The sequence below is a fragment of the Pedobacter terrestris genome (genome assembly GCF_052343045.1).
Taxonomy (GTDB): Bacteria; Bacteroidota; Bacteroidia; order Sphingobacteriales; family Sphingobacteriaceae; genus Pedobacter.
Genome location: NZ_CP180264.1, coordinates 113,482 through 228,824 on the forward strand (window position 1 = coordinate 113,482; position 115,343 = coordinate 228,824).

Sequence of the window (115,343 nt, forward strand, 5' to 3'; positions counted from 1 at the left end):
ATGTGGTTTTAAGTATAGATGGCTACTGGCAACAACGCAATCTGCCTTTTATGGCCGGAACGGTTAGCGCCTGGGGATTAGATAAGGAAAAAGCACTCGCAACAATAACACTAAACGCGGCAAAAGTTATGGGCGTTGATAAAACAACAGGAAGTCTTGAAAATGGTAAGGATGCCACATTCTTTATTTCTGCTGGCGATGCATTAGATATGCGAACCAATAAAGTTGAACAAGCTTTTATTCAGGGAAGAGATATAAATCTGGACAATCTGCACAAACAGCTTGATAAAAAATTTAGCGACAAGTATGTTTCAGAGATGAAATAGCCACAATACATTTATCCAAAATAATTCAGCCTGCGCAAAGAAATTTGGCAGGCTTTTTTTATGATTTAAAAGGTGTTAGACGTACTTAACAGTTTTTTAACATGACAGTTTTAGTTAGTTAATACTATAATAACAATTTTGATCAGAAAGGTTCGTCTATTTCAGCTTATCTCAGAATAGCGACATTTTTCGAATATTAGATCGAATACAAAAAATTACCAAGATGGTTCTTGTTTGTTAAATTCGATCTGAAGAATATTGTAACTCCCTGTTAGGATAACCAAATCCAAATAATTGTTTTATTCTTTACGGTACATGTCGTATGGTTTCGCCCCATTAAGGAACCAAATTTCATGTACAAAATCCAGTCGACGGTTGTTGATTGCAACAAAAATCATGTTTAAAATTTTACGATTAATGGGAATTTTATGGCTCGGCTGCTATATTCCCAATCTGGCTCTGGGCCAGACCACGCAGGCGTCCATCTCTGGTATAATTCGTGACGAAACAAAACAGGCCGTTCCTGGAGTATCCGTACAGGTTAAAAATGAATCGACCGGTTTCACCACAAAAACTGCAACAAATGCCAAAGGCGAATACACCTTTAAAGAACTTCCTCTGGGTGGGCCATATTCTGTTAAAGCACTTTACGTTGGTTATGGTGAACAATTGCGCACGGGTTATATGCTTAATCTCGGCGACGTAGTCCGTGTAAATATCGACCTGCAAGTTGCAGCACAAACACTAGAGGCTGTTCAGGTTGTTGCCTCTGGCCTCCGAAATAAAACGCATAATTTTGGTGCATCTACAGAAATTCGGCCAAAACTATGAATCAACTTCCGGTAAATGGACGTAATTTCTCCAATTTGATGGATTTATCTCCCTTGAGTAACGGAGGCGGTATTTCTGGTCAGCTGGCTTCTTCAACCAATTATACGATTGATGGGATGACGGCCAAAAACCCAACATCAGGAGGCAGTTCCACCAGTAGAAGTGGAGCACCTTATTCTATATCGATAGAAACAGTTAGAGAATTTAAAGTGGTCACCAACCAATATGATGTTTCTTTGGGCCGCTCTGGAGGCGGCGCCATTACAGCAGTAACCAAATCTGGCACCAATGAAATTACCGGAAGCGCTTTTACATACGGCAGAGCCGGCTGGCTTTCCAGTCCGTATGACATTAGAGGAAATGTGCGCGAAAATGACTTTTCTACTTATCAATATGGTTTTACATTGGGTGGGCCAATTATTAAAGATAAACTGCACTTTTTTGTTGGATGGGATCATCAACGCGATTCACAACCGCTTATCATTGCCGACGTACAATCTGCTGCAGATGAATCGAGGTACAATATCACCAACGCAACATTAAACCAATTTCAAACTATTGCTCAAGAAAAGTATGGAGTGGCCAATACCCCGCAATATGGAACGTTCAATAAAACGCGCGGATCTGATGCGGCTTTTGCACGTATCGATTGGCAAATTAATGACCGAAATTTATTAACCATTAGGGATAATTACACGAACGACAGAAATCCGATGGGTTTGGTAGATGGTACATCCATCAATTTTTTGGAAAGTTATGGAAATGATAAAAACGTAGACAACAGTTTGCTGGCCACTCTCCGTTCTACAATCAATAGTCAGGTTACTAATGAACTAAAGGTTCAACATTTTTATACCTTTCAGGCCAGCACGCAAGGCGATCAGTTGCAGAGTTCAATTCCACGAGCAGTGGTCAGCAACGTATCTTCTGTGCTTTCAAATGGTAGCACGGCTTCTACGGCAATCCAAATTGGCGGTCACCGTTATGGGCAGGAGGGTTTTACTAATAATGTATTCCAATTGGTAGATAATTTCTACTATAATACAAATAAAGTAAAATATACTTTCGGTATTGATCTAATGTATACAAATGCGAAATCTTTATATGGAAGTGAGGTTAATGGCAGATTCGAATACAACAGTTCTGATGGCGGTGCCACTTCAGCTTTACAAAATTTCGAAAACCTGACGCCCAATCGTTTCTATCGCGAGGTGCCTTTAGTTGCTGACCCTACTGTAATTGCAGGTATATGGAATGCCGGAATTTATGGACAAATGCAAACCAAAATCGCACCCGGTTTAGATTTTACAGGAGGTTTGCGTATAGATTATGGCGCTTATCCTTCCTCAGATTTTAATGAAAGTTTGTACAACGCATTAGGCGTCCGTACAGATTACAAACTTACGCAATTCCTGATTCAGCCAAGGCTTCAATTCAATTGGGATATTAATGAAAACCATACAGATTTCTTGCGTTTGGGCGCTGGTATTTTTAGTTCTGATGTGAACAATTATGTAACCATAAATAACTTAACTTTTGATGGTACGAAATTCGGTACTGTAGATGTTGTAAATGCAGACGTTCCTACTCCAGACTTCATTGGCTACAGAAATGGAACCATTGCGACACCGACTCTTGAAGCATTTCAACTTGCAACCATTAACACCTATGCCGCAAATGCCAAAATCCCGGTGGTATACAAAGCAAACCTTTCGTACAGTAAGTTAATTACAGACAAGTTTAAAGTAGGGCTCACAGGTTACGTAACGTTAGGGCGCAATAATTATATGTATGTAGATCGGAATATGGCTGTAGATCCATATTTTACTTTGCCTCAGGAAGGAAACCGTGGTGTATACGTTCCATCAATAAATGAGAGTAATGGTGTAGCCGACTGGAAAACAGGTAGAATCAGCGACCAATTTGGACGTGTACTGGAGTTAAATAGTGATGGTAAAGTGAATCAGTTTGCGGTTGTATTGGATGCTACCTGGCAATATTTTAAAGATGGAGAATTATCTGCAAGTTTCACCTGGAATGATACGAAAGACAATACTTCATTTAATGGAAATGTTGCCAACTCTGCAACCAACTCTTTGAGTGTAATAGATGATCCCAGAGATTTAAGCACAATGAGTTACTCTGATAACCAGTTCAGAACTAAAATTGTACTTTACGGAACTTTGCCAACATTTTATGGAATAAAAGTTGGTGTACGTTACTCTGGGATTGGCGGTACACGTTATTCTCTTCTTTCTGGTGGAAATACCAATGGGGATTTCAGTACATCAAACGATTTGGCTTATATATTTGACCGTAACGATCCTTCTGTTCCGCAAAGTGTACGCGACGGATTGCAGGCGTTACTTGATAATCCAAATGCCAGCCAAAGTTTAAAAGATTATATTCTTAAATATGAAGGACAAGTTGCTGAACGTAATGGCGGTATAAATGATTTTTTCGGTGTGGTTGATTTACGGATTTCTAAAAAACTTAATCTGAACAAGAAACATAACATTGAGGTTTCTGCCGATATTTTTAATGTCGCCAACTTGCTCAATAAAAACTGGGGTGTGAATGAAAGACTAACCACACAGGCTTTATACGCTGTAACCGGTTTCAACAATACCACAAAAGAATTCTCTTATCGGGTAAACAATACCGGTATTGTAAATCCAACAGGCAATCCGTATCAATTTCAAATTGGTTTGCGATATGGGTTTTAGAATTGGATAAATCCTCCATTAAATTTTTAAAGCCAACCTTCATTAGCAGATCTGAAAGTTGGCTATTTTGTTCAAAACGTAAGCTGTATCATCAAATGTTTCATAAAATTTACAAGAAATGAGAATCAGAGCGTCTAAATAAGCATCAGTTTAATATATTGTTAACTTGAAGCTTTGCTTGATTTAATATTGTGATTGGACTTTTGCTTGCAGAAAACAATCAAAAACTAATCATGCTAAGACGACTACTTATCGCAGTTCTATTGCTGTGTTGTGGACTTACCAATTCGGTATTTTCTCAAACCACACAAGCATCCATTTCTGGCGTAATCAATGATGAAACCAAGAAACCCGTACCAGGTGTTTCTGTTCAGGTAAAGAATGAATCTACTGGTTTTACTACCCGTACAGCAACAAATGCAAAAGGGGAATATACTTTTAAAGAGCTTCCTTTGGGCGGGCCTTATACAATTAAAGCAGTTTATGTTGGCTTTGGCGAGCAGGTACGTACAGGTTACATGTTAAATCTTGGTGATGTTGTACGCGTAAACATAGATATGCAAACTTCTTCTCAAACCTTAGAAGCTGTACAGGTTGTAGCTTCCGGATTGAGAAACAAGGTACAAAATTTTGGTGCCTCTACAGAGATCTCTGCCAAAACCATGAATCAATTGCCGGTAAATGGCCGTAACTTTTCTAACTTGATGGATCTTTCTCCATTAAGCCGTGGTGGTGGTATTGCTGGACAATTGGGTTCTTCTACAAATTATACAATTGATGGTATGAGCGCAAAAAACCCAACATCTGCAGGGAGTACAACAAGTAGAAGTGGTGCGCCATATTCTATTTCTATCGAAGCTGTACGTGAGTTTAAAGTAGTAACCAACCAATACGATGTTACCTTAGGAAGAGCCGGTGGCGGTACTGTAACTGCTGTAACCAAATCTGGTACAAACACAGTTACCGGAAGTGCTTTTATGTATGGAAGAGCAGACTGGCTTTCATCGCCTTATGATATAAGAGGGGTTAAACGTGATAACGACTTCTCTACTTATCAGTACGGGTTTACTCTAGGCGGCCCAATCATTAAAGACAAATTACACTATTTTGTTGGATGGGATCACCAGAGAGATGCGCGTCCTTTAATCATTGCAGATGTAAATGGTGCAGCGGATGAAGCGAGATTTAGAATTACAAACAGTACACTATCACAGTTTTTGGATATTGCACGTACAAAATACGGCGTTGCAAATACACCACAATACGGTACATTTGACAAAAAACGTGGTTCAGATGCGGCATTTGCTCGCTTAGATTGGCAAATCAATGACCGGAATTTATTAACCATTCGGGATAATTATACCAATGACCGTAATCCTTTAGGTTTGGGAGACAATACTGCCATCAACTTTTATGAAAGTTATGGTACTGATAAAAACGTAGACAATAGTTTATTGGCTACTTTACGATCTACCATTAGTAGTAAAATTACGAATGAGGTAAAATTTCAACATTTATATACCTTTCAGGCAAGTACTCAAAATAGTGAGCTAAATGGTGCAATTCCGAGAGCAGTTGTGTTTAATGTACCATCAACATTATCATCCGGAGCGAATGTTGGAACAGATATTCAGATCGGTGGTCATCGTTTCGGTCAGGAAGGATTTACAAATAATGTATTCCAATTGGTAGATAACTTCTATTACAATACCGATAAAATCAAATATACATTTGGTGTTGATGTGATGTATACCAATGCAAAATCTCTTTATGGAAGTGAAGTAAACGGCCGTTTCGAATTTAGAAATACAGGAACAGCGATCAGTTCTTTACAGAATTTTTCTAACCTCATTCCAAATCGTTTCTATCGCGAAGTTCCTTTGGTAGACGATCCTACAGTTAAAGCAGGAATTTGGAATACGGCATTATATGGCCAGATGCAAACCAATCTGGCTAGTGGTTTAGAATTTGTTGGGGGTTTACGTGTTGACTATAGTTCATATCCAAAATCACCTTTAAATCAACAGCTATTTGATGCTATTGGAGTAAGAACCGATAATGAACTGAAACAATTTTTAGTACAACCAAGAATTCAGTTTAACTGGGATATTAATGAAAACAGAACGGACTTTGTGCGTTTCGGAGCCGGAATTTTCGGTTCGGATATCAACAACTACATGACCATCAATAATCTAACTTTTGATGGTAAGCATTTCGCAACTGTAGACGTGTTTTCTCCAAATGTTCCTGTTCCAAATTTTGTCGGTTATAGAAACGGATCGGTATCAGCACCAACATTAGCTGCACAACAGGTTCCAACGATTAATACCTACGCATCAGACGCTAAAGTTCCGGTGGTATATAAAGCCAACTTATCTTACAGTAAATTAATTACCGATAAATTCAAAGTAGGAATTACCGGTTATGCAACTTTGGGTAGAAACAACTACATGTACATTGATAGAAACATGGTAGCCAATCCATTTTTCACATTGCCAAATGAAGGTAATCGCGGAGTATATGTTCCGACAGTTGATGCATCTAACGGATCATCCGACTGGAAATTGGGTCGTTTAAACAATCAATTCGGTCGTGTTTTGGAAATGAATAGTAAAGGAAAAGTGAACCAGTTTGCTGTTGTATTGGATGCAACCTGGAATTATTTCAAGGATGGGGAAATTACGGCAAGTTACACATGGAATGACACTAAAGACAACACTTCTTACAACGGTAACGTAGCCAATACTGCTACATTATCTCTTCCAGTGACGGATGATCCGAGAGATTTGAGTAAAATGTCTTATTCAGACGGTCACTTCCGCAATAAAATCGTGATTTACGGAACATTGCCTACATTTTATGGCATAACCGTAGGTGTGCGTTATTCTGGTATTGGTGGTACACGTTACAGTTTATTGGCAGGTGGTAACATCAATGGAGATTTTGTGGCAACAAATGATCTGGCTTTTGTTTTTGACAGAACCAACCCGAGCGTTCCTCAGGCAATTCGTACAAGTCTACAGGCTTTATTGGATAACCCGGACGCCAGCCAGAGTTTGAAAGATTACATCAATAAATATTCAGGACAAATTGCTGAACGAAATGGTGGTGTAAATCGTTTCTTCGGTATTGTGGATTTGCGTATTGCAAAGAAGATCAAAATCTATAAAACACACAATATTGAAATTGCTGGAGATATTTTCAACGTGGGTAACTTGCTGAACAAGAAATGGGGTGTGAATGAAACACTGGGTACGCAAGCGCTTTATGCTGTTACAGGTTTTGACAATACGGCTAAATCATATTCTTACCGTGTGAACAATACCGGTGTAGTCAATCCTTCAGGAAATCCTTATCAATTCCAGATCGGATTACGTTACGGATTTTAATTAACCGCAAGACTAAATTTTTTAGTTATAAAGTCATAAAAATGGGGAATGGATTTTATCCGTTCCCTTTTTTTTATGTTTGTATTTCAAACAACAAAACTTAATGGGATTATTATTAAACTACTTAAAAAAGCACAAGTGGATTGTGGCCTTGGCGCTTCTGCTTGCGGCTATAAATATTGGTTTCTCACTTCTCGATCCGTATATCACCGGGCAGATTTTAGACCGTTTTATCAATAAAAAAGCCTCTCTTACTAAAAACGATTACATCTGGGGATCGCTCGGTTTAATCGGGTTGGCTATTGGCGCGGCAATGGTATCGCGTATTGCGAAAAACTTCCAGGATTATTTTACCAGTGTAATTGTTCAGAAAGTTGGCGCCAAAATGTATGCCGATGGATTACAGCATTCACTAAAATTGCCTTATCAGGTTTTTGAAGATCAGCGAAGCGGAGAAACACTTGGCATTTTACAGAAAGTGCGTCTGGATTCTGAGAAATTTATTACAGCATTCATCAGCATTCTTTTTGTAAGCCTTATTGGGATGGTTTTCGTAATCGTATATTCTCTTTCTGTGAGTTATAAAGTTACGCTGGTATACTTCGCTGCCATTCCGATCATTAGTTTTGTGAGCTGGTTTTTAAGCCGGAAAATTAAAACTATTCAGCGCTCTATTGTTGGCGAAACCACCGCTTTGGCTGGCTCAACTACAGAGTCTTTGCGCAATATAGAACTGGTTAAAAGTTTAGGTCTGGCCGATCAGGAAATTGAACGGCTGAATAAAACCACGTACAAGATTTTAGGTCTGGAACTGAAAAAAGTGAAATATGTAAGAAGTATGAGCTTTGTACAGGGTACAACTGTAAACCTGGTTCGGAGTACAATGATTTTGGTATTATTGCTACTGATTTTCGAGAACACCATCTCCGCCGGTCAATATTTCTCATTTCTTTTCTATTCGTTCTTCTTGTTTGGACCTTTGCAGGAACTTGGAAACGTGATTTTAACCTGGCGTGAGGCTGAAGTTTCTTTAGGCAACTTTAAAAAAATATTAAGTACGCCAATAGATCAGAAACCAAGTGCACCGGTAACCATTCAGAACATTACAGATCTTACTTTTGACCAGGTATTGTTTAAACATCAAACCGCCAATCGCAATGCTTTGGAGGATATTTCATTCAAAACGCAAAGTGGACAAACCATTGCATTCGTTGGCCCTTCCGGATCGGGCAAAACCACGTTGGTCAAATTACTGGTAGGTTTGTATCAGCCAAAAGAAGGCGCTATTTTATACAACGGCATTCCGAGCAATAAAATTGATTTAGATGTGCTGCGCGAGAAAATTGGTTTTGTAACACAGGATACGCAATTATTCTCCGGAACCATCCGCGAGAATTTACTTTTCGTAAATCCGGCGGCTACAGATGAAGATTGTTTGCGTGTGCTCCAACAAGCAGCTTGCCAAACGCTGATGTCTCGTGTAGATAAAGGTTTGGATTCTTTAATTGGCGAAGGCGGTGTAAAAGTTTCGGGCGGGGAGAAGCAGCGTTTATCTATTGCACGTGCATTGCTGCGTCATCCAGATATTCTGGTTTTTGATGAAGCTACCTCATCTCTCGATTCGATTACGGAAGAAGAAATAACCAAAACCATCCGTTCGGTTTCTGATTTAACAGATCACATCACAATCTTAATTGCGCACCGTTTATCTACGATTAAACATGCCGACCGCATTTTTGTACTGGAGAAAGGAAAAATTATTGAAGCCGGTACGCACGATGAACTAATTGGCAAAAATGGCCTTTATCAAGCTATGTGGCGCCAACAAATTGGCGAGCGGATTGTTGAAGCTTAAGGTTTAATCTTTACTATATGCTTTTACAATCCAATAACATCGGGAGCAATCAAATTGCTATTGTCATTATCATTGCAGCAATATGTTGGCTCACGCTAATTTTAATGTCGCTCTATCATATTGCAAGAAATAGTAACGTGAGTACAGCGGTGAAGGTTTTGTGGTTTTTGATTATCCTTTCTGCACCGTTTTTAGGATCGATAGTGTACTTATTCTGGGGTAAGAATAAAAAATTTTAATGTAATAGGCTTAAGCCTATTACATTTTTGCAGCCGTCTGCTCATTAATATCCTGCAAACTCAATTTCGTTAGCGATTTGGTTTTAAACCAGGTTAAGGCGGCAATGCCGATCGTCATACTTCCTCCGAATACGACTGCGGGCACCAATCGCATGAGCTTTGCTGTCAACCCCGATTCAAATTCTCCAATTTCATTAGACGAACCGATAAACATACTGTTTACTGCAGAAACTCGTCCGCGCATGTCATCTGGCGTAAGCAACTGCATAATGGTTGAACGAATAATAACGCTTACACTGTCAAACGATCCTTCCAGGAAAAGAAAAAACAGTGTGAGGTAGAAATTTTTAGATAAACCATAGCAGATAATGCTTAAACCAAATCCGGTAACGGCAATCAATAAATTGCGCCAAGGTTTATTCATTGGCGAGAAGCGTGTCATTGCAAGCATGGTAATTACTGCGCCAGATGAAGCCGCGCCCCGCATAATCCCTAAACCCATAGAGCCCATATGAAATACATCTTTTGCGAACATGGGCAAAAGCGCTACGGCACCGCCAAAAAAAACCGAAAACAAATCGAGACTCATTGCCCAAACCATCATTTTGGTTTTGAAAACAAAACGAATTCCTTCACTAAGACTTTTCATTATATTTTGCGTAGGAACAAAAGTTGCCGGATGCTTTTTGAAGGTGAAAATGCAAATCAATGATATGGAAACCAGTACCACAATTACGCTGTAAGCTGCGGTTATCCCCCAAAGGCCATTAATAAATCCACCCAACACCGGCCCAAGGATAGTTGCCATTTGCCAGCTGCTGCTGTTCCATGTACTTGAATTTGGATACAGCTCTTTCGGGATAATTTTAGCCATTAAAGAGAACGTAGCCGGACCGAAAAAACCACGCGCAATCCCGATGCAGAATACCAATCCGTACATAATTAATACAATAGTATCTTCTTTAAGGTTGAGGTATTTGCTGGTAATCAACAGCATCAGTACAGAACAAATCCACACGCCTGAGAATATTTTAATTAACAAACCACGCTTTTCGCTTTTATCGGCAATATAGCCACCATAAAGCGCAATGCCAATTGCGGGGATAGCTTCGCATAAACCAACTAAACCAAGTTTTAGCGCATCGTGTGTTAAATCATAAATGTGGTAACCAATTACAATGGCTTGCATTTGATAGGCCAGTGTAAAGAAGAATCGCATACCTAAAAAGGACCTGAATTCCGGGAAACGCAATGCTGCGTAAGGATCTGGTTTCGTAGAAACCGAATTGGGGTCTGAATCTGCCACGTAGAAAATTTTTATGCAAAACTAAGCTTTGAGAATCAAAAAACGCAATCGAATTAAAATGGTATTGGAATATGGCGAAGTTATGATTTAGGAAATCTTATCAAAGGATATTCCGCGTTCTTGTTTTTGCAGGTAATTTTTTATGAGTATATGTTCTGGCTTTTCCAATTTAGGATCGTCTGCAAACATCTCTATAACGGTATTCCTGGCTTCTGCCAGAATGATCTGGTCTTTAGCCAAATCTGCTAATTTAAGATCCAGAACACCACTTTGCTGCGTTCCGGTAATATCGCCAGGACCGCGGAGCTGAAGGTCTATTTCGGAAATTTCAAATCCATTATTGGTTCTAACCATCGTTTCCAGTCTTATTTTTCCTTCTCTACTTAATTTATTGCTGCTCATTAAAATACAGAAAGATTGTTCCGCACCGCGGCCAACGCGGCCGCGCAATTGGTGCAGTTGTGATAAGCCAAAACGCTCTGCGTTTTCGATAATCATTACCGAAGCATTTGGAACATTTACGCCAACTTCAATTACTGTTGTTGCCACCATAATCTGGCTTTTGCCGTCGATAAACTGCTGCATTTCAAATTGCTTATCGGCATTGGGCATTTGGCCGTGTACAATGCTCATCTGGTATTCTGGCCGTTTAAACTGGTAGCTGAGTTGTTCAATCCCTGCTTCAAGATGCAATAAATCCAGTTTTTCACTTTCTTTAATTAAAGGATAAACAATATAAACCTGTCTGCCTTTGGCAATTTCTTGCTTCATCAATCCAAACATACGCATGCGCTGGCCTTCGTACAAATGGCGTGTTTCAATGGGTTTACGGCCCGCAGGCAATTCATCTATGATAGAAACATCCAAATCACCATATAAAGTCATCGCTAAGGTTCTCGGAATTGGCGTAGCGGTCATGACTAAAATATGCGGTGGAACAATACTTTTACGCCACAGTTTTGCTCTTTGTTCAACACCAAAGCGGTGTTGTTCATCAATTACCACAAGTCCAAGATGCTTAAACTGTACTTTATCCTCAATCAATGCATGCGTGCCAATGAGGATATTTATTTCACCATTTTCCAGTTGTTCGTGAATCAAGAGCCGTTCTTTTTTTTTGGTATTTCCGGTTAGAACAGCCACTTTGACCAAATCATCCGTTACCAATTCACGGATAGAAGCGTAATGTTGGCGGGCAAGAATTTCTGTTGGCGCCATCATGCAGGCCTGGTAACCATTATCGCCAGCCAGCAACATGCTCATCAACGCCACGGCGGTTTTTCCGCTGCCCACATCACCCTGTACAAGTCGGTTCATTTGTACGCCACGCTGTGTATCTGTTCTGATTTCCTTCACCACACGCTTTTGCGCATTTGTAAGTTCAAATGGTAAAAATTCCTTATAAAAGCGATTTACTTTTTCACCAACTTTATCAAAAACAACACCTTTAAATTTGAGTTGTCTAACTTGTTTGCTATTCAATAACTGCAGCTGAATGAAAAAAAGTTCTTCAAATTTGAGACGTCTTTCAGCAGCACTTAAATCTTTTTGATTTTTAGGGAAATGGATATTCAGTAATGCGGTGCGCCGATCCGGAAGCAGATATTTATCCAGTAGATATTGCGGCAGAGTTTCTGTTATTTGAAGAGTGGTTTGATCCAGTAAACCTGCAATCAATTTCTGAATCCCTTTAGAATCAAGATTGAACTTTTTTAGTTTTTCTGTAGAGTTGTAAACCGGTTGCAAAGTGAGGTTTCCTCTGGCGGTTGATCGGTTTTGGTACAATTCCATTTCTGGATGTGAAATGCTGAACGTACCATTAAAAAGATTGGGTTTTCCGAAAGCTACATAAGCCATTCCAACCTGGATATTTTCATCAACCCATTTCAGGCTTTGAAACCAAACGAGCTCCATCAATCCCGTTTCGTCTTTAAAAATGGCAACAATTCTTTTGGCGCGCTTGTCGCCAATTTGCTTTTTACTGATGATCCTTCCGATAATCTGAATGTATTGAGATTCGGGATCAAGCTGATTGATTTTATAGTATTTGGTGCGGTCTATATACCGAAACGGATAATGCGAAAGCATATCCTGAAAAGTAAAAAGGCATAAGTCTTTTTTAAGCACATCTGCCTTTGTTGGGCCAACGCCTTTAATAAATTCAACGGGTGTATCTAATATAGAATTGGCCAAAATAACGTTCTTTTAATTCTCAGGCAGGCAATACGTTCTAAAAATAATGATCACCCGCAGCAAAAACAAATGACAAAAGGGCAAGTGCTTTAATCCAGTGCATTAAAAATTATGCAAAATGCCGGGAAATAGAAAACTCCGGAATGATCCGGAGTTTGATAAAATATAGATAATGAAGCTATGCAATCACAGCAATAACAGAAATCTCAACATTTACATTTTTCGGTAAAACCGATACCTGTACCGTTTCTCTTGCCGGAAAATCAGCTGTGAAATACTGGCCATATATTTCATTTACCTGAGCAAAAGTGCCCATGTCGCTAAGAAAAATTGTAGATTTCACTACATTATCGAAGGTTAGTCCCGCTTCAAGCAAAACCGCTTTTAAATTGCGCATTACCTGATGAGTCTCTTCCTGAATGTCTATCAAATTCAGCTCTCCATTTTCTGGATTGATGGCAATTTGTCCGGAAATAAATAAAAAATTTCCTGCTTGTACAGCTTGGCTATAAGGACCAATTGGTGCAGGTGCATTTGTGGTATTGATTACTTTTTTCATGATTACTATGATTTGCTAAGCCACTGGATGAGCTTGTAAATTATGCCTGCACAGAAAATAAGAATGGCCAGTGCATTAATGAAATGCATAATCTTTAGATTAATATTGTTTGGCCTGTCCGGATTTTTTTTTCTGAAGAAGTACATAGTACAAACTTATTAAAAGCCAATTGAATTTTAGTGCAGATGGAGAAATATATCAAAAAAAAAGGGCTCCGAATTTCGGAACCCTTTTTTTAAGCTTGATATTGAAGACTAGTTTCTGCTAGTTTCAACACGACGGTTTTGGATACGACCTTCTTCAGTATCGTTAGAAGCAATTGGGTTAGCTTCGCCATAACCTTTAGTAGCAACCTGACTAGCAGTTACGCCAGAGTTTACTAAGTAAGTTTTAACAGAGTTAGCTCTGTCTTTAGATAACTTCAAGTTATATGCAGCAGTACCTTCGCTAGAAGCGTAACCGTTTACAGTTACTTTACCACCGTTTTCACGTAACACTGAAGATAATTTATCTAATGTTGGATAAGATTCAGTTTTCAAAACAGATGAGTTGAAATCGAAACCGATTTTCTCGAAACCAGTTACATTGCTTGTAGCAGCTGCAGCTTCTGGTTTAGGAAGTGGACATCCTGATCCATCAACAGCAGTACCTGCAGGAGTTCCTGGGCATTTGTCGAATTGATCAGAAACACCGTCACCGTCAGTATCTTTTTTCAAATCTTCAACAGATTTCTCTACGTTAGAAACACGATTTTTCAATGCATCAACTTCTTGACGTAAAGATGGATCTTTCAAATCATCATACATAATCGCCAATGGGTTAGACCACTCTAAGCTAGGTTTAGCTGAAGAACCTAAAGAGAATTCTAAACCAGCATAACCGTAAGAATATTTATCTTTAGTAGTTCCTTTTGCATAAACACCATCAAAGTTATCTTCGTCGATGAAGTTCATAGTGTAACCTAAGTTAAAGTTAACACGCTCTGAAACTTTAAATTTAACACCAACTCCAACAGGAATGTATACAGATTTGATGTAGCTATCTTCACCTCTAGCTTCTTTAACTTGTTTGAAATCGGTAACAGTACCGTTAGCAGCAGTTAAAGTAGGCGCGTAAGCCAAGAAACCGTAACCAGCTGTTACGAAGAAACCTACTGAGTTCTCACGACGTAAGAAATCAATAGAACCTACGTTAACAACACCACGTAAATCAACAGCATATTGCAATTGAGTTTCGAATTCTCTGTTTGTAGAACCAGCACCTAATACAGATGCATCATTCGTTCCAGAAACTTTACCACGAAGTCCGTTTAATTCTAAAGCGAAAGAATGACCTAATTGTTTACGGATGTTTAAACCGTAACCTAAGTTAGCATCCCATTTGTTAAAGTCATTAGAACCACCAAGAACTGTTACCGGAGTCAAAACACCCGCGTTAACACCAATTGACCAAGTTCTGTACTGTCCTCTTCCACCAAATACCTTGGCAGAAGAAGTCGTTGCAGGAGCATCCTGAGCAACAGCAACAGAAGCGGCTCCCGTTAATGCTACTAAAGAAACTGCAAGACTTTTCTTTAATGTAGAATAATTCATAATCTTTTTTTTCTTTTTTAAGGGTTAAACAATTTAATTGATTAATTTTTCAGTAATCGCAAAATTAAACAAATTTTTAAATTTTCAAACTTTTACACAAACTCCGTTCCAAACTTCAAACCGATAGCTCATTTCATTACATTTGACCGTTCCCCAAGTAAATGTACAATAATTATGAGATACAGCGCCATTCAGCCTGCTTTATTTATAGAAAACAGAATAAATTTCTGCAAGCATCTTAAAGACAGTTCTTTAGCGGTGTTTAAGTCGAATGATGAATTCACCAGAAGTGGCGATCAATCCTTCACATTTAAACAAAATGCCGATTTATTCTACCTGTGTGGCATTGATCAGGAACAAACAATATTATTACTCTATCCCGATTGTCCTAATCCTTTGTACAAAGAAGTCCTGTTTTTAAGACAGACAAGCGATTTTCTGAAAGTTTGGGAAGGAAAAAAATATTCTAAAGAGCAGGCCAGGGAGGTTTCTGGTATTTCAAGTATTTACTGGCTGGAGGATTTCGATCAGATTCTGCACAGCATTATCTATTCCGCGAAATATCTGTATCTAAATTCAAACGAAAATGAACATTATGCACAGAACGTTCCAGACGCAAATTTGCGGTTTGTTCACCAGATAAAGCAGAAATACCCACTTCACCAACTTGAAAGATCTGCGCCGGTAATGCGCGCATTAAGAACAATAAAATCTGATTTTGAAATAGAATTGATATCTAAAGCAGCTTTAATTACAAAAGGTGCATTTGAGCGGGTGCTTAAATTTACCAAACCCGGAGTGAAAGAATATGAGATTGAGGCAGAAGTCATTCACGAGTTTATAAGGCAGGGTGCAACCGGGCATTCCTATCCGCCAATCATCGCCTCCGGCTCAAATGCCAATATTCTTCATTATACAGACAATAATCAGATTTGTACAAATGGAGACATGATCCTATTTGATTTCGGTGCCGAGTATGCCAACTATAATGCCGATATGAGCAGGTCAATTCCTGTAAACGGGCGCTTTTCTCCCCGACAAAAGACAGTTTACGAATCCGTGCTGCACGTAATGAAAGCTGCAATGAAGTTGATGGTTACGGGCACATCCTGGGCAAATTACAATGGGCAGGTTGGCGAGCTCATGTCAGAGCAGCTGGTGAACCTTGGGTTACTTTCTATTCAGGAAGCAAAAGTTAAGCCCGGACAATTGCCTGCTTATAAACGGTACTTTATGCATGGCGCATCTCACCATTTAGGCATTGATGTTCATGATCTGGCAGATCGATATGCAGATTTTGCTGTGGGGAACGTGCTAACGATAGAGCCCGGAATTTACATTTCTGAAGAAGGTTTAGGCATTCGACTGGAAAATAATATATTGATCACTTCCGATGGTAATATTGATCTGATGCGCGATATTCCTTTAGAGATCGAAGAAATTGAAGATCTGATGAACAGATAAATTTGCATTAATTGTTTATTTGAATTGATCAGCAAAGCGATACAGATTAAAATCAGGATCAAGTAAAGCAGTTTGCAATTGCTCAATTAGGTCTTTTTTGTTGATGTTTTGCATACGTTTGTGTTCAATAATTTTCCAGGCTTTTTCGGCGTAGAGTAAAACCCTTTTCTGACTGCTTGTAGAGGGCGTAGCCACAATCCAATCGCAGATTGGTTTAATGCCACTATTTTTATCTGCAACAGATTTGAATACCGGAATGCTTTTCTGGCCAGAGTGTACTATTTTATTCAGGTTATTGGCAAATTGGTCTGCACCATCGCGATCGGCTTTATTCACCACAAAAGCATCAGCAATTTCCATTAAACCAGATTTAATGTGTTGAATTTCATCTCCCGCTTCAGGTACGAGAACCACCAGCGTTTTGTCTGCAAGTCCGGCAATTTCTACTTCAGATTGCCCCACGCCCACGGTTTCTACTATAACATAATCGAAAGCAGCGGCTTTCAGGACATCCACCATTTCCATGGTTTTTACAGAAATGCCGCCTAACGCGCCACGTGTGGCCAAAGAGCGGATGTATACATTTGCATTGTTAAATTGCGCAGACATTCTGATGCGATCACCGAGCAAAGATCCATAATTAAAAGGCGAAGTCGGATCTATCGCCAAAATAGCAATACGCTTCCCAGAAGCAGAAAGATGAGTTACAATTGCATTTACCAGCGTACTTTTTCCCGCTCCGGGTGGCCCCGTAATACCAATTACAGGTACATTTATTTGCGCAATCAAATCTCTAAGCAACAGGTTTGCCGGGGCAATGTCATTTTCTACAAGTGTCAATGCTCTTGCCAAAACCTTTATATTACCTAGCCGAATCTGTTCTAAAATCGATAGATGCGTATTCATCAATTAAACTATCTTTGCAGCAAATAAACAGATTTATTTTCAATCGAAAGGTGAATACCAAATTTATCCTTCTTTAATTATCCTGAGTATAGTATATGAAAGTTACCGGCTTTACATTTATCAGAAATGCAATTGCAAATGATTATCCTGTTCAAGAAGCCATTCTTTCTGTTTTGCCGCTTTGCGATGATTTTGTGGTTGCTGTAGGCAATTCTACGGATGAGACGGAAACTCTAATCAGAAGTATTGCGCCAGATAAAATCAGAGTGATCAATACAGTTTGGGACGAAAGTATACGCGAAGGCGGACGTGTTTTTGCAGATGAAACCAATAAAGCAATTGCACAAATTGCTCCGGATACCGATTGGATGATTTATATTCAGGGTGATGAAGCCATTCATGAGGATTATTTGCCGTTGATTAAGAAGGAAATGGAGCAGGAGCTGAACAACAGTTCTGTAGAGGCTTTGCTGCTGAAATATAAACATTTCTATGCGTCTTATGATTATCTTGCAGAATCCCGTCGCTGGTACCGCCGGGAAATCCGGATCCTTAAAAATTTAAAGGGCATTCATTCCTATCGCGATGCGCAAGGTTTTCGGATTAACGACCGGAAATTGAGGGTAAAACTGATCGATGCATATATCTATCATTATGGATGGGTGAAACCGCCGAAAGGTTTACAGGGCAAGGTGCGCAACTTCAACCAGTTTTATCAAACAGAAGAATGGATTGAGGAGAATTTTCCAGTTCAGGAAACGTTTGATATGCATAACGCCGACCGTTTGGTTCATTTTAAAGGTACACACCCAAAAGTAATGCATCCGCGTATTGAAGCTGCAAACTGGAAATTTGAGAAAGACCTGACAAAGGAAACCTCAAAAATGAATTTCAGAAGAAAGGTGCTTCAGAAAATTGAAGATTTAACCGGCTTGAGATTATTTGAATACCGGAACTATAAAATTATTAAGTAATAGTATAAGTGTGCAACTAAGATTATTTTTAAATTTATTGTTAAAAAATTAAATGAAAAAACCATCGGTTCTAGTTACGTTCGATTCAATGAAAGTGGTTAATTGTGGTTATTTCTCTTTTGGGAAAGGGCTGGGAGATGCATTGATCAAACGAAACCATGCCAGGTTTAACTTAAAATTTTACCTGTTTAAAAAAACTCAATATTTATTTAATGGCCTGGTCGATATAGTATACCTCTCCAGATTAGATAGATTGTTTTTCAAATCGAGAGATAATTTTGATGTCGTCCATCTTTCAGACCAAACCTGCAGATTACGTCCTTCGAAGGTTAATGCAAAGAAAATCATGACGATTCATGATATGAATAAAGTTCACCTGAAAATCAGCAAACCCCATCGCATCCAGGTCTATTTAAGAAAACTGGGTAAATTGATTGCTCAATGCGATGAAATTGTATGCATTTCTCAGTTCGTTGCCAATGATGTTGTGCATTATTTCCCTGAAGCAAAGAGTAAGGTAGGCGTTATCTACAATGGTGCAGACAGACTTGTTGTTTCTGACAATCATGTGCCAAAGCTTAAACCCCAAAAAGAATTTCTATTTACAATCGGACTGTTGTCTCCTCAAAAAGGTTTCCACTTACTTCCGGCATTACTCAAGGGCAATGATTTTGAACTTGTAATTGCAGGCATTGAAACTCCACACAAACAAAAGATTATTGAAGAGGCAATTAAATATAATTGCTTAGATCGCCTGCATATCACCGGGCCGGTTAGTGACGATGACAAAGCGTGGTATTATAAAAACTGTAAAGCTTTTGTTTTTCCCTCCATCGCAGAAGGTTTTGGATTGCCGGTGATTGAGGCGATGCACTTCGGAAAGCCTGTTTTTCTATCAACTTTTACCTCACTTCCGGAAGTTGGTGGAGATGCTGCCTATTATTTCGATAATTTCGAACCTGAACATATGCAATCGGTTTTCAATAATGGTATGAATGATTTTGACGAAAATAATCGTGTTCCCAAGATAATTTCACAGGCAAATAAATTTTCATGGGATTCTGCTGCAGAACAATATATGCAGCTATATGAAAAATTGATCTCAGCAACTGTTTAGTTAGAATAAAAGAAAAAAGTACTTTGGCAAAAACGGCAATCATTATACCTATTTATAAAAGTGATTTTTCTGAACATGAGATAATTTCCCTTGCTCAGTGCATAAAGGTTTTATCAAACCATACAATTATTGTGGTTAAACCTGAGCATCTTCAGTTGCCGGCGCAGTTTACAGATGTTGTGTCGCACAGTGAAAGTTTCGATGATAGATTTTTTTCAGGGATACGAGGATATAACGAATTGATGTTATCTCCTGTTTTTTATGAAAGGTTTTTGACATATGAGTATATTCTGATCTACCAGCTGGATTGTTTTGTTTTTAAAGATGAGCTTGACAAGTGGTGTGCGCGCAACTGGGATTATATTGGTGCCCCGTGGATCAAAAAAACATATCATAAGAACAGGTTTCAACTGTGGTTCTCAAATTTTAAAGAACGTCTGGAAATAAAATATGAAAACCCAGACGGTTCTAAGCATTTGCAAAGGCAGCAACGGAATAGAGTAGGAAATGGGGGGTTTTCTTTGCGCAGAACGAAGAAGTTTTATAATATAGCTCAGCGCATGAAAACTACAATTGATCATTATCTGACGCAAGATTCGCATCTATTTAATGAAGATGTCTTTTGGAGTATTGAGGTAAACCGATCCGGCGAAGTTTTGAGTATACCCGATTATACTGAAGCTTTAAAATTTGCCTTTGAAGTGCCAGCAGTAAAAGCAGCTGATTTTACTGGTGATAATGTGCCCTTTGGATGCCACGATTGGGATCATTATATTAAATACTGGCAACCAATATTTAAAAACTTAGGCTATCAAATATAAACACATCCATCTTTTTAAAAGCTAGTTGCATTACCGCCAATTCGATGATATTTGGTTATCACGGAAAACCGTACCTTTGAACTTTAAAAAATATGGGCGATGCTTAATCCATTTTCCATTACACTTATTTCGATCTTATAAAAATGAAGATTTATTTTCGTTTACTATCTTTTGCAAAACCTATTGAGAAATTTGCAATACCTTATGTGGTTGCAACTTTGTTATCTATCCTATTCGGAACATTAAATCTAGCATTGCTTTCTCCATTGTTTGAAACCTTGCTTAACGCCAAAAAAGATGGCCAATCTGAAACGCTTACAGACAAAGCGATGTCGTCTTTCGATATATTAGGGCAGTTCAGGAGACTTGTAAACGAGTCTATTGCAAATAACGGGGAAATCAAAACGCTTGGTTACGTTTGCATGGTAATCATTATTTCAGTGTTATTATCCAATCTTTTTAAATATTTTTCCCAACGTTTCATGGAAGATCTGCGGGTACATACATTGCTAAATCTTCGCAAAACGGTTTTTAACAATGTGATGAATATGCATGTCGGTTTTTTTAACAATGAGAGAAAGGGCGATATTATCTCTAAGGTTGCGTCTGACGTTCAAGTTGTACAATTTACAGTAACCAATACCTTACAGGTGGTTTTTAAAGAACCCGTAACATTAATCGTATATATCGTTCTGCTTTTCAATATCTCAGCCAAGCTTACTTTCTTTTCACTTTTGGTAATTCCGGTGTCGGCATTTATTATCAGTAAGATTGTAAAGAGGCTTAAACAGCAAGCCAAGGAAGCGCATGAGTCTTTTGCGAAGATGATTGGTTTCTTGGATGAAGCACTTAGCGGAATTAAAATTATTAAAGCGTTCAATTCAACGGAAAGAATCAAAGATAAATTTGATCGGGAAAATATTTTTTACTCTAATCTAAATCGGAAAATGGTTAGGCGCCAGCAGTTGGGTTCGCCGGTATCGGAGTTTTTGGGCGTTGTAATGGTTGCGACTATAGTATGGTACGGCGGTTCTTTAATTATCAATAAAGAAACCAATGCTTTGGCAGCAGCAGATTTTATCGCGTATATCGCAATTTTTTCTCAGGTGATGCGTCCTGCGAAAGCTTTAACAGACTCATTTAGTGGAATCCATTCCGGTATTGCAGCAGGCGAACGGGTTTTGGAACTGATTGATACTAAGCCAGCCATGATCGATAAAAGCGACGCCGAGATTTTTGAAGGTTTTAAAGAAGCAATTACCATCGAAAACGTTTCGTTCAGTTATGGCGAAAAACCGATTCTCAACAACATTAATCTAACCATAAAAAAAGGTAAAACGATTGCATTGGTTGGGCAGTCTGGTGGAGGTAAAAGTACATTGATGGATTTGATTCCGCGTTTTCATGATCCAAAATCTGGCGTAATTAAAATTGATGGGTATGATTTCAGAAACCTGACTATGGAAAGTCTGAGGGCACAAATGGGAACGGTTAATCAAGATTCTTTTCTTTTTAACGATACCGTTTTCAACAATATCGCTTTCGGTAGGCCAGATGCAACAATGGAAGAGGTGATTGCTGCCGCGAAAATTGCAAACGCACACGAATTTATTGAACAAACGGAAAATGGCTACGAGTCATTTGTCGGCGATCGTGGAAACCGACTCTCCGGCGGACAAAGACAACGGGTTTGTATTGCCCGTGCAGTTTTAGCAAATCCCCCAATCATGTTGCTTGATGAAGCAACTTCTGCATTAGATACCGAATCTGAAAAACTGGTTCAGGAAGCTTTGAACAATTTGATGAAAAATAGAACATCGGTAGTTATTGCCCATCGCTTGAGCACAATACAACATGCAGATGAAATTGTGGTTATAGACAAAGGTACTGTTGTCGAAAGTGGAACGCACAGCGAACTAATGTCGCATAATGGCTTTTACAAACGTTTAATAGATATGCAGGCTTTTAATGATTAGTGTAAATGGAAGATAATAAGGTTTCAATAATTATACCCACTTTCAATTATGGACACCTAATTGCTGAAACTCTAAATTATTTACAAGATCAAACTTACCAGTTTTGGGAAGCAATAATTATAGACGATGGTTCGACCGATAATACAGAAGAAGTCGTTAATTCATTTGTAAAAAATGATAAGCGATTCATTTATATTAAAAAAGAAAATCAAGGCGTTTCCGCTGCAAGAAATTCCGGCTTAGCGTTAGCAAGTGGTGAATATATTCAGTTTCTGGATGCAGATGACCTCATTTCAGCAGACAAGATTGGTCTTCAGGTAGAATTTCTTCGAACTCATCTGGAAGTAGATATTAGTACAACATCCACCAAATTTTTTCATCAAAACAATCTTCAAATTCTTTATACGGATTTTGGTCTTACGAATAAAACTTCAATGCCAATTGTTGATGGAATTGGTTATCCCATTATCGAAAGCTTAATACAACGAAATCTACTTGTAATTCAAAGTCCACTTTTCAGGAAAAATATCTTGAATATTATTGGTTATTTTGCTGATGGAATGAATTATTTGGAAGATTGGGATTTTTGGTTTAGAGCTGCGCTACAAAACATGCGTTTTAGCTATTTAAAAGATGAGTTAGCTTATGGCTTGGTCCGTATTCATAATGCAAGTGCCACACAGCAGTCGTCTAAAATTATTCGGGCGGAAATTTTTCTGCGGGATCGCATTGGAAAACATCTTTTAAGTTCAGGTTTAAAAAAGGAACAAAAAGAAAAACTGATTATAAAAAACAAATTTGAACGGATTAACAGTTACAAAAAAATAATGGCGCAAATACCTTTGCGCGATTTAAAAACATTCAAGGGTATCTTTGAAGAAATAGATGATGCGCCCATTTTTTTTAAAGCTTTTTTTAAGGCCCTAAACCTTAAAAGAAAGTTTAAATAATTAGGCTTGCTAAACTTGTAAGTATTGTTAATGAAATACTTCGTATTGAAATTAATATTTTTGTACATAGCCTTAAATTGTCAAAACAATAATTCAAATTCATGACGACTACAAAAACTCCCATAAAAATTGACATCATAATTCTGAGTTTTGCGAAAGATGATTTACTGAAAAATATGACTGAGCAAACTGTCCGATCTATATTAAATTCCGAACATCCAAGTAAAATTCATTTCAATATTATTATAATAGAATCGAATGACAGCCTAAGTCCATTTCAGTACGAGGGCACCAAGACCATTTATCCTAACACCAAATTTGGATATCATAAGTTCATGAATATCGGGATTAATCTAACAGAAAATCAGTACATATGTATTTGTAATAATGATTTGTTGTTCGAGCCACATTGGGCTACACAAATTTTAAATGCGTTTGAGGATGATAACACACTTGTTAGTGCTAGCCCCATATGTTCAATACATCATCCTAAGGTAGGTATTTCAGTAAATAGCGGCATTCGTATCGGCTATGAGGTAAGAAAAGAAATAGCTGGTTGGTGCTTATTTTTTAAGCGAACCATGCTCCAAAAAACAGGTTTGTTAGACGAGAAATTTACCTTTTGGTATGCGGATAATGATTACGCAAGTACACTTGAAAAGCACAATTTGAAACATGCGCTGGTAACCACTTCAGTAGTCAATCATCTTGAGAGTAAGACCCTGGCAACTTTTGAGTTGGATGAACAAATGAAAATGACAACAAGGGAGCGGTTCTATTATGAATATAAGTGGAAAAAAAGAGGATATTTTTCTTACTTGAATCGATTATTTAAAGCTAAGAGAGAAAGAAATAAACTTATGAAGAAATTGCGCGGCGCTTAAGCACAAATTTCAATACACGATAAAGCAACTTATAGTAGAGTTTTTTCGTCATTATTGGAGAAGCCTTACTGTTCTGAATCACGTTGTACATTTCCTTTATTGTAAAACCCTCATTCCACATTCTTCTGAAATTTGTTTTAAAACCTCGCTTTTCTCCATTTAAAATTTTCGAATCACTCAACATGCACAAATTAATTGGTAAGTAATTGTTCCATTTTGCATGAACTTTAAGAATTTCGTTAAGCCACATTTTGTTAAAATTACCTTCAGAAAAATGTTCTACGAGTATTTCGAGCGTTACCCCAACTTTATAATTTTGCTTAATACCCAAGGCAAAATCTAAGTCATACCCATGAAAGCCTTTAAGTAGCGTAGCATCAAAGGGATAAGAATTGTACGCTTGTTTCGTGCAGCACATCCAAACTCCATCAATGCATACAACTTCTGCGAGCTTAGTATGAGTCGGATTTGAATAGTCTAACGACGCTTGTCGATCCTTGAATTTATAGTTCTGTAAAATATTATAATATATAATTTCTGGTGCATCCATTTCATAACAATGCCAGCCAGAAGGAGCAAGTGATTTATACTGACTACCAGCAATTCCAATTAATCCCAATTTTTTATCCGTATTAAAGATATTTAGCACAATTTCACCCCAATTAGGGGTATGGATGATAATATCTTCGTGCATAAAACACAAAACATCATATTTAGCTTTCGATGCTCCGCGATTGTAGATATCGCAAAGACCAAGTTTTCCTTCGCTATTGTCGAAACTAATAATCTCAAAGGGAATGCCAATGGTCGTGCTTAGGTTTTTTTCTACTTGTGCCAAATGATCTGCTCTTACAGATGCTATAATTACTGAAATCATATTTAATTAAAACCTAAAGCCTTTTGCTTACATTTAAGCAGATCACTAAAGTATTTTTTAACAAATTTATACCGAGTTAAACTGATACCTTTTCGTTTTTTGTGTAATGGAAATAAGATATTATAATTATAATACAAAAACACCAAAAGCCAAGTTTTTTCTAAAAAATTAGTTTTAAGGGAAAAAAGTGAAGTGAGGTTTTTTACGAAAATTTCTTCATTACTTTTTTTTAGGAAATGCTTAAAGTTTTCTAATTGTTGCGTAGAAGATTTATAATTCATCATAGAAATACCGAAGGGATCGGGATTGTGAGCATTGATCTCTTGTTGGATTACCGACCCTTGATGAATCCTATAATTGGTCAATGGTTTGTCCAGATATATGATTTCATTGTAATATGTTGCTATAAATCCCAACCACCAGTCATAATAGCCATGAGATGGAAAGGGGAGCGCCTTTTCCATAAGATGTCTCGATACTAATATTGAATGCCCAGTAACGTAGTTGTTAATAAGTAATGATTTATAGTCAAGCATGACAAATCGAGAAGTTTCAAGAAATAATTTGTCAGTTTGACCACCATTTTCATTCATCAGTCTAGAATTAGAAAAGATCAGGCCTTTGCTTCCAATATTGCCTAGCAGTTCTTCAATTTTATTGAGATCCCATACATCATCTTGGTCACATATGGAAATGTAATCGCCCTTCGATAAGCGAATTGCCTTTTCAAAATTTTTATTGAAACCAATAGTTTCAGTATTGAAATGAATTTGTATTAATGAATTTTTGAGAGCGAATTCCGAAATTATCTCTCGTGTACGGTCTGTGGATCCATCGTCAACAATTATAATTTCTATATTTTTGTAGGATTGATTCAATAAGCTATTTAATTGAGGCATCAAATATCTTTCACCATTATAGGTACACAACGCGATTGATATCAATGGACTATCTGAACTACTCATTAACACGAAATTAATAAATTATTTTAAAAGGGTTTTTTGAGTGTTATTTAACGATATACTTGAACTAATATTACTGAATTGTAGTGAGGAATTTAATCTATATACCAAGCTTTTTAGAAGTAAAAAATTAATAGTTTTGCAGGAATAAAAAAATAGCTTTTTGGCGCCTCAATTTATTTCAAAGCTTTAAAGTGTTCTGAGGTTACCTTTTTTAATTAAACGAAGTACAAGTAAATTTCAATGAAGGATATAAGTAAATATGATTACTTAATTGTTGGGTCTGGGCTTTTTGGTGCCACATTTGCGCATGAGATGACAAAATCTGGTAAACGATGTTTAGTTATAGATAAACGAGATCATTCTGGAGGAAATATACACTGTAAGTACATAGAACAAATTAATGTTCATTGGTATGGGGCACATATTTTCCATACAAATGATAAGTTTCTATGGGATTATGTAAATCAATTTGCTGAATTCAATCGATATACCAATTCTCCAATCGCCAATTACAAAGGAGAGATCTACAACCTTCCGTTTAATATGAATACGTTCTATAAATTATGGGGTACAAAATCACCAGAAGAGGCCAGGTCAGAAATTGCCAGACAAGTTGAACATCTTAAAATCAACGAACCTAAAAATCTTGAAGAACAGGCTTTGAAATTGGTTGGAACGGATATTTATGAAAAACTCATTAAACATTATACCGAAAAACAATGGGGGAAAAATGCAACAGAACTTCCAGCATTTATCATAAAGAGACTTCCCGTGAGGTTTACATACGACAATAATTATTTTAATGATAAATACCAAGGAATCCCGATTGGAGGATATAATAAAATTATCGACGGGTTATTGGCTGGTTGCGATGTAAAACTCAATGAGGATTTTTTCGAGAAGAAAGATTATTGGACGGCTTTTGCAGACAAGCTAGTGTTTACAGGAAAAATTGATGATTATTTCGATCGCTGTTTTGGTGTTTTGGAATACAGGAGCCTAGACTATGAAATTGAAATTCATGATGTTGAAAACTTTCAAGGAAATGCGGTGGTGAATTTTACAGATGCAGAAACCCCTTACACGCGTGTATACGAACACAAGCATTTTGAATTTGGGACGCAGCCTAAAACAGTAATTACTAGAGAGTATCCTTCAAAAAACCCGTCGAAGGGGGAGCCATATTATCCTGTGAATGATGGAAAGAACATGGCATTATTAAAAAAATATCAGCAGCTTGCAGCACAAGATAAAAATGTAATATTCGGTGGAAGATTAGCGGAGTATCGGTATTATGATATGCATCAAGTAATTGCCTCAGCGTTGACAAAGGCTAAATTAGAATTAAGCAGTGAATAAAGATTTAACAATTTTTTCAGTCTATCATAAAGAGTTTGATATTCCAGATAGTGAATTTATACAACCAATTCAGGTTGGGAAACTTTTTTCAGGAATTGATATGAGAATGCCTTCTGATGACGAAGGAGAAGACCACATCGCAAATAAAAATGAGACTTTTAGTGAACTCACTGCGATGTACTGGATTTGGAAAAATCTCGATCGGATAGAGACCAAGTTCATTGGTTTATGCCACTACCGAAGATATTTTACAATGACGCAGACTAGAATAAAACATAAGTTATTGTATAAAAAAGTTTCGCTGGATCCAAGGGATGTTTACTTGACTCCATTTAACGAAAATGAGTTAATATATGTCGGGACGCAAGACTTAAAGAAAGCGCTGCTAGATCAATTGACAAAAAACAGGATCATTGTACCCAAACCAGCCCATCTATATTTGGAACCCGGCTATCCGGCAAATGTAAAGATGCATTATATTTATTATCATATCAGAGAAGATTGGTATCTGATGCGTAGTGTTGTGACGAAAGGTGACCAAATTAAAGAGCAAGAATTTGATGCCTTTTTCGAGAATACGAATACGATGTGTTGCTATAATATGTTTGTCACAGATAAGCATACATTTGCAGAATACTGCACCTGGCTTTTCCCATTATTATTTGAATTAGAAGAAACTGTAAAATTAAGCCCTTATCCTTACCAGCGAAGAATATTTGGGTTCTTTTCCGAACGGTTATTTAATTACTTCATTTTCCTATTTAAAAAAGAAACAGCCGAGTTTCCAATCGTTTCATTTACTTAGCTTCCACCAACTACCCATTTTAACTTGGTTTTAATTAATAGCCGAGTAACCATGAACGCAATCAAATACACAACTAAAAAACGCAGTATAGAGTAAAGAATATTTTCAATTACAGAAAAAGTTGTGAAATTCCATTGCCCCCATTTAAAAATTTCAGGTAATAGTCTGATGATCAAAATCTGATGAATAAGGTATATTCCGAATGTGGTTTGTCTTGGTTTTAGGCCTTTGTCAATAAATTTTATACTGCCAATTTTTAATAGTAATAAAAACATGCTGAGAGAATAAAATATATTCGAAATTCTAAGCGTGTTGTATTGGTCAGTTGATCCATTTTTTGCCAAATAGATAACTTCCAGGCAAGAGAAAACAAAAAATACAATGTTTGTAATCAATATCCATGACCATTTCATATCTCTCGTAAACTGCATGATGCGCTCATAGTAACGGTTTAAATAAACACCAAGCCATAGGTAAAATACAAATCCAAATAAAGCAGCGGAATGATGCGTAACAAACCATTCATGGTAAAGGTTTAAGCTATAAATTAATGAAATACAAGCCAAAATTAGGCCAAACCATATTTTATATAAATACTTTTTGAACAGCAATAATATGCTAATGCAAATCAAAAAATTTAAAATAAACCAAAAACTGCTTTCGAAAAGGATGTATCGAAGTTGTTCAACAAAATATGCAACAGGATTTTTCCCTTCAAATAAGTCATCGCCAGATTTCATCTGAAGAACCCAGTTATGAATAAGATTTAAGATAATTAATATGGCAATCCAAAATAGCCAAGGCTTAATCGTGTTCTTGAATCTTCTACCGAGATATTGAAGTGGTGTATATTCAGTAAATTTATAATTAATTAAAAATCCACCAATTAAGAAGAATGCGATGGTAGCAAATTTCCAGAATTGCATTGCCATTACTTGTAGCCAAATATCGGATGTTTTAGTGTAATGCATTCCCCACAACACTGCAGAGTGTTCGTACACAATCCCGAACATAGAGATACATCTTATCGTGTCAACAAAATCAAAATTTTTCTTTAAAGGAGGTATAGGGGGTGCGGAGTTCATTAAATAAATAGGTTGATGCGCAAATATCAAAAAAAAAGAGTCTCGAAGATGTTCTTCGGACTCTTTTAACATTTTTGTATGTAAAATATTACAGGATGATATGTAGTGTTTTGCCACCTAATTTATTACTATTTAACTGCATAAAAAGCAATTCCTTCCTTCCTAAAGCTAGGGTCATTACCAATGAATGGCTTATCTTCTGGGGTAAAATAACGATCTCCGTTAATCGCGTTTCTATAAGCATAAACCGGAATTGCTTTAGCGTTAGGGGATGGAAAGGCATAAAATGCTATTCCTTCTCTTCTGAAATTGGGATCGTTGCCAATATAAGGTTTGTCTTCTGGCGTAAAATATCTATCCCTGTTTATTGGATTTCTATAGGCAAATACAGGTACTGCGCCTTCTGTAGGGTTAGAGAATGCATAAAAAGCTATTCCTTCTTTTTTAAAATTGGGATCATTGCCTATATAAGGTTTGTCTTCTGGTGTGAAATAACGATCCCCGTTTACAGCATTGCGATAGGCGAAAACTGGAACTTCTCCTAGCATTTTAATTTGTCTATCCTTGATATATTGTTCTACAGCGACTCTCACTTGCTCTTTCTTTACCGGATCTGAGATGAAATCGTAAATAGGAGCCATTCTTTCTATATCTACCAGCGCGCTATTGTTGACATTTACGCTTTGTTCCCATCCAGAGATATTTACATTTTCAGACGTATATCCATTTGAATCAAAAGAAACGCTTCTGCCTGAATTTGTACCTCCGAAAAATTTTAATCCAAAGCTTCTTTCTCTACTTTCGTTAAAAGCTTTTGTCATTTCATCAGTGGTTTTGCTAGAAGATATATTTATTCCAAATTTCTTAACAAAAAATCCAAGTGCGCCCTCTGATGTACTTACTTTTTTTTCCGTGGTAGTTTCACTTACAATTGATCCGTTAAAATCAAATGCTAACCTGCCTCCCAGACTAATATCTAATAAAACGTGCGTTCCATACATTGCGATTAATTCTTGAGGAGTTTTGGTGCTTATATTAGCAATAAACTCTGGAGTTAAATAGTTTTTCAGTAACTCAAGGCTTACATCTTCTGTTAGTTGAATTTTTTTAATTCGATATACTTCTTCGAAATGGGCGTACGAGAATTTGCTTTTGAAGTCATAAATACTTTGATTTTCTGATTTCGAAGTTAAAGATCCAGTGAAGTAAGAGTCTCCATCTGCCTTAGGTTCTTTTGTACCGCCGGTTACTGAAGCTGTAAACGATCTTTTTATATTTATGTCACGAAGGTAATCATATGCCGTTGCTCCATAATAATAATGCTGTGTACCTGCAGTGGAAGTAGGCGTATTGATTCTGTTGAAATAGTCTTGTCCAAACCGGGTCATGTCTATTATAGTAGATTTGGAAATACTTTCAAGGGCTAAATAGTCGCCGGTAACATCGTATCCATATCCTAATACATCCCATTTTCCGTCTCCGTGAATAGCTAAGTTGTTTTTGTTAGACGATAGTTTTCCATCTCCAATCTCATCGATCTTCTTACACGCACTTCCAAGTGCAGTTAATATTAACATCAGGTACAAAATGTTCTTTTTTAGATTTTTTTTCATGATTAGTTTTTTGTAAATCTTCGGAATAATGAAGTGAATAATGATAAGCAGGAATTATCATTATCTTTTAAATGATTGTATTATTATCTGTTATTATGATGCTTGAAAATGTTACAATAATATGGTCGATTATTTATTAGATTTGGTATATCCACATTGTCTGAAAAAACTATTTTAGTATACGTCAAGCGTGTGGAATACTATTTTCGATACCCATTAACGCCTCAATAATGATAGATATTGGAATTACCCTCAGAAAATATAGAGATAGGTTTGGTTATACCCAACAATATGTTGCCAATTGTTTGGATATTAGTCGTGTTACCTACCGTAAGTGGGAAAATAATGGTGTTGAGTTCTCGATAACTCAGTTACAGAAAATTTCAGAGATGTATGAGGTTTCTATTGACCAATTAATTAAAGAATCTTATACTGTGGTTGATTATCTTCAACAATTTACGAATAGCAAAGGAAAAACACTTACATCCGCAATTAGAACGTAGATTTTTTTCTTTAAATAATTTATTCAGTCACGGCGGTTACATTATTTTACGGTGTGTCCATAAGTATATGTAGGAGTAGTAATTCTATTCGGATAATCTGTATTAAATCTACTTACATCGATAATAGGTGCATCAAAAGTGTTAACTGTGGAATACAGTTCTCCCATAATGTCATATCCGTAACCCAACGCATCCCATATTCCATCTCCATGGAGAGTTAAGCTGCTACTGTTCGCAAACATTTTGTCGTCATCTGTTATTTCATTCTTCTTGTAGGCACTGAAAGTTATAGCAGAGACCAGTAATAAGGAAAAAAGTCTGATCATTAAAATTTTCTTGATGATTTCTTTTTCTCAAATGAAATCATAATGTCTTTTTATAATGCTTGCAGTTTCATAGCAACATGAACTATTTCAACAATGTTCATCAATCTTTGAGTAAGTAAATCGGCAAGTAGGTATTGTGGTGTTAAATTGAAAATGCTCCATAAACTGGAGCATTTAGGTATTTAGATCGATACATCAAAAAGTGATTCTTTTTTGCAAATTTGGATTAAAAAAACACTTTTCTTACTGTATCGCATAGAAGTTTACACCAAGGTAATTGAAACCATTTTGTTCGTAAGCATAATCATATCTATTAATCGTATATACATGATCGCCGCCTCCGGCTCCTGTATAAAAAACGTGAACAGGAAGAGACCCATTGAGTTGAGAAGGATAGGCATAAAAATTTACTCCCAGATATTTATATCCGTTCTGCTCGTAAGCATAGTCATATCTATTTATGGTATAAGTGTGATTTCTGCCTCTTTCGTTGTAAAATACGTGTACGGGCTGTGTACCTGGTTTTTGAGTGCTAAACGCGTAAAAGCTGATTCCAAAGTTTTGAAAGCCATTTTGTTCATAAGGATAATCATTTTTGTTTGCGGTGTACACGTGATTATTGTCTCTTGAGCTATAGAAACAATATACAGGTATTTCTCCTAGCATTTTAATTTGTCTATCCTTGATATATTGTTCTACAGCGACTCTCACTTGCTCTTTCTTTACCGGATCTGAGATGAAATCGTAAATAGGAGCCATTCTTTCTATATCTACCAGCGCGCTATTGTTGACATTTACGCTTTGTTCCCATCCAGAGATATTTACATTTTCAGACGTATATCCATTTGAATCAAAAGAAACGCTTCTGCCTGAATTTGTACCTCCGAAAAATTTTAATCCAAAGCTTCTTTCTCTACTTTCGTTAAAAGCTTTTGTCATTTCATCAGTGGTTTTGCTAGAAGATATATTTATTCCAAATTTTTTAACAAAAAATCCAAGTGCGCCCTCTGATGTACTTACTTTTTTTTCCGTGGTAGTTTCACTTACAATTGATCCGTTAAAATCAAATGCTAACCTGCCTCCCAGACTAATATCTAATAAAACGTGCGTTCCATACATTGCGATTAATTCTTGAGGAGTTTTGGTGCTTATATTAGCAATAAACTCTGGAGTTAAATAGTTTTTCAGTAACTCAAGGCTTACATCTTCTGTTAGTTGAATTTTTTTAATTCGATATACTTCTTCGAAATGGGCGTACGAGAATTTGCTTTTGAAGTCATAAATACTTTGATTTTCTGATTTCGAAGTTAAAGATCCAGTGAAGTAAGAGTCTCCATCTGCCTTAGGTTCTTTTGTACCGCCGGTTACTGAAGCTGTAAACGATCTTTTTATATTTATGTCACGAAGGTAATCATATGCCGTTGCTCCATAATAATAATGCTGTGTACCTGCAGTGGAAGTAGGCGTATTGATTCTGTTGAAATAGTCTTGTCCAAACCGGGTCATGTCTATTATAGTAGATTTGGAAATACTTTCAAGGGCTAAATAGTCGCCGGTAATATCGTATCCATATCCTAATACATCCCATTTTCCGTCTCCGTGAATAGCTAAGTTGTTTTTGTTAGACGATAGTTTTCCATCTCCAATCTCATCGATCTTCTTACACGCACTTCCAAGTGCAGTTAATATTAACATCAGGTACAAAATGTTCTTTTGTAGATTTTTTTTCATGATTAGTTTTTTTTGTAAAGAAAGCCACTAAAAATATCAACTCTGATAACTACAGATTGTCATATTTGTGGATGTTATATTGCTAATATTATGTTGATAAGTATTCTATTTCGCATTACAAATGATTTAATATTTTTGGTCATCCTTATTATCAATTCAATACCTTATAGTTGTATGCTTTTTATGTATAAAGTGTATGATAAAATTGCGCCCTCAAAATGTTAGATATAGGATTAACACTCAGAAAGTATAGGAATAAGTGCGGCTACTCACAACAATATGTAGCAAATGTTATCGGAATTAGTAGAGTTGCCTATCGGAAATGGGAAGATAATCAAGTTGATTTTGCACTTTCTCAGTTGAGAAAAGTTTCGGAATTATATGAACTATCTCTTCAGGATATCATCAGCGATGCGCATAAAGCACGATAATAACTTAAAAAAGTCCCGAACATTTCGTTGCGGGACTTAAAATTTAGTAAAATATCTTAAAAAATTAGGTTACATTGTCATATCTCCACCAATGGTATAACCGGCAATGCTATTTACATTTTGTATGATGTTCCAGTTGAAGTGATATCTTTCTTTTATAGTCATATTCGGTATTCGTCTTAATACATTAAGCTCTCTAAAATATACGATTCCGCTGGGCGAATTGTTGATCAATCCATTACTTGGACTAATGGGTGTACCCATTGGATACGTTGCCATTTGCGCAGCACTATAGTGGCTTAGCATAGATTCTTTGAATTCAAATAAACCATAAAGAATACTTTGGTTTTGGATATATCTTAATTTACCGTCCATAACGATATACACTTGCCCTGTGCTCTCATTTCTCATGAAAGTACCATTGGCAGGGGCAGAAACTTGTAGAACTGGTCGCTTGCTCGTTATGTAAGTTGCAACATACGCTTTTACCTCAGTACTTTTAGATTGATCTGCAATTAAATCATAAATTGGGATCATCCCGTTCGTAGAAATATCTATTAACTCAGCATTTTCAATTGTTGAACTGTTTTCCCATGCTGTGGTAGATATTGGAGGACTAGAAATAACATTAGTTTGGAGTGTACCAAACAGGCTAGCAGAGGGCTCACCGCCAATAGCTTTAAATGATAGCCATTGATTGGTATTCTCATTAATTTCTTGAGAACCTGAGCTCGTCCTTGTATCAATGCCAAATATACCAAGAATGTTGAACTTAACTCCGGTTGTAGCGGCTGAACGACGATCTGTTTTCGATGTTTCACCACGGTATAAGGCACTTAACTTTGCACCTAAAACGATATCGGTTAAAACGTGTGTTCCATATTGTTGAACGATATATTGTGCTGTTTTGGTTTGTAAGTCGTAGGCGAAGTCAGCATCCAAATAACTTCTTAAAAGTTGAATGTCTGCATTAAGCTTAACTCTTTTTTGTTGAAGCTTTAGGAAATAACTGCTGTATACATACTTTGAGGAAAAGGCATCTGCACCTCCATAATTGTTTGATACTGTCAGGGTAAACATCGGAGTTTTTTCGTTATTCTTATCTGGAACAGTAAGGGTGTTATCAAATTTGTTGGTTAGAGAATCCAGATAAGTAACTGCATTTTCTCCAGAGATAATTTCTTGAGTTTTTGTACTTGATTTGTCTTCCTCAACACGGGATGGGAAAGTACTCTTTAACAATTCTATATTGATGACCTTAAATTTGCCGGCACTGGAATTGGCATATTCACCGGTAGCATCGTAACCGTATCCGAGTAAGTCCCATTTTCCGTCGGATGCGGATGCAAGATTTTTGCCATTATTTTTTAATAACGAGCTTTCTAAGGTTTCGTTTTTCTTGCAAGCACTTAGTGCAGTACCGATTAGAAACGAATAACCTAATATTTTAACTTTAGTGTTAATTTTCATGATTATTTTTTTTGCAAAGAAAAGCTCAGAAAAGTCTTTAAATGATAAGCTATAGTTGTCAATTTTCAGAAATAACCCTAAAAAATACGATAAAAAGGGACTTAGGTAAACGTGTAAAACCGCACAAAAAAAAGTCCCGGCTTTCACCGGGACTTTACATTATTTCTAAACTGTTTTACTTACAGTTTGCGTACTTTTTCTACTTGTTCGTAGGCTTCTACAATATCACCAACTTCAATGTTGTTGAAATTCTGGATATTCAGACCACATTCGTAACCTTTAGATACTTCTTTAACATCATCTTTATAACGTTTTAATGAAGCAAGTTCACCTGTATAAATCACTACACCATCTCTAACGATACGGATTTTGCTGTTTCTGGTAATTTTACCATCCAATACCATACAACCTGCAATGGTACCCACTTTGGTGATTTTGAATGTCTCACGAATCTCAACATTCGCAACAATTTTTTCTTCAAACTCAGGATCCAACATACCTTCCATCGCAGATTTAATCTCGTTGATTGCATCGTAGATAATAGAATATAAACGGATGTCAATTTGTTCCTGTTCTGCCAGTTTACGAGCGCCTGTTGACGGACGTACCTGGAAACCAATAATAATCGCATCAGATGCCGAAGCAAGCAATACATCAGACTCTGAAATCTGACCTACACCTTTACTGATGATGTTGATTTGAATCTGCTCAGTAGAAAGTTTCAGTAATGAATCGGCTAATGCCTCAATTGAACCATCCACATCACCTTTAACAATAATGTTTAGCTCTTTAAAGTTACCAATTGCTAAACGACGTCCAATTTCATCCAGCGTAATGTGTTTTTGCGTACGTAATCCTTGCTCACGTTGCAATTGCATACGTTTGTTTGCAATATCACGTGCTTCACTTTCACTTTCAAGTGCATTGAAACGATCGCCGGCTGTAGGTGCACCCTGCATACCCAAAACCTGTACAGGTTGTGACGGACCAGCAGAATCTACCTTTGCACCACGCTCATTGGTTAACGCTTTAACACGTCCGCTGTAACTACCTGCTAAGATTGGATCACCAACTCTCAATGTACCTGCCTGAACCAATACTGTAGTAACAATACCACGGCCTTTATCCAATGCAGACTCAATTACAGAGCCTGTTGCTCTCTTATTTGGATTAGCTTTTAGTTCTAGTAACTCCGCTTCCAATAATACTTTATCTAAAAGCAAATCAACATTTAAGCCGCTTTTGCTCGAGATTTCTTGCGATTGATATTTACCACCCCAATCTTCAACCAGGATATTCATGGTAGACAATTGTTCACGAACTTTATCTGCATTAGCGCCTGGCTTATCCACCTTAGTGAAAGCAAATACCAATGGTACACCAGCAGCTTGTGCGTGGTTAATGGCCTCTTTGGTTTGTGGCATTACCGCATCATCTGCAGCAATAACAATAATTGCAATATCGGCAACTTTGGCACCACGTGCACGCATCGCTGTAAAGGCTTCGTGACCTGGAGTATCCAGGAAGGTTACTTTTTTACCTGATGAAGTCGTTACCATATATGCACCAATGTGCTGCGTAATACCTCCGGCTTCTCCGGCAACCACATTTGCTTTACGGATATAATCCAGTAGGGAAGTCTTACCATGATCTACGTGACCCATAATGGTAACAACCGGGGCTCTTTCAATTAAATCGGCCTCGTTATCTTCTTCCTCAATTACATTTTCTTCGTCTTCATCTGGTTTTACGAACTGAATTTCATAACCAAATTCATCAGCAACAATAGTTAAGGTTTCTGCATCCAAACGTTGGTTAATGGATACGAACATACCTAAGCTCATACAAGTACCAATAATTTTGGTTACCTGAACGTCCATCATATTGGCAAGTTCATTTGCAGTAACAAACTCTGTTACCTTTAATATTTTAGATTGAGATTCCAACTCATTTGCTGCTTCTTCTGCAGATAAGGCAACATCATCACGTTTCTGACGACGAAGTTTAGCACGTTGAGCAAATTTCCCAGACTTACCTGCGCCGCTTAAACGTGCAAGTGTTGCCTTAATTTGATCTTGGATCTCTTTCTCTGTAGGCTCCTCTTTAGGTGCTCCAGGGTTTGCATTTCTATTTTGGAAACCAGGTCTGTTGTTATTCCTGTTGCCTTGATAAGGCTGACCACCTTGTCCGGCCGGGCGATTGCCTTGATAAGGCTGTCCGCCAGGTCTGTTACCTTGATAAGGTTGACGGTTGCCTTGTGGGTTTCCGCCTTGTCCGCCCTGATTTTGTCCGGTAGCACCTTGTCCACCTTGATTGCCATGCTGGCCAGGTTGCCCTGGTGCACCTCCTGGTGTTTTCTTGCGTTTGCGTTTGCGTTTTGCTGCTTCGCTATCACTGGAAGAGGCAACTGGATTATTTCTGCGGTCTGGAGTAGTTGGTAAAGTAATTTTACCTACAATGTTTGGTCCCGATAATTTAACGGTACGCGCTTTTATAACTTCAGGTTCGCTTGGCGGAGTAGGAGGTGTTTCCACTTTTGGCGTTGGGGTTACTACTTTAGGCTGTTCAACAGGTTTTGGCACTTCCGGAGCTTTTGCTACAGGTGCTTCTTCTTTTTTTACCTCTACCGGAGTTTCTACAACTTTCGGTGGTTCAACAGGTTTTGGTGCCTCAGGTGCCTTTGTTTCTACAACGGCTGGAGTTTCTTCTTTTTTCACTGGTCGATTTTTGGAATTCAGATCGTTTAAGTCAATCTTTCCAACAATCTTAACGCCAGGCAATGCGGCTTCTTCGGTCTTCTCCTCTGATGGACTTGTTTTTGCAGGTTCAGCCTTCGCTTCTGGCGCTGGGGCTTCTACCTTTGGTGTTTCTACAACTTTCGGTTTTTCTACCGGCGGAGCAAATGATTGGGTATTTTTAATTAAAATTTCCTCATTTTTCTCAAAGTCTGTATTCTTTTTAGGTGCTTCTACTGGCTTTTCAGTCTCAGGTTCATCACGACGTATCTTACCAATCACTATTTGTTTGGCTTCTTCTCTTACGATCTTATCTCCCTGATATTCTTTCAACAAGGCATTATACATCTCACCCGTAAGTTTAAACATCGGGCTTTTCTCCGCAGTGAAGCCCTTTTTGTTTAAAAACTCAACGGCCGTACCCATGCCTATATTAAGTTCTTTAATAGCTTTAATTAAAATGATTGGTTTGTCGTCTGACATCTAGCTCCTTTTATTTTTTCTAATTGTTATACAAAAGTAGTGTTTATTTGGAAATTACACCACTTATTCAAATTCCGACTGCAAAATTTGAACCACTTCTTTAATGGTTTCTTCTTCTAAGTCAGTACGTTTTACTAAATCTTCAACGGTTAAAGCTAAAACACTTTTAGCAGTATCGCATCCGATTGCTTTAAATTCATCGATAATCCAGCTATCGATTTCATCTGAGAATTCTTCCAAATCTACATCCTCATCTTCTTCTCCGGCTTCGCGGTATACATCAATTTCATAACCGGTTAATTTACCGGCAAGTTTAATGTTGTGTCCGCCACGGCCAATTGCTAATGATACCTGATCTGGTTTAAGGTAAACAGATGCATGTTTGGTATCGTCATTCAATTTTATAGAGGTAATTTTTGCAGGGCTTAAAGCACGCGTAATGTAAAGTGAAATATTGTTTGTAAAGTTAATTACATCGATATTTTCATTTTTCAGCTCGCGTACAATACCATGAATACGTGATCCTTTCATACCCACACATGCACCTACCGGATCAATCCGGTCATCATAAGATTCTACTGCAACTTTGGCACGTTCTCCTGGTTCGCGTACAATTTTCTTGATGGTAATTAAACCGTCGAAAATTTCAGGAACTTCAAGTTCGAACAAACGTTGCAAAAATTCTGGTGCTGTTCTGGAAATGATAATTTTAGGGTTGGCATTAATCATTTCTACTTTAGAGATTACTGCTTTTACAGAATCGCCTTTTTTGAAATAATCTGCAGGAATTTGCTCTGTTTTAGGCATCAGAAGTTCATTTCCTTCATCATCCAGAACCAAAGTTTCTTTTTTCCAAACCTGGTACACTTCTCCGGTTACCAACTCACCAACACGGTCTTTGTATTTTTTGAAAATTTCGTCTTTCTCCAGTTCCAAAACTTTAGATACCAATGTTTGGCGTGCAGCTAAAATCGCTCTGCGGCCAAAGCTTTCTAAGGTAATTTGCTCAATGTAATCGTCGCCAACTTCAAGGCTTGGATCAAATCGATGTACTTCAGCAAGTTCGATCTCTAAATCATCATCTTCAGAAAAACCATCCTCCATTACTTTTCTCGTTCTCCAGATTTCCAAATCCCCGTTGTCCGGGTTCACGATTACGTCACAGTTTTCATCTGTTCCGTATTTTTTACGCAACATGCTACGGAAAACTTCTTCCAACACGCTAATCACCGTAGGGCGATCGATATTTTTAAAATCTTTGAACTCCTGAAAAGAGTCGATCAAATTAATTGTTGTAGTACTCATTTTATTTAAATGAAATTAACACACTTGTTTCTAATATATCATTGAGCAAAACTACATTCTCTACAGTTGTTGCTTTTTTACCTTTTTCTTTAACGGATTCTTCTATGGTAATCTGGTCTGCAGCGGTAGCTAAAAGTTTGCCTTCTTTCTTACTTCCATCTTTCATTTTCAAACCTACGGTTCTACCAATGTTTTTTTGATATTGGCGATCCATTTTTAAAGGTTCTCCAACTCCTGGCGAACTTACTTCTAAATTATAAGCCTGCTCAATGGTATTTTCTTCTTCTAAATGGAAACCCACATGTCTGCTAATGGCCACACAATCCTGAATACTTATCCCTTCATCTCCATCTACATGGATAATTAATTTGTTGTTTGGCAACATTTTAACATCAACCAGAAACAATTCTGGTCTGTCGGCTATTTTCTCCTGAACGAGTTCTTTTACTCTCTTTTCTACCTGCATATTTAACCTGATTTCATAGAAAAAGGGGACAATGTCCCCTTCTCTTTTCTTCGATTACGATACAAAGGTAAGAATTTTTTAGACAAAATCAAGCCCTTTGGTCAATTATTGCGCATATATTTATCGCGTAAGTATTTGTCGTTGTGGGTTTAACTGCGGTTTAACTGCGTTTTGGAGTAATTTTTTTGTTGTGCCAAACATTACGCCGATATAGTTTTCGATCAGATATGATTTTCCTGTAACAAATGTGGTATCAGGAGTAAAAATCAAAGCATCATCAATCCACTTTATTTTTCCATTAACCTTTCGCTCTGTTTGTATACTGTCCATTTCGGCGGGTTGTTCAAAAACAGCAATCAAACCGTTTGAGTCCGGATTTTCCACAAATGCTTTCTTTGCCTGGTACAAACTGGTTTCATCAATATTATTGATCACTACAGAACGCTGATCTCCGGAAAACTTAATAATCGGTTCGTTGTTTGTATGTGAACAAGAAATTAACAAGATGCATGCAAATAGAAGCAAAACAATTTTATTCATTCCACTAAATTACACATTATGAGATTAATTATTGAAGTCCTGCTTATGGGGCTGGCCTTTTTTATCGGTGCTAAACTGGTGCCAGGCGTTTCTATAGATGGTTACGGTAATGCCATTATTGCCGCGATTTTAATTGCGTTGGCAAATGCTACAATTGGTTTCATCTTGAGACTGCTTACCTTTCCAATCAATTTTTTAACCTTAGGTCTGGTATCATTTATCATCACGGTATTGATGATTTTACTTGTAGATAGCATGATGACGACCTTTAATACATCCGGCTTTTTGGCTGCAGCATTTCTGGCCATCATTGTAGCGCTGATCAATGCAATTTTTAATTCTCTTGCCGGAGAAAAAAAATAATTAGAACCAGGATATTACTCGTGCTGATCGGGATTTTAAATCCGGTGAACTTATACGAGAAGCAATCTTAACAACTATAAAAAGATTGCTTCTCGCTTTCTGCGGGCACAATGGTATTTTTAGCGTAAAATCTCTCTTGAAATCACCACTTTCTGTATTTCAGAAGTGCCTTCGTAAATCTGGGTGATTTTTGCATCGCGCATTAATCGTTCTACGTGATATTCTTTAACAAAGCCATAACCGCCATGTACCTGAACAGCTTCTACAGTTACATCCATTGCAACTTTTGAAGCGAAAAGTTTTGCCATAGAACCCGCCTCTGTATATGGTAAATCCTGGTCTTTTAACCAGGCAGCTTTGTATACGAGTAAACGTGCAGCTTCAATTTGCGTTGCCATATCGGCCAGTTTAAAGGCGATAGCCTGGTGATCCGAAATTGGTTTTCCGAAAGATTTCCTTTCTTTTGCATACTGCGTAGCGAGTTCAAACGCGCCTTGTGCAATTCCTAAAGCTTGCGCGGCAATACCAATCCGGCCGCCTTCCAGCGTCTTCATGGCGAATTTAAATCCGAATCCATCTTCACCAATCCTATTTTCCTTTGGTACTTTAACATCATTAAACATAAGCGAGTGCGTGTCAGAACCGCGTATACCAAGTTTATTTTCTTTTGGCCCGATGGTGAAACCAGGCGTCCCTTTTTCTACGATGAATGCATTAATGCCGCGGTGTTTTAATTCAGGATGAGTTTGTGCAATCACCAGATAGGTAGACGCGGTACCGCCATTAGTAATCCAGTTTTTGGTACCGTTTAACAAATAATAATCTCCTTTGTCTTCTGCAGTTGTATGTTGAGAGGTGGCGTCTGAGCCAGCTTCTGGTTCCGATAAACAGAAAGCACCAATAACCTCACCCGATGCAAGTGGTTTCAGATACTTTTCTTTCTGGGCTTCTGTACCAAAATGTTCCAATCCGTAGCAAACTAAAGAATTATTAACGGAAACGACAACCGAGGCAGATGCGTCTATTTTAGAAAGTTCTTCCATTACCAGAACATAAGAAATGGCATCTAAACCGCTTCCATTATATTTCTGATCAACCATCATTCCTAAAAAACCAAGTTCACCTAATTTTTTAACCTGCTCGGCAGGGAACTTTTGGTGTTCATCTCTTTCAATTACTCCGGGTTTTAATTCCTGCTGTGCAAAATCACGCGCAGCTTGCTGGATCATGAGTTGCTCTTCACTTAATTCAAAATGCATAACAATTATTATAAATGGTTTTAATCAAATGTAGTATTTATTGATGTAAAATACTATGCAGCCATAGTATTTTTTGTGAATAACAAGTAAATTTTATTTCACTACAGTACGAGGTTAATCACAAAAGTGCATGGAGAGAGGTTGGTGTGCGGCAATATTGTGTGCTTAGGAGTTGTTCCTTATCGGTTGTTGTCATCCCCCACCGAAACTTACAAAGGGTGGTGTGCAGCAATATTTTGTGCTTAGGAATTGTGCCTATCGGTTGGTGTCATCACCCACCGAAACTTACAAAGGGTGGTGTGTAGCAATATTTTGTGCTTAGGAATTGTTTTGCTTGCTAAGTGAAATCGATAAACTCAGGCTTCCTAAAATCAAAATCAGTAAAATCTGAGAAGAGTGGATCAGGGTTGCATATGCGAGGCCATCATTAAATGAAATGCCAAAAAGAACTAAACCTTGCGCAACAATCCAGTGAAAAACGCCAATACCGCCCTGAACGGGTGCGGCCATGGCAAAACCCGAAAATACAATTGAGGTAAAGGCTGCAGAAAGTCCAAGATGTTCTGTTGGGGGGATCGCCATAAATGCGAAATACATAGAGAGGAAGTAAAACACCCAGATAAGTAGGGTATAGAGTACGAATGTTTTTTTGTTGTTTAGTTTTTTGAAAGAGCTAAATCCCTGGCGCAGTGCAACCAGCATTCTTAGTACTTTCTTCCCAAATTTTTTTCGAACCAATAAAAACAAGGCAGGTACCAAAATGGCCACTAATACCAATGTTATGATGAGCCAAAGAAAACTTACAGAAGAAATTTCGCTGCGTACCTGGATAAAAATAACATCGTGCAAAAATTCGGAAACTAAAGAATGCTGAAAAACGATCAGGCCAATGGCAGTAATAAGCAATACAAAAATGTCAAATAACCTTTCTGTTATTACGGTACCAATAGAGGCGAAGATGGGTACTTTTTCTGTTTTTTGGATAATAGAGCACCGCGCAACTTCTCCAAAACGAGGCAACGCCAGATTGGCAAGATAACCAACCATTACTGCGTGATACGTATTCCAGAAAGTTACCCGATAACGTATAGGTCGGTAAAGCATTTGCCATCTCAGCGCACGAATAACATGAGCGAGCCAAACGGCGAGTGCAGATAAACAAACCCAAAAGATATTGGCTGTTTTAATTTCCAGCCAAATCTGATGTAAATTCTGACCTTTAAAAGCGAAATACAATAAGGCAATACCCAATAAAAAGAGTAAGCTGTATTTTATCGCGTTTTTAAAGCTTGATATCAAGGGTTTATTTTAACAAATGGTTATTATCGTCAGGGAATACCAGGATCGGATTGTATTGTTTTGCTTCTGCAATTGGGAGTGCGCCGTAAGACATAATAATTAATACATCACCCAACTGTGCCAAACGGGCAGTTGCACCATTCAGGCATATCATCCCGGTTCCGCGTTCGCCTTTAATAACGTAGGTTTCAAAGCGTGCACCATTATTATTATTGACGATCTGAACCTTTTCATTCGCAATAATATTGGCTGCATCCATTAAATCTTCATCAATCGTAATACTGCCCACATAATTAAGCTCAGCCTGCGTTACGCGTACACGATGTATTTTCGATTTTAAAATTGTGATAATCATGCCGCAAAGTTAGCAATAAAGCACTGGATCAAAAAAGCAGAAATTTGTAATGTTTTATATGAGATTTTTGAATTGATTTTGTGAACAAGTTTAGCCTTACCCGTTAAAATGTTAATAACTTCAACTTTTTAACAGTTTACATTTGGATAACATTTGCATAATTAATACTTTTGGAAACCAACAATAAGCCCATGTGGTTTACGTTAATGTGTAAGTGAATTCCCAAACATAACAGTATAACATGATTAAAAAAGTTTTGTTTTCTACTCTAATCGCGATCTGCACGGTCTCTGCAACATATGCGCAAACAAAAACAAAAGAATCTGGTAAAGAATTAGACGATCCTGACAACTTAGCTTCGCAGTATTTTTCTCAAGTTATGGGTGTTGCTGTAGATGCAACATCTAACTTAAAGTTGTATAAATTCATTTATGAATGGATCGGAACACCGTATAGCTACGGTGGAAGTTCAAAAAAAGGGATCGATTGTTCGGCATTCACTAAAGCCATTTACGACAAAGTTTTTAACACTACCATCAGAAGGAATTCACGTGATATTTTCAGCATGGTAGATCCGCTATCTAAAGAGGATTTAAAGGAAGGCGATTTGGTTTTTTTCAAAATTAAAAGCAAAAGTATTTCACACGTTGGGATTTATCTAGGAGACAATCGTTTTGCGCATGCATCCAGCTCACGCGGTGTCGTGATCAGCAACCTCAACGAACCCTATTACAGCCGTTACTTCTACAAAGGCGGTCGAGTTTTAGAATCTTTCAAAAAGGAATTTACGATTGAGTAGATCATAACTTCCCCGTCAAATTATACGATCCTCCACGATTAAACTCTGGAGGATTTTTTTATTCCCAATAATTTCTCCTCCTTTGCTTAGCTGTTTCAGATGCCAGATACAAGGCAATCGGGCGCTCAATAATTTTATTCATGAAGTTTTTAAAAATCGTACTCCTTTCTTCAATAGCATTTGCAATTTTTCTCAGCTGCACCAACAATACAGCTCAGGTACCGGTTTCTGTTGCGCAGCGCGATACGGTAGCCAGGAAGAAAAAAGATACAATTTCTATTGTAGCTGTTGGCGATATGATGCTTGGCTCTGCATTTCCATCTAAACAAAATCTTCCACCAGACGATGCCATATACAGTTTTCAGGCTGTTGACAGTTTGCTTAAAGGCGACATTGTTTTCGGAAATCTTGAAGGTTGTTTTCTCAATTCAGGCAATTCTAACAAGTGTAATGGAATCAATCCAAACAGTTGTTATGCGTTTAGAATGCCCGATCGTTATGCGGCTATCTATAAAAAAGCTGGTTTTAATGTGCTCAGCGTTGCCAATAACCATGTTGGAGATTTTGATGCAAATGGGCGGAGAAACACAGCAAGATTACTTGATTCGTTACAGATTCATTACGCCGGACAGTTAAATAAACCTTTCGAAATTTTCGAGAAAGACAGCATCACTTATGCCTTTTGTGCTTTCGCACCGAATGAAAATACGGTATCCATAAATAAAATTGATAGTGCTAAAGCTTTGGTTTCCAGATTGAAAAAACAGGTAGATATTGTAATGGTTTCTTTTCATGGCGGCGGCGAAGGCGCAAAATTTGAACATGTACCGCGTGTAAATGAAATTTTTTACAAAGAAAACCGAGGCAATGTTTACGCATTTGCACATGCCGTAATTGATGCCGGCGCAGATATTGTTCTTGGCCACGGACCACATGTAAGCCGTGCAGTAGAAGTGTATAAAAATAAATTTATTGCCTACAGTCTGGGTAATTTCTGCACATACGGGATGTTCAGTTTAAAAGGATGGAATGGATTTGCACCACTAATGCAGGTTAAATTAAATTCTAGTGGCAATTTTCTTTATGCCGATGTGGTATCGGTTAAGCAAGATAAAATAAACCGGTTGAAGATTGATAATCAACATTGGGCATTTAAACGTATAGCAGAATTGACCAATCAGGATTTTCCTGGGCATCAGCTTAAATTTGAAAACAATAGAATTTCTTTAAAAGATTAATATGAAATCGAGCTTAATACTTCATTATATTATTGGCATTGCTGCTGCGGTTTTAGTGTTTGCTGCCGCTTTTTACATTCAGCAGAATACGGACAACCTGGTTTCGGGGGGTATCATTATCCTGGCCGGATCTGTAGTCGCCTATAGCCAGTTTCTAATCATCAAAAGCAAAAGTAAAAAGTAGTCGGCAAGCGTTCTGCTTTAATGTTGGCCAGTCAGTCAATAGATTTTCTTCCTGTATAAAATTTTCTAACGATTATTTGCATCATGTGCATCCGGCTTTTGCGGTAGTGTATTTTATACGTGTATCTATTCGGCTGAACATTTCAACGGATTTATATTGAAGTTAAAGCGGATATTGGTCTGAGTTTATTCTGATTTTTCCGATGCAGTTCCGATGCAGTTCCGACTGAAGTCCGGTGAAACTCCGATGAAGCTCCGGCTAAAATGTTATTGTTTTATGCTAGGAACTCCTGCGTTATGTTATGCCTTAGAAAGTGTTACTTATTGTTTTACAAAGGTTCACTATTGGTGCGTGAAGAGATGCCGTTTAGGCAGTTGTTTATTGTGTGTCTATCGCTGGAAACATGCAGAAGTGGAGGCACTTCGAGGCAGGACGGTGCCCTGATGAAGGTAATACCTTAAGGTGATTTTCTAATAAGTCGGAAATAGAAAAATTCAATACAATGGAGATTTGAATGAGCCTTTCTACTGGCGCGGCTTTAATATTGCGTTCGGTTTTGGAGTAGGTACTTTGTGAAATTTTCAGCTTAAGTGCCATATCTCGTTGGCTGTAGCCTAACGTTGACCTTTTATATTGTAATGTTTTGCAAATCAGTTTGTTTTTACGTTCATCCATTTTATATATGCTAAATGGGATGATTAAAAACTTTTTGTTAAACGGAGATGATGTGAACAAGATACAAAACTTTTATTTATGGCGTAGGAATACTGAATTTTATACGCTGATTTAGGTATCGGTGGGTGAGGACACCAACTGATAGGATAAATCCATAACCCGCGTAAATTAACCCGATTATACCGAGTATGGTTAAAATTGATCCGAAGGTGCGTTTTACACTCATCTTAAAAATCTTAAGGTAAGACAATATATTCGGTCTACAGGTCGGTGTCTTCACCGACTCTGATATGTCTTTGTAGGTATCGGTCGGTGAAGACACCAACCGATAGATAAAACTCGTCTATAGATCGGTGTTTCGGTCTACAGATTCTTCACTAACTCTGATATGTTTGGGTTTCGGTCGGTGATGACACCAACCGATAGGATAGTATATTCGGTCTACAGGTCGGTGTCTTCACCGACTCTGATATGTTTTTGTGGGTATCGGTCGTTGAAGACACCAACTGATAGATAAAACTCGTCTATAGATCGGTGTTTCGGTCTACAGATTCTTCACTAACTCTGATATGTTTGGGTTTCGGTCGGTGATGACACCAACCGATAGGATAGTATTTTCGGTCTACAGGTCGGTGTCTTCACCGACTCTGATATGTCTTTGTAGGTATCGGTCGGTGACGACACCAACCGATAGATTAAACTCGTCTATAGGTCGGTGTTTCGGTCTACAGATTCTTCACCGACTCTAATATATTTCTGTGGATATCGGTCGTTGAAGACACCAACTGATAGATAAAACTCGTCTATAGATCGGTGTTTCGGTCTACAGATTCTTCACTAACTCTGATATGTTTGGGTTTCGGTCGGTGAAGACACCAGCCGATAGGATAGTATATTCGGTCTACAGGTCGGTGTCTTCACGACTCTGATAGGTTGGGTTTTCAGTTGGTGAAGACACCAACTGATAGATAAAACTCGTCTATAGATCGGTGTTTCGGTCTACAGATTCTTCACTAACTCTGATATGTTTGGGTTTCGGTCGGTGATGACACCAACCGATAGGAAAATGTTCATTTTACACTTATCGTAAAAATCTTAGGTTAAGACAATATATTCGGTCTACAGGTCGGTGTCTTCACGACTCTGATAGGTTGGGTTTTCAGTTGGTGAAGACACCAACCGATAGATAAAACTCGTCTTCAGGTCGGTGTATCGGTATACAGATTCTTCACTAACTCTGATATATTTCTGTCGTTTTCGGTCAGTGAAGACACCAACCGATAGATAATCTTTAATAAGACAACATATTCGGTCTACAGGTCGGTGTCTTCACCGACTCTGATAGGTTTGGTTTTCGGGCGGTGAAGACACCAACCGATAGATAAAACTCGTCTATAGGTCGGTGTATCGGTCTACAGATTCTTTACTAACTCGGATATCTTTAGGTTTCGGTCGGTGAAGACACTAAACGATAGATAAAATCTTTAATAAGCAACATATTCGGTCTACAGGTCGGTGTCTTCACGACTCTGATAGGTTTGGTTTTCGGTCGGCGAAGACACCAACCGATAGATAAAACTCGTCTATAGGTCGGTGTATCGGTCTACAGATTCTTTACTAACTCGGATATCTTTAGGTTTCGGTCGGTGAAGATACCAAACGATAGATAAAATCTTTAATAAACAACATATTCGGTCTACAGGTCGGTGTCTTCACCGACTCTGATATGTGTGGTTTTCGGTTGGCGAAGACACCAACCTATAGATAAAACTCGTCTATAGGTAGGTGTATCGGTCTACAGATTCTTCACTAACTTGGATATGTTTATGTTTCGGTCAGCGAAGACACCAACCGATAGATAATCTTTAATAAGACAACATATTCGGTCTACAGGTCGGTGTCTTCACCGACTCTGATGTTTATGTTTCGGTCGGTGAAGACACCAGCCGATAGATAAAACTCGTTTATAGGTCGGTGTATCGGTCTACAGATTCTTCACCGACTCTGATATGTTTCTTTCGGTTTCGATTGGTCAATAAGCCAACGGATAGGAAAATTTTCAGCTCTCGTCTCTCGTATTTTTTACCAATCCAATACCCGATACAAAAAATATTAAGCCAATAACTCCATAAACCAGTAAACCACGCGTATTCTGGCTGTGGTTTACAAATCCATAACCTGCGTAAATTAATCCAATAATTCCAAGTACTGTGAGAATTGTTCCGAAGGTGCGTTTGATGTTCATATTTTAAAAATTTGTAAGATTAATACAATAGATTTCGACTATTTGTTTTTACTCCATAAAAAAAGAGGTTGTTCATGTGACTGAACAACCTCCAATTCGTTTTCGAGAAAGATTAGCGTTACCAGACGCCAAGTCTGTCCGCAGGAGCAATATACATTTTCGCTGTAGCCGGGATGTTAAAAGCTTTATAAAAAGCTTCCATATTATAAACAGGTCCATTTACACGGAACATTTCCGGACTGTGTGGATCTGTTTTCAAGCGTACACGCATGGCTTCTTCTCTGTTTTTAATTCTCCAGACCTGAGCAAAGCTTAGGAAAAAACGCTGATCTGGCGTAAAGCCATCAATTTTTTCTTCGCCTTTACCTTGTTTCGTTAGTTTAAATGCATCATAAGCGATATTTAACCCACCCATATCCGCTAAGTTTTCACCAAGTGTTAAATTTCCATTTACGTGTTGGTTATCAAATAAAGAGAATGCAGAATAGAATTTCGCTACCTTGTCTGCCTTGGTTTTAAACTTATCGCCATCGGCTTTTGTCCACCATTCTTTAAGGTTTCCTTGTGCATCGTATTGACGACCTTGATCGTCAAAACCATGTGTCATTTCGTGACCAATTACAGCACCAATTGCGCCATAGTTAATCGCATCATCGGCATTAAAATCAAAAAACGGGAACTGAAGGATACCTGCAGGAAATACAATTTCATTGAAAGCCGGGTTGTAGTATGCATTTACGGTTGGCGGTGTCATAAACCATTCGGTTTTGTCTACATCTTTACCAAGTTTGCTCATCATTTCCTTATATGCATGTTTCTCTGCCGACTGTAGATTGGCGAAATATGTGTTCTTTTTAATTTCGACATCGTCATATTTTTTCCATTTATCGGTATACCCGATTTTTTTGATGAACGCATTTAATTTTTCCTGTGCTTTTTTCTTGGTTTCGGCACTCATCCAATCGAGCTTTTTAATGCGTTCTTCGTACACTTTTTGCAGGTTGTTTACCAGATTAAGCATACGTTGTTTTGCCTCGGGTTTGAAATATTTTTGCGCATACAATTCGCCCAGTAAATCTCCAAGGTTATTGTCTGCATTGTTAACCATAGATTTCCAACGTTCTGTTTGTGCAGGTTGGCCATATAAGGTTTTGTTGAAAAAATTAAAACGCGCACTTCTGAAGGCTTTTGTCAATGCATTTGCCGAACTGCTTAATGCATCGAATTTAAGTTTCTGTTTCCAGGCCTCAATCGTCTGGCTTTTGATCAGTTTTGACAATTCCTGATAATATTTGGGTTGGCGTACCAACAATGTATCTGTGCTGGCACCCAATGTATTCAGAAGAGATTTTAAATCAATATTAGGTATTTGTTTCTGGAAATCAGCTACTGCAAATTTATTGTAGTTTTTTTGTGGATCTCTCAATTCAACTGGTGTAGAATGCGACGGCGCAATAGCCGTCTCAAGTTTCAGAATGTTATCGGCATATTTCGCGGCATTTACAGAATCTCCAGCCAGCGTAAATATTTTGGTAATGTATTTAAGATATTCTGTTCTGATTTTCTTCGCTTTTTCGTCCTGATCGAGGTAATAACTTCTTTCCGGAAGTGTTAAACCCGATTGCGAAAAAACCAGTACATTTTTCGTGCTGTTTTTATCGTCTGGCTCTACGCTGAAACCTAGTAAATCGCCTTCAGCATCTTTGTACCCGTTAGCGATAAATTTCAAAAGATCCTGATCGGTTTTAATCTGATCAATTTTAGATAGTAGTGGTTTTATGGGTTCTGTTCCCAGCTTTTCTATAGTCAGCGAGTCCATTCCGCTGGCATAAAAATCGCCAACTTTTTGCTCCGCTGTTCCTTTTGATGCATTGCTTTTTGCAGCATCTTCCAAAATTTGTTTTAAATTTTTAAGGTTGTCGTTATATAAAGTATAAAATGAACCCCAACCCGTTTCTGTTTTTGGGATTTCGGTATTTTTAATCCATTTTCCATTGGCATATAGAAAGAAATTGTCTCCAGGTTTTACTGTAGAGTCCATTCCGGCGGTGTCTAAAAATACCGTTCTGGGATCACCTTCTCCAGCCTTGCGGTTTGTATTGTTCTGGCATGCAGCAAGTAATAAAAGCGCTGCTGCCGGCAAAAAGAGTTTTCTTTTCATGTCGGTTAAATTAGTTAGTAGGTAAAGCTAAGAAAAGCTTAATGGAGTTGCATTAATTTTATCTAACTTCATAAAAAAATCTAATTATGCAATATACAATCTACATTCTCCTTTTCCTTGGGGTCATTATTCTTTTGAGCTCATTCGTTACCGTTAAACAAGGAACAATTGCTGTGGTAACTGTTTTTGGTAAATATCAGCGCTTACTGAGACCTGGATTAAATTTTAAAATTCCCTTAATTGAGCAAATATATTCGCGCATTTCTATTCAGAACAGATCTGTAGAACTGTCGTTTCAAGCCGTAACGCAGGATCAGGCAAATGTATATTTCAAGGCAATGCTTCTATATTCTGTTATTAACCAGGAAGAGGAGACAATCAAAAATGTTGCTTTTAAATTTGTAGACTCAAATAATTTAATGCAGGCATTAATCCGCACCATTGAAGGTTCTATCCGTGCGTACGTTGCGACCCAAAAGCAAGCAAACGTATTGGCACAGCGAAATGAAATCGTACTTCACGTAAAAGAACAAATTGATCAGGTATTAGACGGATGGGGTTACCACCTTCAGGATCTTCAATTAAATGATATCACTTTTGATGAAGAAATTATGCGGTCCATGAGCAGAGTTGTGGCTTCAAATAACCTGAAAGCAGCCGCTGAAAACGAAGGACAGGCGTTGTTAATTACCAAAACAAAAGGTGCAGAAGCAGATGGTAATGCGATAAAAATTGCAGCTACAGCAGAACGCGAAGCGGCGCAATTGCGTGGGCAGGGAATTGCCTTATTTAGAGAAGAAGTGGCAAAAGGTATGACCAATGCAGCGCATGAAATGCAACAAGCGAATCTGGATACTTCTGTTATTTTATTTACCATGTGGACTGAAGCCATTAAACAGTTTGCAGAATATAGCGAGGGCAATGTAATTTTTCTGGATGGAAGTACAGAAGGTATGAACAAAACCATGAAAGAAATGATGGCCATGCAGATGAACAGACAAAACTCAGGAAAGTAATTTTCGTTTATCACAATTTACAAAAAGGCATAGCTTGCAGAATTTCTGCACTATGCCTTTTGTGTTTTTGACGGACAAGCTTTTTGCCACGGAAACACAGAAAGCACGGCGAAGAATTGTAGTTTGTTACTTTAAATGTTTAGGACAAGCTTTTTGCCACGGAAACACAGAAAGCACGGCGAAGAATTATAGTTTGTTACTTTAAATGTTTAGGACAAGCTTTTTGCTAGGGAAACACAGAAAGCACGGCGAAGAATTATAGTTTGTTACTTTAAATGTTTTGGACAAGCTTTTTGCTAGGGAAACACAGAAAGCACGGAGAAGAATTTTAGTTTGTTACTTTAAACGTTTAGGACAAGCTTTTTGCCACGGAAACACAGAAAGCACGGAGAAGAATTTTAGTTTGTTACTTTAAATGTTTAGGACAAGCTTTTTGCTAGGGAAACACAGAAAGCACGGAGAAGAATTTTAGTTTGTTACTTTAAACGTTTAGGACAAGCTTTTTGCCACGGAAACACAGAAAGCACGGAGAAGAATTTTAGTTTGTTACTTTAAATGTTTAGGACAATCTTTTTGCTAGGGAAACACAGAAAGCACGGAGAAGAATTGTAGTTTATGACTTTAAAGGTTTAGGACAAGCTTTTTGCCACGGAAACACAGAAAGCACGGAGAAGAATTTTAGTTTGTTACTTTAAATGTTTAGGACAAGCTTTTTGCCACGGAAACACAGAAAGCACGGAGAAGAATTTTAGTTTGTTACTTTAAATGTTTAGGACAATCTTTTTGCTAGGGAAACACAGAAAGCACGGAGAAGAATTTTAGTTTGTTACTTTAAATGTTTAGGACAAGCTTTTTGCCACGGAAACACAGAAAGCACGGAGAAAAATTATGGTTTATACTTTGAATGCTAGGGTAAGCTTTCTTGTGTTGAAACGTTTTGCTGCTCTTTGACAGGCTCAGATTGACGGTTATTTTTGGAAAAAATGAATTAAAAAAAGCCTTCGGATATATCCGAAGGCTTGTGAAATGAATTTTATTTATACTTAGAACTTGGCTACACCTAAGTTCATTACATAATTTCCGGATTGTTGCATAAAGTCGCCCATTACTTTTAACGATTCATCTTCAATAAAATCGAAATCGTCTTCTTTGGTTACTTTATCACCTTTTTTAATTGCTGGTAAACCACGCAAAGCCCTTAGTTCATTTTTTCTTGCAAGAGTTTTTGCTTCCTGATCATCACGCTCTCCTTTAAGTTTAGCTTCGTTTAAAGTAACCGATACTTCAGCATCACGTTTCTTTAAAGTGGCAATATCTTCTTTAAGGTATTTGAAATCCAAAGAACTGGCAACGCGTTGTTCGCTATTTTTGATTAAGCCAGCTTTCACAGCGCTTAAATTTGCTACAGCTTTAAAGTTAGAACTTGGAATCACGTCCCAAGGTAAGGCAGATGGCTCTGTATCTTCACCAATTTTATCCATTGGATACAGTGATGGGAAAACCACATCAGGCAATACGCCTTTATGTTGTGTACTGCTTCCGGCAACGCGATAAAACTTAGCCATTGTTAAGTTAATCTGACCGAGATTGATATCCTGAGCGTTAGTGGCGCTAGGCGAGGTGCCTACAGTTTTATTTTTAGCCACCAAACCAGCAATACGTTGCAGCATACTTGGATTAACCAGTTTATTCAAATCTATAGAAGATTGTACCGTTCCTTTACCATAAGTCTGGCTACCCATAATAATACCACGGCCATAATCCTGAATGGCACCAGCAAAAATTTCTGAAGCAGAAGCACTTAGGCGATCTACCATTACGCCAAATGGACCATCCCAGGCAACGCCGGCATTTTCATCTTCATCTACCTCAATTTTGCCACGTAAATCCTTAACCTGTACAACTGGTCCGCGGTCAATAAATAAACCGGTTAAAGAAATGGCTTCAACCAATGAACCACCGCCATTGCCACGTAAATCCATAATGATTCCGTCAACTTTATCAAAAGTTTTCAGCGAGTCGATCAGTTTTCTCACATCACGTGTGGTACTTTTATAATTTTTATCGCCGGCATTTGCGGCTTTAAAATCTGCATAAAAAGCAGGCAAGGTGATGATACCCATTTTATAGGTTTTGCCATTGCTGTTTACAGTTTTAACTTTTTTCTTTGCTGATGTTTCTTCCAGAACGATCTTGTCTCTTACCAATTCAATAATTACTGGTTTTGATGACATTTCTTTTCCTGAAGGAATCACTTTCAAACGTACTTTTGTTCCTTTCGGACCTTTTATTTTCGATACCGTAGCATCTAATCTCCAACCAACGATATCTACAAATTCACCTTCACCCTGTGCAACAGCAATAATTCTATCGCCCGTGCCAAGTTGTTTTCCTTTGAATGCAGGACCGCCAGCAATAATTTCGGCAATTTTAACCACCTCGTTCTCTAGTTGTAAACGTGCACCAATACCTTCAAAAGAGCGCGACATATCTTCATTAAACGCGATGGCATTTGTTGGATTGAAATAATTTGTATGCGGATCTATTGATTCTGTAAATGCATCCATCAAGATCTGGAAAACGTCCTGATTGTTGGTTTTTGAGGTTTGTGATTGCAGGTTTTGATATCTTTTTGTGAGTGTTTCAACATTTTTTGCCTGCGCCGTGCCTGCAAGGTTCAGATTGATTAACTCGTATTTAACTCTTTTTTTCCAGGTATCATTTAATGCTGTACTTGATACTGCCCAAGGCATTTTCTCCCGATCATATACGTAAGTATCGTTTTGGTTGAAATCAAATTTGGTTTTGATTTGCGCAAGAGAATAGGTGAAATATTCATTTAAACGCTTTGCATATACATTATAGATATAGAATGGAGCACTTAAATCGCCGTTTTTAAAATCATCGTCTAAAGTGTATCTGTATTTTTCAAACTCTTTAATATCTGATGCCAGAAAATAGTTTTTTCCCTGATCTAGCGATTTTATGTATTTGTCTAAAATTAGAGACGAAATAGAATCATTAACCTGAATTTTTTTGTAATTGTAGCTCTCAATCAGGTTCACTACCTCTCTGATTACCAGTTGTTGTTGCTCATCTGGTTTAACATTTGTAACGCCTTCAACAATAGGCTGCTCTTTGGGCGAAGCATGGCAGGCCAGAACAGCTGCGGTAAAAATTATAAAAAATATTCTCTTTAACATCTCTTTAAATGATTTAAAATCCATTTCCAATTCTATATAGCCAATATGATACGATTTTAGCAAAAAAACAAAAAAGAGACAGCATTATTACCGTCTCTAGTCTAAAACGTATCAAAGCTAGCAAAAGCTTTATTAATTTCTAACTCTTTTTAATGCTAACGCAATGGTAAAGAATTTGTTTTGCCTAATCACTTGTGCTTTTGCGATACAGTTAAAAAATTACAGAAAAATTAAATAGGAAAAGTAGATTAACTGCGTGGTTTTTTTGCAGACATTTTTTCTGAAATCAGTTCGCGGGCGTCCCTAATCTGGCCTTTGTACTGTGTAGATTTTATGGAACTGGCCAACCATTCCGCTGTTTTCAGATCGCGCAATGCAAGGGTAAAATCCTTTTTTCTGATTTTTACCTGTACGATGCCCAAAATAGATTCTATATAAGGTATATTTTGTTTGAGTTGTTTAGCCAGAATGCCTTGTTGTGTGTAAAACCACATAGACTGCGTATAATGGTTATTGGCCAGGTATACGCGTCCGAGTAAATTATAGGTATTCATCATTCCGCTTTTACTGCCGAGTTTGGAATAGTTTTTCAGAGCAACATTGAGTAAAATCTGTTCCGCATCTGTGTACCGTCCGAGCTGATAATGCATGTTGCTCATCTTGATGATGGCTTGTCCATAGCGATTAAAGTTTTTGATGGCATTATATTCGAAAGCTGCTTTACCAAAAAGGGTCAGAGCTTCGTTATAATCACCTTTGCGTTCCAGACCTTCGGCTTCATCAAAAAAAGTATCGCCATCGGCGAGGTCGAATTTAGAAATGGCTATAGTGATTGCATTACCTCCGGATGATGGTTCCTGAAGATCAGATTTGATGATGTTCTGAGCATTAGTTTGAAGGGATGCAATCAGGCAGGTTATTGCCAATACTATTTTTCGCATGCAACAAAAATAATACTTTAAATGATATTTTAGTTAAATACCTGTAAATTAAGATCAAAAGATGCCCACACCATGTAGGGATGCGAATCGCAGTGGTAAATTTCGCCAGCTGCAGATATGCCAACTACACCAGCAAAACCATCAAAAGCTTTTAATTCTTTGAATGATTTATCAGAGGCATCTTTCAAAGAAAACCCGTCTGTTACGCGTGTAACAATCTTTGAGGCAAGTGCCCCACTAACAATATCTTCACCAACGCCGGTGCAAGAAATACCTGCATACTGGTTCGCATAATTGCCGGCAACAGTAGCAGAATCGCTCACGCGACAGGGAATTTCAAATCCCTTTCCTCCTGTAGAGGTAGCTGCTGCAAGGTTCCCATCCGCATCAAGCGCTACGCATCCAACGGTACCTTTATTATTTTGTTGATTTAGTTTTGCTTCGTATTCGCTTTGTCTTTGTTCTGTTATCGGATTAAAATACTCGAAGCCATGATTCCGGGCAAAAACCTCAGCACCCTCTCCGCTCAGTACCCGATCGTCAAATGGCAAAAGTTGATGAGCAATCTGAATTGGATTTTTAACGTCTTCGATATTGATAACGCCACTAAACTTTTCCGTTTTACCATCCATTAAAGATGCACTAAGGCGAATTTTTCCATCACTTTGAATTTGTGAGCCAATACCGGCATTGAAAAGTTGGTCATCTTCAAGAAGTGCAACAGTATACACAACGGTTTCAAGCGCAGTATGCGTTTTCAGATATTCATGTCCGAGCGAAACAATTCTGGATAGCGCATCCTGTTTTGCCTTTTTTGTTGTTTGGTTTGTAGAGGATTCACTAAAAAAACCACCGTGGATAATCAGTTTCATATTGTAAATGGATAAAGACCTTCAGGTTTATGATTAGGCAATCGGGCTTACTTTAGGGTGATGGATTTTCAGGCTGTGATCACTCAAATCATAAACATCGCCATCGCACATTACGTGTACCACCATATTTTTGATTGAAACTGGTTGTCCCATTTCCACATCTGTTAAATTGGTATCGGCCATTTGTCGGCCATCAACAAGAATAACCATTCCAGAACCAATCGCTTCCATACGGTGCCCTTCAGAAATAAATAAACCGGTATCTTCACCAAGTCCGATGCCCAAATTTCCAGGATTACTTGCTGCTGCGTAGAGCAATCGGCCAATACGCCCGCGCTGTACAAAATGTGTATCAACAATTACATCGTCAATAAAGCCAAGTCCGCCTGTAATTTTCACTTCGCCTTTCAGTAAAGCATCTTTACTGCTTCCCTGGTAAATCATATTTTTGGAACTTGCCGCTGCACCTGCAGATGTTCCGGCAATAACAACGGGTTCTGTTTTATATTTTTCGAGTAAGATCTGGTGAATTTTTGTTCCTCCGAAAATAGAGGAAAGGCGCAACTGATCACCGCCGGTAAACATAATTACATCTGCAGCTTTAATGCGTTCATAGTTTTCATCGGCATTGGCTTCTTCTCTGTTTGAGATATTTAAAACACCTAAGTTGTGCACATCAAGTTGTGCAAATGCTTTAATGTATTCTTCACCTACACGCTCTGGCATCAGAGATGCAGTAGTTATGATTTCAAATCTCGATTCAGTGTCTTGAATTGATTCTGTAGTAATCCGCTTTAAAATACCACGTTCAAAAAAATTCATGTTGTCTGTTAAACCGAATTGTGTTTCGGCAAAACTGCCTGTATTTATTGCGCCACCAATGATGATGAGTTTACCCTTGGGAATCATTCTTGTTTATTTAATGTTGGAAAAAGCCAAATATATTAGCTTGAGATAAAAAACACGACAATTTTGGCATTAATATTCATTTTAATGACATACAAAAACCAGAATTAACTGTTTTTTTCTTTCATTAGATCCTCAAAAGCAAACAATTAAGCTATAAAAATGATTAAGCTAAATGCAGTATTAGAATATAAATATATTGCATAATTTACAGTCATCAATTCTATACCAAAATAAGTTTTTTAATGGGCCAAAAATGCTTGTTTAGTTAAGACAATACAGAACATATTTTAACAATGAAGATATCAAAAATACAAGTACTTAGAGGGCCAAATATATGGTCGATAAGCCGTAAAAAACTGATACAAATGCGCCTTGATCTGGAAGATCTGGAGCAGAAACCCACCAATGTGATTGAAGGATTTAGTGCGCGTATAGAGGCGCTTTTGCCGAGTATGTTTTGTCACCGCTGTTCAAAAGGTGTTGAGGGTGGCTTTTTTATGCGGGTGAAAGAAGGTACATGGATGGGCCATGTTATAGAGCATATTGCGCTTGAAATTCAAACACTAGCCGGTATGGAAACGGGTTTTGGACGCACCAGGCAAACTAAAACCGAAGGCATTTACAATGTTGTATTCAGTTACCTGGAAGAAAAGGTAGGTGTTTATGCCGCAGAGGCAGCAGTTAAAATCGCCGAAGCTTTAATAGAAGGCAGAGCGTATGATTTGGAGCACGACATCAGAAAGATGAAGGAAATCCGTGAGCTCGAACGCCTCGGCCCAAGTACAGGTTCTATTGTAGAAGAAGCCGTTAGCCGGAATATTCCCTGGATCAGACTAAACAAAAGTTCGTTGGTACAATTGGGTTACGGCAAAAATCAGGTTCGTTTCAGAGCAACGATGACAGAACACACCAGTTCTATCGCAGTTGATATTGCCAGCAATAAAGAAGAAACCAAAAGATTACTTACAGAAGCCGCAATACCAGTTGCATCTGGAGTAACCATTTCTAACGTGGAGGATCTTGAAACTTCTGTTCAGAAAGTTGGTTTCCCCTTGGTGTTTAAGCCATTAGACGGAAATCATGGTAAAGGCGCTACTATTAATGTTAAAACATTGGAAGAATCGTATTCAGCATTTGAATACGCCAAAAGTTATTCAAGGCGGGTAATTATAGAAAAATTTATCACTGGTTATGATTTTCGTGTATTGGTCATCAACAACAAAATGGTGGCTGCAGCCCAGCGAAATCCTGCACATGTAAAAGGCAATGGCGTAAACACGATTCAGGAATTGATTGACCTGGAAAACGAAGATCCGCGCCGTGGTTATGGGCATGAGAATGTACTTACAGAAATTTCCGTTGATCGCGATACGCTTGATTTATTGGCCAAGTTGGAGTATACGCTGGATAGCGTACCACAAGACGGTGAAACGGTTTATCTGAAATCTACCGCAAATTTAAGTACCGGCGGAACATCTGTAGATGTTACCGATCTTGTACACCCACAGAATATTTTTATCTGTGAACGTATATCTCGTGTAATTGGATTGGACATCTGCGGGATTGATATTATGGCGAAAAACCTGACTCAGCCATTAACTGAAAATGGAGGTGTGGTTTTGGAAGTAAATGCAGCACCGGGTTTCAGAATGCATCTTGCACCAAGCGAGGGCTTGCCCAGAAACGTTGCAGCATCTGTAATAGATATGTTGTATCCGCAAGGTAAACTTTCTCAGATTCCGATTATTGCTGTAACCGGAACCAATGGAAAAACAACTACAACACGCCTTATTGCACATATTATCCGTAGTAATGGTAAACGTGTTGGTTTTACCACCAGCGATGGCGTTTACGTACACAATACGATGTTGATGAAAGGCGATACAACTGGACCGGTAAGTGCGGAGTTTATACTTAAAGATCCGACTGTAGAGTTTGCGGTACTGGAAACTGCGCGTGGCGGAATATTACGCTCTGGTTTGGGTTTTAATGCCTGCGATATCGGCGTGGTAACCAATATTCAGGAAGATCACCTGGGCATTTCTGATATTCATACACTGGAAGATTTAACGCGTGTAAAATCTGTTGTAATTGGTGCAGTACGCAGAAAAGGCTGGGCGGTATTGAACGCAGACAATACCTATTGTGTAAAAATTGCAAGAGATGCGAGATGTAACGTTGCATACTTCAGTATGGACGAAAGTAATCCGGTAATTAAAGACCATTGTAAAAAAGGCGGCATCGCGGCTATTTATGAGAACGGTTACATCACAATAAAAACCGGAGATTGGAAACTTAGAGTAGATAAAGCCACACACATTCCGTTAACGTTTGGTGGCTCTGTAAGTTTTATGATCCAGAATGTGCTGGCAGCAACGCTTGCTGCATATTTGTGGGGATATAAACCAGAAGATATTCGTTTATCTCTTGAAACTTTTATTCCTTCTGCTGCGCATACACCAGGCAGAATGAATGTTTTCCGTTTTAAAGATTTTAAAGTATTGGTAGATTTTGCCCACAATCCTGATGGTTTTAACGGCGTGAAAGAATATCTTAAATCTGTAGAAGCAACAGAACATGTAGGTATTATTTCTGGTACGGGCGACAGGCGCGATGAAGATATCGTAGAAACGGCAAGGATTGCGGCAGAAATGTTTGATAAAATCTACATCTGCCAGGAGAAGTATCTGCGCGGCCGCGAACAACAGGAACTCACAGATCTGTTGCTTAAAGGAATATACGAAGTTGATCCGGGTAAAGAGATTATCATTAACCACAACAGCGCAGCATGTTTAAAAGATGCGCTGGATCAGGCGCAGAAAGGCTCATACCTTACCATTTTAAGCAATACGATTGACAATACCATACAACGCGTTACCGAACATTTGGATCGCGAATTGGAAGCCCAATAATAAAATTCACTTGTATTTTAAGCAGCTCCTGGAATCAGGAGCTGTTTTTGTTTACGTTAAATAATGTTAATATTCCGTTTTTGTTTAAAAATTCTGATGGGTGATGACGCGTATTGCCTCTGCTTTACGTTTTAGCTTACTTAATGTATTCACCGTTTTTTCATCATTCACCAATAGATTTGTGGTTTGCCGATTGAAAATCAACGTTTACCGATACACTATAAGTTTAATTTTTTTAAGTAATCATATTTGAAACAGCAATAAACACCAGGTATTATGGCTTTAGCTCACATCAACTTAAGTACAAAACAATATTTCAACTTTATGTGCAAAACTGAATTTGAAAGACGTATTTACCACGATTCGTACAAAGAATTTCAGAAAAAATCCAGAATATTTAACCTCGATGAACGTTTAAACACTTTTTCTTCTATGGTAAATGCAAATCCCGAAGCTGCATCTTTACATCAAAAACTAAATTATGCAGTAGTGGACAGTGTAGAATCTTTGGAGCATAAAACACCTGTACTGCATACTACTGATGGAAAATCAATTCGGTTTGACTGGGCTGAATTTCATATCTGTGAATCTGATTTGACCAATAAAGCAGCGCATATAGTTTCATTAACCTACACCAGCTCAAAACTGGTACTTCATGAAATGGTAGGCAATTTTTTGATTTTGAGTTATGAATCGGCGTCAGATCCTACAGAAACATTTATGGTGAAGCTGAATGATGAAATCGCAATCAATTACGATAAACGCGCGGCATTGGTATACTAAAAAAAACATCCGGCAAAGTTGTCGGTCGTCATCATGTTGTTTTAAGGCTCAGACTGAGAAGTTTAACATTTTTCGCGATATATATTTATTTGTAACTTTTAATAAACATAAACTCTACTACTAAAATCACTTAATTTGCAGGATGCAACGCTTTAAAACACCAACTTTCATTATCCATATTGCTGGTTGGCTTTTGTTTCTTACTTTTCCATTGGTATTTATCAATAATGAGCAATCAGGGCAAAGTAGCTTGTTGCTTCTGGCATCGCCATATTACTGGCTTTTTTGCTTAACATATATGCTCATGTTTTATCTAAATGCTTTGGTTTTAGTCCCAAAGTTTATGTTTAGAAAGAAATATCTTCTATACGGAACATTGATTTTGGGCCTTTTTAGTTTTGTCTATTATTCACAGCCATATGATAATTTATTGGGGCATAATAAAAATGTGATTGCTGCTTTGCGTGGTGTGCAAGATAATCAGCCAAATGGCCTTAATCAATCACTGCAGCCGGGTAAAGATTCTATTGTTGGGCCTGCTGCAGGCATGCCTTTTGGCCCGCTACCCAACCAGGATTTGCGTATGCAAGATCCTAATCTGAAGAAACAAAAAGGTATTCTGGATTTGCATCAATCGGAAAATATTGATGTAATCAGTTTATTTATCTTTATGATGATTATTGGCTTGAGTATTTCTACCAGCACAGTACAGCGTTGGCAAACTGCAGAATCTAAAGTGGTAAAAGCGGAAGCCGAAAAAGTGCATGCTGAACTGTCTTTCCTTAAAGCACAAATCAATCCTCACTTTCTGTTTAATACGCTCAATAATATTTATACCCAGTCTGTCATCAACAGTGAACATACTTCTGAAAGTATTATGAAACTTTCTAATATTATGCGCTATGTAACCGACGATGTTACTCAGGATTCGGTTTTGCTAAAAGATGAAATTGATTGTATCCGCGATTATATCGAATTACAACGTTTGCGTTTGGGCGCTGATGCCGAAATCAATTTCAATGTTCAGGGTAAGCCGGATGGAAAAAGCATTGCGCCACTTATTTTTATGACTTTTATAGAAAATGCGTTTAAATATGGCGTTACTAAAAAGGAAAAAACGATTATTCAAATCAATTTAAGTATTAGCCCAAATCAACTGTTGTTTTTTTGTCAGAACAAGATATATTCGCACAAATCTACTTTAGAACGCCGGGGGATTGGAATCTCAAATACCAAACAGCGCTTAGAGCATGTGTATCCCCATAAGAACAAATTGGACATAAGAACAGATGGAGACATGTTTTCCGTTAATCTTTCTGTAAATTGCTAAAACTAAAATGATAATATGGCTTTAAGATGTGTGGCTATTGATGATGAACCATTAGCACTAGAATTGATCAAAACATATGTTTCAAAATTTCCGGGGCTTCAGCTGATTCACGTTTTCGAAGATGCACTATCCGGAGCCGAATATTTGAAGCAAAACCCGGTAGATCTACTTTTCGTTGATGTAAATATGCCCGATATTACCGGTGTAGAATTGGTGCGCAGTTTAACCAATAGTCCGATGATTATTTTTACTACGGCCTACCGGAATTATGCTTTTGAAAGTTACGAACTTCAAGCCATCGACTATTTACTTAAGCCAATCGATTTTTCGCGGTTTACCGCTGCGGTAGAAAAAGCAATTGATTTTCATAAATACAAAAATGCATCGCATGAATCGGTAAATGACGAAAGTATCTTTGTATATTCTGAATATAAAATGATTAAAATTCTGCTTCGTGAAATGGAATATATTGAGAGTATGGGCGATTACCTGAAGATTTACATCAATACCAGTGAAAAACCGATACTTACATTAATGACCATGAAAAAAGTATTGGAAAAACTTCCCTCAGATCAGTTTGCCCGCGTACACAGAAGTTTCATTGTTGCACTAAATAAAATTAAATCTATACATAACAGAAAGGTAAACCTCAGTAATGCAGAATTGCCTATTGGCGATGCGTATAGTAGTTTTATCAATCAGCAGAAAAGTAACATTTAATATCTTGGGTATTCCATATTTATGAAGTTAAAAGCAAACATAGCCACCAGTGAAAACGGATTTATCTTTAATCCGGCTACGGGCGATTCTTTTAGTAGTAATGCCATTGCTGCAGAGATTCTGGGTTACTTAAAACTTGGTGAAAGCGAAGCCTCTATTAAAAAGCGGATTTTAGATAAATACGAAGTAGATAGCTGTCAGCTAGACCGCGACTGGCAGGAATATATGTTGCAGCTTAAGGAAGCAAACCTGTTGGAGCGCTAAGCTTAAATCCATAATAAATACTAATCATGCATTTTTTTTCTGATAAAAGTAAGTCTGGCTTACTAACGGTTGCCGTTAGCGGGCTAAACGCGAACGACAATCCGGGTCCGGGTTTGGCTGTAGTACGCGCTTTAAGGGAAGGATTACAAGGAAATGTAAAGATTATTGGCTTAGCCTATGAAACATTGGAGGCAGCGGTGTATCTGCCCGCACAAGTTGATAAGACATATAGAATTCCTTATCCCACTGCAGGAACGGATGCATTGATAGACCGCTTAAAATACATAGATGAAATTGAAGGGATTGATGTCATTATCCCAAATTTTGACGCAGAATTGTTCAATTTTATCAAGATCGAAAAGGAGTTAAAAGCATTGGGTATATATAGTTTTCTACCTTCTCACCAGCAATTAGAACAGCGCGATAAAGTGAATTTAAAGCGTTTTGGCGATACAAATGGATTTAATGTACCCAGTGATAAAATTATATACAATGAAGAGGATCTGTATCAGACATTAGAAGAACTTGGTTTTCCTTTGGTGGTAAAAGGGCGCTTTTATGAAGCACATATTGTTCAAAATTATCACGATGCAAAGCGTGTGTTTCATAACATTCACGCCAGTTGGGGTTTGCCGGTTATTGGGCAGAAATTTATTAAAGGAACTGAGATTAATATTGCCGGCCTTGGCGATGGTAAAGGAAATGCAATAAGCGTGGTGCCTATGCGTAAACTTTACATTACCGATAAAGGTAAAGCCTGGGCAGGCGTAACAATAGAGGATGAAAAACTGGTTCAGCTGGCGAAAGATTTTGCAAAAGCAAGTAGCTGGAAAGGTGGTTTTGAACTGGAAATTATGAAGCAGGAAAATGGTGATCTGTTTATTATGGAAATTAATCCACGTTTTCCGGCATGGATTTATTTAACTGTTGCCGCTGGGCAAAACCAACCACTTGCATTGATTACAATGGCTCTTGGCAAAGAAATAGTGCCCTTTGAACAATATTTTGCCGGAAAAATGTTTGTACGCTATGCTTGGGATAATATTGTAGATATTGAAGATTTCCAGAAACTATCCGCCTTTGGCGAACTATAAAATTAATTTACGATAATTAAATAACGCTCTGAAAAGGTTTTAACCTTATGAAACAAAAATACGAAAGACCTACGATACGTAAGATGAACGCCGGACTGATGAATAAATTCGGTACACGGAAAGATCTTGATCCCTTAAAAGAGATCGATAATGTTTCGGTTTTGCAGCTGAAAAATGATTTTGGCTCTCCGCTTTTTGTGCTTTCAGAGCGTCAGATTCGTAGAAATTACCAATCGGCAGTTAGGTCTTTCAAAACCAGATACCCAAAAGTTCAGTTTGCGTGGAGCTATAAAACCAACTACCTCAATGCGGTTTGTAAGGTTTTTCATCAGGAAGGGAGCTGGGCAGAAGTGGTTTCTGGTTTTGAATATCAAAAAGCGTTGGCGAATGGTGTTGTAGGCAGCCAAATTATTTTCAACGGCCCGGATAAAAAGGAAGAAGATCTTAATCTGGCCATTGCACAACATTCTTTAATTCATATAGATCATTTGGATGAATTGTATTTAATCATCCGCGTTGCCAATCAATTGGGTATTAAAGCCAAAGTTGCCATTCGAGTAAATTTTGATATTGGCGTGTATCCATCCTGGGATCGTTTTGGTTTCAATTATGAAAATGGACAGGCATGGTCGGCAATTTCTAAAGCTGTTTCTACAAAGATGATAGATTTGGTGGGCTTGCACTGTCACATCGGAACGTTCATGTTATCTACATCAGCATATGCAGTCGCTGCAGCTAAATTATCGGTATTGGCCATCAGGTGCAAAAGCGAACTCAATAATCCTATCCATTATTTAGATTTGGGCGGCGGTTTCCCTTCAACAAATACAATTAAGGGCGCGTATTTACCAGGCGTAGATACTGTTCCATCTATTGATGAATTTGCTGAAGTTATTACGACAACTATTTTAGAGGCAGGATTTGTACAAAATGAACTTCCCTTGCTTATTTTAGAAAGTGGAAGAGCACTAATAGATGATGCAGGTTATCTGCTGGGGAGCGTAATTGCGAACAAAAGACTGGCCGACGGGCGCCGGGCTACAATTGTAGATTTCGGTGTAAATATCTTATTCACTTCCAATTGGTACAACCACAAAATAAGCGTAGCGCAAGAAGCCAGTCAGTATACAGAAGAAACGGTTCTTTGCGGCCCACTTTGTATGAATATTGATGTCGTGCGGGAACGGGTAAATCTGCCCCTTTTAGAAGTTGGCGATTGTGTTATTGTACACAAAGTTGGTGCATACAATATGAGCCAATGGATGCAATTTATTAACCTAAGGCCAGCCGTTGTGATGATTGATTTAAACGGAGCCGTACATCGGATTAGAAAAAGCGAAACATTGGAGTACATCGAAATGATGGAAGAAATTCCTCAGCATCTAAAATAGCAGCTATAAACGAGATTGAAGCACTTGAAGAAAACCATAAAATACTACACTTTGGCAACGCTAAACAGCTATGCAATTTTATTCTTTTCTCAGAATAAAGTTTTTGGTGTTTTATTGTTAATCGTGTCTTTTTTTAGTCCGGTAGCTGGCATTGCAGGGCTTGTTAGTGTTTTAAGTTCTTTAATCTTGCTTACCACACTTGGCTTTTGTCGCGAAGAAATTAAAGCGGGATTATTTAGTTTTAATGCATTATTGCTGGGTATTGGTTTCGGAACCTTTTTCAATTTAAACGCAGCCTTCTGGCTTTGGTTATTCACGGCCATTTTATTGTGCGTTGTGATTAGCGTTAATTTGCATACTTTACTTTCTAAATATGCTTTGCCCACGCTTTCTATACCTTTTGTATTTACGTTCTGGATTGCATTGATTGCCGTAAACGGTTATGCCGGAATGGGATTAATGCAAAAAAGCAGCTACGTTATTTTTGAACTTACCACCAGAAATACACAATTTATTGATGGTGCAGATTATTTTTTAAGTGCTCATGGTTTAAAATACCTCAGTTTGTTTTTCAGATCGGTAAGCGCAGTGCTCTTTCAGGATAATGTGTTGGCAGGTTTACTTATTAGCGTTGGTTTTTTTATCCATTCCAGAATTGGATTTAGTTTACTTGTGATTGGTTTTGTGTGCGCCTGTATGCTTAATCACATCATCGGAATTTATCCCGAAGGGATTAGTAACTACCATTTGGGCGCCAATTTTATGATGGTAAGCTGCGCCATTGGCGGTTTTTTTCTCGTTCCGTCCTGGCGTTCTTATGCATGGGCAATTGCTACTGTTCCATTCACTTTTTTATTGGTTAATGGCATTAGCCGTTTCTTAGGTATTTACAATCTTCCGGTTTTTTCCCTTCCGTTCTGCATCGCTACAATTGGTTTGCTGTATTTTTTTATGCTGCGTAAATCTACAGGAACACTAACGCTAACCTCTTTTCAGAATTATGCGCCTGAAGTTAATTTGTACCAACACCATAATGGACAAGAACGGCTAAAAGAATTTAGGTACATCAATCTCACTTTGCCTTTTATGGGCACTTGGGATGTTTCTCAGGGTTATGGCGGAGAGATAACACATCGCGGAGAATGGAACCAGGCTTTAGATTTTTTATTGAAAGACCTTGATGGGAAAACCTATTCTGATGAGGGGATAAAACCCGAAAATTACTACTGCTTTGCAAAACCTGTATTGGCAGTAGCAGATGGGTATGTTGAAGAAGTGATTACACATGTTGAGGATAATGCAATAGGGCAGGTAAACCTGAAAGAAAACTGGGGAAATACCATCATCATTAAACACAGCGATGGTCTATACAGTAAAGTTTCCCATCTAAAGAAAAATTCTGCAAAAGTAAAAACCGGAGATTATGTGCATCAAGGCGATATTATCGGCCTTTGTGGAAACTCCGGACGATCACCAGAACCGCATATTCATTTTCAACTGCAGGCTACGCCGTATGTTGGCTCTAAAACGCTGGCTTATCCTTTCGCTTATTTTGTATGTGTAGATACAAATCAACTGCAATCTTTCACAATCCCGAAAGAGAATCAACGCATTCAAATGCCCGAAATTAATCCATATCTAAAAAATGCGTTTCATTTTTTGCCGGGTTATATAGCAGAAATTTCAGATGGCGAAAGTAAACGTGAAACCTGGGAAGTACGAACCGATGAATTTAACTCAACTTATTTTTACTGCCACGAAAATCAAAGCATAGCGTATTTTGTAAACAATGGAACGGTATTTTACTTTACCAGATTTTATGGAAGTAAAAAATCATTTTTGTTTAAGTTTTACAAAGCCGCTTACAAAATAGTTTTTTCTGGTCATTCTGTAGAAGATGTGTACGCTATTGATGGCGGCGATTTTAAACCTGGTTTGTGGCTTCAAGATTTGCTTTCGCCCTTCTATATTTTTACGAAAAATAGATATCATAATCAGATTAAAGGCATAAATAACGGGGCGAAAATTTATATGGAAAGCAGTGTATCAATATTTAACCGGCAAAAAACATCATTGCAGGCAGAGATTAATATTACAGATTCGGGGATAACAGGTTTTGATATTTTAAGCGATAAATTAAGTTTTACATGGCAATCCGTACTTACCTGATTATGTGTATACTGGTTGTTTTTGTGAAAAGCAGCCAAGCACAATCTGACTACGTACAGACAGATAGCACTTCGTTGGCATTATACAATGCGGCCGAGTGGAAAGCACTTATTGTTTTTGGAGAGAATAGTATTGACAAAGGCGAAGATTTTCCTTTGCTGCGGCTACGCCTTGCCTATGCTTATTTTGTTCGCCAAAAATATGGTTCGGCACTCAAACAGTATTCACATATTTTAAAAGACGATCGATTCAATCAAACGGCTTTATATTACACCTATTTGTGTAATGTATATCTGAACCGCTTGGAAGATGCCGCTTACCTGGCTAAAGATCTGGAAGAAAAAAATATTGAAGGGAAAAAGGCGAGTTCATTTAAAATGCTTTCTGCAGGTTTTGAATCTGGCTTGAAATTTACCGATGTTTTTGAGCGTGGAAATTCTACTTATAACCGGGCTTTTGTAAATACACGTTTGTTTTATAAGCTCAATTTGTCGCAGTCATTTGTGTATTACCGGCAACCTGTTCGCAATGACAATATCAGACAACCTGAATATTACGCCAAATTAAACTATACGCCTTTTAGAAAAATAAACTTAATTGGCGCCTATCATTATATGAAATCTAACCTGTTTAACCAGGATTTTCAGAACAATACGGGTTTGGTAGGATTTAGATACGCAGCAAGCAATTACGACGTACAGGTAGATTTTATTCTTTCGCAAATCGGAACAGAAGACACTAAACAATATAATCTTAAATTCGTGAAGTACATTACGAATAATTTAAACCTATACAGCATCAGCAGGTTGTCTTTACTAGCTGTGCTTGGCAATGATAATTTTGTTTATCATCAGCTTATTGGTTTCCGGCCAGCGCATAAATTGTGGCTTGAGACATCGGCGACACTAGGAGATCAATATAATTATGCAGATGCCGATGCTTTAAATATTTTTAACGGCTTTGATAAAACTAGATTTAAAGCGGCGACAAACTGTTATTTTTTGTTAAAAGAGCACCTGGTATTCGGACTGAATTATACATTTGAAAGGAAATCAGATAATATTTTTAGATTTAACTATTTACAGCATTCATTTAACGGAAGTATTACATGGAATTTTTAAAGCGATTTATATGGTTTGCTTTTCTTGGAATGTTAGCTTTTAAAGCAAGTGGACAAGTAAATCCGGCTATGCAAAAAGCTTTTCAGAACAGTTATAACGAAGAAGGCAAGAAAAATTACGCTGAAGCGATCAGTTTTGTGATGCCTTTCTACTCCGAAAATAATTATGAAACCAATCTCAGAATTGGCTGGTTGTATTATTTGGCTAAAAATTATACCTCTTCTCAGACTTATTATTTTCGGGCAATCCGAATACGCCCAAATGCTGTAGAAGCAAAATTTGGTTTAATTAAACCCTTATCACTTTTAAGCAGTTGGGATAAAGTATTGGCACAGTATAACGATATTCTAAAAATTGATCCTCAGAATACGCAAGCCAATTATTGGGCGGGTGTGATTATCTACAATAGAAAGCAGTATGCTGCTGCTGCAAAATATTTTGCAAAAGTGGTAACCCTTTATCCTTTTGATTATGATGGGAACCACATGTTGGGCTGGTCTTTGCTATTTTCAGGAAGAAAAACAGAAGCAAAAAGTTGTTTTGAACGCGCCTTGTTAATTAAACCAGGAGATGCCTCCAGCACCGATGGTTTAAATCGTTTGTCCAAGTAAAACCTTAAGAAGTCTTCTTGATTGCTTTTTCAAGCTCATGCGCAACTAAATCCATGCTGATGTTGTTGGCAAGCACTTTGCCGGATTGATCTATTATAAAGTAATAAGAAGCGTTAAAATTACTTAGGTTTTTTGCATTCGGAGATTTTGAACCCAGTAAGTCAGAATATTGTGGCCAGCTCATTTTACTTTTTGCAATCCCGCTTTTCCATGAGCTTTCATAATTGTCGAAAGAAACGCTGATAAACTCTACGTTTTCATTTTTGAAACGCTCATAAAGTTTAACAAAGGCCAGATTATCTCTTCGGCTTTGGCCGCTGTACGCTGCCCAGCAAATAATCAGGTTCGTTTTTTTGAGAATTTTTTTGTCAAATTTCTTTCCCTGTAAATCTTTGCCTTCTATCGCCGGCATAATACTTCCAACGGCCATTTTGTTAGCACGTTGCAGTTGGATATTAAATTTTTCACCTAGTTTACTTTCTCTCACATTTGCATCAAGTGCATTAAAAATTTTTGAAAAACGTTGAGGATTCTGGGCTATATCACCTATTTCTTCCATTAACAAAATACTCAGTTCAGATTTTGGGTACTTTATGGCAAATTTCTCTACAGCTTCTACTCCGGCATCAACCAGTTTTGTTTGCCACTTTTCCATATTGCGCGCCCGGGCATCTACATTCAATGGGTTTGCAGTATCTAGTAATTGTGTGGCAACTTCCAGGCTATCTGCAATCATTTGTTTTCTGCGGCCACTTGTGGTATAAAAATTAATCAACTCATTTTGCAAATCACTAGATGCAGAAGTTATTGGATAATCCGTTTTCTTTCCATCAATTTTCATTTCATAATCGCCTTCATCAAGATAAAACCAATATTTTCTTTTTCGATTGAGTACATCAATTTCCATACTTGCATAACCTTTCTTAGGTAGGTTAATATGAAAAAGCTGTGCGCCATTGTGTATGTTTTCTGCTTTGTAAAGCTTACCAGTTACTGCATCGAAAACGCTCAAGACCGCATTGTTGTCTATATTGCTGGCTTTGATGTTGAACTGGGCGGGTTTCGGTTTACAGGAAGTTAAAATCAGCGCAAGCAGGCAAATAAATAAAAGGTTACTTTTCATTACGATATTCTTTGTTATGGCAATATAACGAAAAGATTAGTTGTTTTCAGTACGGTAAAATTTTAAAATAATTTAAGTATATAATCACTATATCCTTAAAAACCTGATGTTTGACATACGAGCCAAAAGATAGAGCGTTTCTTTCGTTTTTTTACGAATATGTCTTAGAATGTTTCTAAATAAATACTTTATCGTCGTTTTGTCATAATCGTTTATAAATTAAACTCATAATTAAATACTTTTGCAGAAAAATAGACAAAAATCCTAATCAAATGAGCGGTTTCGGAAATGCTTTTTCTTCATCTATCGGGAAGAAATTCATCATGGGTATCACAGGATTGTTCCTGGTACTTTTTTTAATTGTGCACTGCGGCATTAACGCATTGATCTTCATCAACGATGGAGGTTTAACGTTTAATGTTGGCGCGCATTTTATGGCCACCAACTGGATCATCAGAGCTGGTGAGATCGTATTATTTATCGGTTTGCTTGCGCACATTTTTCAGGCCTTGAGGTTGACTTTACAAAACCAAAAAGCCAGACCTGTAAAGTATGCAGTAAATGACGGTAAGGCAAACAGTAAATGGTATAGCCGGTCAATGGGTTTACTGGGTACATTATTGCTAATCTTCCTGGTTGTTCACTTAAAAGATTTTTGGGTAGTTTCTCGCTTTACAGGAATCCCAACGGTTGATGCAAATGGACATGAAGATTTATATGCAGTAATGAAGGATAAATTTCAGGATCCTGTTAGAGTTGCGGTATATATCCTGGCTATGTTTTCTTTATGCTACCACCTGTTGCACGGTTTTGCTTCGGCTTTTCAAACTTTAGGTTGGAACCACTCAAAATACAATGGTATCATCAAAAGTACTGGCGTATGGTATTCGATTATCATTTCGATCCTGTTTGCAGCAATGCCGATTGCGGTTTATTTCGGTCTTATTCAATAATTTTAGCACAAAAGAGATATGTCAGATATTAATTCAAATATTCCGGAAGGCGAATTAACCAGCAAATGGACTAAATATAAGTCTTCTGTGCCTTTGGTTAATCCATCGAACAAAAGAACGATTGAAGTTATTATTGTAGGTTCAGGTTTAGCGGGTGCTTCTGCAGCTGCAACTTTAGCCGAAATGGGTTACAAAGTAAAATGTTTTTGTTTCCAGGATTCTCCACGTAGAGCACACTCAATTGCGGCTCAAGGTGGTATTAATGCAGCAAAAAATTATCAGAATGATGGTGATAGTATTTACCGTCTTTTCTACGATACAATTAAAGGTGGCGATTACCGTGCCCGCGAAGCCAATGTGCATCGTTTGGCTGAGGTAAGTGCCAATATCATAGATCAATGCGTAGCTCAAGGTGTTCCTTTGGCGCGTGAATATGGTGGCTTATTAGATAACCGTTCATTCGGTGGTACACAAGTTCAGCGTACATTTTATGCTGCGGGTCAAACCGGTCAGCAATTGCTATTGGGTGCTTACTCTGCATTAGAACGCCAAATTGGTATGGGTAAAGTTGAAATGTACACCCGCCATGAAATGCTGGAAGTTGTTAAAATAGAAGGCAAAGCACGTGGCATCATTGCCCGTAACTTACTTACAGGCGAAATTGAGCGTCATTTCGGTCATGCTGTAGTTTTGGGAACTGGTGGTTACGGAAACGTATTTTACCTTTCTACCAATGCAATGGGTAGTAACGTAACCGCTGCATGGAAAGCACACAAACAAGGTGCTTATTTTGCAAACCCTTGTTATACTCAAATTCACCCAACTTGTATTCCGGTTTCTGGTGATCACCAATCTAAATTAACCCTGATGTCTGAATCGTTGCGTAACGATGGACGAATCTGGGTGCCTAAAAAGAAAGATGATACACGTAAGGCTTCGGAAATTCCTGAAGATGAAAGAGATTATTACTTAGAGCGTCGTTATCCTGCTTTTGGTAACTTAGTTCCTCGTGATGTGGCATCTCGCGCGGCGAAAGAACGTTGCGATGCCGGTTATGGTGTAGGTACTTCAAAGCTGGCTGTTTATCTGGATTTCAAAGCAAATACAGAACGATATGGCCGTATAGAAGCTGCCAAAGCAGGTAATCACAACCCTGATAAAGAAACCTGTATGCGTTTGGGAACGGAAGTAATTAAAGCAAAATACGGAAACCTTTTCGATATGTATGCGCAGATTACTGGCGAGAATCCTTACGAAACGCCGATGCGTATTTATCCGGCAGTTCACTATACTATGGGCGGTTTATGGGTAGATTATAACCTGATGACTTCTGTACCGGGTTTATACTGTACAGGTGAAGCAAACTTTTCTGATCACGGTGCAAACCGTTTAGGGGCATCTGCATTGATGCAAGGTTTGGCAGATGGTTATTTCGTTCTTCCTTATACAATTGGTGCATATTTATCTAAAGAGATTTCAGTAAAAGCAATTTCAACAGATCACCCGGCATTCGTAGAAGCTGAACAAAGTGCAAGAGCAATTCTGGATACTTTCATTAATATTAAAGGAACCAAATCAGTAGATCATTTCCACAAACGTTTAGGCCATATTATGTGGGAAAAATGTGGAATGGCACGTAACGAAGCTGGATTGAAAGAAGCGATTGAAGAAATCAGAGCTTTGAGAAAAGAGTTTTGGTCTGATGTTCGTGTACCAGGATCTGTTGATGAACTGAATACAGAATTGGAGAAAGCCGGACGTGTAGCCGATTTTATTGAACTTGGAGAGTTGATGTGTATCGATGCTTTAAACCGTAATGAAAGTTGTGGCGGTCACTTCCGCGAAGAATATCAGACGGAAGAAGGTGAAGCATTACGTGACGACGAAAACTACGCATACGTAGCTGCCTGGGAGTTTAAAGAAGGCGTAAACTTCGAACTTCATAAAGAAGAGTTAAAGTTTGAAAATATTAAAGTAGCACAAAGAAGTTATAAATAGTAGCAGGAAGCAGGTATCAAGTATCAAGTAATTTAAACTTGATACTCGATATTTACTACTTGATACTCAAAATCTCAATATCATGAGTACAGGAAATATGAACTTAACGCTAAAGATTTGGCGTCAAAAAAATAACAAAACCAATGGTACTTTGGTTGATTATAAGGTGTCAGATATTTCGCCTGACATGTCTTTCTTAGAGATGTTCGATGTGCTTAACGAACAGCTGATCAATAAAGGTGACGAACCGATTGTATTTGATCACGATTGTCGCGAAGGCATTTGCGGTATGTGTTCAATGTTCATTAATGGACGTCCGCACGGACCGAAAGATTTGGTAACAACCTGTCAGTTGCATATGCGTTCTTTTAAAGATGGAGATACCATTGTAGTAGAACCTTGGCGCGCGGCAGCTTTTCCGGTAATTAAAGATTTAACTGTAGACCGTTCTGCATTTGATAGAGTGATTGCTGCTGGTGGCTTTATTTCTGTGAATACCGGTAATGCACAAGATGCTAATAACCTTCCTATTCCAAAAAAACAAGCGGATGCTGCTTTTGAAGCTGCAGCTTGTATTGGTTGTGGTGCTTGTGTTGCAACGTGTAAAAATGCATCAGCAATGTTATTTGTTTCTGCAAAAATTTCTCAGTTGGCATTATTGCCGCAAGGACAACCAGAACGTTACCGTAGGGTACAAAGTATGGTTGCACAAATGGATGCTGAAGGTTTCGGAAACTGTACCAACACTGGTGCTTGCGAGGCAGAATGTCCTAAAGGAATTTCGCTTGAAAATATTGCGCGTATGAATCGTGATTTTGCATCTGCAAAGTTTATTTCTGAAGAAACCGTTTAAAATACTGTGCAACCCGAACATATTTCGGGCTTCTTAAGCCTCCATTAATTGGAGGCTTTTTTATGCTTTTAATTTTGAATGAAATTTTCTGAAGGAAATCGAAGGGAAATGAAATATCAATATTCAAACAAAAATTCTGTATTTTCTTAAATTTCCTATGCTAGCATATGAATATCAATTAGTAAATGAAATTTAATTCTGTATAACTTGTTTGTCTGCGTAAATTTTTATAATTTTAGTACTCCGAGACAGGAGAGAACGCATAAAACCCCGACTATTGTAGCTGGGGTTTTGTGTTATAAGTGACTCTTACTTAAGCTATTCTTCTCTAAATTGAATATGATGGCAGTATTGTATGAGAACGCTCCGTCCATTCACTACTTCCGGATTCCATTCTGTGAGGCTTTTGATATGCGTCTGGCTTCGACATCGGTTCCTTTACTAAACCTTCGAGTACCTAAATGTGGTTCATCTGCCCGTTTTTCAACTGGACAACTCAGGAACACCTTTCCTTCAATTTTGCTTTTGCATGCCAGTTCTGATGTTTGATGTTTTGAATCAAACACTGAAAAAGTTTAGTTAGGCCAATTGAAATAAGATCGCTGCTCATTTACGGCAATAGCAAACCTGCAAAGGCAACTGTTAATCACTTTTTCACCTTTTTTTAATGATTGGTTATTCTGGCGTGCCGGATGCTTTTGTTGAAATGATTACCGCGCCCTTTGCGGCAGTCTCGCCGTAGAGTTTGCTGGCATCAATTCCTTTCAATATAGAAATGGAATTAACGCGCTCTGCAGCGATTATTGTTCCCTCCGGATTCTCAATAATTTTTCCATCAAGAACGTATACAGGTTTATTCGTGCTAATTTCTGTAGCGTATTTTACCAGTTTCGTAAGTGAAATATTTCCATTTTTTACGGATGAATTTATGGTAATCTGCGGATAATTTTCGGGAAGTGTTACTATTGGTGCGGTAAAATTAGAATCAGATTGCGATGTATCTTTTGTGCGAATTAAAATGACTCCATTTGATGCTTCAACGCCAAATTGCGATGTTGCCGGGCTATCTTTTAAAATTGATACAGATTTAATCGTATTTGGATCAATCATGGCCAATGCGCCAGACTCTTGTTTCACACCGTCTAAATAAACCAAGGGTTGTTTTCCATCTATTGCTTCACCTCTGATTTTAACAGGTAATTTATTTTTTTCGAGCGTTGCTGTTTGGGCAAATGCAGTGCTTGTGATCGTAACGCTTATCGCGATTGCAGTTAAAATGGGATTTTTCATAAGCCTTTTACTTTTCTGATGTTTTATGTTTTAAGAAATTACGCTTTGTGGTTACAAGAATTACCCCGTTATCACCTCTATTACCATACAGGGCTGTTGCATTCGGGCTTTTAAGTACGTTGATGCTTTCAATGTCTTTTGGGTTGAGCGTACCAAGCAGGTTATTTTCCTGCACAATTCCATCTACTACAACCAAAGGTTGCTGACCGTCTTTAAGTGCACCTTTAAATTTTATACCACCATCATTTGTTTTGAGCATTATGTAATCTGTTTTCTGCAGATCATTTACTTTATGGCTACCGGATTCAGATTTATTCGGTTGTTCATCATTTAATGTAAAGTTCACATTAATGTTGTACTTCACTCTTACAGCTTTTCCATTTTGTATACCGGGGTTCCACTTCGGACTTTCCTCCAACACCCGGATGGCTTCCTCGTCTGTTCCACCACCTAAGCCTCTCGTAATCTTTATATCCGTTAAGCTTCCATCTTTTTCCACAACGAAAGAAAGAAATACTTTACCCTGAATATTATGATCCTGTGCTTCTTTAGGGTAACGGATACTACCGCCCAGGTATTTGTAGAATTGTTTTAATCCACCTGGAAATTCCGGTTGTTTTTCTATAGATACAAAATCGAAAACGGTTTTATCCTCAGATTTTGGCAGTGCAAATGCTTTTGTTGCTTCTTCCGCAGATTTTTTTGGCTTTGCTAACGTGATGTCTGAACTATGCGCAGAATGATGCACTATTGGTGTCAACTTAGCGGAATTTATTCTTTCTGGAAGGACAATTTCTTTTACTGTAAGCATACTTTGTTCCAGAGGTATACGCTCAGTAATATCGATTAATTTTTTGTTGTTGCGTATGGTGGCAGAAGAAAGAATAATCAGCACAGCAAAAAGCGGCGCTACGAGGCCGTATTTCAAAATACCCGATTTTTTTGAGCGTTCTTTCTGCAACATATAAATCCTTTTTTTAATCATAGATTTTTTGAAAAAACCATTTGCAAGATTAGGATGCTGAAGTTTAAAAGCATTGCTAAGCAATAAAAGGGCGTAAGTTCTTTTATCGCCTTCAAACTTTGCGGCTTCTTCGTCAGCCAGATATTCGTGAATATTCTTTATTGCAGTTTTGTATAAATAGATGATCGGATTAAACCAGCTTACCAAAATAAAAAGTTCAAGAAGAGCAATGTCAAAACTGTGTAGTTGTTGTATGTGTACTTCTTCATGTTTATTGATGGTCTCTTTGCCAGGTAAGTTTTCATCAACGTGTTTCAGCGAAAAGAATGAAAATGCTACACCTTTTGTAGGTTTTTGAGTTCGTTTTTTTAAGATAATGAGCCTGTAAATCAGAAAAAATAGAGAGATTATTACACCGGAGAAATATACCGTTGCAACAATCTCTCCAAAGGTGATATCGTTAATTTTTGGTTGCACAGTACTTACCTGTTCAAGAATCAAATTTATGTTTCCATAAACCTGCTTGCCTACCTTGTGCTCACTTATCCATTCGAAACGTAGAAACGGAATAGCAAAAGATAATATGAGTGTGGCCAATAAATAAGTTCTGTTTAACTTAAACCAGGTCTCTTTTGATAAAAGAAACTGATAAAAGCCATAAAAAACCAGCATATATAAATTGGCCTGTAAAAGGTAGTGCGCAAAACTCATCTCGGTTTGTGTTTAATTTTGTCAATCATTTTCAAAATTTCATCCACATCACTCAGATCGAGCTTTTCTTCTTTTACAAAAAATGAAAACATACTTTCTACAGAGTTCTCAAAGTAATTTCCAAGAAGTTTGTCTGTAGCGTGGCGTTTGTATTCTTCCTTGCTGATGAGGGGATGGTATTGGTGCGCTTTACCAAAAGCCTCATGGCCCACAAACCCTTTGGTTTCCAAGATCCGAATAATGGTAGATACGGTGTTGTAGGCCGGTTTGGGAAGCGGTAACTCATCAATCACATCTTTTACAAATGCTTTCTCCAGTTGCCACAGTACCTGCATAATCTGCTCTTCGGCTTTGGTTAAATCTTTAATTTCCATAATAATAATTCTATAATAAGGACAGGACGAATAATCGTCTGATATTAAAGTTAGAACTAATTTGTTAGTTATGCAAACTATTTAACAAAAATTTACGTGTGGAATTTATATTGAGATTAGTTTATGTTTAATTCCATAAACAACCAGTCCGGTTCTGGATTTGATATTGAGTTTAGCAAATAAGGATTCACGGTAATTATCTACGGTTCTTGGACTAATGTGCATCAAATCTGCAATTTCTTTATAAGTCATTTCTGAACTGCAATACTGTAAAAAAGTAAGCTCTTTTTCGGTGAAATTTGGTTTTTGCTCGTCTTCTTTCAATGCGACAAACAATCGGCCGGAAACCAGTTCATTTACGTAAAATCCTTTTTCAGCTACCGCTCTAATGGCAATCATCAAATCGCTGGGCGTGGATTCTTTAAGCATATATCCGCTTGCGCCGGATTTAAGCATTTGAATAATTGCACTTTCATCTTCAAGCATACTTAAAGCCAGAACATTAATGTGCGGGTAATTTGTTTTTAACCATTTTGTTGCTGCAAAACCATCCATTTTTGGCATGTTAATATCCATTAACACAACTTTCACATCCGGATTTGATTTGATTTTTCCTTGTAAATCAATACCATTTATGGCCTCAAATTCAATCTCTATCTCATCAAATTCATCAAGTAAGGTTGCCAATCCGGATCTGAAAAGGGTATGGTCATCAACAATCGCAATAGAAATGGTACTTTGCATAAATTAAGGATAAGGAATTTCAATTAAAGTGGTGGTGCCTGAATCGGGAGAGGAGTTGAGTTGGATTTTACCGTTAATCATTTCAACTCTTTTGTGGATAGAATTCAGTCCCATGCCTGATTTGCGTGCGCCTGCTTCTTCTACATTAAAGCCTACTCCATTATCTTTCACCTGTAAATGAAGTACATCGTTGTTTAAATAAGCATCAAACTGAATTGATGTTGCCTGCGCATGTTTTATAATGTTGTTGATGATTTCCTGTAGCAATCGAAGGATGATTAAGTCTTTATTTGGCGAATTTGCCAGTATTTCTGTCAGGTGATTATTAATCGTAATTTCATAAGCACCGGCTTTGCTTAACCAGTTAATTTCCTGATCAATTGCATGGCCAAGTCCATTTTCAATTAATTGTTCGCCATGTAAAAGTTTAGCAAGTTCACGCAGTTCTTTAATAGATTTATTGACCAATGAAAGCGAATTTTCAATTTTTTTACTAGCCTTATCTGTGTTTTCTAGGTTGATAGAATTAAGCGTCAGGGTGGTTAAACTCAATAATTGGCCAACATTATCGTGCAATTCTGTTGCGATGGTTTGCATTGTTTGGTCTTGCACCTCAACCAGGGTTTTCAATATTTCGGCATCAAAGCGTTCCTGCATATGCTGTTTTTCGGCAATGTGTTGCTTTTTATCTCTCATGTATGATCTTACATATAAAATCAAAGACAATGGCATGAGCAGGAAAATGAGAGTTGCTACCGCAACTAAGAAGATAATTTGCGTTGCTTCGCTCTGCATATGAATGAATAGCTCCAGATGGAATATAAAAATAAACTTAATACAACGTACATACTATACCTGAAATGATTGAGGAAATAGAATGACGAGAAATTCTTTGGAAGATAAGGCTTGAAAAGATTGGTAACCGTACTGCCGAAATAATAAAACAATGCACCCGTTACCCACCAAAATTCTGGATGAGATTTTATCTCCACAAACTCCGGATCTTTCAGCAGGCGATAATAATACAACAGAGCATAAATGGTAAAAATAACGGACATAATATTTATAGTGTTATTTGGCATAGAACCAAAGCCCTTTGTAAAAAAGTTGTATAAATAAAATGTATAAATAATCCCCAAGCCTGAAAAAATCAGAACCTGAGGATTAGAGTATTTTTTGAGACACTGGTACATGCCGTAGCTTATATAATTAAGCTCGCAAAAAACGAAAAAATTATAAATCCAAAGGTTGAAATGAAACCTAAAGGTTAGATATGAACCAACCAGCTCTGTAAGGGCTACAATAAACTGAAAACACAGGGTTAATATCCAAAATTGCTTTTTATCTCGCGCGAGGCAATAAATACCTACGGCGAGGCAGCTCAGTTCAATGTAAGAGATCAGATCTACTTTAATCATCATTTACAATCCGGTACCGTCACAATCATCAGGGCACAATGTAGCTCTGTTTTCTATGGTGTCGAGGTTATCCGTAGAAGTTCCATTTAGCTGGTTGGTTTGTACAAGCAATAAGGTGTTTTTTCCTTCATAAGATTGAGGTAATCCTTCAATTGTACCGCTTAGATATCTGGCGAAATAAATTCTCAATCCGTCAGCTTTATTTTCTTTTAAGCTTTCTGCAATTTTAATTATCTGATCGGCGGGAAACCAAGCGCATTTTGTATAAGCTGGGTTAAGACCAACACCGTTTTCTTCCTCGGCATATGCCTGAACCATTTTCTCCGCAATTTCTTTGGATACTGTGGTGTCTTTATTTTCTTTCATGTTGAATAGGGAATAGAATTTTTTCCATAAAAATCGACATTAATTCGGGATATGCAAAGTGATTTACGAAAAAGCAATACCGTAAAAATACCCTATTAATTAGGGTGAATTGCTGAAAACAAAAAATGAGTACGCATACTAATTTTGAGTATCAAACAAAGAGATGCTGGTTGTATCGTTTTACAGTCAGATAAATTGAAAAATTAACCTTCAAACAAATTTGAAAATGGTACTTGATATTCCACAGGGTGTTTCCGATTCTATAAGTGACCGGGAAATTGAAATTGTGCAACTCCTTTCGTTAGGATATAACAGTAAGGAAATCGGAGATACGCTTTTTATAAGTGAGCACACCGTAAATACCCACAGGAGAAATATGGTACGTAAACTGGATTTGCGAAATTCTTACCAACTTATTGTTTGGGCTTTTAAACAGAAAATACTGGCGCTATAGCCAAAAGATATACATATTTAATGCCTCTCTCTCAACTTGAAAAGCCTGCTTTTTGAACCATCTATTCAAAAAAGCAGGCTTTCATTTTTTATGGCCTTGCCTGTTGTGCAGCTGGCAGCTCTTTTCTCGGAATTTGGGCTTCGCGCTGCGAAGTGTTGTACACAAATGAGGCTACAATGGTTGCAGCTTGTTTTAAATCATCTTCAACCAGACGATCATAAGTGTCCATATTGCTGTGGTGTGTTCTGGTATTGTAATCTGCTGGATCTTGAATGAATTGAAAACCCGGAATGCCTACCGCATCAAAAGACTGATGATCTGTGCCTCCGGTATTGTTAATGGTGATGGTTTTTGCGCCAAGATCATTAAAAGGTGTTAACCAGCTTTGGAAAATCGGGCCAGCAGCTTCATTGCCCTGCAAATAAACACCACGAATTTTTCCTGTTCCGTTATCTAAGTTATAATAAGCAGAAACTTTTTTCTGATCCGGAGTTAAAGCCATTGTTTTTGCATCGCCGAAATGTTTTAGTACATAATTTTTTGAGCCAAACAACCCTTGTTCTTCAGAACTCCAAAGGGCAATACGCAGGGTTCTTTTTGGTTTAAAATCTATTGCTTTTAAAATACGCATAGCTTCCATCATTACAGCAGAACCTGCAGCATTATCCGTAGCACCTGTTGCTGCATGCCAAGAATCAAAATGGCCTCCAATTATAACCACTTCGTCTTTCAATTTTTTATCTGTTCCCGGAATCTCTGCAATAACATTATAACCCTGAGGATCCTGATCGTAGAAAGAGGTTTTAATATCAGCTTCTACTTCTACACTTTTCCCTGCGCGTAATAAACGCAGAATGTGCAAAAAATCTTCTGCTGCAACTTCAAGCTCAGGAGAAACGGGTTTCGCATCAAGTGCGTAAGAAGCGCCATTGCTTGTAAAGAAAGTACCTTGACCGCCGCGTGCGTAAGTAAGGATCAGGCCTACTTTTTCTTCAAGCAGCATACTACTCATTGCGGCTCTGGTTTCTCTTATTTTCATCATTTGAGCTATTCTATCTCCGGCAGGCCGCGGGCGATTGCCGTTTGCCATCGGCTTTGCTTCGGCCATTGCATTCAAGGTACTGTCGCTATGTCGTGTAAAATCTGGTTTTAAACCGCTGTTTAGAGGCGTTCCCTGGTCTAGCATAATAATTTTGCCGGCAAGTTTGCCTTTGTATTTCAGCAAATCCGGAACACTATCGGCTTTAATTAAGATCACTTCAGATTTTATCGGTCCGTTGGTGCCCGGTGTCCAAGCTTTAGGCGATGCAATAATAGCGTGGTAAAACGGAAGCGTTGTAGCTGCATAATATTTGTCTATCTGCCAACCTTTTCCAAAATTTCCCCAGGCTTCTAGCTGCACATTTTTAAGTCCCCAATCTATAAGCTGCTTTTTTGCCCATTCTTGCGCACGTTTTAAACCTGGTGAGTTGGATAACCTGGGGCCGGCAACGTCTGTAAGGTTAAATGCAATATCCATTACCTTAGAATTTTCCAGTCCTTCTTTTCTAATTTTTTGTACAGCAGCCAAATCTGGTGCATCTTGGGCATAAGCAGAAAAACAGAACGCAAATACGGCGGCTGTTAGTGTAAATTTTTTCATCATAATTTAGGTGGTTTAGTCAATTACCTAAAAATACGCGAATTACATCTGTATATCGGTTTACAATGAGATTTTTACATCTTCCTTTTTGCGCAATATTTTATCCCGATAGGATTATTTGATGCTTTTTCTTGCAACGATAAAATATCCAAGTGTAAAAAGGATTGCCGCGTAGATTAAACTTGTCCAGATTTCTGACGTAAAAATGGGAAAATCAAATGGATCGCCTTTTTTTACTTTAGTAATTCTGAGTGCAAGTGCAGGCAAACTGTATGGAATAAGGTAGGCGTATTTCCATTGAAGTGATGCCGTTATTATGCCCATAATTGTTCCTACAAATCCTATTCCCATTGGCTTTAAAAAATCGCTCCAAAGTACACTAAGTAAAAATTGAACGGATAGTATTCCAAGTGCCGAAAGGAAAAGTTTAGCGTAAGAATTGACTAATAGTTTGGACGGATTGTATTCATTTAGATTGTATTTGGGTACCAAAACCTGAAGCAGGTGCCCGTAGGTAAAAGTTAAGCCAGCAAATAAAAACAAACATATAGCAACCAGTAAAACGGCATAAACATATTTAGCAGCGTAGATAGAAAATTTGTGTAAAGGTTGTGCGAAGAGTGTTTTCCAGGTATCGTTTTTATGTTCGATATTATTTACAGAAAACGTCATGAAGATGACGTAAAAAGGCAAAATCAACATGCCCATAGAATCTAAAGAAGCGCTGCAATATCTGATCCAAAGTAACATTGGCGGATAATGGTATGCTAGAATTTTTTCTGAATTGGTGAAAAACCCTAATGAGATTAAACTACAAACAATTAGCGGCAAAAGAATTGCTGCCCAAAATGCGAGGGTTTTACGGGATTTATAAAATTCAGAAACTAAAGAGATGTAAAAAGAGCGCATATTTAGTTTTGTTTCGTAATGTCTAAAAATAGGTTTTCCAGATCTTTTCGCTGTATAGCAAGACTGCTTACTGTAAAACCATTTTGCACAAGCAAGGTATTCAGTTTACCGCTGTTTTCAGCGGATGTATATGGAATGGAAATTTTCTTTTGGTTGACGGAAATGATGTCTACTAGCTGGTTTTTCAGAAAAAGAACAGCTTCATCCGTACGATTAATTTCAATTTCAAGTAGGGGTTTGTTTAGCAATTGAAGTTCATCTATTGTTCCCTGAAACAGCAATTGCCCTTTATTGATAATGCCAACATGCGTGGACGTTCTTTCTATCTCTGCGAGCAAGTGGCTGGATACCAGAATTGTTTTATTGTGGTTGGCGGTTAGATCAATCATCAGGTTTCGGATTTCAATAATTCCGTTCGGGTCTAATCCGTTTGTAGGTTCATCAAGCAACAGCAATTCCGGATCTGAAACCAGCGCCAATGCAATTCCTAAACGTTGTTTCATCCCCAGCGAATATTTAGCAGTTTTTTTATTCGCAGAATCGCTTAAGCCAACTAAAGCAAGCATTTCTGTCGCTTTCTGTTTGCTGATGCCAAGCAGAATGCAACGGTTTATTAAATTTTCGCGGCCGGTTAAATGGGCATAAATTGCAGGTTGCTCTACCAATGCACCGATTTTTCTTAACGATGCAATACGGTTGTGGTTAATTTCTTTGCCAAAAATAAAAACCTGATCGTTCGGCGATTTAAGCAGATTGAGCAAGATTTTTATCGTGGTGGTTTTTCCGGCGCCATTTGGCCCAAGAAATCCATAGATACTTCCTGTAGGAACTTGTAATGATAAATTCTTAACGATGGTTTGATTTCCGAAATTGAAGTTCAGACCAACGGTTTCAATAGCGAGATTGCGCATGGCTTATTGGAAAATTGCAGAAACCTGTTTTGCAATTGATGTAGTTGTTTTTGCAGGTTTTACGACCAATTCCTCATCGTTATTGTTTTGTGTATTTACGGTTAAAGTAAATACCAACATCATAAAAAATGGCAATAATAAAAGTAAAAATGGAGAAGTGTTACTTAGCTTTTTCATAATCGTATTGTTGAAACTTAAGGTTGATAAACGGTCATCAACCATTAGTGCTGTGTTGTTTAGTGCGATTGTTGCTGATGAAGTTTTCATAATATTTCGTTTTTGTTGATTCAAAGAAAGGGAAGAAAAACAAGCTGCGAAAATGTATTATACCAAGCGTTCAAGATTCTAGATGAACGCCAAATTTGTCCGTTCGTCGATAAATTTTGTGCATTGGGCGGTTGGTAGAAAAAAAATGCCCGTTCGTAGATTGTATTGGCCAAAACTTAAAAGTTTGTTTATTTTGGAGCATGAAAAAAAGCAGGGGCCCTTTAGTTTTACACAGTTTATACTGGTTATTTATTTTCGCCTTCATTATTTTAGATTTTATATTCAATAAAGAGGCTCGCCCAAAAAACTATTACCTGATTTCTTTCGGGCTTTTCAGTGTGATTAATATTTCAGTTTTCTACATCAATTACCTCATTCTTATTCCGGAGTTTATTAAAAGCCGAAAAAAGTACTGGTTGTATGTGATCACTTTTTTGCTGCTTATTGCCGCTACTGCATTTATTAAAACTGGCGTTGCGGTTTTAAATGTGGATACAATGATGCAATACGAATTTGAAGGGCAGAAACGCAGCTTTAGTGTGTCTCAATATTATGTTGCACAGATTTTCGTTTGTGGCTTTTTTATGGTGTGCAGCTTTGTTGTAAAGTTTATTGTAGATTGGTTTAACAGCGAAAGGATACAACGCAACCTGGAAAGTGAACGGCGAGAAATGGAATTGCAGTTCTTAAAATCGCAGTTAAACCCCCATTTTCTCTTCAATTCCTTAAATAATATTTATTCATTGGCTTATCAGAAGTCGGATAAAACCGCAGATGCCGTGTTAAAACTTTCGGAAATTATGCGGTACATGATTTATGAAAGCAATACGCCAACAGTAGCGCTCAATAAAGAAGTAGAATATCTGACCAATTATATCGAGCTGCAAAAAATCCGCTTTAAAGATGGCGCTTATATAGAACTGAGTCTGAATGGCGAAATAGACAATCAGAAAATTGTGCCGTTAATGCTGATTTCCTTTGTCGAAAATGCATTTAAACATGGTGTGGTTACAGATCCACAAGAACCGGTTCGTATTAATATTATTGCCAACCAGAAAATTCTGCATTTTAGTGTAATCAATAAAAAAAACCAGCAAAATAAAGATGCGCAAGGCGGAGTTGGATTGGTAAACGTAGAGCGCAGGTTGCAATTGATTTATCCGGATAGATATAAATTAAATGTTGTAAATTCGGCTACGCATTACACGTGCGAACTAATGATTGACATCTAATCGCGCTTTTAAAAACCTAAACCTAAGAAACTAAAAATGAACCTGAACTGTATTGTTGTTGACGATGAACCATTAGCCCTCGATATTCTGGAGGATTATATTTCTAAAGTTCCTTTTTTAACCCTGGCGAAAAGATGTGAAAATCCGATTGAAGCTTTACAGATTGTACAGGCAGGCGGTATTGATTTGGTTTTTCTGGATATTCAAATGCCTGAGCTTACTGGAATACAGTTTTTAAAAATAGCGGGAAATAAGTGCCATTTCATTTTAACTACCGCTTATCCGCAATATGCATTAGAAAGTTATGATCTGAATGTGTCTGATTATCTTCTTAAACCCATTGCATTCGATCGGTTTTATAAAGCCGTAGAAAAGGTAAATAACCAGTTTAAACCAGCAGAAGTTCAGGCAAGTGTTGCGCAACCCATTGTAACGCCGGCACCTTTTTCAGGCAATCCAAATCCAATACAGGATTATATTTTTGTTAAAACAGAACATAAGATCCAAAAAATATATCTTCATGATATTCTATATATAGAAGGTCTGAAAGATTATATCTCCATTTTTACGAAAGATGAACGTATAATTACGCTTCAAAGTATGAAAAAGATGGAAGAAGCTTTGCCACAAGGCCAGTTTATCCGCGTGCATAAATCATACATTATCGCAGTTGATAAAATTGAAAGCATAGAGCGTAGCCGGATTACCATTCAAAGCAAAATTATTCCCGTTGGAGATACCTATCGGGATGAATTTTTCCGCGTAATTGGCAATAAGAATATTTAAAAAAACTTAAAGGGCAATTGATGAAGTTAAATCTTTATCTTGCCCCAACAATCTCCTGATTTCATTTTCCGCTTCTAGCGTAATATCGTTGGCATTTTTTCCTTCAGGTTCAATTGGCGGTAAAACCGTCCACCTTAATGCATTTCCCGGAGAAAGTGGAAACATACCGCGACGAACAATCTTCCATGAGTTTTCTATCGCAATAGGAACAATCAGCGCATTCGGAACTGATTTTAAAAGTGTTGCAATACCGCCAAACTGAAAGGTTTTTACCAATCCGTCTTTTGATCTTGTTCCTTCCGGAAAAATAACTGTACTCCAGTTATTTTCTTTCATCCGCCGGCCCAGTTTAATAATTTCGGTAATGGCTTGTTTGTTGTCTTTTCTGTTGATGTTTGCGCCGCCGCCTAAACGCAGATTAATAGAAATTGAAGGTATCCCTTTGGTCAGTTCTATTTTTGAAATAAATTTTGCGTGGTGCTTTCTTAAAAACCAGATCAGAGAAGGAATATCGTACATACTTTGATGGTTAACCACAAAAATAATTGGCCGGTTGGTAGGTAAATCAAAGTTGTTTTTAAAAGAAATGCTGTTGATCAAAAATAACTGGCAATACGTCAAACAGAAATTCAGGGCGTCTACAGAAATTTTATGTGCTTTATAGCCAAAAAACTTATAACAAACCCATTGTATTGGATGGAAAATACAAAGCGATAATCCGAAAAAGAAATAGAAAACCGGAGTTAAGATATAGCCGAAAATTTTATTCATTGGTTTTTTGTAACACGCAAAGATAAGGATTACAAATCACCCGATAAAATCATCAGTTTTGCTTTTAAAATAGCGGCTACAGTCATAGAATCTGTAATTTCTCCATGGATTACCATTTGATAAACTTGATCGAAAGGCATTTTTTTACGGTAAGTTGCTCGGTTTCTTCGGGCATTGCAATTCCGTAGCTCAAGTTGCGTGCAATATAAATAATGGCCAGTTCATCACTTACAGAATTAGAAAGGTGCATGCGTTGTATTTCTGTCCAGTTTTCTGCGCGCATTCCTGTTTCTTCTAAAAGCTCTCGTTTTGCGCTATCTAAAGGTTGTTGGTTTAGCGGTCCGCCACCTTCCGGGATTTCCCAGCTGTAAGCTTTAAGTGGGAAACGATATTGTCCAACCAGCCAGGTATTCTGGTTTTCATCGAGCGGTAAGATGCCGATTGCATAGTTTTTAAAATGCACTTCGCCATAAATTCCTTTTCCACCAGAAGGATTAATTACTTGGTGTTCGGTTACGTTAATCCAATTGTTTTTGTAGATCTGTTCGCTTTCTAAAATTTGCCAGGGGTTTTCGTCTTCCATGCCGCAAGGTAAAAAAATAAGAAGCAAATTGGCTAAAGATGTTTTTGTCCGAAATAAAAAAGGCATCTAAACTGAATTAGATGCCTTTAATTTATTTTTAGAACGAACCTTCGTCTGGTTGTCTGTCTTGTTGATCATCTTTCTTTTTCTTGCTAAAATTGAAAGTGTTTTTACCGAAACGGTAAGAGAAAGTCAGGTTACCCATTGTACCTTGCATACGGCGGGAGAAATCAACGATGGTAGAATTGTCTTCCGTAATCATGCTCCATCTTCTGGTGTTAAAGATATCTCTCACGTTAAAACTTAATGAAGCTTTTTTATTTGGGAAATCGTATTTCGCACCACCATCAATGCCATACATTGGATTGCGTTTTCCTTGGGCCATCACTTCTGGCGCGCGGTAATCTCCTCTAACCTGTACGGAAACATTTTTAGCTACTGTTAAATTTCCGGTTACGTTTGCATTCCAGCTGAAACCACTGGTGGTTTCAATATTATATCGTGCATCACCTTGATATTTTGCCTGATAAACGTTTACGTTGGTGGTAAAGTTAAGCGCTTTTATAAGATCAAAACGGCCAATAACTTCAAGACCACTATTAATGGCACTGGTTAAGTTTTGCGGTGTTGTTGTAATTACACCGTTTTCTGGTGTGCTTCTAATTCTTTGAATAACATCATTGGTTTTACGCAAGTACAAACTAGATGTTAAGGTTACTTTCTTCCAGTATTTGCTATAACCCAATTCAAAAGAGTGTACATCTTCCGGCAATAGATTTGGATTACCTTGTCTGTAGTTTAACGGATCAGATACATCTAAAAAGGGGTTTGTATCCCAAGGGCGCGGACGATTTACGCGACGTGTATAGCTAGCCTGTAATTGTTGTTCGCCTTTAAACTTTTGTGTTAAAAATACGCTTGGATACAATCTTTTGTAATGGATATTTCCATTTGATTCTGTTAATACGTTGTTTTGATAACCTAAAAGGTAAGTGTCAAGTCTTGCATCTTCGGCACGTAAACCCAACTGGTAGCCAAAATTTTTAATCTGGTTCTGGTAATTCAAATACAAAGCGTGAACCTGATCTTTATTGTTAAAATCGTTGTTTAAGCTATTGTTCTGTATCACCAGGTTTCCGGCGTTCAGCACAGAATCTGCATATTGATTGTTATTACCCAGTTTAATCTGGCTGCGGTAACCCGCTTCAATTTTACCCGTTTCGCCAACAGGCAAAGCATAATCCAGTTGGATATTGTAGTTTGTATTGTTTCCGGTATTCCAGATGCGTTGCAAACTCTGATCAATATCTACAGCACGACCAAAAGAATTATATACATTAGTGTAGTATTCCTGGTCGCTGTTATTTGTTCCATGTGAGTAACCAAAGTTAAACAACAATTCTTCTTTTGGTTTTTTGAATTTTTGTGTCACATCCAGATTTAAATCGTAGCTGGAGCCATCTCCAGCTGTTGTGTTGTATCTATTGCTATACGTTCTGGCATTTCGGTTAATGTCGTTTTGCAAAATATTAATGGTTTCATTGCGGTCATTCGTTCTGGAGTTAAAACCACCTGAAAGGCTTAATACGGTTTTTGGACTCACATAGTAATCTAAACCTGCTTTGGCATTGTGGCCTTTGTCTAATGAATTTTGCGTAGTGGTTTGGTTGGCGAAAGCTGTGCCATCTGTCTCATCTTTGTACGTAATGTCTTGAAAACCACCGCCAACTCTATTGCCATAACGATAGCTGTAATTTCCATAAATATTAACCTTGCTATTTTGGAAACTCAGGTTTGTATTTGCGTTATAATTATCACGGTTACCCGCTGTTACAGCTGCAGAGCCATTGAAACCAAGTTTGGTATTCTTTTTCAATACAATGTTTATGATACCAGATTGGCCCTCTGCGTCATATTTAGCCGATGGATTGGTAATTACCTCAACGCTTTCAATGGAACTCGCAGGAATAGACTGCAGAATTTGTGCAACGTTTCCGCCGGCAATTAGCGATGGCTTTCCATCAATTAAAACCTTAACGCCGGTAGATCCGCGTAAACTCACATTACCATCCATATCTGTAGATACAGAAGGTACATTCTGAAGTAAATCACCGGCAGATCCGCCTTCGCTTACCAAACTTTGGTCTACAGAAAATACTTTTTTATCTATACCCAACTGCATTGGTGCTTTTTGGGCCGTTACGGTAACCTCACTTAGAATATTTCCTTTGGAAGGATTCATCTTTATGTCGCCAAAATTAAGCGTCCCTGTTGTTGCGCTGATTACCACATTATCGCGCACCATGGTTTGGTATCCTACATAGCTAATTTTAAAAGTAAATGTTCCGGCCGGAACATTAGTCATAACAAAAGCACCGTTTACATCAGTCTGTACAATTTTAACATTGGCTTTTGTGGCTTTATTTACTAATACTGCAGAAGCAAATGGAATGGTTTCTTGGGTAGTGGCATCTTTCAAAACGCCGGTAATTTTGGCTTTTCCGGTACTTTGTGCGAATACACTTAGTGAAAAGCATAAGAATAATAAGGTAATCTGTATTGTTTTGCGTTGTAATTGTTTCATTAAGAAATCTATTTGTGTGTGTTTTTGTAAAGGGAGACAAAGTAACGGCAACTTAGTTTAATTAGAGCGTGGTAACTATTTTATTACAGGGGTTTTATAGTAAAATTTTTGTGAGTTTGTAACGTCAGTTTAGCGTTATAAATCAGCTTATTCCCAATAATTACGCGCCAAATCACATTTTGTCAATGGCTAAAATGTTACATTTGCCTGCATGAGCAAGAAGATTTTAATTGTGGATGATTTGCATCCGATCTTTAAAGAACGGGCAATTGCTATGGGCTACCAAGTACACGATGAACCACACATTACCCGCGCAGAAACTCTGGAAAAAATAAATGCATATACAGGTATTGCGGTTCGGACAAAATTCAGAATCGACGAAGAAATATTTGCTGCTGCACCCAACTTAAAATTCGTGGCCAGGGCAGGAGCCGGGTTAGATAATATTGATGACAAAATCGCTTTTGAAAAAGGTATACAACTAATTAATGCACCAGAAGGAAATTGCGATGCCGTAGGTGAACATGCCACCGGGTTGCTACTTGCTTTGATGAATAATTTCCGCAGGGCGGATATGGAAATCAGAAACGGCGTCTGGAATCGCGAAGGAAACCGCGGTTATGAATTAAAAGGAAAAAAAGTTGGCATTATTGGCTACGGATTTATGGGGCAAAGCTTCGCTAAGAAACTGGCTGGTTTTGAAGTAGATGTAATGGCGTATGATAAATATAAAACCGGTTTTTCTGATGCTTTTGCGAGAGAAGTTAGTATGGAAGAAATTGTTAAACACAGTGATGTATTGAGTTTGCATATTCCCCTTACAGCAGAAACCCGCCAGATGGTGAATGAAGAATATTTTTTCCATTTTAAAAAGCCCATTTTTTTTATCAATACCGCGCGTGGCGAAATTGTAGATACCACAGCTGTACTGAGTGCCTTGGAATCTGGAAAGATTTTGGGTGCTGGTTTGGATGTATTGCAAACAGAAAAATTCCCTGCTTTAGGCCAACAAGTTTGGTACAATACATTGCGAGAAAATGAAAAGGTAATTTTAACGCCACATGTAGGCGGTTGGACTTTTGATTCTTACCGAAAAATTTCGGAAGTACTTGCCGATAAATTAGCCGCAATATAATTTCTGTGTGGATGATAATTCTGCATTTTGGATTTGTTTAAAGAAATTTCAAGAACAATTGAGTTAAAATATTTTTCTGCAATCGGTCTGTTTTATTAACTTGTTATACAATTCTAACTTATCACATCATGCCAAAAGATCATCAATACGCCGCAACAATTACCTGGACAGGAAACAAAGGTTCTGGTACAATGGATTACCGTTCTTACGATCGGGATTATGTTGTTTCTGTAGAAGGGAAAGCTGATATTTCAGGGTCTTCAGATTCTGCTTTTTTAGGCGATAAAACTAAACACAATCCGGAGGATTTGCTTTTAGCATCAATTTCCAGCTGCCACATGTTGTGGTTTCTGCATTTGTGTTCACAGCATGAAATTGTTGTAATCGATTATAAAGACGAAGCTGTTGGTGTTATGGAAGAGGCTGCCGATGGAAGTGGCCGTTTCAGAGAAGTAATGTTACATCCCCAAGTTTTAATCGCAGATAAAACACAATTTGAATTGGCAGAATCGCTTCATCACGAAGCCAATAAAAAATGTTTTATTGCCAACTCACTAAATTTCCCTGTAAAACATCTGGCGAGTTTTAATGCAGAAAACGTTTGATTTTTTAATTGCCAACGCCATATCAGATATTTTCTGACAATATTACTTAGAATTAAAATTTATCGCTGGCAATATCCATTGTATTGCCAGCGGTAAAATGGGTTATCTGCTTATCCAACTGTTATCTTCAGGTGTTGCATCCATAAAAATTCCATTGTCTAAAGTTATTTTCTGAATGCTTTTTCCTTTTGTTGCATTTAAGTTCAGTGTAATTCGTTTTGCACCAGATTTCCACACTGCAGGTGTAAAATGTTGTACAGAACTGCTTCCATCTTCATAGTCTATTTTTACATCAAACGGAATGGCAAAACCGCCCGTATTGTAAATAGATACAGAGGATTTTCCCGGCACTTTTTTAATTCCTTCCAGTTTCAAATCCAGATAATTGTTGGTGAAAAACCAATTCTGGAAAAACCAGTTTAAGTTTTGGCCCGATCCTGTATTCATTGAATTAAAATAATCCCACGGAATTGGGTGTTTACCATTCCAGGTATTCATATAATGGTGTAATGCTTTTTTAAACAATTCATCGCCTAACATATCTTTTAAAGCCAGGTAAGATAAGGAAGCTTTTCCATAAGAGTTGTTGCCGTAACCGGAACCAGATACCTGATCGGACATAGAAATTACTGGTTGATCTTCTTCTGCCGATTTATCGTTAATGTAACGGTCTACTCTGAATTTTTTATAAAAATCATCTGCAGCCTGTTTTCCGTGCTCGGCAATGCCGATTAAATATTCAAAAGTTGTAGCCCAACCTTCGTCCATATACGCGTAACGCGTTTCATTAATGCCCATATAAAAGGGGAAATAAGTATGTGCCACTTCATGATCCTGAACCAATTGTGCAAAAACCGGATCATCAAAATTTGAATCGTTCACCATCATTGGATATTCCATATCGGCAAATCCCTGAAAAGCAATCGTTTTTGCATAAGGATAAGGAATGCCCGGCCAATTGTTAGAAAACCATGAAAGTGCATTGATATTGTATTTCACAGAGTTGACAAAATCTGGACCAGTTTTGCCGTTGTATGCCGCTTGTGCACTCGCTCTTCTGCCGGTTTTCGAATCTACAATTACACTTCCCCCATCCCAAATGTAATGGTTGCTTAGTGCGAAAGTTACATCGGTAATGTGATTTGCGGTAAATTTCCAGGTGTTCCAATCTTTTTGCGCCGTCACTTTACCATCTTTCAATTCTTGTTCTGTAGCAATATGGAAAATGCCATCGCTATTGTAAGATTTCTTTAAACGGGCAGAAATTTCGGGTTGCAAAACTTCATCCGGATTTAAAAAATCACCAGTGGCATATACTACGTAATTTTTGGGCGCTTTAATAGAAAAAACGTAATCATTAAAATCATTGTAAAACTCGCCTCTATCGGTATGTGGAATCCTATCCCAACCATTGTAGTCGTCATAAACAGAAATGCGTGGATAGCTATAAGCTACAAAAAAGGAATTTGGATCAATCTGTCCTTCCCGTCCGCTTTCTTTTGAAAGGGGATAACTCCAGTCTATTTTTACCGTAACTTTCGATTTTGGATTTAAGGGCTTATTCAGTTTTACGTTGCCAACCGTTGCCCAATCTTTTGCGTCCACTTTATACTTTTCTCCATCAATAGAGAAAGCTGAAATTTTAAGTCCGGTTGATAAGAAGCCTTCACTTACCGCACCGCTTCTTGGCGAAGTTGGTTTATGAATGTTATTTACAAAACGGATGGCAAGTGTTTTTAACGTGTCCATACTATTGTTGCTGTATAAGATTTCTTCCGTTCCGCTTACAACTTTGGTATCGGCATCAACTTGTATGTCCATCGTATAACGGCCGTGGTTTTGCCAATAATTTGCACCTGGGTTTCCATTTGCGGCACGCGTACCTTTTAAATAAGCTGCCTTAATATTTCTGGGCATGTACAGCTCTTGAGCTGAAATACCCTCAGTAACTAAAAAAGCGAGCAGGGTTAGGGTTAATAATTTTTTCATTGTGAAGGATATTTTGGATAAAAGTAAAAATAAAGCATCGAAATGTTCGCCAGAAGGCAAGCCACAACAAAATTGATACGAGAGGTAAATGTTAGGATATGTTAATCGAAGATCAAAATTTATTCAATTATTTGCTTTTGTAATTTTCGCATTTTATCTTCGTTATAATTGAAGCAAGACTATGTAGCAAACCAACTATATAGTCTTGTTTGTTTTTTATAGGATTAAAGAAAGAAAACGAGCTATGGCAGAGATTACCTATTATACTAAAGAAGGTTTAGATAAACTGAAGGAGGAATTACATTTTTTAAAAACCGAAGGACGTTCATCTATTGCGAAAGCAATTGCTGAAGCACGAGATAAAGGCGATTTATCTGAGAATGCAGAATATGATGCCGCTAAAGAAGCGCAGGGTTTGCACGAAGCAAAAATTGCAAAAATTGAAGATACACTTGCCCATTCACGCCTGCTTGATGAGTCTAAGTTAGACGTTACCAAAGTTTTGGCATTATCTATAGTAAAGATTAAAAACGTAAAAAATAATGCGACCATGACTTACCAATTGGTTGCAGAAAGCGAAGCCGATTTAAAAACCGGAAAAATTTCTGTAAAATCTCCAATTGCTCAAGGTTTGTTGGGTAAATCTGTTGGCGAATTTGCGGAGATTGAAGTTCCGGCAGGAAAAATGCAATTCGAAGTTCTGGAAATTTCAAGATAAGGTATGAAGCGGAGGATTTAAGGCTTACAGTCTTCACTCCGCTATTAAAACCATCACCTTTATACCTTTAACCTTCTACCTTTTTTATGACTATATTTTCAAAAATTGTTGCCGGAGAAATTAATGCACATGTGGTTGCAGAAACCACAGAATATCTGGCTTTTTTAGACATCCAACCGCTTGCGGCTGGCCACGTTCTGGTTATTCCGAAAATTGAAGTGGATTATATTTTTGATATGGAAGAAGATCTTTATGTAGGTCTTTGGATGTTTGCAAAAATTGTTGCCAATGGTTTAAAAGAAGCATTTCCCTGCAAAAAAGTTGGTGTTTCAGTAATCGGACTTGAGGTTGCACATGCACATATTCATCTTATACCGATGAATAATGTGAGTGATATGAATTTTAGTAAAGAAAAGCTTAGTCCAACCGAAGAAGAATTGGCTGATGCAGCCGAAAGAATAAAAATGGCATTACTGGCGCAATAAATTTTGTGTTGATCATTTTAAGGGTCAAAAAAGGGCAAATGGTTTATCCATTTGCCCTTTTCTTATTTTTTAACGTATTTACTTTGCTCTGGTAGCGGAACAAAATCCGTTTCGCCAGGCACAGGTTTAAAAGTCTGTTCCTGCCAATTCTTTTTGGCCTCTTCAATCAGTTGTTTATCAGACGAAACAAAATTCCAGTAAATAAAACGTTCTTCAGGAAAAGCTTCTCCACCAAAAATGTAAACCGTTGTATTTTCATGCATCGTAAATGCACACAATTTAGTGTCGTTGGCAATCAAAATGTGTTTAGGTTCATAAATATGCCCATCACTTTCAATCGCGCCTTCTAAAATATACAATGCACTTTCCCCAAATAAATCTGCTCCTATATTAATGGTTTGTTTACTTGACGATTTCAATTCAAGGAAATAAAGCGGACTGTAAACCGGAACGGGAGATTCTCTATCAAATGCTTTTCCGGCAATGAGTTTAACATCAATTTCACCGATTTTCCAGGCAGGAATATCTTGTTCATCAGCATGGAAAAAGTTGGGTTCCATTTGTTCCAGTTCTTTAGGTAAAGCAACCCAAATCTGCAAACCATGTAACATTTTATCAGATTGACGAAGATATTCTGGCGTACGTTCAGAATGTACAATTCCTCTGCCAGATGTCATCCAGTTTACCTGCCCGGGTTTAATTACGACATCAGAACCAAGACTGTCTTTGTGCGTAATCTCGCCTTCAAATAAAAAAGTTAAGGTTGATAAACCAATATGCGGATGTGGCGGAACATCAAGGTTTTCGTGATCATTTAAAGCTGCTGGCCCCATATGATCTATAAAAGCAAATGGTCCAACAGTACGTTTGTCTCTAAAGGGCAAAAGCCTGCCAACCATAAAATTGCCAATATTTGCCGGCCGTTCATCAATTATAAGTGAAATGTTGGACATGTTTTTATACGGTTTATATGTTCTAAGTTAGGTAAAAGACAGCAATTAATAGAAACAGGTAATCAGATTACAACAAAGGCGCTTTAAATTAAAGCACCTTTGTTGTAGCTGAAATTTTATACCAAATCCATCAAAGCTTCTTTAGAAAAGCCCTTTAGTTCTGAAGTTTGGTTATTTTTAATTTTTTGAACCCAGTTAGGATCTGCCAGTAACGGGCGGCCAACAGCCACAAGATCAAAATCTCCTCGGTCCATTCTTCTGGTTAATTCATCTAATGAGCTTGGCTCAGAACTTTGTCCGGCAAATGCGCCAAAGAAATCGCCATTTAAGCCAACAGAACCTACCGTGATGGTCGCTTTTCCGGTTATTTTTTTTGCCCATCCGGCAAAATTTAAATCAGAATTTTCAAATTCTGGTTCCCAGAAACGGCGTTGTGAACAATGGAAAATATCGATACCTGCATCTGCCAATGGCGTTAACCATTGTTCCATTTCCTGCTCATTTTTAGCCAGTTTAAAATCGTAAGCGGCAGGTTTAAATTGCGATAAACGAATAATTAAAGCAAAATCATCGCCAACACGTTTGCGTACTTCTTTAATCACTTCTACAGCGAAGCGTGTACGTTCTGCAAGCGTTTTCCCGCCAAAAATATCTGTGCGGTTATTGGTTGCATCCCAGAAAAACTGGTCAATTAAATATTGGTGTGCGCCGTGAATTTCGGCTGTGTCAAAACCCAATGCTTTCGCATCTGCCGCAGCCTGGCCAAAAGCTGTAATGGTATCTGCAATTGCTGCATCTGTCATCGGAACACCGTTTTCAAAACCCGGTTTATTGAAACTTGAAGGGCCTTCAAAAGGTGTGCTTGGTACCCAGCCAGATGTATGATTTTCCATAATGCCCTGATGCCAGATTTGAGGTCCCATTTGGCCACCTGCCCGATGAACGCCTTCAATCACACCTTTCCAGCCGGCCAACGCTTCGGTACCGTAGAAATGCGGAATATTCGGGTCTGCTGAAGATGATGGCCTGTCGATTACTGTTCCTTCTGAAAGGATAAGACCCACATCGCCCGCGGCTCTTTTACTGTAATAGGCTGCAACTGCATCGGTTGGTACACCATCGGGAGAGAATGATCTCGTCATGGGTGCCATTACAATCCTGTTTTTAATATTTAGTGATTTAAGGCTAAAAGGCCTGAATAAAACTTCTGTGCTCATTTTATTAAATTTATAATTCTGTATTTATGATCGTATTTAATTTTTCAAATCCTTGGTCATTTCTTTTGTAGTATGTCCATTGTCCCATCCGCGTAGCCGTAATTAACTCTGCGCGCTGAAGAATAGAAAGATACTCGGAAATGGTACTCTGCGTTAAACCGCTTTTCATTTGTATCTGACCAACACAAACCCCAAGGTTTTCAAAGTCGGGATTTGCCTGTTCCGGAAAATTTTCTGCAGGAGATTTCAACCAATTTAAGATTTGTAAACGGGTCTTATTTGATAGTGCTTTAAATATTTCTACTTGATCCATGCACAAATGTATATCGGTTTTTCCCGATATACCAATATTTCGATTTAAGATTACAAAAACGTGATCCTAAAATTTTTAGATGACCGAAAGTAGTTTACAATGAGAGAATCGACCGGCTTAAATTGTATATTCGTTTAATCATTGCTAACCAAAATGTGGTCGTTTTTGTTCTGTTTTAGCCAGGCAATTCAACCCTATAAATTTACACCCTATGATATTAAGTCTAATTTCCCCGCTGAAATGGTTTTTTCCGCTAATTGGTTTCTACGCCGGATGGGCTTTACCAGAAACTCAGGATTCTCCTCTGACAAAAGCCAACATAGAAAATCATACTGATCAGTTCGAGGAGAAACCAAGTTGGCGGGATGAATTTGACAATAATGGTGCTCCGCTTATCAGAAACTGGACGTACGATATTGGCGGTAGCGGTTGGGGAAATAACGAGTTGCAGTATTACACCAATAGTTTATCAAATGCAAGTGTCGCAAACGGTTTATTAACCATTACAGCGCAGAAAGAAAATACAGAAGGAAAAGCATTTACTTCTGCACGACTGGTAACGCGGGGAAAACTGGATGTTTTATACGGACGTTTTGAAATTAGAGCGAAATTGCCATCCGGCCGCGGTACCTGGCCGGCAATTTGGATGTTACCTACCGATCGAGTATATGGTGACTGGCCAAAATCAGGCGAGATTGATATTATGGAACATGTGGGCTACGATCAAAACGTGGTGCATTTTTCTACGCATAGTGAGGCATATTATTTTAAAATAAATACACAAAAAACTTCCACTAAAGTGATAGAAAGTGCAAGCAGTGCTTTTCACTTGTATCGTGTAGATTGGACGCCAGATGCCATACGTGGTTATTACGATAATGAACAGGTTTTTGAATGTATAAACGAAAAAAAGAGTTATAAAGAGTGGCCTTTCGACCAGAAATTTCATCTGCTGCTAAATGTCGCTGTAGGCGGAGATTGGGGCGGTGCGAAAGGTGTTGACGAAAGCATATGGCCACAAACGATGCAAGTTGATTATGTTCGTTATTACCGGATGATTGGGAAGTAAATATAAATTTTGCTGAAGCATTTATTTTTGGATTTGTTACTAGCGCAAAATCTGCTTAAAAAAGAACGGGGATAAATCATACCGACCTATCCCCGTCATCTAAATTAACGCTCTCAGATATATAAACAACCAAAAGATTGTTTTATTGTGTAGACTTTAATCTTTTTTACTTTTTGCCGGTGCTTTTTTTGCTGCGGCTTTAGGTTTTTCTATTTTGATACCCTTGTCTTCAGTTTTAACCTTTTTAGCTGTTGCCTTTTTCACAGGTTTTTCTACTGTTTCACTCTCATTTTTTTCAAGTGGCTCGGAAGTTTTTTTTGTGCTTGCTTTTTTTACAGCTTTTTTTTCTACAGTTACTTCTGCTTCCTCAACTTTAGTGTCTTCTCCCGCAGTTACTGGTGTATTCTGTAAATAAATTTTCAATACCTGTTTCAAATAGTCTGCGGGTTTAGGCATACTAATCACGGTACCAACTTCTTTATCTTGAGACTGTTTAATATAAGCAGTTTTAATTTTTCCCCAGTCTTTTGAATACAGTTTGATAAACATTTCTACAAATTCATCATTTGTATATTTTTGAGGCAATCTGCCCAAAACAGCTTGTATTTTTTCCTCTTTCTTGTGTAGTATCGCCATCGTTTTTATTTTCAGCAAAGATAGTTGTTTTTCCCTTTATAGATTTCCTGTTTTTTTCTCTCAGTTTTCTGCAATTAATTGAAGAAAATTTTGCCGGGGAATAGAGTTTGTAACGAAGAATCGAACTGGCGTTATTTCCAGTTTCGCTGCATTTTTTTGTAAGATTTTTTACTTACTGTTTTCTTCTTTTTTTTACGTGATATGCCTTTTTTCTTGCGAGCATTGATATTATTTACCAGTGAATTTTTGACACCCAATTTGTTTTTGGCCGCCTTTTTCTTTTTCCTTGGTGTTCTGGTTTTCTTGGTCATATGATAAACTTTATTTACAGAACACTGGATTTTTCAAAAAAGTTTAACTGGTAATATGGTCAATAAAAAAGGCATTCTGTTTTTGTACGGAATGCCTTAAAAATCAAGCACATAAAAATTACTGCGACGCAGCAGTTAAAATTGAATTTGTAGTAAACGTAGTGTATAACGTTCCTCTGGTATAAGTGTCTCCAGTATAGAAATTATGGAAGTTTGTACCTCCAGTAACGCTTCCTCCGGTATATATTGAATAAGTTGTGTTTGCTGCAAGTTCTGGCATACTGAAAAGCATTTGCAACTGAGTATACGTTCTTGGCATTCTATAGGTAAACAATGCGGCGCCCGCTGCAGTTTCTACATGGAACAACTGATCAGATCCTGACGCACCTGTTAGTATCACAGCGCGTTGTGTACTTGTTGCTGCGGTTGGGCTGCTGGATGTACCACCAACACTCATTATTGTCCCTCCTGTAATAGTAAATGTATTACCATTATTATATAATCCGCCTTTCGCAGTATTATAACCTGCTGAAACGATTTGGCCACCACTAATAGATAAGGTGCCTCCAGAGTAAATTCCATTTCCGGCAGTACTGTAGCAATAAACACTCCCGTTGGCTACACTTACAGCAGTCGCGCCGCTTATACCATCGTCATAGGTAATGGCTTCTATTGTATTGTTTCCTGAAATGGATAAAGCACTGTTGCCCACCAAACCCTTCGCGCCAATTCCGGAACTTGTGAGGTAAAGCGTACCACCGTTTACGCTTAGGTTGCCCGCACTTACAACCACATTTGCCGTTGTATTCAAACTGCCAGATGTAAAGGTACCACCAGTGGTAGTTGCCGTAAGTGTACCACCATTAAATGTTGTTGTGCCACTTACATCTAAACTTTTTGCTCCGCTTCCGGTGTTGTTAATTGTTAATGCACCTGCATCTTGCTGGTAGTTGCCACCTACAACCATTCCTGATGAAGCAGTAATTGCAGTTGAAGTACTATTCAACAAAGCGGTGCCTGTTGTACTGATGGTTAGATTTGCATTCGTAATTGTGAGGTTTTTGTTAATACTCATAGCTGGTGCGGCAACGCCGGATGTGGTTAAGCGTATTGCATTTGTATTGTTGATAACCGCAGAGCCAGAACTTTTCATGGCTACTGCCGCATCAGCAGTTGTGGTGATGGTCGTAATTCCACCATTCAGATAAATAGTTGGATCTACATTTGCATCTGTACCTGCGTATGAAGTGAAAATTCCATCATTAACACTGCTTATTGTTAAAGTTCCACTGGAGTTTTTTATATATCCGGATTCAACACCTATTCCGTTGCTTTCTGAAATGATAGAAAGTGAACCGCCCTGCATTTCAAAATAATTCGCCGCATGTATTCCATCGGTTACCGCGCCAGTTATAGAAATTATTCCGCCTTTTATGGCAATACCACCCCGACTTGCAAAAGCATGAGCATAGTTGCCGTTAGAAATTAGCCGTCCGTTTCCGCTAATATCAATATTACCGTTGCTGTATAAAGCTCCATTTTCGGTAGTAATCGAGTTTGTAGCATTATCAATTAACCTGTTATTGGTATTGGAAACTAGTGTAATTGTACTTGCCTGGCTGGACTGTAAATTTAAAGCCGGTCCATTTTGGCTGATGATGTCTGCTCCGTTAAGTACAATACCGAAAGGCGTAGAACTGTTAATCTTTACACACCCGTTGCTGGCATTTCCCGTTATTACATAGTTTATTGGTGTCGTACTTGTAGACGTCACTGTTACTACACCTTCAGAAGTCGTAATGCTAACGCCACTTGCGGTGTATGGATTCGTAACGGTTGGTACATTACTGGCATACGAAATCGTAACCGCATTTGTAACAGTAGTATCCTGTGTATTGGTAACCAAATCTGAATATGTTTCAGTAGTAGTGGTTGTAGTAGTGCTGTCGTCGTCTTTTTTGCAGGAAGAAAGCGCTGTTACAATAGCAATAAATAATGCAAAGGGAGTAAATTTCAGATATCTCATTAGTTTTTTGATAAATCGAATGAAGGTATCAGCGCAAATTGTTAAGAAATGTTAAGGCTCTATGAACGCCCCGATTGAATCGATAAAAATCAGCCAATGGTTGGATATAAAAAAAGCCATCTGCTAAGATGGCTCGAGAAAAGTATTGTTGATGTTTATTTAAGCGTATCGTGAATTGCTTTTTCAATCAAAGTATCCATTACTTGATAACCCGCAAGAGTAGGGTGTACACCATCTTTGGCCAATGCTAAAGATAAACCTTTCTCCTCGTCTGCCATTTTTGAAAAATAATCTACGTAAGTAATTTTGTTTTCTTTAGCGTAGTTTTGGATTAAAGCGTTTAGTGCCGCAATTTTTTCTACCGGATTAATTTCTGGTCGCCAGCGAAACTTATTTGCAGGCAGCACTGAACATAATATCACTTTAATTTTGGCCTCTTTAGCGAGTATGGCCATCGATTTAATGTTACCAAAAATATCTTCGGTTTTAATTGGACCATTGTTTTCTGCAATATCATTAATGCCAGCAAGAATTACCACTGCTTTTGGTTTTAGATTAATGACGTCCTGACGAAATCTAACCAGCATTTGTGTAGTGGTTTGCCCGCTAATACCACGATCCAGGTAAGGTTTTCCAGCCCAGAAAGTGCTGTCAACTTTTATCCAGAAATCTGTAATGGAATCGCCCATGTAGATTACACCTTTTGCCGAATCTGCAAATGGTCCAACCTTTTCGTTTGCAGATTCATATCTTTTAATATTTGCCCAGTCTTTTTCTTTTTGGGCATAAGCAGAAAAAGTTCCACAAAGCAAAAGCAATAATGTGTAATTGATTTTCATTAAGATTATTTAAAGATGTAGCCTCAAATTTAAAAACTAAAATGGTTTAGATAGTAGAAAATGCAATAATATTAAAGCATTTGTTTTGGCGTTGCATTCAAACAAAATTTGGCGTTCGAGACTATGATCAATACAGATTTTTCAAACTACAGAAAATAGAATCTTTGAAAGTATTAATATTTTAGTGTACTGCAATTCAGTTTTTCTGAGCTGGCGCGAATCAATTTCCTAAAATATTTTTAAGATTATTTGGAATATAGGATTGCACTTCCGTTCTTTGTTTATAATTAGTCTAAATAATTATAATTATCTAGCTATTATACTTTTTACTTATCTCAATATAATATTTGGTTAGTTTATATTGATTCAAGCCCTGTTTACCCGCATTTCATCGGATGCGGGTAATTCAGGCACAAATTCATAAATCTATTCTCAAAAGAGAAAGTATAACAATACGTGCGGTAATATGCCATTATTTTCATCATTTGCATTCTCCTAATTTTGCCTGCCCCCAAATATTCATAATTAATTCATCTTTCTGCAGTTTATTTGTCCTGTAGAAGATAAAAGGTATTGAAGATTTGATCGGACATAAGGTTGCAGTTTGGCAACATTACCCAGTAAAAGGAGGGAAGTCCCGATCAAGTTCCAACTAAAAAATAGTAGAAAATACCAATATCTGCACGGATATTGATTTTTAAATAAAATGAGGTTCATAATTGTGTTTTTCTTGTCGCTTTGTTTCCTTTCTATAAAAGGAAATGTTTTGGCTAACGGATTAAGCCATAAGAATATTCATTACGCAACCATCCAGCGTGCAGAAAGCGAAGAACGTTTACGTTCCAGAAAGCAGACACACATCAATCATGATTTTTCTGTATTAAAAAACAACAGTTTTGACGATAGGAAAGAAGATGTGCTCCGTATTGAAGAAGAAGACAATACTGAAGAATCAAATTTCATCAAAAAACACATTCTGGCTGTTCAATATTGTATTGCATTGGCTTATGCATCTATTTATCTCGGTTTTAACCGCAATAATAAAAAGCAGTTACCGGTTTATGCAAATGTGAATTTTAATACCGCTGACAAATATATTCTGCAGCGTGTGTTGAGAATATGAGAAAATCACGTTCAGCAGAATTCCATTAAATCAGAACACGCGTATTTTATCATTCGCTGGCTTTCTGGAGCTGAGATTCATCCAGTTATTTCCTCTCTACGAGGATTCTTTTAAATTATAAATCGCTTAAAACCAATTGATATCATGAAGAAAATTGTAATGCTCATGGGCGTGTGTGCCGTATTGTGCCATGCAAGTTGTACCTCCAAAAAAGAAGAGAAAGAGGAAGAAGTTACCTACAGTGTAACCGCTCCGCTTGCTATAGATACTTCTTATACTAAGGAATATGTTTCGCAGATTAAATCTGTGCGTAACATAGAAATCCGTGCGCAGGAAAAAGGTTACCTGCAAAATATTTACGTTGATGAAGGTCAGCGCGTACATGCCGGTCAGGTTTTGTTTCGTATTATGCCGAAAATGCTGCAGGCAGAATTGCAGAAAGCACAGGCAGAGACTACTGCGGCAGAAATTGAACTACAAAATACCAAGCTTTTATCTGATAAAAATGTAGTCTCTAAAAATGAGCTTGCAATGGCTAAAGCCAAACTGGCTTCGGCAAATGCAGAAACTTCGCTGGCGAAATTACACTTGTCTTTTACAGAAATCCGGGCACCATTTGATGGTACGATAGATCGGATTCCATTAAAACTAGGAAGTTTAGTAGATGAAGGCGCACTGTTGACCAGCCTTTCAGACAATGCACAAATCTTCGCCTATTTCAATGTTTCAGAACCTGAATATCTGAACTATCAGGCTGCGGCAAAAGTTAAAGGACAACAAGAAGTGAGTTTACTTTTAGCCAATAACGAACTGCTTAAATCTAAAGGTAAAGTAGAAACTGTAGAAAGTGAGTTTGATAATGAAACCGGAAACATCGCTTTTAGAGCAAGATTTAACAATTCCGATAACTTGCTTAGAAATGGAGAAACCGGAAAAATACAGATGGTGGTTCCATTAAAAAATGCAATCGTAATTCCACAAAAAGCAACTTATGATATTCAGGATAAAACCTATGTTTTTGTAGTCGATAAAAACAATGTGGTGCATTCTAAAGCCATTACCGTTACCGGAGATTTACCTGATTTATATATTGTCAGTGAAGGACTTAGCGTAAATGATAAAATTTTATTAGAAGGTGTGCAGAAAGTTAAAGACGATGATAAGGTTAAATATACCTTTCAGAAGCCACAAGCGGTGCTTAACCAGTTGAGATTGAAAGCAGAATAGTTAATTTTTTAGAATACATCCAATGTTTAGTAAATTCATACAGCGGCCCGTCCTTTCTATAGTAATATCCCTTATTATAGTGTTTTTGGGTGTTTTGGCCATATCTTATTTACCAGTTACACAGTTTCCGTCTATATCGCCTCCTAAGGTAAATATCACGGCTGAGTATCCTGGTGCAAATAACGAATTGCTTATCAAATCGGTAGTAATTCCGTTAGAACGCGCTTTAAATGGTGTACCCGGAATGAAGTATATTACTTCTGATGCGGGTAATGATGGCGAGGCCAGTGTTCAGGTGATTTTTAATCTCGGAACAGATCCGAACCAGGCATCTTTAAACGTGCAGAACCGCGTAGCTGCGGTTACCAATAAACTTCCGCCACTAGTTGTGCGCGAAGGTGTTAAAATCAGTCGTGAGGAGTCCAATATGTTGATGTACATCAACTTATATACTAAGGACCCTAAAATGAATGAAAACTTTCTTTACAATTTCGCCGACATCAATTTGCTGTCTGAACTGAAACGTGTTGACGGAGTTGGGTTTGCAGATATTTTAGGTAACCGCGAGTATGCAATGCGCATCTGGTTGAAACCAGATCGTATGCAGGCGTATAAAATTTCTGCTGATGAAGTCATGAAAGCACTTGATGAGCAAAGTTTGGAAGCTTCTCCGGGTAAAACGGGCGAAAGTTCTGGAAAACGTTCGCAGGCTTTTGAATATGTTCTGAAATATCCGGGCCGTTACAGCACTAAAGAAGGTTATGAAAATATTGTATTGCGTGCAAGTGCAGATGGCGAAATTCTTCACCTTAAAGATGTTGCAGATGTTGAATTTGGAAGTTCCATGTACGATTTGTACTCGCACCTGAATGGAAGATCATCAGCAGCAATTGTTCTCAAACAATCTTACGGGAGTAATGCTAGCCAGGTTATTAAAGACGTTAAAGCAAAAATGGCTGAGATTAAGGCGAGTTCTTTTCCAAAAGGAATGGATTATGAAATCAGTTATGACGTATCTAAATTTCTGGATGCATCTATAGAAAAGGTTATCCATACACTGGTAGAAGCCTTTATTTTGGTGGGCTTAGTTGTATTTCTTTTCCTTGGCGATTGGCGTTCAACACTTATTCCGGCTATTGCTGTACCGGTTTCGTTGATTGGTACTTTTATGTTTATGCAGTTTTTCGGCATCTCACTTAACTTAATTACACTTTTTGCGCTGGTAATGGCCATTGGTGTGGTGGTAGATGATGCGATTGTGGTTATTGAAGCGGTACATGCGAAGCTAGAAGAAAACCATAAGATGTCTGTACTCAAAGCAACGCAGGAAGCAATGAAAGAAATAAGTGGTGCAATTATCGCCATTACTTTCTTAATGGCTTCTGTATTTATTCCGGTGGCGTTTATGTCTGGTCCGGTTGGCGTATTTTACAGACAGTTTTCTATAACTATGGCTACGGCGATTATCCTTTCGGGTATTGTGGCATTAACTTTAACACCAGCATTGTGTGCCATTATGTTGAAAAACCAACACGGGAAGGCTAAAAAGAGATCGGCAGTAGATAAAATGCTCGATGGATTTAACAATGCTTTTGCACGTTTGTCTGGCCGGTATGAAAATATCCTGACTAAAGTTGTAAGTCGCCGCGCATTAACATTTGGAGTTTTGGCTGCATTTTGCGGCGGAATCTGGTTGTTGAATGGAAGTGTTCCTTCTGGTTTTATCCCGAATGAAGATCAGGGAATGGTTTATGCCATTATTCAAACTCCTCCGGGATCAACTTTAGAACGTACAGATCAGATTTCAGAACAATTGCAAAAAATGTCTGAAGATATTGAAGGCGTAAAATCGGTTTCTTCACTTGCCGGATACGAAATTCTTACGGAAGGTACAGGCGCAAACTCCGGAACGTGTTTAATTAACCTGAAAGATTGGAGCGAACGTAAAAATTCTGCTCAGGATGTAATTGATGAGTTGGAGAAAAAAGCAAAAACCATCCCTGGCGCAACAATAGAATTTTTCCAGCCGCCAGCTGTTCCGGGTTATGGTGCTGCAGGTGGTTTTGAATTGAGATTGCTGGATAAAGCAGGTAGCGGCGATTATAAAAAGATGGAAATTGTAAGCCGCGATTTTGTTCGTGAGCTGAATAAACGCCCGGAATTGTCGTCGGTATTTACTTTCTACAGTGCAAGTTTCCCGCAATACATGCTGCATATTGACAATGACATTGCGCAGCAAAAAGGTGTAACCATTGATAATGCAATGAATACTTTATCCACATTTGTGGGAAGTAATTACGAAACCAACTTCATTAAATACGACAGGCAATATAAAGTAATGGTTCAGGCTTTGCCGCAATACCGTGCATTGCCAGAAGATATTCTAAAACTGTCTGTTAAAAACGATCGAGATGAAATGGTCCCATTCTCTGCTTTTATGCGCATGGAAAGGGTATATGGTTTATCTGAAATTACCAGACACAATATGTATAATGCCGCAGAAATTAGCGGACAATCGGCGCCGGGTTACAGTTCTGGAGAGGCCATTAAAGCCATTACAGAAGTTGCAAATAAAACCTTACCAAGAGGTTTTGGTATAGATTGGGCAGGTATTTCCAAAGATCAGGTATCTACCGGAAATGGCGCGTTGTACATCTTCCTGATTTGTTTAACCTTCGTATATCTGGTATTGGCCGCACAGTATGAAAGTTTCATTTTGCCGCTTTCGGTAATCATTTCTTTGCCTGCAGGTATTTTCGGAGCCTTTCTGTTCCTGAAAGTTCTCGGACTGGAAAATAACATTTATGCACAGGTTGCTATGGTAATGTTAATTGGTTTGCTGGGTAAAAATGCGGTATTGATTGTAGAGTTTGCACAGCAAAGGCATAGTCAGGGTTTAAGTGTAATTAAGGCTGCAATGGAAGGTGCCAAAGTACGTTTCCGTCCAATTTTAATGACTTCTTTTGCCTTCATCGCCGGATTAATTCCTTTGATGATTGCAACCGGTCCGGGTAAAATTGGTAACCGCACCATTGGCTCTGCTGCTGCAGGTGGTATGCTTTTCGGAACCATTTTCGGTGTAGTTGTAATCCCAGGATTGTACTACATTTTCGGTACCATAGCCGCCAGACATAAGCTCATTAAAATTGAAGAAGAACATCCGTTAACTGAAGAAATTGAAGATAATGTTTAAAAATATCGGATATAAAGCCTCCGCCTTAGCACTTATGGCGGTGGCATTTGCGGCCTGTAAAATTCCTGAAATTACACAGCCAACGCAAAATAACGCCATCCCTGGCATGTTTAGCAATACCGCAGATACAACCAATACAGCAAGTTTGCAATGGAAAAGTTTCTTTACAGATAGCCATTTGCAAAACCTGATTGATACGGCTTTGAAAAACAATCAGGAGTTGATGAGTACTTTACAGGAAATTGAAATCGCCCGGAATGATATTCGTTTAAGAAAGGGAGATTTGTTACCAACTGTTGGCGCGCGACTTGGTGCAGGAATAGAAAAAGTTGGTCGCTACACCAGTCAGGGTGCAGGTGATGCGTCTACAGATATTGAACCTGGCAAAGAAGTACCAGATGCTTTAACAGATTTTACCGGGCAAATTTACGCCAATTGGGAAGTAGATATTTGGAAGAAACTGCGTAATGCAAAAAAAGCAGCGATAACGAGATATTTATCAACTGTAGAAGGTAAAAACTTTGTACTTACCAATTTGGTATCAGAAGTGGCCAATTCTTATTATGAATTGCTTGCGTTGGATAGTCAGTTAGAAATTGTACAACAAAATATCGAACTGCAAAAAAACGCGCTTGAAATTATTAAGATTCAAAAAGAAGCAACACGTGTAAACGAATTGGCGGTGCAAAAATTCCGTGCAGAGGTATTAAATTCTCAAAGTCTGGAGTTTGATATCCGCCAGAAAATTACTGAAGCAGAAAATAAAATCAATTTGTTGCTTGGCCGTTATCCACAAGAAATCCCAAGAGAAAAAGGAAATTTCTTTGCACTTACACCAGCTGTTGTACGTACAGGCATTCCGTCGCAGCTTTTGGCAAATCGCCCGGATATTAAAAAAGCCGAATTGGAACTTGAAGCATCAAAATTAGATGTAAAAGTAGCCAGAGCAGAGTTTTATCCATCGTTAGACATTACCGCAGCATTTGGTTTGCAGGCATTTAAACCTACTTATCTGGTAAAATTGCCAGAATCTATGCTGTATTCTTTAGCGGGAGATTTAGCTGGTCCGTTGGTAAACAGAAATGCAATTAAGGCTGAATTTATAAGTGCGAATGCGCGGCAGATACAAGCCATGTATGATTATCAGCGCACCATTTTAAATGCGTATATGGAAGTTTCCAATCAGCTTTCAAGCATTGGAAATCTGGATAAAAGTTACGATTTGAAATCTAAACAGGTAGATGCATTAAGTAAATCTACAGAGATTGCAGGCGATTTGTTTAAATCTGCACGCGCAGATTATCTGGAAGTATTGATGACACAAAGAGATGCATTGGAATCAAAATTAGATTTAGTAGAAACGAAAAAAGCACAGCTGAATGCAGCAATAAATGTGTACCGCGATTTAGGCGGAGGTTGGAAATAAGCTATCCCTATTAGTGAAACGCTGGCCGAAATTCGGCCGGCGTTTTTTATTGCCCTTGCAAAATCTTTTTAATCAATACAATTTGCCCCAGGTGATAATGGCAATGTTCAATTACACCAGATAAGTTTCTGTAGTAACTGCCGTATTTTGGATCTGTGAAATCTTTAAACAGTAATGTTTCATCCATCTGTTCAATTTCCCAGCTTAATTCTTCTGCTTCTTCAAAAACACGGCTGAGTAAAGTAGACCACTCGGTATCCGAAGTAATTTCTGGAGTATCAAAACTAAACCGATCGCTGGCAATTAATTCCTTGCCGCGCAAAACCTGCGTAACTGGTTGCACATAGTAATTGGTGTGGTAGGTTAAATCTGCAATGGTATTCAGGTTGCTTACCGGTGTAATAGCTTGTTGCCAGCGTACATCTGTAAGAACGTCTTTAAAGTTTACCGATGTCCAGTTCCCGCCGAAGTATACATCTTTAAAATGTTTTGCAAGCTGTTTACATAATGACATAAGCGCGTTTTAGAGGTTTTCTATTGTTTGCCTATACGTAAATTACAGAATGGTTTACATTTTAACAAACTCGATTATCTTGGAACCGGGATGTTTGCTGAGTAGAATCTTCAAAGTAAAATTTTGCGCCTGTGTGAATTGGAAATTTTGCCGTGCTGGCATGCGTGAGCTGCGAATGGAGAAAGCAGTTTTAAGGGAAAAGCAAAAAAAAGCTGCGTAAGATAAATACGCAGCAGCTTTTTAAAATAAGTTATACTTTTTTTGGAGGCAGATCGAAAGCTACCGCTTCATGCTCAAAATGACCATTGTGTGCGCCATCGCAGAATGGTTTGTTTTTAGATAATCCACAACGGCAAATTGAAAGCACAGTACGGCCTTGCAATCCATATTCGTTGCCACTTCTATCCACAATTTCAAAATCGCCCTCAATCTTTACAGATCCGTTATTGTTAATGGTAAGTTTTGTTTTAGACATGCTATGTTTTGTTTAATACAAAAGTACTGCAATAGCACATAGCCTCTGCATTTAATGCTAATTTAGAAATGGTCTGTATCTAACGGCAAAAAGACATCAGCAGAAATATCAATCGATTAGAAGTAAATAATCCGGAAACCACGGCAATAATGTGGTTTCCGGATTTTATTCTAACAGTAAAACCTATTTGAATTGATAAATCAGGTTAATGAAAAAGTTTCTCCCCATTCTTGGAAAACGGTTCCAATCAGAAAAGGTTGTGTAGTATTTATCCAGAATATTTTCAATGCCGGCTTTTACTGTAAATGCACTTTTATTAATCTGAAAATCTTTACCAGCTGCAACTCCAAATATCGTATAGCCAGCAAGTGGCAATTCGCCAAAATTTGCACTATAATTCGATTTTTTGGTGGCGGCTTCCAGATTCGCCTCCGCTGTAAAACTGTTTTTGTGGTATTTTAAAGCAGCTTTAAACTCAATAGGTCGTATCTGAGGAAGGGTTTCACCATCATTTGTTCGGCCATATCCGTATGCTAAATTTCCATCTAAGTCTAACTTTTCTGTTAATCGGTACGTAGCAGATGCATTCAGATTAATGATGTTGGCATAAGGCAGTTGCTGGTAAATTTTAATTCCATTTGCACCGATTGTCATTGGCGAAAGTGTTGGATTTGGAATACCAATAATATACTCTGATATGTGGAATATATTGCCACCAAAATTCATCGTCAGCCGGTTACTGGTAAATGCAGACGATGCACTGAATTGTATCGATTGTTCATTTCCCAGTAAAGGATTTCCGATGTAGTCGAAACGATCGGCACTATTGAACAAATAAAAACCATACGCTTCTGACACCGAGGGCGCCCGTGTACTGTAAGAAAGAGATAAATTATGCAACCAATGTTCGTGATGTGAATTCATCCCGATCGATGCATTTGGCAACCATGTAGATTTTTCAGGATTTAGTTCCGGGTAAAAAATCTGCAAACTGCTTAGTCCGGTTTTATCGCGCACATTATTGTGCTGAAAAGCCAATCCGCCAGACAGGAGCAATTCCTGATGGCTTCCAATTGAAATTCTATCCGACAGGAAAAGATTACCGAAAGTAGTGCCAACATCTGGCCAGGTAAGCATAAACATTTCCGGCTCTGCCGGATTATTGGAATACATGGTCATATCGGCATAAGATTGATTGTAATGCCCGGAAAGATTCATTATCCATTGATGGTTTCCGGTATTGCCTTCAAGCTTTGAATACAGTCCGGATGTTCTGCTCCAGCCCGGCATATCCATTCTAATGGGTACATCTGGCCGTTTGCTATCATCCATTACGTGGCTAACGTTATTGTAGTATAATTTACTTTCCCACTTATCAAAAAAAGCAGCTTTTGGACTCCAATTGTATAAAAGAGAAGTGATGAGCGCTTCTGCTTTTGCGACATCCATAGGTAAAGCCGGATAACCAACATCTACAGCACGATCGAATATAACCGATGCTTCTATATGTTGATCTGCTGCTACCTTAATGCCTGTTGTTGCAGAGAAATTATACTTCGTAAATTGCGAGTATAAAATTTCTTGTCCGCCACCAGCTTTATAATTGTCGGCATCGCGAAGCGTGAAATCAAGATCAGTAAAAACTTTATCATTTGAGTAATGGAATGCTGCGCCTGCTATGCGTTGGGCATTTGCGGATTCAAAACCCGTAAATGCAGCCGTATTAAAACCAGTATTTTTGAAACTTCCTTTGTAGCGTTCTAAATCAATGCTGCCCGCAATGGCCGCGCCGTTCGCGTTGCTTGCCTGGCCGCTGTTAATTTTTGCACGCGCCAGATTGCTGATTTCTACATACGAGGTTACGGGATCCATTTTATCTGTGCATGCGCTATAAATTCGCATGCCTTCAATCGTAATTACGCTCCGTTCTCCGCTCATTCCATTAAGCAACGGTTCCCAGGCGTATGCGCCACGCCGAACCATATTCAAATGCTCTGCCTGCTCCAGATAATTATCCAGAGTAGACAAAGCTTTTGTTTTATCGTTTTTAGCCTGACCGATAATCACGACGTCTTCCAGTTGTTTATTGTCTTTATCTTTTTGCTTTGTAAGCGTATCGGTCACTTTTTTTTGCGCAGAAACCTGTGCAGAAACCAATGCGAATAAAAGATATAGACCAATCCGAAGATTTGTTTTTAGCCGCATGTTAAAACTCCACTTCAAAATAGATACTGCTGCTTTCTGTGGTGCCGGTAATCGGTTCGCCTTTTATTGTTGTGCCCGATGCATTGATTACCTGCAGGTTTATTTTCCAGTAGCCCGTCATTGTTAAGCTTAGTTTTCCGCGGTAAAAAATATCGCTTGCAGTGCCAGCCAGATTTACGTTGTTTGGTGAACTGTGGTTGCCCATACTTGGCATTCTTGGATCAATTGCTACCGTATATCCCGATACGCTGCTGTAATTCATCATATCGGCATCCATCTTATAAAGCAAAGCTGACATATCATTTACCGCTACCGCAGGCGTTGCCGGATCAACCAGCGCAAGCACATAACTTACACCATCTGTACCGGTAAAACTTTCCACTTTTCGGGTGGTTGCCGACGTAACATTTATCGTAACTCTAACCGAATAGTTCACATTATTAACCGAGTAGTTAATTGTTAAATCCCAGTATTCTGTGCTGTTTCCGGCCATTTGGAATACAATATAACCTTCATAAAGTGCATCGGTATTGGTTGATTTTTTTACGGCAGAATAAGGCGCAGAATGCTGCATGCCGGTCATATGCATAATGGGTTGCCAATTGAAATTCACATTATTTATGGCATTTCCGCTCGCATCTTTAAGGCGAAGGTAAATTTTATTGTAACCAACCTTTAAGGTAGCAGAAGTAGAAAAAAGTTCAATTGAATAATTTCCTGAACTGATGGTTTTGATCATCGATAGATTTTCTGTGCCATCAGTAGATTCTGGCGATGCCGTTTCTTTGCTGCACGAGGCAACAAGTATGCTCAATAGAAGCACACTTAAAAATTTTAAAGTTTTCATTCGTTTTTTTATTTGCAATAAGATGAACATCAGCCGGAGGTATTCCGGACTGTTATTTTTTGTTTTAAGCTAAAGCAGGTTTTGGCGGTTTGCGTTTAGCAGGTGCAAATAGAAAAGAATAATTGTTGATGTATGCTGTAAGAAAAGGCTTGTAAACAAGTTGAATTGGTGAGGCAGAAACACCAACCAGAGATGGCGATGTGTAAAGCTGGAAAATCTGTTCTTCAATAGAGCCCAATAAATCTTTAGCTTTTTTTTCTTCTTCGTCTGCGCGCATTTTTGCTACTTTACACTGCCCATTACATTTCATCTGCGGCTTATCTTTGTTTACACAAAAAAGGGTAATGAAAGTCGCTTTGTCCAGTGTATACAAACTCATTAATGCGCC

General features: G+C 38.0%; 101 protein-coding genes (1 of these 101 running past the window's edge). 47 read left to right on the forward strand and 54 right to left on the reverse strand.

Going from position 1 to position 115,343, the window contains the following annotated elements:
• From ACJVDH_RS00620 to ACJVDH_RS00645, 6 genes are all read left to right on the forward strand, one after another.
• A protein-coding gene (locus ACJVDH_RS00620) for an amidohydrolase family protein (RefSeq protein WP_443945648.1) crosses the window boundary here: on the forward strand, window positions 1–326 show its final stretch. 997 nt of this gene lie to the left of the window's left edge; 326 of the gene's 1,323 nt are visible here — the last part of the coding sequence; its start codon lies beyond the left edge, outside the window; its stop codon occupies window positions 324–326.
• Between the two features lie 396 nt (window positions 327–722).
• Window positions 723–1,157 carry a carboxypeptidase-like regulatory domain-containing protein gene (locus tag ACJVDH_RS00625; protein WP_443945649.1) on the forward strand — a complete coding sequence of 145 codons (435 nt, stop codon included), beginning with the start codon at window positions 723–725 and terminating at the stop codon, window positions 1,155–1,157.
• The gene (locus ACJVDH_RS00630) at window positions 1,154–3,883 is read left to right on the forward strand and encodes a TonB-dependent receptor (protein ID WP_443945650.1); all 2,730 of its coding nucleotides are present in this window, start codon (window positions 1,154–1,156) and stop codon (window positions 3,881–3,883) included. Before ACJVDH_RS00625 ends, ACJVDH_RS00630 begins: the two co-directional genes overlap by 4 nt.
• A 233-nt stretch (window positions 3,884–4,116) precedes the next feature.
• Window positions 4,117–7,272, forward strand: coding sequence for a carboxypeptidase regulatory-like domain-containing protein (locus ACJVDH_RS00635; RefSeq protein ID WP_443945651.1), 3,156 nt, complete (start codon window positions 4,117–4,119; stop codon window positions 7,270–7,272).
• A gap of 103 nt (window positions 7,273–7,375) precedes the next feature.
• Window positions 7,376–9,127 (forward strand): ABC transporter ATP-binding protein, encoded by a 1,752-nt coding sequence (locus ACJVDH_RS00640; protein ID WP_443945652.1) that lies wholly within the window; start codon window positions 7,376–7,378, stop codon window positions 9,125–9,127.
• Window positions 9,128–9,231: 104 nt separating this feature from the next.
• Entirely contained in the window at window positions 9,232–9,366 is a 135-nt protein-coding gene (locus ACJVDH_RS00645) for a PLDc N-terminal domain-containing protein (protein WP_443947590.1), read from the forward strand.
• Between the two features lie 19 nt (window positions 9,367–9,385).
• On the opposite strand, the gene ACJVDH_RS00650 is transcribed toward ACJVDH_RS00645, so the two are convergent.
• The 5 genes from ACJVDH_RS00650 to ACJVDH_RS00670 all read right to left on the reverse strand — a co-directional run bounded on the left by ACJVDH_RS00650 (window position 9,386) and on the right by ACJVDH_RS00670 (window position 15,016).
• Window positions 9,386–10,672 carry an MFS transporter gene (locus ACJVDH_RS00650; protein ID WP_443945653.1) on the reverse strand — a complete coding sequence of 429 codons (1,287 nt, stop codon included), beginning with the start codon at window positions 10,670–10,672 and terminating at the stop codon, window positions 9,386–9,388.
• Between the two features lie 87 nt (window positions 10,673–10,759).
• Window positions 10,760–12,865, reverse strand: a complete 2,106-nt coding sequence (gene recG, locus ACJVDH_RS00655; protein WP_443945654.1) for an ATP-dependent DNA helicase RecG — start codon at window positions 12,863–12,865, stop codon at window positions 10,760–10,762.
• Between the two features lie 178 nt (window positions 12,866–13,043).
• Window positions 13,044–13,424, reverse strand: a complete 381-nt coding sequence (locus tag ACJVDH_RS00660) for a RidA family protein (protein WP_443945655.1) — start codon at window positions 13,422–13,424, stop codon at window positions 13,044–13,046.
• A gap of 5 nt (window positions 13,425–13,429) precedes the next feature.
• A complete protein-coding gene (locus ACJVDH_RS00665) occupies window positions 13,430–13,570 on the reverse strand; it encodes a DUF6728 family protein (RefSeq protein WP_443945656.1) in 141 nt (46 codons plus the stop codon).
• A gap of 108 nt (window positions 13,571–13,678) precedes the next feature.
• Window positions 13,679–15,016, reverse strand: a complete 1,338-nt coding sequence (locus ACJVDH_RS00670; RefSeq protein WP_443945657.1) for an OmpA family protein — start codon at window positions 15,014–15,016, stop codon at window positions 13,679–13,681.
• 174 nt (window positions 15,017–15,190) lie between these two features.
• Between ACJVDH_RS00670 and ACJVDH_RS00675 the strand changes: the two genes are divergently transcribed.
• Window positions 15,191–16,480 (forward strand): aminopeptidase P family protein, encoded by a 1,290-nt coding sequence (locus ACJVDH_RS00675; protein WP_443945658.1) that lies wholly within the window; start codon window positions 15,191–15,193, stop codon window positions 16,478–16,480.
• A 15-nt stretch (window positions 16,481–16,495) separates the two neighbouring features.
• On the opposite strand, the gene meaB is transcribed toward ACJVDH_RS00675, so the two are convergent.
• On the reverse strand, window positions 16,496–17,386 hold the full coding sequence (meaB, locus tag ACJVDH_RS00680; RefSeq protein WP_443945659.1) for a methylmalonyl Co-A mutase-associated GTPase MeaB: 891 nt from the start codon (window positions 17,384–17,386) through the stop codon (window positions 16,496–16,498).
• 95 nt (window positions 17,387–17,481) lie between these two features.
• Between meaB and ACJVDH_RS00685 the strand changes: the two genes are divergently transcribed.
• The 6 genes from ACJVDH_RS00685 to ACJVDH_RS00710 all read left to right on the forward strand — a co-directional run bounded on the left by ACJVDH_RS00685 (window position 17,482) and on the right by ACJVDH_RS00710 (window position 24,108).
• On the forward strand, window positions 17,482–18,360 hold the full coding sequence (locus ACJVDH_RS00685; protein WP_443945660.1) for a glycosyltransferase family 2 protein: 879 nt from the start codon (window positions 17,482–17,484) through the stop codon (window positions 18,358–18,360).
• A gap of 52 nt (window positions 18,361–18,412) precedes the next feature.
• The gene (locus tag ACJVDH_RS00690) at window positions 18,413–19,477 is read left to right on the forward strand and encodes a glycosyltransferase family 4 protein (protein WP_443945661.1); all 1,065 of its coding nucleotides are present in this window, start codon (window positions 18,413–18,415) and stop codon (window positions 19,475–19,477) included.
• A gap of 23 nt (window positions 19,478–19,500) precedes the next feature.
• The gene (locus tag ACJVDH_RS00695; protein WP_443945662.1) at window positions 19,501–20,298 is read left to right on the forward strand and encodes a DUF5672 family protein; all 798 of its coding nucleotides are present in this window, start codon (window positions 19,501–19,503) and stop codon (window positions 20,296–20,298) included.
• A gap of 143 nt (window positions 20,299–20,441) precedes the next feature.
• Window positions 20,442–22,274, forward strand: coding sequence for an ABC transporter ATP-binding protein (locus ACJVDH_RS00700; RefSeq protein WP_443945663.1), 1,833 nt, complete (start codon window positions 20,442–20,444; stop codon window positions 22,272–22,274).
• Window positions 22,275–22,279: 5 nt separating this feature from the next.
• A complete protein-coding gene (locus tag ACJVDH_RS00705; protein ID WP_443945664.1) occupies window positions 22,280–23,224 on the forward strand; it encodes a glycosyltransferase family 2 protein in 945 nt (314 codons plus the stop codon).
• Window positions 23,225–23,325: 101 nt separating this feature from the next.
• Window positions 23,326–24,108 (forward strand): glycosyltransferase family 2 protein, encoded by a 783-nt coding sequence (locus ACJVDH_RS00710; protein ID WP_443945665.1) that lies wholly within the window; start codon window positions 23,326–23,328, stop codon window positions 24,106–24,108.
• On the opposite strand, the gene ACJVDH_RS00715 is transcribed toward ACJVDH_RS00710, so the two are convergent.
• Window positions 24,083–24,985, reverse strand: coding sequence for a glycosyltransferase (locus tag ACJVDH_RS00715; protein ID WP_443945666.1), 903 nt, complete (start codon window positions 24,983–24,985; stop codon window positions 24,083–24,085). The genes ACJVDH_RS00710 and ACJVDH_RS00715 overlap by 26 nt on opposite strands.
• A gap of 2 nt (window positions 24,986–24,987) precedes the next feature.
• Window positions 24,988–25,950: a glycosyltransferase family 2 protein gene (locus tag ACJVDH_RS00720; protein WP_443945667.1), complete on the reverse strand. Its 963-nt coding sequence runs from the start codon at window positions 25,948–25,950 to the stop codon at window positions 24,988–24,990.
• Between the two features lie 240 nt (window positions 25,951–26,190).
• Between ACJVDH_RS00720 and glf the strand changes: the two genes are divergently transcribed.
• Window positions 26,191–27,309: a UDP-galactopyranose mutase gene (glf, locus tag ACJVDH_RS00725; RefSeq protein WP_443945668.1), complete on the forward strand. Its 1,119-nt coding sequence runs from the start codon at window positions 26,191–26,193 to the stop codon at window positions 27,307–27,309.
• Complete coding sequence (locus tag ACJVDH_RS00730) at window positions 27,302–28,114, forward strand: DUF4422 domain-containing protein (RefSeq protein WP_443945669.1); 813 nt, start codon at window positions 27,302–27,304, stop codon at window positions 28,112–28,114. Before glf ends, ACJVDH_RS00730 begins: the two co-directional genes overlap by 8 nt.
• Here ACJVDH_RS00730 and ACJVDH_RS00735 read toward each other — a convergent pair.
• Together ACJVDH_RS00735 and ACJVDH_RS00740 are read right to left on the reverse strand one after the other, a co-directional pair.
• Window positions 28,111–29,271, reverse strand: coding sequence for an acyltransferase family protein (locus ACJVDH_RS00735; RefSeq protein WP_443945670.1), 1,161 nt, complete (start codon window positions 29,269–29,271; stop codon window positions 28,111–28,113). The two genes, ACJVDH_RS00730 and ACJVDH_RS00735, sit on opposite strands and share 4 nt — an antisense overlap.
• A gap of 56 nt (window positions 29,272–29,327) precedes the next feature.
• Window positions 29,328–30,812, reverse strand: coding sequence for an MAC/perforin domain-containing protein (locus ACJVDH_RS00740; protein WP_443945671.1), 1,485 nt, complete (start codon window positions 30,810–30,812; stop codon window positions 29,328–29,330).
• A gap of 230 nt (window positions 30,813–31,042) precedes the next feature.
• Here ACJVDH_RS00740 and ACJVDH_RS00745 point away from each other — a divergent pair, with 230 nt between their 5' ends.
• Window positions 31,043–31,315, forward strand: a complete 273-nt coding sequence (locus tag ACJVDH_RS00745) for a helix-turn-helix transcriptional regulator (RefSeq protein WP_443945672.1) — start codon at window positions 31,043–31,045, stop codon at window positions 31,313–31,315.
• A 41-nt stretch (window positions 31,316–31,356) separates the two neighbouring features.
• Here ACJVDH_RS00745 and ACJVDH_RS00750 read toward each other — a convergent pair whose 3' ends face one another.
• Both ACJVDH_RS00750 and ACJVDH_RS00755 read right to left on the reverse strand, forming a co-directional pair.
• Window positions 31,357–31,557, reverse strand: coding sequence for a hypothetical protein (locus ACJVDH_RS00750; RefSeq protein ID WP_443945673.1), 201 nt, complete (start codon window positions 31,555–31,557; stop codon window positions 31,357–31,359).
• A 327-nt stretch (window positions 31,558–31,884) separates the two neighbouring features.
• On the reverse strand, window positions 31,885–33,372 hold the full coding sequence (locus ACJVDH_RS00755; protein ID WP_443945674.1) for an MAC/perforin domain-containing protein: 1,488 nt from the start codon (window positions 33,370–33,372) through the stop codon (window positions 31,885–31,887).
• 218 nt (window positions 33,373–33,590) lie between these two features.
• On the opposite strand from ACJVDH_RS00755, the gene ACJVDH_RS00760 reads away from it, so the two are divergent.
• Window positions 33,591–33,803: a helix-turn-helix transcriptional regulator gene (locus ACJVDH_RS00760; protein ID WP_443945675.1), complete on the forward strand. Its 213-nt coding sequence runs from the start codon at window positions 33,591–33,593 to the stop codon at window positions 33,801–33,803.
• A 69-nt stretch (window positions 33,804–33,872) separates the two neighbouring features.
• Here the strand turns inward: ACJVDH_RS00760 and ACJVDH_RS00765 are convergent, their stop codons facing one another.
• The 5 genes from ACJVDH_RS00765 to ACJVDH_RS00785 form a co-directional block, all read right to left on the reverse strand.
• On the reverse strand, window positions 33,873–35,273 hold the full coding sequence (locus ACJVDH_RS00765) for an MAC/perforin domain-containing protein (protein ID WP_443945676.1): 1,401 nt from the start codon (window positions 35,271–35,273) through the stop codon (window positions 33,873–33,875).
• A gap of 179 nt (window positions 35,274–35,452) precedes the next feature.
• Window positions 35,453–38,491, reverse strand: coding sequence for a translation initiation factor IF-2 (gene infB, locus ACJVDH_RS00770; RefSeq protein ID WP_443945677.1), 3,039 nt, complete (start codon window positions 38,489–38,491; stop codon window positions 35,453–35,455).
• A 63-nt stretch (window positions 38,492–38,554) separates the two neighbouring features.
• The gene (nusA, locus tag ACJVDH_RS00775) at window positions 38,555–39,796 is read right to left on the reverse strand and encodes a transcription termination factor NusA (protein ID WP_443945678.1); all 1,242 of its coding nucleotides are present in this window, start codon (window positions 39,794–39,796) and stop codon (window positions 38,555–38,557) included.
• A 1-nt stretch (window position 39,797) separates the two neighbouring features.
• Window positions 39,798–40,262 (reverse strand): ribosome assembly cofactor RimP, encoded by a 465-nt coding sequence (rimP, locus tag ACJVDH_RS00780; RefSeq protein WP_443945679.1) that lies wholly within the window; start codon window positions 40,260–40,262, stop codon window positions 39,798–39,800.
• 120 nt (window positions 40,263–40,382) lie between these two features.
• Window positions 40,383–40,802, reverse strand: a complete 420-nt coding sequence (locus ACJVDH_RS00785) for a hypothetical protein (RefSeq protein ID WP_443945680.1) — start codon at window positions 40,800–40,802, stop codon at window positions 40,383–40,385.
• An 18-nt stretch (window positions 40,803–40,820) separates the two neighbouring features.
• Here ACJVDH_RS00785 and ACJVDH_RS00790 point away from each other — a divergent pair, with 18 nt between their 5' ends.
• Window positions 40,821–41,165, forward strand: coding sequence for a phage holin family protein (locus tag ACJVDH_RS00790; RefSeq protein ID WP_443945681.1), 345 nt, complete (start codon window positions 40,821–40,823; stop codon window positions 41,163–41,165).
• A gap of 119 nt (window positions 41,166–41,284) precedes the next feature.
• Here ACJVDH_RS00790 and ACJVDH_RS00795 read toward each other — a convergent pair whose 3' ends face one another.
• The 3 genes from ACJVDH_RS00795 to panD form a co-directional block, all read right to left on the reverse strand.
• Window positions 41,285–42,424, reverse strand: coding sequence for an acyl-CoA dehydrogenase (locus tag ACJVDH_RS00795; protein ID WP_443945682.1), 1,140 nt, complete (start codon window positions 42,422–42,424; stop codon window positions 41,285–41,287).
• 318 nt (window positions 42,425–42,742) lie between these two features.
• Entirely contained in the window at window positions 42,743–43,723 is a 981-nt protein-coding gene (locus ACJVDH_RS00800) for a lysylphosphatidylglycerol synthase transmembrane domain-containing protein (RefSeq protein ID WP_443945683.1), read from the reverse strand.
• A 4-nt stretch (window positions 43,724–43,727) separates the two neighbouring features.
• Window positions 43,728–44,078: an aspartate 1-decarboxylase gene (gene panD, locus ACJVDH_RS00805; RefSeq protein ID WP_443945684.1), complete on the reverse strand. Its 351-nt coding sequence runs from the start codon at window positions 44,076–44,078 to the stop codon at window positions 43,728–43,730.
• Between the two features lie 241 nt (window positions 44,079–44,319).
• On the opposite strand from panD, the gene ACJVDH_RS00810 reads away from it, so the two are divergent.
• The 3 genes from ACJVDH_RS00810 to ACJVDH_RS00820 all read left to right on the forward strand — a co-directional run bounded on the left by ACJVDH_RS00810 (window position 44,320) and on the right by ACJVDH_RS00820 (window position 46,299).
• On the forward strand, window positions 44,320–44,877 hold the full coding sequence (locus ACJVDH_RS00810) for a C40 family peptidase (RefSeq protein WP_443945685.1): 558 nt from the start codon (window positions 44,320–44,322) through the stop codon (window positions 44,875–44,877).
• 140 nt (window positions 44,878–45,017) lie between these two features.
• Window positions 45,018–46,115, forward strand: a complete 1,098-nt coding sequence (locus ACJVDH_RS00815) for a CapA family protein (RefSeq protein WP_443945686.1) — start codon at window positions 45,018–45,020, stop codon at window positions 46,113–46,115.
• A 1-nt stretch (window position 46,116) separates the two neighbouring features.
• A complete protein-coding gene (locus ACJVDH_RS00820) occupies window positions 46,117–46,299 on the forward strand; it encodes a hypothetical protein (RefSeq protein WP_443945687.1) in 183 nt (60 codons plus the stop codon).
• Window positions 46,300–46,677: 378 nt separating this feature from the next.
• Here the strand turns inward: ACJVDH_RS00820 and ACJVDH_RS00825 are convergent, their stop codons facing one another.
• The 3 genes from ACJVDH_RS00825 to ACJVDH_RS00835 form a co-directional block, all read right to left on the reverse strand.
• A complete protein-coding gene (locus ACJVDH_RS00825) occupies window positions 46,678–46,974 on the reverse strand; it encodes a helix-turn-helix domain-containing protein (protein WP_443945688.1) in 297 nt (98 codons plus the stop codon).
• 2,059 nt (window positions 46,975–49,033) lie between these two features.
• The gene (locus ACJVDH_RS00830) at window positions 49,034–49,219 is read right to left on the reverse strand and encodes a hypothetical protein (protein WP_443945689.1); all 186 of its coding nucleotides are present in this window, start codon (window positions 49,217–49,219) and stop codon (window positions 49,034–49,036) included.
• Window positions 49,220–49,337: 118 nt separating this feature from the next.
• Window positions 49,338–51,380 carry a M13 family metallopeptidase gene (locus ACJVDH_RS00835; RefSeq protein WP_443945690.1) on the reverse strand — a complete coding sequence of 681 codons (2,043 nt, stop codon included), beginning with the start codon at window positions 51,378–51,380 and terminating at the stop codon, window positions 49,338–49,340.
• Window positions 51,381–51,466: 86 nt separating this feature from the next.
• Between ACJVDH_RS00835 and ACJVDH_RS00840 the strand changes: the two genes are divergently transcribed.
• Window positions 51,467–52,396 carry an SPFH domain-containing protein gene (locus tag ACJVDH_RS00840; RefSeq protein ID WP_443945691.1) on the forward strand — a complete coding sequence of 310 codons (930 nt, stop codon included), beginning with the start codon at window positions 51,467–51,469 and terminating at the stop codon, window positions 52,394–52,396.
• Between the two features lie 1,043 nt (window positions 52,397–53,439).
• Here ACJVDH_RS00840 and ACJVDH_RS00845 read toward each other — a convergent pair.
• From ACJVDH_RS00845 to ACJVDH_RS00860, 4 genes are all read right to left on the reverse strand, one after another.
• Window positions 53,440–55,599, reverse strand: coding sequence for a carboxy terminal-processing peptidase (locus tag ACJVDH_RS00845; protein ID WP_443945692.1), 2,160 nt, complete (start codon window positions 55,597–55,599; stop codon window positions 53,440–53,442).
• Between the two features lie 248 nt (window positions 55,600–55,847).
• Complete coding sequence (locus ACJVDH_RS00850; protein WP_443945693.1) at window positions 55,848–56,540, reverse strand: hypothetical protein; 693 nt, start codon at window positions 56,538–56,540, stop codon at window positions 55,848–55,850.
• A 29-nt stretch (window positions 56,541–56,569) separates the two neighbouring features.
• A complete protein-coding gene (locus ACJVDH_RS00855) occupies window positions 56,570–57,412 on the reverse strand; it encodes an isoaspartyl peptidase/L-asparaginase (RefSeq protein WP_443945694.1) in 843 nt (280 codons plus the stop codon).
• Between the two features lie 33 nt (window positions 57,413–57,445).
• Window positions 57,446–58,321: a cyanophycinase gene (locus ACJVDH_RS00860; RefSeq protein ID WP_443945695.1), complete on the reverse strand. Its 876-nt coding sequence runs from the start codon at window positions 58,319–58,321 to the stop codon at window positions 57,446–57,448.
• A 293-nt stretch (window positions 58,322–58,614) separates the two neighbouring features.
• Here ACJVDH_RS00860 and cphA point away from each other — a divergent pair, with 293 nt between their 5' ends.
• The 10 genes from cphA (at window position 58,615) to ACJVDH_RS00910 (ending at window position 70,716) form a co-directional block, all read left to right on the forward strand.
• Window positions 58,615–61,233, forward strand: a complete 2,619-nt coding sequence (gene cphA, locus ACJVDH_RS00865; RefSeq protein WP_443945696.1) for a cyanophycin synthetase — start codon at window positions 58,615–58,617, stop codon at window positions 61,231–61,233.
• A gap of 276 nt (window positions 61,234–61,509) precedes the next feature.
• A complete protein-coding gene (locus tag ACJVDH_RS00870; protein WP_443945697.1) occupies window positions 61,510–62,016 on the forward strand; it encodes a hypothetical protein in 507 nt (168 codons plus the stop codon).
• Between the two features lie 142 nt (window positions 62,017–62,158).
• Complete coding sequence (locus tag ACJVDH_RS00875) at window positions 62,159–63,346, forward strand: sensor histidine kinase (RefSeq protein WP_443945698.1); 1,188 nt, start codon at window positions 62,159–62,161, stop codon at window positions 63,344–63,346.
• Between the two features lie 15 nt (window positions 63,347–63,361).
• Window positions 63,362–64,066 carry a LytR/AlgR family response regulator transcription factor gene (locus tag ACJVDH_RS00880; protein WP_443945699.1) on the forward strand — a complete coding sequence of 235 codons (705 nt, stop codon included), beginning with the start codon at window positions 63,362–63,364 and terminating at the stop codon, window positions 64,064–64,066.
• 21 nt (window positions 64,067–64,087) lie between these two features.
• Complete coding sequence (locus ACJVDH_RS00885; protein ID WP_443945700.1) at window positions 64,088–64,330, forward strand: PqqD family protein; 243 nt, start codon at window positions 64,088–64,090, stop codon at window positions 64,328–64,330.
• A 26-nt stretch (window positions 64,331–64,356) separates the two neighbouring features.
• Entirely contained in the window at window positions 64,357–65,424 is a 1,068-nt protein-coding gene (locus ACJVDH_RS00890; protein WP_443945701.1) for an ATP-grasp domain-containing protein, read from the forward strand.
• 47 nt (window positions 65,425–65,471) lie between these two features.
• Entirely contained in the window at window positions 65,472–66,815 is a 1,344-nt protein-coding gene (locus ACJVDH_RS00895; protein WP_443945702.1) for a hypothetical protein, read from the forward strand.
• A gap of 24 nt (window positions 66,816–66,839) precedes the next feature.
• On the forward strand, window positions 66,840–68,984 hold the full coding sequence (locus ACJVDH_RS00900; protein ID WP_443945703.1) for an urea transporter: 2,145 nt from the start codon (window positions 66,840–66,842) through the stop codon (window positions 68,982–68,984).
• Window positions 68,963–70,105: a hypothetical protein gene (locus tag ACJVDH_RS00905; RefSeq protein ID WP_443945704.1), complete on the forward strand. Its 1,143-nt coding sequence runs from the start codon at window positions 68,963–68,965 to the stop codon at window positions 70,103–70,105. The genes ACJVDH_RS00900 and ACJVDH_RS00905 overlap by 22 nt, the downstream gene beginning before the upstream one ends.
• Before the next feature lie 29 nt (window positions 70,106–70,134).
• Window positions 70,135–70,716, forward strand: a complete 582-nt coding sequence (locus tag ACJVDH_RS00910; RefSeq protein WP_443945705.1) for a tetratricopeptide repeat protein — start codon at window positions 70,135–70,137, stop codon at window positions 70,714–70,716.
• 4 nt (window positions 70,717–70,720) lie between these two features.
• Here ACJVDH_RS00910 and ACJVDH_RS00915 read toward each other — a convergent pair whose 3' ends face one another.
• Window positions 70,721–71,839, reverse strand: a complete 1,119-nt coding sequence (locus tag ACJVDH_RS00915) for a peroxiredoxin family protein (RefSeq protein WP_443945706.1) — start codon at window positions 71,837–71,839, stop codon at window positions 70,721–70,723.
• Window positions 71,840–72,111: 272 nt separating this feature from the next.
• Between ACJVDH_RS00915 and ACJVDH_RS00920 the strand changes: the two genes are divergently transcribed.
• From ACJVDH_RS00920 to ACJVDH_RS00930, 3 genes are all read left to right on the forward strand, one after another.
• Window positions 72,112–72,792, forward strand: a complete 681-nt coding sequence (locus ACJVDH_RS00920; RefSeq protein ID WP_443945707.1) for a succinate dehydrogenase cytochrome b subunit — start codon at window positions 72,112–72,114, stop codon at window positions 72,790–72,792.
• Window positions 72,793–72,810: 18 nt separating this feature from the next.
• Window positions 72,811–74,790 carry a fumarate reductase/succinate dehydrogenase flavoprotein subunit gene (locus tag ACJVDH_RS00925; RefSeq protein WP_443945708.1) on the forward strand — a complete coding sequence of 660 codons (1,980 nt, stop codon included), beginning with the start codon at window positions 72,811–72,813 and terminating at the stop codon, window positions 74,788–74,790.
• 82 nt (window positions 74,791–74,872) lie between these two features.
• Window positions 74,873–75,643: a succinate dehydrogenase/fumarate reductase iron-sulfur subunit gene (locus ACJVDH_RS00930; RefSeq protein WP_443945709.1), complete on the forward strand. Its 771-nt coding sequence runs from the start codon at window positions 74,873–74,875 to the stop codon at window positions 75,641–75,643.
• A 675-nt stretch (window positions 75,644–76,318) separates the two neighbouring features.
• On the opposite strand, the gene ACJVDH_RS00935 is transcribed toward ACJVDH_RS00930, so the two are convergent.
• The 7 genes from ACJVDH_RS00935 to ACJVDH_RS00965 all read right to left on the reverse strand — a co-directional run bounded on the left by ACJVDH_RS00935 (window position 76,319) and on the right by ACJVDH_RS00965 (window position 81,510).
• Window positions 76,319–76,933: a TonB-dependent receptor plug domain-containing protein gene (locus tag ACJVDH_RS00935; RefSeq protein ID WP_443945710.1), complete on the reverse strand. Its 615-nt coding sequence runs from the start codon at window positions 76,931–76,933 to the stop codon at window positions 76,319–76,321.
• Between the two features lie 7 nt (window positions 76,934–76,940).
• Window positions 76,941–78,608, reverse strand: coding sequence for a TonB family protein (locus ACJVDH_RS00940; protein WP_443945711.1), 1,668 nt, complete (start codon window positions 78,606–78,608; stop codon window positions 76,941–76,943).
• The gene (locus tag ACJVDH_RS00945) at window positions 78,605–78,982 is read right to left on the reverse strand and encodes a BlaI/MecI/CopY family transcriptional regulator (protein WP_443945712.1); all 378 of its coding nucleotides are present in this window, start codon (window positions 78,980–78,982) and stop codon (window positions 78,605–78,607) included. Before ACJVDH_RS00945 ends, ACJVDH_RS00940 begins: the two co-directional genes overlap by 4 nt.
• Before the next feature lie 105 nt (window positions 78,983–79,087).
• Complete coding sequence (locus ACJVDH_RS00950) at window positions 79,088–79,726, reverse strand: response regulator (RefSeq protein ID WP_443945713.1); 639 nt, start codon at window positions 79,724–79,726, stop codon at window positions 79,088–79,090.
• A 3-nt stretch (window positions 79,727–79,729) separates the two neighbouring features.
• A complete protein-coding gene (locus tag ACJVDH_RS00955; RefSeq protein ID WP_443945714.1) occupies window positions 79,730–80,422 on the reverse strand; it encodes a sensor histidine kinase in 693 nt (230 codons plus the stop codon).
• Between the two features lie 65 nt (window positions 80,423–80,487).
• Complete coding sequence (locus tag ACJVDH_RS00960; protein ID WP_443945715.1) at window positions 80,488–80,784, reverse strand: hypothetical protein; 297 nt, start codon at window positions 80,782–80,784, stop codon at window positions 80,488–80,490.
• A 363-nt stretch (window positions 80,785–81,147) separates the two neighbouring features.
• Window positions 81,148–81,510: a hypothetical protein gene (locus ACJVDH_RS00965; protein ID WP_443945716.1), complete on the reverse strand. Its 363-nt coding sequence runs from the start codon at window positions 81,508–81,510 to the stop codon at window positions 81,148–81,150.
• A 226-nt stretch (window positions 81,511–81,736) separates the two neighbouring features.
• On the opposite strand from ACJVDH_RS00965, the gene ACJVDH_RS00970 reads away from it, so the two are divergent.
• Window positions 81,737–81,964 (forward strand): response regulator transcription factor, encoded by a 228-nt coding sequence (locus ACJVDH_RS00970; RefSeq protein WP_443945717.1) that lies wholly within the window; start codon window positions 81,737–81,739, stop codon window positions 81,962–81,964.
• Window positions 81,965–82,052: 88 nt separating this feature from the next.
• Here ACJVDH_RS00970 and ACJVDH_RS00975 read toward each other — a convergent pair whose 3' ends face one another.
• The 4 genes from ACJVDH_RS00975 to ACJVDH_RS00990 form a co-directional block, all read right to left on the reverse strand.
• Entirely contained in the window at window positions 82,053–83,609 is a 1,557-nt protein-coding gene (locus ACJVDH_RS00975) for a M28 family metallopeptidase (RefSeq protein ID WP_443945718.1), read from the reverse strand.
• 111 nt (window positions 83,610–83,720) lie between these two features.
• On the reverse strand, window positions 83,721–84,515 hold the full coding sequence (locus ACJVDH_RS00980; RefSeq protein WP_443945719.1) for an ABC transporter permease: 795 nt from the start codon (window positions 84,513–84,515) through the stop codon (window positions 83,721–83,723).
• A gap of 2 nt (window positions 84,516–84,517) precedes the next feature.
• Window positions 84,518–85,426 carry an ABC transporter ATP-binding protein gene (locus ACJVDH_RS00985; RefSeq protein WP_443945720.1) on the reverse strand — a complete coding sequence of 303 codons (909 nt, stop codon included), beginning with the start codon at window positions 85,424–85,426 and terminating at the stop codon, window positions 84,518–84,520.
• A 3-nt stretch (window positions 85,427–85,429) separates the two neighbouring features.
• Window positions 85,430–85,693, reverse strand: coding sequence for a hypothetical protein (locus ACJVDH_RS00990; RefSeq protein ID WP_443945721.1), 264 nt, complete (start codon window positions 85,691–85,693; stop codon window positions 85,430–85,432).
• 200 nt (window positions 85,694–85,893) lie between these two features.
• On the opposite strand from ACJVDH_RS00990, the gene ACJVDH_RS00995 reads away from it, so the two are divergent.
• Together ACJVDH_RS00995 and ACJVDH_RS01000 are read left to right on the forward strand one after the other, a co-directional pair.
• On the forward strand, window positions 85,894–86,925 hold the full coding sequence (locus tag ACJVDH_RS00995) for a sensor histidine kinase (protein ID WP_443945722.1): 1,032 nt from the start codon (window positions 85,894–85,896) through the stop codon (window positions 86,923–86,925).
• A gap of 36 nt (window positions 86,926–86,961) precedes the next feature.
• Entirely contained in the window at window positions 86,962–87,711 is a 750-nt protein-coding gene (locus ACJVDH_RS01000; RefSeq protein WP_443945723.1) for a LytR/AlgR family response regulator transcription factor, read from the forward strand.
• A 6-nt stretch (window positions 87,712–87,717) separates the two neighbouring features.
• On the opposite strand, the gene ACJVDH_RS01005 is transcribed toward ACJVDH_RS01000, so the two are convergent.
• The 3 genes from ACJVDH_RS01005 to ACJVDH_RS01015 all read right to left on the reverse strand — a co-directional run bounded on the left by ACJVDH_RS01005 (window position 87,718) and on the right by ACJVDH_RS01015 (window position 91,649).
• On the reverse strand, window positions 87,718–88,482 hold the full coding sequence (locus ACJVDH_RS01005; protein ID WP_443945724.1) for a lysophospholipid acyltransferase family protein: 765 nt from the start codon (window positions 88,480–88,482) through the stop codon (window positions 87,718–87,720).
• A gap of 109 nt (window positions 88,483–88,591) precedes the next feature.
• Window positions 88,592–89,065, reverse strand: coding sequence for an NUDIX domain-containing protein (locus ACJVDH_RS01010; protein ID WP_443945725.1), 474 nt, complete (start codon window positions 89,063–89,065; stop codon window positions 88,592–88,594).
• Between the two features lie 97 nt (window positions 89,066–89,162).
• Window positions 89,163–91,649 carry a TonB-dependent receptor domain-containing protein gene (locus ACJVDH_RS01015; protein WP_443945726.1) on the reverse strand — a complete coding sequence of 829 codons (2,487 nt, stop codon included), beginning with the start codon at window positions 91,647–91,649 and terminating at the stop codon, window positions 89,163–89,165.
• A 211-nt stretch (window positions 91,650–91,860) separates the two neighbouring features.
• Between ACJVDH_RS01015 and ACJVDH_RS01020 the strand changes: the two genes are divergently transcribed.
• Together ACJVDH_RS01020 and ACJVDH_RS01025 are read left to right on the forward strand one after the other, a co-directional pair.
• On the forward strand, window positions 91,861–92,784 hold the full coding sequence (locus tag ACJVDH_RS01020; protein WP_443945727.1) for a 2-hydroxyacid dehydrogenase: 924 nt from the start codon (window positions 91,861–91,863) through the stop codon (window positions 92,782–92,784).
• 128 nt (window positions 92,785–92,912) lie between these two features.
• Window positions 92,913–93,389, forward strand: a complete 477-nt coding sequence (locus ACJVDH_RS01025) for an OsmC family protein (RefSeq protein WP_443945728.1) — start codon at window positions 92,913–92,915, stop codon at window positions 93,387–93,389.
• Window positions 93,390–93,491: 102 nt separating this feature from the next.
• On the opposite strand, the gene ACJVDH_RS01030 is transcribed toward ACJVDH_RS01025, so the two are convergent.
• The gene (locus tag ACJVDH_RS01030; RefSeq protein WP_443945729.1) at window positions 93,492–95,378 is read right to left on the reverse strand and encodes a M1 family metallopeptidase; all 1,887 of its coding nucleotides are present in this window, start codon (window positions 95,376–95,378) and stop codon (window positions 93,492–93,494) included.
• Between the two features lie 244 nt (window positions 95,379–95,622).
• Between ACJVDH_RS01030 and greA the strand changes: the two genes are divergently transcribed.
• On the forward strand, window positions 95,623–96,096 hold the full coding sequence (gene greA, locus ACJVDH_RS01035) for a transcription elongation factor GreA (protein WP_443945730.1): 474 nt from the start codon (window positions 95,623–95,625) through the stop codon (window positions 96,094–96,096).
• A gap of 86 nt (window positions 96,097–96,182) precedes the next feature.
• Window positions 96,183–96,581, forward strand: coding sequence for an HIT family protein (locus tag ACJVDH_RS01040; protein ID WP_443945731.1), 399 nt, complete (start codon window positions 96,183–96,185; stop codon window positions 96,579–96,581).
• Between the two features lie 62 nt (window positions 96,582–96,643).
• On the opposite strand, the gene ACJVDH_RS01045 is transcribed toward ACJVDH_RS01040, so the two are convergent.
• The 3 genes from ACJVDH_RS01045 to ACJVDH_RS01055 form a co-directional block, all read right to left on the reverse strand.
• Window positions 96,644–97,534: a pirin family protein gene (locus ACJVDH_RS01045; RefSeq protein ID WP_443945732.1), complete on the reverse strand. Its 891-nt coding sequence runs from the start codon at window positions 97,532–97,534 to the stop codon at window positions 96,644–96,646.
• Window positions 97,535–97,650: 116 nt separating this feature from the next.
• Complete coding sequence (locus tag ACJVDH_RS01050) at window positions 97,651–98,751, reverse strand: NADH:flavin oxidoreductase (protein ID WP_443945733.1); 1,101 nt, start codon at window positions 98,749–98,751, stop codon at window positions 97,651–97,653.
• A gap of 10 nt (window positions 98,752–98,761) precedes the next feature.
• The gene (locus ACJVDH_RS01055) at window positions 98,762–99,064 is read right to left on the reverse strand and encodes an ArsR/SmtB family transcription factor (RefSeq protein ID WP_443945734.1); all 303 of its coding nucleotides are present in this window, start codon (window positions 99,062–99,064) and stop codon (window positions 98,762–98,764) included.
• Between the two features lie 211 nt (window positions 99,065–99,275).
• On the opposite strand from ACJVDH_RS01055, the gene ACJVDH_RS01060 reads away from it, so the two are divergent.
• Window positions 99,276–100,133 (forward strand): glycoside hydrolase family 16 protein, encoded by an 858-nt coding sequence (locus tag ACJVDH_RS01060; RefSeq protein ID WP_443945735.1) that lies wholly within the window; start codon window positions 99,276–99,278, stop codon window positions 100,131–100,133.
• A 156-nt stretch (window positions 100,134–100,289) separates the two neighbouring features.
• Here the strand turns inward: ACJVDH_RS01060 and ACJVDH_RS01065 are convergent, their stop codons facing one another.
• From ACJVDH_RS01065 to ACJVDH_RS01075, 3 genes are all read right to left on the reverse strand, one after another.
• The gene (locus tag ACJVDH_RS01065; RefSeq protein WP_443945736.1) at window positions 100,290–100,769 is read right to left on the reverse strand and encodes a hypothetical protein; all 480 of its coding nucleotides are present in this window, start codon (window positions 100,767–100,769) and stop codon (window positions 100,290–100,292) included.
• A gap of 429 nt (window positions 100,770–101,198) precedes the next feature.
• Window positions 101,199–103,106 carry a carbohydrate-binding domain-containing protein gene (locus ACJVDH_RS01070; protein ID WP_443945737.1) on the reverse strand — a complete coding sequence of 636 codons (1,908 nt, stop codon included), beginning with the start codon at window positions 103,104–103,106 and terminating at the stop codon, window positions 101,199–101,201.
• 155 nt (window positions 103,107–103,261) lie between these two features.
• Window positions 103,262–103,945, reverse strand: a complete 684-nt coding sequence (locus tag ACJVDH_RS01075; RefSeq protein ID WP_443945738.1) for a GDSL-type esterase/lipase family protein — start codon at window positions 103,943–103,945, stop codon at window positions 103,262–103,264.
• Window positions 103,946–104,651: 706 nt separating this feature from the next.
• On the opposite strand from ACJVDH_RS01075, the gene ACJVDH_RS01080 reads away from it, so the two are divergent.
• The 4 genes from ACJVDH_RS01080 (at window position 104,652) to ACJVDH_RS01095 (ending at window position 110,914) form a co-directional block, all read left to right on the forward strand.
• Window positions 104,652–105,068, forward strand: coding sequence for a hypothetical protein (locus ACJVDH_RS01080; protein WP_443945739.1), 417 nt, complete (start codon window positions 104,652–104,654; stop codon window positions 105,066–105,068).
• 144 nt (window positions 105,069–105,212) lie between these two features.
• Complete coding sequence (locus ACJVDH_RS01085) at window positions 105,213–106,295, forward strand: efflux RND transporter periplasmic adaptor subunit (protein ID WP_443945740.1); 1,083 nt, start codon at window positions 105,213–105,215, stop codon at window positions 106,293–106,295.
• A 22-nt stretch (window positions 106,296–106,317) separates the two neighbouring features.
• Window positions 106,318–109,488 carry an efflux RND transporter permease subunit gene (locus ACJVDH_RS01090; RefSeq protein WP_443945741.1) on the forward strand — a complete coding sequence of 1,057 codons (3,171 nt, stop codon included), beginning with the start codon at window positions 106,318–106,320 and terminating at the stop codon, window positions 109,486–109,488.
• Window positions 109,481–110,914 (forward strand): TolC family protein, encoded by a 1,434-nt coding sequence (locus ACJVDH_RS01095; protein ID WP_443945742.1) that lies wholly within the window; start codon window positions 109,481–109,483, stop codon window positions 110,912–110,914. The genes ACJVDH_RS01090 and ACJVDH_RS01095 overlap by 8 nt, the downstream gene beginning before the upstream one ends.
• Before the next feature lie 46 nt (window positions 110,915–110,960).
• Here ACJVDH_RS01095 and ACJVDH_RS01100 read toward each other — a convergent pair whose 3' ends face one another.
• From ACJVDH_RS01100 to ACJVDH_RS01120, 5 genes are all read right to left on the reverse strand, one after another.
• Window positions 110,961–111,428, reverse strand: a complete 468-nt coding sequence (locus ACJVDH_RS01100; RefSeq protein WP_443945743.1) for a DUF1572 domain-containing protein — start codon at window positions 111,426–111,428, stop codon at window positions 110,961–110,963.
• A gap of 250 nt (window positions 111,429–111,678) precedes the next feature.
• Window positions 111,679–111,903, reverse strand: a complete 225-nt coding sequence (locus ACJVDH_RS01105; protein ID WP_443945744.1) for a CDGSH iron-sulfur domain-containing protein — start codon at window positions 111,901–111,903, stop codon at window positions 111,679–111,681.
• A 183-nt stretch (window positions 111,904–112,086) separates the two neighbouring features.
• Window positions 112,087–114,108, reverse strand: a complete 2,022-nt coding sequence (locus ACJVDH_RS01110; RefSeq protein WP_443945745.1) for a hypothetical protein — start codon at window positions 114,106–114,108, stop codon at window positions 112,087–112,089.
• A gap of 1 nt (window position 114,109) precedes the next feature.
• On the reverse strand, window positions 114,110–114,955 hold the full coding sequence (locus ACJVDH_RS01115; RefSeq protein ID WP_443945746.1) for a hypothetical protein: 846 nt from the start codon (window positions 114,953–114,955) through the stop codon (window positions 114,110–114,112).
• A gap of 64 nt (window positions 114,956–115,019) precedes the next feature.
• Complete coding sequence (locus tag ACJVDH_RS01120) at window positions 115,020–115,334, reverse strand: hypothetical protein (RefSeq protein WP_443945747.1); 315 nt, start codon at window positions 115,332–115,334, stop codon at window positions 115,020–115,022.
• Window positions 115,335–115,343 lie beyond the last annotated feature (9 nt).

Bases quoted from the DNA above. Each gene is read 5' to 3' on its own strand.
- ACJVDH_RS00625 (WP_443945649.1), top strand. From the start codon at position 723: ATGTTTAAAATTTTACGATTAATGGGAATTTTATGGCTCGGCTGCTAT.
- ACJVDH_RS00630 (WP_443945650.1), top strand. From the start codon at position 1,154: ATGAATCAACTTCCGGTAAATGGACGTAATTTCTCCAATTTGATGGAT.
- ACJVDH_RS00635 (WP_443945651.1), top strand. From the start codon at position 4,117: ATGCTAAGACGACTACTTATCGCAGTTCTATTGCTGTGTTGTGGACTT.
- ACJVDH_RS00640 (WP_443945652.1), top strand. From the start codon at position 7,376: ATGGGATTATTATTAAACTACTTAAAAAAGCACAAGTGGATTGTGGCC.
- ACJVDH_RS00645 (WP_443947590.1), top strand. From the start codon at position 9,232: ATGTCGCTCTATCATATTGCAAGAAATAGTAACGTGAGTACAGCGGTG.
- ACJVDH_RS00660 (WP_443945655.1), bottom strand. From the start codon at position 13,424: ATGAAAAAAGTAATCAATACCACAAATGCACCTGCACCAATTGGTCCT.
- ACJVDH_RS00665 (WP_443945656.1), bottom strand. From the start codon at position 13,570: ATGTACTTCTTCAGAAAAAAAAATCCGGACAGGCCAAACAATATTAAT.
- ACJVDH_RS00670 (WP_443945657.1), bottom strand. From the start codon at position 15,016: ATGAATTATTCTACATTAAAGAAAAGTCTTGCAGTTTCTTTAGTAGCA.
- ACJVDH_RS00675 (WP_443945658.1), top strand. From the start codon at position 15,191: ATGAGATACAGCGCCATTCAGCCTGCTTTATTTATAGAAAACAGAATA.
- meaB (WP_443945659.1), bottom strand. From the start codon at position 17,386: ATGAATACGCATCTATCGATTTTAGAACAGATTCGGCTAGGTAATATA.
- ACJVDH_RS00685 (WP_443945660.1), top strand. From the start codon at position 17,482: ATGAAAGTTACCGGCTTTACATTTATCAGAAATGCAATTGCAAATGAT.
- ACJVDH_RS00690 (WP_443945661.1), top strand. From the start codon at position 18,413: ATGAAAAAACCATCGGTTCTAGTTACGTTCGATTCAATGAAAGTGGTT.
- ACJVDH_RS00700 (WP_443945663.1), top strand. From the start codon at position 20,442: ATGAAGATTTATTTTCGTTTACTATCTTTTGCAAAACCTATTGAGAAA.
- ACJVDH_RS00705 (WP_443945664.1), top strand. From the start codon at position 22,280: ATGGAAGATAATAAGGTTTCAATAATTATACCCACTTTCAATTATGGA.
- ACJVDH_RS00710 (WP_443945665.1), top strand. From the start codon at position 23,326: ATGACGACTACAAAAACTCCCATAAAAATTGACATCATAATTCTGAGT.
- ACJVDH_RS00715 (WP_443945666.1), bottom strand. From the start codon at position 24,985: ATGATTTCAGTAATTATAGCATCTGTAAGAGCAGATCATTTGGCACAA.
- ACJVDH_RS00720 (WP_443945667.1), bottom strand. From the start codon at position 25,950: ATGAGTAGTTCAGATAGTCCATTGATATCAATCGCGTTGTGTACCTAT.
- glf (WP_443945668.1), top strand. From the start codon at position 26,191: ATGAAGGATATAAGTAAATATGATTACTTAATTGTTGGGTCTGGGCTT.
- ACJVDH_RS00735 (WP_443945670.1), bottom strand. From the start codon at position 29,271: ATGTTAAAAGAGTCCGAAGAACATCTTCGAGACTCTTTTTTTTTGATA.
- ACJVDH_RS00740 (WP_443945671.1), bottom strand. From the start codon at position 30,812: ATGAAAAAAAATCTAAAAAAGAACATTTTGTACCTGATGTTAATATTA.
- ACJVDH_RS00745 (WP_443945672.1), top strand. From the start codon at position 31,043: ATGATAGATATTGGAATTACCCTCAGAAAATATAGAGATAGGTTTGGT.
- ACJVDH_RS00750 (WP_443945673.1), bottom strand. From the start codon at position 31,557: ATGTTTGCGAACAGTAGCAGCTTAACTCTCCATGGAGATGGAATATGG.
- ACJVDH_RS00755 (WP_443945674.1), bottom strand. From the start codon at position 33,372: ATGAAAAAAAATCTACAAAAGAACATTTTGTACCTGATGTTAATATTA.
- ACJVDH_RS00760 (WP_443945675.1), top strand. From the start codon at position 33,591: ATGTTAGATATAGGATTAACACTCAGAAAGTATAGGAATAAGTGCGGC.
- ACJVDH_RS00765 (WP_443945676.1), bottom strand. From the start codon at position 35,273: ATGAAAATTAACACTAAAGTTAAAATATTAGGTTATTCGTTTCTAATC.
- infB (WP_443945677.1), bottom strand. From the start codon at position 38,491: ATGTCAGACGACAAACCAATCATTTTAATTAAAGCTATTAAAGAACTT.
- nusA (WP_443945678.1), bottom strand. From the start codon at position 39,796: ATGAGTACTACAACAATTAATTTGATCGACTCTTTTCAGGAGTTCAAA.
- rimP (WP_443945679.1), bottom strand. From the start codon at position 40,262: ATGCAGGTAGAAAAGAGAGTAAAAGAACTCGTTCAGGAGAAAATAGCC.
- ACJVDH_RS00785 (WP_443945680.1), bottom strand. From the start codon at position 40,802: ATGAATAAAATTGTTTTGCTTCTATTTGCATGCATCTTGTTAATTTCT.
- ACJVDH_RS00790 (WP_443945681.1), top strand. From the start codon at position 40,821: ATGAGATTAATTATTGAAGTCCTGCTTATGGGGCTGGCCTTTTTTATC.
- ACJVDH_RS00795 (WP_443945682.1), bottom strand. From the start codon at position 42,424: ATGCATTTTGAATTAAGTGAAGAGCAACTCATGATCCAGCAAGCTGCG.
- panD (WP_443945684.1), bottom strand. From the start codon at position 44,078: ATGATTATCACAATTTTAAAATCGAAAATACATCGTGTACGCGTAACG.
- ACJVDH_RS00810 (WP_443945685.1), top strand. From the start codon at position 44,320: ATGATTAAAAAAGTTTTGTTTTCTACTCTAATCGCGATCTGCACGGTC.
- ACJVDH_RS00815 (WP_443945686.1), top strand. From the start codon at position 45,018: ATGAAGTTTTTAAAAATCGTACTCCTTTCTTCAATAGCATTTGCAATT.
- ACJVDH_RS00820 (WP_443945687.1), top strand. From the start codon at position 46,117: ATGAAATCGAGCTTAATACTTCATTATATTATTGGCATTGCTGCTGCG.
- ACJVDH_RS00825 (WP_443945688.1), bottom strand. From the start codon at position 46,974: ATGGATGAACGTAAAAACAAACTGATTTGCAAAACATTACAATATAAA.
- ACJVDH_RS00830 (WP_443945689.1), bottom strand. From the start codon at position 49,219: ATGAACATCAAACGCACCTTCGGAACAATTCTCACAGTACTTGGAATT.
- ACJVDH_RS00835 (WP_443945690.1), bottom strand. From the start codon at position 51,380: ATGAAAAGAAAACTCTTTTTGCCGGCAGCAGCGCTTTTATTACTTGCT.
- ACJVDH_RS00840 (WP_443945691.1), top strand. From the start codon at position 51,467: ATGCAATATACAATCTACATTCTCCTTTTCCTTGGGGTCATTATTCTT.
- ACJVDH_RS00845 (WP_443945692.1), bottom strand. From the start codon at position 55,599: ATGTTAAAGAGAATATTTTTTATAATTTTTACCGCAGCTGTTCTGGCC.
- ACJVDH_RS00850 (WP_443945693.1), bottom strand. From the start codon at position 56,540: ATGCGAAAAATAGTATTGGCAATAACCTGCCTGATTGCATCCCTTCAA.
- ACJVDH_RS00855 (WP_443945694.1), bottom strand. From the start codon at position 57,412: ATGAAACTGATTATCCACGGTGGTTTTTTTAGTGAATCCTCTACAAAC.
- ACJVDH_RS00860 (WP_443945695.1), bottom strand. From the start codon at position 58,321: ATGATTCCCAAGGGTAAACTCATCATCATTGGTGGCGCAATAAATACA.
- cphA (WP_443945696.1), top strand. From the start codon at position 58,615: ATGAAGATATCAAAAATACAAGTACTTAGAGGGCCAAATATATGGTCG.
- ACJVDH_RS00870 (WP_443945697.1), top strand. From the start codon at position 61,510: ATGGCTTTAGCTCACATCAACTTAAGTACAAAACAATATTTCAACTTT.
- ACJVDH_RS00875 (WP_443945698.1), top strand. From the start codon at position 62,159: ATGCAACGCTTTAAAACACCAACTTTCATTATCCATATTGCTGGTTGG.
- ACJVDH_RS00880 (WP_443945699.1), top strand. From the start codon at position 63,362: ATGGCTTTAAGATGTGTGGCTATTGATGATGAACCATTAGCACTAGAA.
- ACJVDH_RS00885 (WP_443945700.1), top strand. From the start codon at position 64,088: ATGAAGTTAAAAGCAAACATAGCCACCAGTGAAAACGGATTTATCTTT.
- ACJVDH_RS00890 (WP_443945701.1), top strand. From the start codon at position 64,357: ATGCATTTTTTTTCTGATAAAAGTAAGTCTGGCTTACTAACGGTTGCC.
- ACJVDH_RS00895 (WP_443945702.1), top strand. From the start codon at position 65,472: ATGAAACAAAAATACGAAAGACCTACGATACGTAAGATGAACGCCGGA.
- ACJVDH_RS00905 (WP_443945704.1), top strand. From the start codon at position 68,963: ATGGCAATCCGTACTTACCTGATTATGTGTATACTGGTTGTTTTTGTG.
- ACJVDH_RS00910 (WP_443945705.1), top strand. From the start codon at position 70,135: ATGTTAGCTTTTAAAGCAAGTGGACAAGTAAATCCGGCTATGCAAAAA.
- ACJVDH_RS00915 (WP_443945706.1), bottom strand. From the start codon at position 71,839: ATGAAAAGTAACCTTTTATTTATTTGCCTGCTTGCGCTGATTTTAACT.
- ACJVDH_RS00920 (WP_443945707.1), top strand. From the start codon at position 72,112: ATGAGCGGTTTCGGAAATGCTTTTTCTTCATCTATCGGGAAGAAATTC.
- ACJVDH_RS00925 (WP_443945708.1), top strand. From the start codon at position 72,811: ATGTCAGATATTAATTCAAATATTCCGGAAGGCGAATTAACCAGCAAA.
- ACJVDH_RS00930 (WP_443945709.1), top strand. From the start codon at position 74,873: ATGAGTACAGGAAATATGAACTTAACGCTAAAGATTTGGCGTCAAAAA.
- ACJVDH_RS00935 (WP_443945710.1), bottom strand. From the start codon at position 76,933: ATGAAAAATCCCATTTTAACTGCAATCGCGATAAGCGTTACGATCACA.
- ACJVDH_RS00940 (WP_443945711.1), bottom strand. From the start codon at position 78,608: ATGAGTTTTGCGCACTACCTTTTACAGGCCAATTTATATATGCTGGTT.
- ACJVDH_RS00945 (WP_443945712.1), bottom strand. From the start codon at position 78,982: ATGGAAATTAAAGATTTAACCAAAGCCGAAGAGCAGATTATGCAGGTA.
- ACJVDH_RS00950 (WP_443945713.1), bottom strand. From the start codon at position 79,726: ATGCAAAGTACCATTTCTATTGCGATTGTTGATGACCATACCCTTTTC.
- ACJVDH_RS00955 (WP_443945714.1), bottom strand. From the start codon at position 80,422: ATGAGAGATAAAAAGCAACACATTGCCGAAAAACAGCATATGCAGGAA.
- ACJVDH_RS00960 (WP_443945715.1), bottom strand. From the start codon at position 80,784: ATGTCCGTTATTTTTACCATTTATGCTCTGTTGTATTATTATCGCCTG.
- ACJVDH_RS00965 (WP_443945716.1), bottom strand. From the start codon at position 81,510: ATGAAAGAAAATAAAGACACCACAGTATCCAAAGAAATTGCGGAGAAA.
- ACJVDH_RS00970 (WP_443945717.1), top strand. From the start codon at position 81,737: ATGGTACTTGATATTCCACAGGGTGTTTCCGATTCTATAAGTGACCGG.
- ACJVDH_RS00975 (WP_443945718.1), bottom strand. From the start codon at position 83,609: ATGATGAAAAAATTTACACTAACAGCCGCCGTATTTGCGTTCTGTTTT.
- ACJVDH_RS00980 (WP_443945719.1), bottom strand. From the start codon at position 84,515: ATGCGCTCTTTTTACATCTCTTTAGTTTCTGAATTTTATAAATCCCGT.
- ACJVDH_RS00985 (WP_443945720.1), bottom strand. From the start codon at position 85,426: ATGCGCAATCTCGCTATTGAAACCGTTGGTCTGAACTTCAATTTCGGA.
- ACJVDH_RS00990 (WP_443945721.1), bottom strand. From the start codon at position 85,693: ATGAAAACTTCATCAGCAACAATCGCACTAAACAACACAGCACTAATG.
- ACJVDH_RS00995 (WP_443945722.1), top strand. From the start codon at position 85,894: ATGAAAAAAAGCAGGGGCCCTTTAGTTTTACACAGTTTATACTGGTTA.
- ACJVDH_RS01000 (WP_443945723.1), top strand. From the start codon at position 86,962: ATGAACCTGAACTGTATTGTTGTTGACGATGAACCATTAGCCCTCGAT.
- ACJVDH_RS01005 (WP_443945724.1), bottom strand. From the start codon at position 88,482: ATGAATAAAATTTTCGGCTATATCTTAACTCCGGTTTTCTATTTCTTT.
- ACJVDH_RS01010 (WP_443945725.1), bottom strand. From the start codon at position 89,065: ATGGAAGACGAAAACCCCTGGCAAATTTTAGAAAGCGAACAGATCTAC.
- ACJVDH_RS01015 (WP_443945726.1), bottom strand. From the start codon at position 91,649: ATGAAACAATTACAACGCAAAACAATACAGATTACCTTATTATTCTTA.
- ACJVDH_RS01020 (WP_443945727.1), top strand. From the start codon at position 91,861: ATGAGCAAGAAGATTTTAATTGTGGATGATTTGCATCCGATCTTTAAA.
- ACJVDH_RS01025 (WP_443945728.1), top strand. From the start codon at position 92,913: ATGCCAAAAGATCATCAATACGCCGCAACAATTACCTGGACAGGAAAC.
- ACJVDH_RS01030 (WP_443945729.1), bottom strand. From the start codon at position 95,378: ATGAAAAAATTATTAACCCTAACCCTGCTCGCTTTTTTAGTTACTGAG.
- greA (WP_443945730.1), top strand. From the start codon at position 95,623: ATGGCAGAGATTACCTATTATACTAAAGAAGGTTTAGATAAACTGAAG.
- ACJVDH_RS01040 (WP_443945731.1), top strand. From the start codon at position 96,183: ATGACTATATTTTCAAAAATTGTTGCCGGAGAAATTAATGCACATGTG.
- ACJVDH_RS01045 (WP_443945732.1), bottom strand. From the start codon at position 97,534: ATGTCCAACATTTCACTTATAATTGATGAACGGCCGGCAAATATTGGC.
- ACJVDH_RS01050 (WP_443945733.1), bottom strand. From the start codon at position 98,751: ATGAGCACAGAAGTTTTATTCAGGCCTTTTAGCCTTAAATCACTAAAT.
- ACJVDH_RS01055 (WP_443945734.1), bottom strand. From the start codon at position 99,064: ATGGATCAAGTAGAAATATTTAAAGCACTATCAAATAAGACCCGTTTA.
- ACJVDH_RS01060 (WP_443945735.1), top strand. From the start codon at position 99,276: ATGATATTAAGTCTAATTTCCCCGCTGAAATGGTTTTTTCCGCTAATT.
- ACJVDH_RS01065 (WP_443945736.1), bottom strand. From the start codon at position 100,769: ATGGCGATACTACACAAGAAAGAGGAAAAAATACAAGCTGTTTTGGGC.
- ACJVDH_RS01070 (WP_443945737.1), bottom strand. From the start codon at position 103,106: ATGAGATATCTGAAATTTACTCCCTTTGCATTATTTATTGCTATTGTA.
- ACJVDH_RS01075 (WP_443945738.1), bottom strand. From the start codon at position 103,945: ATGAAAATCAATTACACATTATTGCTTTTGCTTTGTGGAACTTTTTCT.
- ACJVDH_RS01080 (WP_443945739.1), top strand. From the start codon at position 104,652: ATGAGGTTCATAATTGTGTTTTTCTTGTCGCTTTGTTTCCTTTCTATA.
- ACJVDH_RS01085 (WP_443945740.1), top strand. From the start codon at position 105,213: ATGAAGAAAATTGTAATGCTCATGGGCGTGTGTGCCGTATTGTGCCAT.
- ACJVDH_RS01090 (WP_443945741.1), top strand. From the start codon at position 106,318: ATGTTTAGTAAATTCATACAGCGGCCCGTCCTTTCTATAGTAATATCC.
- ACJVDH_RS01095 (WP_443945742.1), top strand. From the start codon at position 109,481: ATGTTTAAAAATATCGGATATAAAGCCTCCGCCTTAGCACTTATGGCG.
- ACJVDH_RS01100 (WP_443945743.1), bottom strand. From the start codon at position 111,428: ATGTCATTATGTAAACAGCTTGCAAAACATTTTAAAGATGTATACTTC.
- ACJVDH_RS01105 (WP_443945744.1), bottom strand. From the start codon at position 111,903: ATGTCTAAAACAAAACTTACCATTAACAATAACGGATCTGTAAAGATT.
- ACJVDH_RS01110 (WP_443945745.1), bottom strand. From the start codon at position 114,108: ATGCGGCTAAAAACAAATCTTCGGATTGGTCTATATCTTTTATTCGCA.
- ACJVDH_RS01115 (WP_443945746.1), bottom strand. From the start codon at position 114,955: ATGAAAACTTTAAAATTTTTAAGTGTGCTTCTATTGAGCATACTTGTT.
- ACJVDH_RS01120 (WP_443945747.1), bottom strand. From the start codon at position 115,334: ATGAGTTTGTATACACTGGACAAAGCGACTTTCATTACCCTTTTTTGT.